Source organism: Pseudomonas sp. fls2-241-R2A-110 (assembly GCF_030209165.1).
Lineage (GTDB): Bacteria > Pseudomonadota > Gammaproteobacteria > Pseudomonadales > Pseudomonadaceae > Aquipseudomonas.
Genome location: NZ_JARVSN010000027.1, coordinates 1 through 114,708 on the forward strand (window position 1 = coordinate 1; position 114,708 = coordinate 114,708).

The 114,708-nt window shown below is 58.9% G+C and carries 103 protein-coding genes and 4 tRNA genes (1 of these 107 only partly in view); 58 read left to right on the forward strand and 49 right to left on the reverse strand.

From position 1 onward, the window contains the following. Positions 1-159: 159 nt before the first annotated feature. Positions 160-528, reverse strand: a complete 369-nt coding sequence (locus tag QRN31_RS22200) for a hypothetical protein (RefSeq protein ID WP_090185955.1) — start codon at positions 526-528, stop codon at positions 160-162. A 245-nt stretch (positions 529-773) separates the two neighbouring features. Between QRN31_RS22200 and QRN31_RS22205 the strand changes: the two genes are divergently transcribed. Beyond that, positions 774-1,592 carry a shikimate 5-dehydrogenase gene (locus tag QRN31_RS22205; protein WP_285434586.1) on the forward strand — a complete coding sequence of 273 codons (819 nt, stop codon included), beginning with the start codon at positions 774-776 and terminating at the stop codon, positions 1,590-1,592. A gap of 56 nt (positions 1,593-1,648) precedes the next feature. Here QRN31_RS22205 and QRN31_RS22210 read toward each other — a convergent pair whose 3' ends face one another. Beyond that, positions 1,649-2,296, reverse strand: a complete 648-nt coding sequence (locus QRN31_RS22210; RefSeq protein WP_285434588.1) for a YceH family protein — start codon at positions 2,294-2,296, stop codon at positions 1,649-1,651. A 302-nt stretch (positions 2,297-2,598) separates the two neighbouring features. On the opposite strand from QRN31_RS22210, the gene QRN31_RS22215 reads away from it, so the two are divergent. The 7 genes from QRN31_RS22215 (at position 2,599) to QRN31_RS22245 (ending at position 7,829) form a co-directional block, all read left to right on the forward strand. After that, positions 2,599-3,576 carry an NAD-dependent epimerase gene (locus tag QRN31_RS22215; protein WP_285434590.1) on the forward strand — a complete coding sequence of 326 codons (978 nt, stop codon included), beginning with the start codon at positions 2,599-2,601 and terminating at the stop codon, positions 3,574-3,576. Positions 3,577-3,620: 44 nt separating this feature from the next. After that, the gene (locus tag QRN31_RS22220; RefSeq protein ID WP_285434592.1) at positions 3,621-4,361 is read left to right on the forward strand and encodes a glycosyltransferase; all 741 of its coding nucleotides are present in this window, start codon (positions 3,621-3,623) and stop codon (positions 4,359-4,361) included. Then, complete coding sequence (locus tag QRN31_RS22225; protein ID WP_222587701.1) at positions 4,358-4,636, forward strand: lipid-A-disaccharide synthase N-terminal domain-containing protein; 279 nt, start codon at positions 4,358-4,360, stop codon at positions 4,634-4,636. The genes QRN31_RS22220 and QRN31_RS22225 overlap by 4 nt, the downstream gene beginning before the upstream one ends. Positions 4,637-4,639: 3 nt before the next feature. After that, on the forward strand, positions 4,640-6,148 hold the full coding sequence (locus QRN31_RS22230) for an ArnT family glycosyltransferase (protein WP_285434594.1): 1,509 nt from the start codon (positions 4,640-4,642) through the stop codon (positions 6,146-6,148). 8 nt (positions 6,149-6,156) lie between these two features. Then, complete coding sequence (locus QRN31_RS22235; protein WP_285434596.1) at positions 6,157-7,098, forward strand: SdiA-regulated domain-containing protein; 942 nt, start codon at positions 6,157-6,159, stop codon at positions 7,096-7,098. Next, positions 7,098-7,247, forward strand: a complete 150-nt coding sequence (locus tag QRN31_RS22240; RefSeq protein ID WP_285434597.1) for a hypothetical protein — start codon at positions 7,098-7,100, stop codon at positions 7,245-7,247. Before QRN31_RS22235 ends, QRN31_RS22240 begins: the two co-directional genes overlap by 1 nt. Before the next feature lie 72 nt (positions 7,248-7,319). After that, on the forward strand, positions 7,320-7,829 hold the full coding sequence (locus QRN31_RS22245) for a DUF1993 domain-containing protein (RefSeq protein ID WP_090185926.1): 510 nt from the start codon (positions 7,320-7,322) through the stop codon (positions 7,827-7,829). A gap of 77 nt (positions 7,830-7,906) precedes the next feature. On the opposite strand, the gene sstT is transcribed toward QRN31_RS22245, so the two are convergent. Further along, a complete protein-coding gene (gene sstT / locus QRN31_RS22250) occupies positions 7,907-9,139 on the reverse strand; it encodes a serine/threonine transporter SstT (RefSeq protein WP_285434598.1) in 1,233 nt (410 codons plus the stop codon). A 279-nt stretch (positions 9,140-9,418) separates the two neighbouring features. Here sstT and QRN31_RS22255 point away from each other — a divergent pair, with 279 nt between their 5' ends. Next, complete coding sequence (locus QRN31_RS22255; protein ID WP_285434600.1) at positions 9,419-10,573, forward strand: MFS transporter; 1,155 nt, start codon at positions 9,419-9,421, stop codon at positions 10,571-10,573. A 4-nt stretch (positions 10,574-10,577) separates the two neighbouring features. Here the strand turns inward: QRN31_RS22255 and nhaR are convergent, their stop codons facing one another. Further along, positions 10,578-11,477 (reverse strand): transcriptional activator NhaR, encoded by a 900-nt coding sequence (gene nhaR / locus QRN31_RS22260; protein ID WP_285434602.1) that lies wholly within the window; start codon positions 11,475-11,477, stop codon positions 10,578-10,580. Between the two features lie 135 nt (positions 11,478-11,612). On the opposite strand from nhaR, the gene QRN31_RS22265 reads away from it, so the two are divergent. Together QRN31_RS22265 and QRN31_RS22270 are read left to right on the forward strand one after the other, a co-directional pair. Then, entirely contained in the window at positions 11,613-11,855 is a 243-nt protein-coding gene (locus tag QRN31_RS22265) for a hypothetical protein (RefSeq protein WP_285434603.1), read from the forward strand. A gap of 28 nt (positions 11,856-11,883) precedes the next feature. After that, the gene (locus QRN31_RS22270) at positions 11,884-12,633 is read left to right on the forward strand and encodes a TerC family protein (protein WP_285434604.1); all 750 of its coding nucleotides are present in this window, start codon (positions 11,884-11,886) and stop codon (positions 12,631-12,633) included. A gap of 73 nt (positions 12,634-12,706) precedes the next feature. Here QRN31_RS22270 and QRN31_RS22275 read toward each other — a convergent pair whose 3' ends face one another. After that, positions 12,707-12,874 (reverse strand): hypothetical protein, encoded by a 168-nt coding sequence (locus QRN31_RS22275; protein ID WP_285434605.1) that lies wholly within the window; start codon positions 12,872-12,874, stop codon positions 12,707-12,709. Between the two features lie 223 nt (positions 12,875-13,097). Between QRN31_RS22275 and QRN31_RS22280 the strand changes: the two genes are divergently transcribed. The 3 genes from QRN31_RS22280 (at position 13,098) to QRN31_RS22290 (ending at position 14,308) form a co-directional block, all read left to right on the forward strand. Continuing rightward, positions 13,098-13,769, forward strand: coding sequence for a peptidase C39 family protein (locus tag QRN31_RS22280; protein ID WP_285434607.1), 672 nt, complete (start codon positions 13,098-13,100; stop codon positions 13,767-13,769). Between the two features lie 94 nt (positions 13,770-13,863). Beyond that, on the forward strand, positions 13,864-14,070 hold the full coding sequence (locus tag QRN31_RS22285) for a DUF6021 family protein (protein ID WP_285434608.1): 207 nt from the start codon (positions 13,864-13,866) through the stop codon (positions 14,068-14,070). A 22-nt stretch (positions 14,071-14,092) separates the two neighbouring features. Continuing rightward, the gene (locus tag QRN31_RS22290) at positions 14,093-14,308 is read left to right on the forward strand and encodes a hypothetical protein (RefSeq protein WP_285434609.1); all 216 of its coding nucleotides are present in this window, start codon (positions 14,093-14,095) and stop codon (positions 14,306-14,308) included. Positions 14,309-14,363: 55 nt separating this feature from the next. Here QRN31_RS22290 and pbpG read toward each other — a convergent pair whose 3' ends face one another. Together pbpG and folD are read right to left on the reverse strand one after the other, a co-directional pair. Next, the gene (gene pbpG, locus QRN31_RS22295) at positions 14,364-15,302 is read right to left on the reverse strand and encodes a D-alanyl-D-alanine endopeptidase (protein WP_285434610.1); all 939 of its coding nucleotides are present in this window, start codon (positions 15,300-15,302) and stop codon (positions 14,364-14,366) included. Positions 15,303-15,538: 236 nt separating this feature from the next. Continuing rightward, positions 15,539-16,393: a bifunctional methylenetetrahydrofolate dehydrogenase/methenyltetrahydrofolate cyclohydrolase FolD gene (gene folD / locus QRN31_RS22300; protein WP_285434611.1), complete on the reverse strand. Its 855-nt coding sequence runs from the start codon at positions 16,391-16,393 to the stop codon at positions 15,539-15,541. A gap of 275 nt (positions 16,394-16,668) precedes the next feature. Between folD and QRN31_RS22305 the strand changes: the two genes are divergently transcribed. From QRN31_RS22305 to QRN31_RS22320, 4 genes are all read left to right on the forward strand, one after another. Further along, positions 16,669-16,745: transfer RNA gene (locus QRN31_RS22305), tRNA-Arg, on the forward strand. 32 nt (positions 16,746-16,777) lie between these two features. Then, positions 16,778-16,853: transfer RNA gene (locus tag QRN31_RS22310), tRNA-His, on the forward strand. Between the two features lie 57 nt (positions 16,854-16,910). Then, positions 16,911-16,995 (forward strand) — tRNA-Leu (locus QRN31_RS22315). A gap of 77 nt (positions 16,996-17,072) precedes the next feature. Then, a tRNA-His gene (locus QRN31_RS22320) sits at positions 17,073-17,148 on the forward strand. 394 nt (positions 17,149-17,542) lie between these two features. Here the strand turns inward: QRN31_RS22320 and QRN31_RS22325 are convergent. Together QRN31_RS22325 and QRN31_RS22330 are read right to left on the reverse strand one after the other, a co-directional pair. Continuing rightward, on the reverse strand, positions 17,543-19,078 hold the full coding sequence (locus QRN31_RS22325) for an alginate O-acetyltransferase AlgX-related protein (protein ID WP_285434612.1): 1,536 nt from the start codon (positions 19,076-19,078) through the stop codon (positions 17,543-17,545). 11 nt (positions 19,079-19,089) lie between these two features. After that, positions 19,090-20,589 (reverse strand): MBOAT family O-acyltransferase, encoded by a 1,500-nt coding sequence (locus tag QRN31_RS22330; protein WP_285434613.1) that lies wholly within the window; start codon positions 20,587-20,589, stop codon positions 19,090-19,092. A 1,081-nt stretch (positions 20,590-21,670) separates the two neighbouring features. Here QRN31_RS22330 and tig point away from each other — a divergent pair. The 8 genes from tig (at position 21,671) to QRN31_RS22370 (ending at position 31,620) form a co-directional block, all read left to right on the forward strand. Continuing rightward, positions 21,671-22,981: a trigger factor gene (tig, locus tag QRN31_RS22335; protein WP_285434614.1), complete on the forward strand. Its 1,311-nt coding sequence runs from the start codon at positions 21,671-21,673 to the stop codon at positions 22,979-22,981. Between the two features lie 93 nt (positions 22,982-23,074). Continuing rightward, positions 23,075-23,710, forward strand: a complete 636-nt coding sequence (clpP, locus tag QRN31_RS22340; protein ID WP_008062468.1) for an ATP-dependent Clp endopeptidase proteolytic subunit ClpP — start codon at positions 23,075-23,077, stop codon at positions 23,708-23,710. A gap of 111 nt (positions 23,711-23,821) precedes the next feature. Beyond that, complete coding sequence (gene clpX, locus QRN31_RS22345; RefSeq protein WP_007946893.1) at positions 23,822-25,105, forward strand: ATP-dependent Clp protease ATP-binding subunit ClpX; 1,284 nt, start codon at positions 23,822-23,824, stop codon at positions 25,103-25,105. Positions 25,106-25,267: 162 nt separating this feature from the next. After that, positions 25,268-27,664 (forward strand): endopeptidase La, encoded by a 2,397-nt coding sequence (gene lon, locus QRN31_RS22350; RefSeq protein ID WP_285434616.1) that lies wholly within the window; start codon positions 25,268-25,270, stop codon positions 27,662-27,664. A gap of 148 nt (positions 27,665-27,812) precedes the next feature. Beyond that, the gene (locus QRN31_RS22355; RefSeq protein WP_002552737.1) at positions 27,813-28,085 is read left to right on the forward strand and encodes an HU family DNA-binding protein; all 273 of its coding nucleotides are present in this window, start codon (positions 27,813-27,815) and stop codon (positions 28,083-28,085) included. A 234-nt stretch (positions 28,086-28,319) separates the two neighbouring features. Then, the gene (locus tag QRN31_RS22360; protein ID WP_285434618.1) at positions 28,320-30,191 is read left to right on the forward strand and encodes a SurA N-terminal domain-containing protein; all 1,872 of its coding nucleotides are present in this window, start codon (positions 28,320-28,322) and stop codon (positions 30,189-30,191) included. Positions 30,192-30,419: 228 nt separating this feature from the next. Beyond that, positions 30,420-31,274 (forward strand): DUF2242 domain-containing protein, encoded by an 855-nt coding sequence (locus QRN31_RS22365; protein ID WP_285434619.1) that lies wholly within the window; start codon positions 30,420-30,422, stop codon positions 31,272-31,274. A 196-nt stretch (positions 31,275-31,470) separates the two neighbouring features. Beyond that, entirely contained in the window at positions 31,471-31,620 is a 150-nt protein-coding gene (locus QRN31_RS22370) for a hypothetical protein (RefSeq protein ID WP_222587683.1), read from the forward strand. A 3-nt stretch (positions 31,621-31,623) separates the two neighbouring features. Here QRN31_RS22370 and QRN31_RS22375 read toward each other — a convergent pair whose 3' ends face one another. Further along, a complete protein-coding gene (locus QRN31_RS22375) occupies positions 31,624-32,664 on the reverse strand; it encodes an AraC family transcriptional regulator (protein WP_285434621.1) in 1,041 nt (346 codons plus the stop codon). A 3-nt stretch (positions 32,665-32,667) separates the two neighbouring features. Next, positions 32,668-33,798 carry a carbon-nitrogen hydrolase family protein gene (locus QRN31_RS22380; protein ID WP_285434623.1) on the reverse strand — a complete coding sequence of 377 codons (1,131 nt, stop codon included), beginning with the start codon at positions 33,796-33,798 and terminating at the stop codon, positions 32,668-32,670. Between the two features lie 210 nt (positions 33,799-34,008). Here QRN31_RS22380 and QRN31_RS22385 point away from each other — a divergent pair, with 210 nt between their 5' ends. Both QRN31_RS22385 and QRN31_RS22390 read left to right on the forward strand, forming a co-directional pair. Beyond that, the gene (locus QRN31_RS22385) at positions 34,009-36,048 is read left to right on the forward strand and encodes an oxidoreductase (protein WP_285434625.1); all 2,040 of its coding nucleotides are present in this window, start codon (positions 34,009-34,011) and stop codon (positions 36,046-36,048) included. Between the two features lie 96 nt (positions 36,049-36,144). After that, positions 36,145-37,062 carry a 1-aminocyclopropane-1-carboxylate deaminase/D-cysteine desulfhydrase gene (locus QRN31_RS22390; RefSeq protein WP_285434626.1) on the forward strand — a complete coding sequence of 306 codons (918 nt, stop codon included), beginning with the start codon at positions 36,145-36,147 and terminating at the stop codon, positions 37,060-37,062. Positions 37,063-37,070: 8 nt separating this feature from the next. Here QRN31_RS22390 and QRN31_RS22395 read toward each other — a convergent pair whose 3' ends face one another. The 3 genes from QRN31_RS22395 to QRN31_RS22405 form a co-directional block, all read right to left on the reverse strand. Continuing rightward, on the reverse strand, positions 37,071-37,619 hold the full coding sequence (locus QRN31_RS22395; protein ID WP_222587678.1) for a cytochrome b: 549 nt from the start codon (positions 37,617-37,619) through the stop codon (positions 37,071-37,073). 186 nt (positions 37,620-37,805) lie between these two features. After that, positions 37,806-38,633 carry a phosphonoacetaldehyde hydrolase gene (gene phnX, locus QRN31_RS22400; protein ID WP_285434627.1) on the reverse strand — a complete coding sequence of 276 codons (828 nt, stop codon included), beginning with the start codon at positions 38,631-38,633 and terminating at the stop codon, positions 37,806-37,808. Between the two features lie 144 nt (positions 38,634-38,777). Beyond that, positions 38,778-39,887 carry a 2-aminoethylphosphonate--pyruvate transaminase gene (locus QRN31_RS22405; protein ID WP_285434629.1) on the reverse strand — a complete coding sequence of 370 codons (1,110 nt, stop codon included), beginning with the start codon at positions 39,885-39,887 and terminating at the stop codon, positions 38,778-38,780. Between the two features lie 115 nt (positions 39,888-40,002). Here QRN31_RS22405 and QRN31_RS22410 point away from each other — a divergent pair, with 115 nt between their 5' ends. Beyond that, on the forward strand, positions 40,003-40,863 hold the full coding sequence (locus QRN31_RS22410) for a LysR substrate-binding domain-containing protein (protein WP_285434630.1): 861 nt from the start codon (positions 40,003-40,005) through the stop codon (positions 40,861-40,863). Between the two features lie 122 nt (positions 40,864-40,985). Here the strand turns inward: QRN31_RS22410 and QRN31_RS22415 are convergent, their stop codons facing one another. Then, positions 40,986-41,861, reverse strand: a complete 876-nt coding sequence (locus QRN31_RS22415) for a LysR family transcriptional regulator (protein WP_285434631.1) — start codon at positions 41,859-41,861, stop codon at positions 40,986-40,988. A 266-nt stretch (positions 41,862-42,127) separates the two neighbouring features. On the opposite strand from QRN31_RS22415, the gene QRN31_RS22420 reads away from it, so the two are divergent. Together QRN31_RS22420 and QRN31_RS22425 are read left to right on the forward strand one after the other, a co-directional pair. After that, complete coding sequence (locus QRN31_RS22420; RefSeq protein ID WP_285434633.1) at positions 42,128-43,453, forward strand: MFS transporter; 1,326 nt, start codon at positions 42,128-42,130, stop codon at positions 43,451-43,453. 11 nt (positions 43,454-43,464) lie between these two features. Next, on the forward strand, positions 43,465-44,856 hold the full coding sequence (locus tag QRN31_RS22425; protein ID WP_285434634.1) for an FAD-dependent oxidoreductase: 1,392 nt from the start codon (positions 43,465-43,467) through the stop codon (positions 44,854-44,856). 6 nt (positions 44,857-44,862) lie between these two features. Here QRN31_RS22425 and QRN31_RS22430 read toward each other — a convergent pair whose 3' ends face one another. Then, positions 44,863-46,179, reverse strand: coding sequence for a type VI secretion system Vgr family protein (locus tag QRN31_RS22430; RefSeq protein ID WP_285434636.1), 1,317 nt, complete (start codon positions 46,177-46,179; stop codon positions 44,863-44,865). 231 nt (positions 46,180-46,410) lie between these two features. Here QRN31_RS22430 and QRN31_RS22435 point away from each other — a divergent pair, with 231 nt between their 5' ends. After that, entirely contained in the window at positions 46,411-47,118 is a 708-nt protein-coding gene (locus QRN31_RS22435; protein ID WP_090185851.1) for a YebC/PmpR family DNA-binding transcriptional regulator, read from the forward strand. Between the two features lie 146 nt (positions 47,119-47,264). Here QRN31_RS22435 and QRN31_RS22440 read toward each other — a convergent pair whose 3' ends face one another. The 9 genes from QRN31_RS22440 to QRN31_RS22480 all read right to left on the reverse strand — a co-directional run bounded on the left by QRN31_RS22440 (position 47,265) and on the right by QRN31_RS22480 (position 56,722). Then, positions 47,265-48,578, reverse strand: coding sequence for a leucine-rich repeat-containing protein kinase family protein (locus QRN31_RS22440; RefSeq protein WP_285434637.1), 1,314 nt, complete (start codon positions 48,576-48,578; stop codon positions 47,265-47,267). A gap of 184 nt (positions 48,579-48,762) precedes the next feature. Next, a complete protein-coding gene (gene zapE, locus QRN31_RS22445; protein WP_285434638.1) occupies positions 48,763-49,890 on the reverse strand; it encodes a cell division protein ZapE in 1,128 nt (375 codons plus the stop codon). Between the two features lie 160 nt (positions 49,891-50,050). Continuing rightward, complete coding sequence (locus tag QRN31_RS22450; RefSeq protein ID WP_285434639.1) at positions 50,051-51,097, reverse strand: ABC transporter substrate-binding protein; 1,047 nt, start codon at positions 51,095-51,097, stop codon at positions 50,051-50,053. An 18-nt stretch (positions 51,098-51,115) separates the two neighbouring features. Continuing rightward, complete coding sequence (locus QRN31_RS22455) at positions 51,116-52,231, reverse strand: NAD(P)/FAD-dependent oxidoreductase (RefSeq protein WP_285434640.1); 1,116 nt, start codon at positions 52,229-52,231, stop codon at positions 51,116-51,118. Next, positions 52,228-53,583 (reverse strand): FAD/NAD(P)-dependent oxidoreductase, encoded by a 1,356-nt coding sequence (locus QRN31_RS22460; RefSeq protein WP_285434641.1) that lies wholly within the window; start codon positions 53,581-53,583, stop codon positions 52,228-52,230. Before QRN31_RS22460 ends, QRN31_RS22455 begins: the two co-directional genes overlap by 4 nt. A gap of 154 nt (positions 53,584-53,737) precedes the next feature. Further along, positions 53,738-54,028: a (2Fe-2S)-binding protein gene (locus tag QRN31_RS22465; protein ID WP_208669085.1), complete on the reverse strand. Its 291-nt coding sequence runs from the start codon at positions 54,026-54,028 to the stop codon at positions 53,738-53,740. Positions 54,029-54,035: 7 nt separating this feature from the next. Then, positions 54,036-54,830: an ABC transporter permease gene (locus QRN31_RS22470; RefSeq protein ID WP_285434642.1), complete on the reverse strand. Its 795-nt coding sequence runs from the start codon at positions 54,828-54,830 to the stop codon at positions 54,036-54,038. 6 nt (positions 54,831-54,836) lie between these two features. Further along, the gene (locus QRN31_RS22475) at positions 54,837-55,706 is read right to left on the reverse strand and encodes an ABC transporter permease (protein ID WP_285434643.1); all 870 of its coding nucleotides are present in this window, start codon (positions 55,704-55,706) and stop codon (positions 54,837-54,839) included. Continuing rightward, positions 55,703-56,722 (reverse strand): ABC transporter ATP-binding protein, encoded by a 1,020-nt coding sequence (locus QRN31_RS22480; protein WP_285434645.1) that lies wholly within the window; start codon positions 56,720-56,722, stop codon positions 55,703-55,705. The genes QRN31_RS22475 and QRN31_RS22480 overlap by 4 nt, the downstream gene beginning before the upstream one ends. A 244-nt stretch (positions 56,723-56,966) precedes the next feature. Between QRN31_RS22480 and QRN31_RS22485 the strand changes: the two genes are divergently transcribed. Beyond that, a complete protein-coding gene (locus QRN31_RS22485; RefSeq protein WP_285434646.1) occupies positions 56,967-57,803 on the forward strand; it encodes an IclR family transcriptional regulator in 837 nt (278 codons plus the stop codon). Between the two features lie 134 nt (positions 57,804-57,937). Here QRN31_RS22485 and QRN31_RS22490 read toward each other — a convergent pair whose 3' ends face one another. Both QRN31_RS22490 and QRN31_RS22495 read right to left on the reverse strand, forming a co-directional pair. Beyond that, entirely contained in the window at positions 57,938-58,690 is a 753-nt protein-coding gene (locus tag QRN31_RS22490; RefSeq protein ID WP_285434647.1) for an anti-sigma factor family protein, read from the reverse strand. Next, entirely contained in the window at positions 58,687-59,193 is a 507-nt protein-coding gene (locus tag QRN31_RS22495) for a sigma-70 family RNA polymerase sigma factor (protein ID WP_090185816.1), read from the reverse strand. The genes QRN31_RS22490 and QRN31_RS22495 overlap by 4 nt, the downstream gene beginning before the upstream one ends. 319 nt (positions 59,194-59,512) lie before the next feature. Between QRN31_RS22495 and QRN31_RS22500 the strand changes: the two genes are divergently transcribed. From QRN31_RS22500 to QRN31_RS22520, 5 genes are all read left to right on the forward strand, one after another. Continuing rightward, positions 59,513-61,066, forward strand: a complete 1,554-nt coding sequence (locus QRN31_RS22500) for an amino acid adenylation domain-containing protein (RefSeq protein ID WP_285434733.1) — start codon at positions 59,513-59,515, stop codon at positions 61,064-61,066. Beyond that, complete coding sequence (locus tag QRN31_RS22505; RefSeq protein WP_285434649.1) at positions 61,063-62,388, forward strand: FNR domain-containing protein; 1,326 nt, start codon at positions 61,063-61,065, stop codon at positions 62,386-62,388. Before QRN31_RS22500 ends, QRN31_RS22505 begins: the two co-directional genes overlap by 4 nt. Positions 62,389-62,442: 54 nt before the next feature. Beyond that, positions 62,443-63,207 (forward strand): enoyl-CoA hydratase-related protein, encoded by a 765-nt coding sequence (locus QRN31_RS22510; protein WP_285434650.1) that lies wholly within the window; start codon positions 62,443-62,445, stop codon positions 63,205-63,207. Positions 63,208-63,329: 122 nt separating this feature from the next. Next, positions 63,330-64,424, forward strand: a complete 1,095-nt coding sequence (locus QRN31_RS22515; protein WP_259156552.1) for a catalase family peroxidase — start codon at positions 63,330-63,332, stop codon at positions 64,422-64,424. Beyond that, positions 64,421-64,966: a cytochrome b gene (locus QRN31_RS22520; protein WP_285434651.1), complete on the forward strand. Its 546-nt coding sequence runs from the start codon at positions 64,421-64,423 to the stop codon at positions 64,964-64,966. The genes QRN31_RS22515 and QRN31_RS22520 overlap by 4 nt, the downstream gene beginning before the upstream one ends. 43 nt (positions 64,967-65,009) lie before the next feature. On the opposite strand, the gene QRN31_RS22525 is transcribed toward QRN31_RS22520, so the two are convergent. Both QRN31_RS22525 and QRN31_RS22530 read right to left on the reverse strand, forming a co-directional pair. Next, the gene (locus tag QRN31_RS22525; RefSeq protein ID WP_285434652.1) at positions 65,010-66,161 is read right to left on the reverse strand and encodes a M14 family metallopeptidase; all 1,152 of its coding nucleotides are present in this window, start codon (positions 66,159-66,161) and stop codon (positions 65,010-65,012) included. 481 nt (positions 66,162-66,642) lie between these two features. Then, complete coding sequence (locus tag QRN31_RS22530) at positions 66,643-66,984, reverse strand: DUF6124 family protein (protein WP_285434653.1); 342 nt, start codon at positions 66,982-66,984, stop codon at positions 66,643-66,645. 129 nt (positions 66,985-67,113) lie between these two features. Here QRN31_RS22530 and QRN31_RS22535 point away from each other — a divergent pair, with 129 nt between their 5' ends. Next, a complete protein-coding gene (locus tag QRN31_RS22535; protein ID WP_285434654.1) occupies positions 67,114-67,761 on the forward strand; it encodes a LexA family protein in 648 nt (215 codons plus the stop codon). Positions 67,762-67,800: 39 nt separating this feature from the next. Here the strand turns inward: QRN31_RS22535 and QRN31_RS22540 are convergent, their stop codons facing one another. From QRN31_RS22540 to QRN31_RS22555, 4 genes are read right to left on the reverse strand one after another with little or no spacing between them, the layout of a single operon-like run. After that, positions 67,801-69,756: an acetyl/propionyl/methylcrotonyl-CoA carboxylase subunit alpha gene (locus tag QRN31_RS22540; RefSeq protein WP_285434655.1), complete on the reverse strand. Its 1,956-nt coding sequence runs from the start codon at positions 69,754-69,756 to the stop codon at positions 67,801-67,803. Further along, positions 69,756-70,568, reverse strand: a complete 813-nt coding sequence (locus tag QRN31_RS22545) for a gamma-carboxygeranoyl-CoA hydratase (RefSeq protein WP_285434656.1) — start codon at positions 70,566-70,568, stop codon at positions 69,756-69,758. Before QRN31_RS22545 ends, QRN31_RS22540 begins: the two co-directional genes overlap by 1 nt. 13 nt (positions 70,569-70,581) lie before the next feature. Continuing rightward, positions 70,582-72,189 (reverse strand): carboxyl transferase domain-containing protein, encoded by a 1,608-nt coding sequence (locus tag QRN31_RS22550; protein WP_285434657.1) that lies wholly within the window; start codon positions 72,187-72,189, stop codon positions 70,582-70,584. Between the two features lie 12 nt (positions 72,190-72,201). Then, the gene (locus tag QRN31_RS22555; RefSeq protein WP_285434658.1) at positions 72,202-73,365 is read right to left on the reverse strand and encodes an isovaleryl-CoA dehydrogenase; all 1,164 of its coding nucleotides are present in this window, start codon (positions 73,363-73,365) and stop codon (positions 72,202-72,204) included. 177 nt (positions 73,366-73,542) lie between these two features. Here QRN31_RS22555 and QRN31_RS22560 point away from each other — a divergent pair, with 177 nt between their 5' ends. Next, positions 73,543-75,240, forward strand: a complete 1,698-nt coding sequence (locus tag QRN31_RS22560) for an AMP-binding protein (protein WP_285434659.1) — start codon at positions 73,543-73,545, stop codon at positions 75,238-75,240. A gap of 671 nt (positions 75,241-75,911) precedes the next feature. On the opposite strand, the gene QRN31_RS22565 is transcribed toward QRN31_RS22560, so the two are convergent. The 3 genes from QRN31_RS22565 to QRN31_RS22575 all read right to left on the reverse strand — a co-directional run bounded on the left by QRN31_RS22565 (position 75,912) and on the right by QRN31_RS22575 (position 78,468). After that, positions 75,912-76,811 (reverse strand): hydroxymethylglutaryl-CoA lyase, encoded by a 900-nt coding sequence (locus QRN31_RS22565; protein WP_222587646.1) that lies wholly within the window; start codon positions 76,809-76,811, stop codon positions 75,912-75,914. A gap of 147 nt (positions 76,812-76,958) precedes the next feature. Beyond that, positions 76,959-77,360 (reverse strand): MerR family transcriptional regulator, encoded by a 402-nt coding sequence (locus tag QRN31_RS22570; RefSeq protein ID WP_285434660.1) that lies wholly within the window; start codon positions 77,358-77,360, stop codon positions 76,959-76,961. A gap of 178 nt (positions 77,361-77,538) precedes the next feature. Beyond that, a complete protein-coding gene (locus tag QRN31_RS22575) occupies positions 77,539-78,468 on the reverse strand; it encodes a LysR family transcriptional regulator (RefSeq protein WP_090185769.1) in 930 nt (309 codons plus the stop codon). Positions 78,469-78,646: 178 nt separating this feature from the next. Here QRN31_RS22575 and QRN31_RS22580 point away from each other — a divergent pair, with 178 nt between their 5' ends. Then, complete coding sequence (locus QRN31_RS22580; RefSeq protein WP_259156544.1) at positions 78,647-79,876, forward strand: acyl-CoA dehydrogenase; 1,230 nt, start codon at positions 78,647-78,649, stop codon at positions 79,874-79,876. A 138-nt stretch (positions 79,877-80,014) separates the two neighbouring features. Here the strand turns inward: QRN31_RS22580 and QRN31_RS22585 are convergent, their stop codons facing one another. Continuing rightward, positions 80,015-81,355 (reverse strand): substrate-binding domain-containing protein, encoded by a 1,341-nt coding sequence (locus QRN31_RS22585; RefSeq protein WP_285434661.1) that lies wholly within the window; start codon positions 81,353-81,355, stop codon positions 80,015-80,017. Positions 81,356-81,537: 182 nt separating this feature from the next. After that, entirely contained in the window at positions 81,538-82,350 is an 813-nt protein-coding gene (gene xthA / locus QRN31_RS22590; RefSeq protein WP_285434663.1) for an exodeoxyribonuclease III, read from the reverse strand. 294 nt (positions 82,351-82,644) lie between these two features. Between xthA and QRN31_RS22595 the strand changes: the two genes are divergently transcribed. The 7 genes from QRN31_RS22595 to QRN31_RS22625 all read left to right on the forward strand — a co-directional run bounded on the left by QRN31_RS22595 (position 82,645) and on the right by QRN31_RS22625 (position 93,783). Then, a complete protein-coding gene (locus QRN31_RS22595) occupies positions 82,645-83,295 on the forward strand; it encodes a GNAT family N-acetyltransferase (protein ID WP_285434664.1) in 651 nt (216 codons plus the stop codon). Positions 83,296-83,360: 65 nt separating this feature from the next. After that, complete coding sequence (locus QRN31_RS22600; protein WP_285434665.1) at positions 83,361-85,088, forward strand: autotransporter assembly complex protein TamA; 1,728 nt, start codon at positions 83,361-83,363, stop codon at positions 85,086-85,088. Continuing rightward, positions 85,085-88,753 carry a translocation/assembly module TamB domain-containing protein gene (locus tag QRN31_RS22605; RefSeq protein WP_285434666.1) on the forward strand — a complete coding sequence of 1,223 codons (3,669 nt, stop codon included), beginning with the start codon at positions 85,085-85,087 and terminating at the stop codon, positions 88,751-88,753. The genes QRN31_RS22600 and QRN31_RS22605 overlap by 4 nt, the downstream gene beginning before the upstream one ends. A 240-nt stretch (positions 88,754-88,993) precedes the next feature. Beyond that, a complete protein-coding gene (locus QRN31_RS22610) occupies positions 88,994-89,467 on the forward strand; it encodes a MarR family winged helix-turn-helix transcriptional regulator (RefSeq protein WP_090185733.1) in 474 nt (157 codons plus the stop codon). After that, positions 89,464-90,933 carry an efflux transporter outer membrane subunit gene (locus tag QRN31_RS22615; protein WP_285434667.1) on the forward strand — a complete coding sequence of 490 codons (1,470 nt, stop codon included), beginning with the start codon at positions 89,464-89,466 and terminating at the stop codon, positions 90,931-90,933. Before QRN31_RS22610 ends, QRN31_RS22615 begins: the two co-directional genes overlap by 4 nt. Positions 90,934-90,948: 15 nt before the next feature. Further along, entirely contained in the window at positions 90,949-92,151 is a 1,203-nt protein-coding gene (locus tag QRN31_RS22620; RefSeq protein WP_285434668.1) for an HlyD family secretion protein, read from the forward strand. Between the two features lie 102 nt (positions 92,152-92,253). Next, the gene (locus QRN31_RS22625; protein WP_285434669.1) at positions 92,254-93,783 is read left to right on the forward strand and encodes a DHA2 family efflux MFS transporter permease subunit; all 1,530 of its coding nucleotides are present in this window, start codon (positions 92,254-92,256) and stop codon (positions 93,781-93,783) included. Positions 93,784-93,912: 129 nt separating this feature from the next. Here the strand turns inward: QRN31_RS22625 and lpxH are convergent, their stop codons facing one another. Together lpxH and QRN31_RS22635 are read right to left on the reverse strand one after the other, a co-directional pair. Then, complete coding sequence (gene lpxH, locus QRN31_RS22630; protein ID WP_285434670.1) at positions 93,913-94,665, reverse strand: UDP-2,3-diacylglucosamine diphosphatase; 753 nt, start codon at positions 94,663-94,665, stop codon at positions 93,913-93,915. Further along, the gene (locus QRN31_RS22635; RefSeq protein WP_090185718.1) at positions 94,662-95,168 is read right to left on the reverse strand and encodes a peptidylprolyl isomerase; all 507 of its coding nucleotides are present in this window, start codon (positions 95,166-95,168) and stop codon (positions 94,662-94,664) included. The genes lpxH and QRN31_RS22635 overlap by 4 nt, the downstream gene beginning before the upstream one ends. Before the next feature lie 260 nt (positions 95,169-95,428). Between QRN31_RS22635 and QRN31_RS22640 the strand changes: the two genes are divergently transcribed. Together QRN31_RS22640 and cysS are read left to right on the forward strand one after the other, a co-directional pair. Further along, the gene (locus tag QRN31_RS22640; protein ID WP_285434671.1) at positions 95,429-97,126 is read left to right on the forward strand and encodes a glutamine--tRNA ligase/YqeY domain fusion protein; all 1,698 of its coding nucleotides are present in this window, start codon (positions 95,429-95,431) and stop codon (positions 97,124-97,126) included. Between the two features lie 15 nt (positions 97,127-97,141). Continuing rightward, entirely contained in the window at positions 97,142-98,524 is a 1,383-nt protein-coding gene (gene cysS, locus QRN31_RS22645; RefSeq protein ID WP_285434672.1) for a cysteine--tRNA ligase, read from the forward strand. Between the two features lie 60 nt (positions 98,525-98,584). On the opposite strand, the gene uppP is transcribed toward cysS, so the two are convergent. Continuing rightward, positions 98,585-99,457 carry an undecaprenyl-diphosphatase UppP gene (gene uppP / locus QRN31_RS22650; RefSeq protein ID WP_285434673.1) on the reverse strand — a complete coding sequence of 291 codons (873 nt, stop codon included), beginning with the start codon at positions 99,455-99,457 and terminating at the stop codon, positions 98,585-98,587. A gap of 252 nt (positions 99,458-99,709) precedes the next feature. Next, on the reverse strand, positions 99,710-101,572 hold the full coding sequence (locus QRN31_RS22655) for a sigma-54-dependent Fis family transcriptional regulator (protein WP_285434675.1): 1,863 nt from the start codon (positions 101,570-101,572) through the stop codon (positions 99,710-99,712). A gap of 388 nt (positions 101,573-101,960) precedes the next feature. On the opposite strand from QRN31_RS22655, the gene QRN31_RS22660 reads away from it, so the two are divergent. From QRN31_RS22660 to QRN31_RS22690, 7 genes are all read left to right on the forward strand, one after another. Continuing rightward, complete coding sequence (locus QRN31_RS22660; RefSeq protein ID WP_285434676.1) at positions 101,961-103,055, forward strand: ABC transporter ATP-binding protein; 1,095 nt, start codon at positions 101,961-101,963, stop codon at positions 103,053-103,055. Next, positions 103,055-104,152: an ABC transporter ATP-binding protein gene (locus QRN31_RS22665; protein ID WP_285434678.1), complete on the forward strand. Its 1,098-nt coding sequence runs from the start codon at positions 103,055-103,057 to the stop codon at positions 104,150-104,152. Before QRN31_RS22660 ends, QRN31_RS22665 begins: the two co-directional genes overlap by 1 nt. Beyond that, positions 104,149-105,015: a carbohydrate ABC transporter permease gene (locus tag QRN31_RS22670; RefSeq protein ID WP_208669050.1), complete on the forward strand. Its 867-nt coding sequence runs from the start codon at positions 104,149-104,151 to the stop codon at positions 105,013-105,015. The genes QRN31_RS22665 and QRN31_RS22670 overlap by 4 nt, the downstream gene beginning before the upstream one ends. A gap of 8 nt (positions 105,016-105,023) precedes the next feature. Beyond that, a complete protein-coding gene (locus QRN31_RS22675; protein WP_285434679.1) occupies positions 105,024-105,824 on the forward strand; it encodes a carbohydrate ABC transporter permease in 801 nt (266 codons plus the stop codon). A 10-nt stretch (positions 105,825-105,834) separates the two neighbouring features. Next, the gene (locus QRN31_RS22680; protein WP_285434680.1) at positions 105,835-106,107 is read left to right on the forward strand and encodes a DUF2160 domain-containing protein; all 273 of its coding nucleotides are present in this window, start codon (positions 105,835-105,837) and stop codon (positions 106,105-106,107) included. 47 nt (positions 106,108-106,154) lie between these two features. Next, positions 106,155-107,897, forward strand: a complete 1,743-nt coding sequence (locus QRN31_RS22685) for an ABC transporter substrate-binding protein (protein WP_285434681.1) — start codon at positions 106,155-106,157, stop codon at positions 107,895-107,897. A gap of 294 nt (positions 107,898-108,191) precedes the next feature. Next, positions 108,192-108,392 carry a co-regulatory protein PtrA N-terminal domain-containing protein gene (locus QRN31_RS22690; protein WP_285434682.1) on the forward strand — a complete coding sequence of 67 codons (201 nt, stop codon included), beginning with the start codon at positions 108,192-108,194 and terminating at the stop codon, positions 108,390-108,392. A 96-nt stretch (positions 108,393-108,488) separates the two neighbouring features. Here QRN31_RS22690 and QRN31_RS22695 read toward each other — a convergent pair whose 3' ends face one another. The 6 genes from QRN31_RS22695 to QRN31_RS22725 all read right to left on the reverse strand — a co-directional run bounded on the left by QRN31_RS22695 (position 108,489) and on the right by QRN31_RS22725 (position 113,602). Then, a complete protein-coding gene (locus QRN31_RS22695; protein ID WP_285434683.1) occupies positions 108,489-109,355 on the reverse strand; it encodes an alpha/beta fold hydrolase in 867 nt (288 codons plus the stop codon). Then, positions 109,355-110,299, reverse strand: coding sequence for a class I SAM-dependent methyltransferase (locus tag QRN31_RS22700; protein WP_285434685.1), 945 nt, complete (start codon positions 110,297-110,299; stop codon positions 109,355-109,357). The genes QRN31_RS22695 and QRN31_RS22700 overlap by 1 nt, the downstream gene beginning before the upstream one ends. Continuing rightward, positions 110,296-111,531, reverse strand: a complete 1,236-nt coding sequence (locus QRN31_RS22705; protein ID WP_285434687.1) for a YcaO-like family protein — start codon at positions 111,529-111,531, stop codon at positions 110,296-110,298. The genes QRN31_RS22700 and QRN31_RS22705 overlap by 4 nt, the downstream gene beginning before the upstream one ends. Positions 111,532-111,575: 44 nt before the next feature. Next, positions 111,576-111,704 (reverse strand): hypothetical protein, encoded by a 129-nt coding sequence (locus tag QRN31_RS22710; RefSeq protein ID WP_269458062.1) that lies wholly within the window; start codon positions 111,702-111,704, stop codon positions 111,576-111,578. A gap of 519 nt (positions 111,705-112,223) precedes the next feature. Then, complete coding sequence (locus QRN31_RS22715; protein ID WP_285434688.1) at positions 112,224-112,919, reverse strand: hypothetical protein; 696 nt, start codon at positions 112,917-112,919, stop codon at positions 112,224-112,226. Positions 112,920-113,344: 425 nt separating this feature from the next. After that, the gene (locus QRN31_RS22725) at positions 113,345-113,602 is read right to left on the reverse strand and encodes a hypothetical protein (protein ID WP_285434690.1); all 258 of its coding nucleotides are present in this window, start codon (positions 113,600-113,602) and stop codon (positions 113,345-113,347) included. Positions 113,603-113,930: 328 nt separating this feature from the next. Between QRN31_RS22725 and QRN31_RS22730 the strand changes: the two genes are divergently transcribed. Next, positions 113,931-114,395, forward strand: a complete 465-nt coding sequence (locus QRN31_RS22730; RefSeq protein WP_285434691.1) for a GNAT family N-acetyltransferase — start codon at positions 113,931-113,933, stop codon at positions 114,393-114,395. Positions 114,396-114,462: 67 nt separating this feature from the next. On the opposite strand, the gene nuoN is transcribed toward QRN31_RS22730, so the two are convergent. Next, positions 114,463-114,708, reverse strand: partial view of an NADH-quinone oxidoreductase subunit NuoN gene (gene nuoN, locus QRN31_RS22735; protein ID WP_090185674.1) — the final stretch only. It continues 1,218 nt past the right edge of the window; 246 of the gene's 1,464 nt are visible here — the last part of the coding sequence; the start codon falls outside the window, past its right edge; the stop codon is at positions 114,463-114,465.

Below are 114,708 nucleotides of genomic sequence, written 5' to 3' on the forward strand. Positions count from 1 at the left end.
GTTACTTGGCGCTTCTCCAAGTGACCCGCCGTAAAGGCGGAACCAATAGCCGCCACTACCCCAAAAACGGATATGCCCCCAACCTCAACCTCAACCCCAACCCAAAAACAGTCTTAAGTGAACAGCATCACGCTGATGAGGCGGGGCCTTATGAGCCTGTTACCAGCGGCCATAACCGTGGGGAGGGCCATAGTAACCACGCGGTGGGCCGTAATAGCCACGTGGCGGTCCGTAGTAAACCGGCGGTGGTGCGTAGTAGACCGGTTGCTGCACGTAGACCGGTGCCGGCTGGTAGTAAACCGGTGGCGCCGGTTGCACGTAGACCGGCTGCGGCTGCGCGTAAACCGGTTGTTCCACATAAACAGGCCGGTTGCTGTTGATAATGGCCGAACCGACGATGGCCGAGCCAACGATCGCGCCAAATACCGCTGGACCTTGCCAACCGCCACCGCCGCCATGGGCTTGCGCTTGCCCTGCGATAGCGAGTGCGCCAATCAGCAAAGCTACTGTGGGGATTTTACGGATCATGATAATTCCTCGGTTCTTCGACCCGGCGCTTGGCTCTGCAATAGACCCAAGGATTGTCGCGGGGATACATCTAAGACAGCGTTTTTTTCAAAATCAGCACAGCCGATTGGTAAATTTTGTGTAAGGTCTGTACCGGTTTGCTGACGGTCCGGCGATACCTTGTGCGGACCCGCCGTTATGATCGAACACAGCGTATGGAATGGCTAATCCCGTCCATCTGAAAGTGCTATTGAAGGAGAAGTTTCATGCAGATGAACCCCAACAGAGACACCCGGTTATGCATGTCGCTTTCCGGGCGCCCCGGTAACTTCGGCCTGCGGTTCCACAATCATCTGTATGAACAACTGGGCCTGAATTTCTATTACAAGGCCTTCAGCAGTCAGGATTTGCCGGGTGCGGTCGGCGGTATCCGGGCGTTGGGTATTCGCGGTTGCGGGGTGTCGATGCCGTTCAAGGAGGCGTGTATCGCATTGGTTGATGAGCTGGATGCGTCCGCCGCGGCCATTCAATCGATCAACACCATTGTCAACACCGACGGCCACCTCAAGGCCTACAACACCGATTACATTGCCATCGCGCAATTGCTCGACAGCCACGCAGTGCCCAAGGACTCGACCTTTGCCCTGCGCGGCAGCGGCGGGATGGCCAAGGCCGTGGCCAGCGCCTTGCGCGATGGCGGCTATAAAAACGGCCTGATTGTCGCCCGTAACGAGCGCGCCGGGCGTGCGCTGGCGCAGTCATTGGGCTATGAGTGGCAGGCGGAACTGGGCGACCGACACCCGCAAATGCTGATCAATGTCACCCCGATTGGCATGAGCGGCGGCCCGGAGGCCGATCAACTGGCCTTTGATGCTGAAACCATCGCTACAGCCGAAACTGTCTTCGATGTGGTGGCGATCCCCTCGGAAACACCGCTGATCGTGCGCGCTCGAGCCGAAGGCAAGCGGGTAATCACCGGGCTGGAGGTGATTGCGATCCAGGCGTTGGAGCAATTTGTGCTGTACACCGGCGTGCGTCCGACCGAGGAACAGTTTCAAAGGGCCGTGGAGTTTGCCCGTAGCTGACCCGACTTGCCCGCGAGTGCCGCGCTCGTTCGCACGTCTGGAGCTTTATCGTCGGGTTATTCGAGACGGGCCAGGCGCTCTTCCAGCGCTGCAATGCGCGCTTCGAGCTCTTCGATTCGCTCAATCGACACGCCGCTACCGGTGCCACGTTCGACCGGGTTCTGCCGGGCGGCGAGGATGGCTTCGATATCCGCCGGATCACCCAGGGCGTGCATGTAGCGGTCTTCCCGCTGCCCGGCCTGACGCGGAATCAGAAGGGCCAGGCCACGAGCAATCAAGCGCTCCAGTTGATGCACGACCTGTTCGGCGTCCTCGAATTCATGCATGCGCCCGCTGCGGGTCAGTAGCTCATTGACTGTCTGCGGGCCACGCAGGAACAGCAGCCCCGTCAGGATCACCTGCGCCGGCACCAGTTCCAGCGCCTTGTCGACCTTATGCTCCCAGCGGTCGGCGCGACTGCCCATGACCAATTTGGTGAAGCCTCGGCCTTCGAGCGCGCGCAGGCTTTGGCCGACCTGGCCCTGGGTGAGGTTCATCACCGGTTCGCGGCTGGTTTTCTGGTTGCAGGCGATCACCAGAGCATTGAGGGTCAGTGGGTAGGTTTCCGGGCTGGTGGCCTGTTTTTCGATCAGTGACCCCAGAATCCGGATTTCCGTGCTGTTGAGCCGAGGCTCGTCAAACGTCGTCTCTTGCTCGATACTCATGATGCTGCATCCTTACCCGATTCATATTGTTAGTCCGCTGGCGAGCACTTTAGATCGGCGGGCGCCGATGGCAACCAAATTTGTTGCTCACGCTTGCCTAAAGCCATGAAATCTACATAATTCGTTAACGTTTTTTTTACAATTCTGCGGGCACCGTATGCGGGGTCGCGGGCCTAACCGCACAAGGACGCGGGCCCCGGCATATCGACGATGCCACGGGTCTGTGACTGCACTCTGGAGCAAGGCATGAAATTGACGTTGTCATTGTCCCCCGATAATGCGCTTATCGGCGGGGCCTCGCTATGACCATTCTGGTCACCGGCGCCGCTGGTTTTATTGGTTATCACACGGTTCAGCGTTTGTGCCGTGAAGGTCTTGAAGTCGTCGGTATCGATAATCTCAACGACTACTACAGCGTCGAACTGAAACAGGCTCGGCTCAAGGAACTGGAGGCGTTGCCGGGCTTTCACTTCCAGATACTGGATATCGTCGACAAACCGGCGTTGATGGCGCTGTTCAAAGAGCGTTCATTCACCCACGTCATTCATTTGGCAGCCCAGGCAGGCGTTCGCTACTCGCTGGACAACCCGGATGTGTACGCGCAATCGAACCTGACCGGTTTTCTGAATGTGCTGGAAGCCTGTCGGCATCATCGCCCCGAGCATTTGATTTATGCATCCAGTAGCTCGGTGTATGGCACAAATGGCAAAATGCCGTTCTGCGTTGAAGATGCCGCCGACCATCCGATTTCCCTGTATGCCGCCAGCAAACGCGCCAATGAGTTGATGGCGCACAGCTATTGCCATCTCTATGGGATGAAAGCCAGCGGCCTGCGGTTTTTTACCGTTTATGGTCCTTGGGGGCGTCCCGACATGGCGCTGTTCAAGTTTACCGAAGCGATTCTTAACGGCAGGCCGATCGACATCTACAACCAGGGGCTGATGTCGCGTGACTTCACCTACATCGATGATATCGTCGAAGGCATCGCCCGTTTGCGCACCCGGCCGCCGCTCGCGCAAGGATCGGCTGAGGGTGCCAACCGGATTTTCAACATCGGGCGCGGCGAACCGGTCGCGCTGTTGGACTTCATCGATTGTCTGGAGTCCGCACTGGGGGTGAAAGCGCAACGCAATTTCTTGCCAATGCAGGCAGGCGACATGGTCAAGACATGGGCCGACGTTTCGGCCTTGTCCAACTGGGTCGATTACAGTCCACAGGTCGCCGTTGAAACCGGCGTCAAAGAATTCGTGAAGTGGTATCGCCACTTTTATCAGGTGTAATTCGTTCGCCCTTGATAAAAAAACCAAGGAAAAAGAGGGCCTGTATGAGCCATGACATTTTTGTATCCGTGCTGATTCCAGCAAAGAATGAAGCAAACAACCTGGTGCCTTTGATTGAGGAAATTCGTGTTGCCTTGGCCGGTGAGCGTTATGAAATCATAGTCGTCGACGATGGCAGCACCGATACCACGTTGCAGGAGCTGGGGCAGATCAGAAATGGCGGCTTGAGCGAATTGCGTATCCTGCATCATGACCGTTCGCTGGGCCAAAGTACCTCGCTCTACCACGCGGCTCAGGCTGCTCGTGGGCAATGGCTGGCAACACTCGATGGCGATGGCCAGAACGATCCGGCGGACATTCCCGGAATGTTGGCGCTGGTACGCAGCCAGCAGGGTGTCGCCGACCTGCAACTGGTCGCCGGGCATCGGGTCAATCGTCGCGATACGGCAAGCAAGCGCTGGGCGTCGCGATTTGCCAACGGCCTGCGTCGCCGCCTGCTCAGGGACGACACGCCTGACACCGGTTGCGGGTTGAAAGTGATCGAGCGTGCGGCGTTTTTGCGCCTGCCGTACTTCGACCATATGCATCGGTTCATTCCTGCGCTGATCCAGCGCCAAAACGGCCGAATGGTCGTCCATCCAGTCAACCACCGGGCCCGCACCGCCGGGGTGTCCAAGTACGGCAATCTCGATCGTGCCCTGGTAGGCATTCTCGATCTGTTCGGCGTCTGGTGGCTGATCAAGCGCACTCGGCTCAATACCGATGCCCAGGAGGTTCAGGAATGAATCTCTCAAGAGAAACGTTGTGGCTGGTGGTCGGGTTTACCGGCCAGATCGCTTTTACCGGTCGTTTTGTCTTGCAGTGGCTGTACAGCGAATACAAGAAACGCAGTGTGATTCCGGTGAGCTTCTGGTACCTGAGCATCGTCGGCAGCACCTTGCTGCTTTTTTATGCGATTTACCGACAAGACCCGGTGTTCATCGCCGGTCAGGCGTTCGGTTCCATCGTCTATTTCCGCAACCTGCAATTGATTGCGAAAAGCAGGCACCCGAAGGAATAAATCATGCGCAGATCCCTTTCTCCCCGGGTTGAATGCCTGGGCTTGATGCTGCTTGCTTTCTTGTTGATCGGTGCAGGACTCGGGCTGCGTCAGCCACTGAACGTGGATGAGGAGCGCTTCCTCGGTGTGGCGCTCGAGATGCTGCATAACGGTTCGTGGCTGATTCCTCACCGCGCCGGGGAAATCTACGGGGATAAACCGCCCATTTTCATGTGGGCAGTGGCGTTCTTCACCTGGCTCACCGGCAAACCTGATATTGCCCTGTACATACCCGGCCTTTTTTCGGCTGTGACGGTCACTGCCATGGTCTACGACCTGGCCCGCCGGCTATGGAATCAGCGCATCGGTCGCACGGCGGCGCTCTTGTACCTGGCCACGTATCAGACCTACAGCATCCTGCGCACCGGCCAGATCGACAGCTTTCTGATTCTGTTCACGTCCCTGGGCATGTACGGGGTGGCGCGTCACTTGCTGGTCGGGCCGGCCTGGCGCTGGTTTTACGTAGGCTGCGCCGCGATGGGCATTGGCGTCATCACCAAAGGGGTCGGCTTCGTTCCGGCGCTGATGCTGATTCCATATGCCTATGCGGTGCGCAAAGGTTGGTCGGGCGTAGTGGCCATGCCCGGCGAAAAGCGCAAGTGGTCGCTGGGCTTTTTGGTCTTCCTGGGCGCTATCGCCATCTGGTTGCTGCCGCTGGCCTTGTCCATCGTGCTCAATGGCTCGGCTGATGAGGTGGCGTATGCGCGCGAGATCCTGTTGCGCCAGACCGCGGGGCGCTATGCCGCTGCGTGGGACCATCGAGAGCCGTTCTGGTATTTCTTCGTCAACGTAATTCCCCAATACTGGTTGCCGCTGGTCCTGGTCCTGCCGTGGCTGGTGCCTGCCTGGCGCAGGCAGCTTGCCAAGCGTGACGGTCGAGTGTTGGTGCTGCTTGGCTGGGTGGCGCTGGTCGTGCTGTTTTTCTGTCTGGCCAGTGGCAAACGCAAGTTGTACATCTACCCGGCGCTGCCTGGGTTGGTGCTGGTCTCGGCGCCGCTGATTCCCTGGTTGCTCAAGCGCTGGTTCGCCAAGCGCCCGCGCGGACGACGGATTTTTCAGGCGGTGGTGGTGAGCTGGTTCGTACTTTGGTTCGCCCGTGGGTTTATCGAGCCGATAAAGGAGGGCGCTAACCCTCATAAAGAAATCATGGCGCAGGCGGCGACCATGACGAACGGTGCAGATCTGGTCATGGTCCAGTGGCGCGAGGGCCACTGGCTGTACGCCCGCCAGCCGATCGTGCATTTCGGCATGGCCAGCTCCACGGTCGAGCAGGCCGCGCAGTGGCTGCGTGAACACCCTCAGGCTTACGCATTGGTGCCGGACGAGTTGCTGGAGCAGTGTTTCAACCCCCAGGGCGCACGTGAACTCGGCGAGACATCCCGTGCAGAGTGGTCGATCATTGGCGCCGATGCCGATAACGGCAAATGCCACGCAGTACAACCGGACCACGTGTATCGCTTTACTTGGAACTAAGGAAGAACATGAGCAAGCCCTGGAAGGCAGGAGTGATCGTTTTTGTTGTAGCGTTGGCACTGCTTTTCGCGGCTTGCCTGCGGTTTTCCTGGCACTCGCAGTTGTATGGGCACTGGCACAACAAGTGGTACGGCAATCAGGCCCCGGAAAAAAATATCTGGCTGCCGGACTACCGGTCGGTTATCGACGCCAAGCCACTTCCCGGCGTGACCAATTTGTCGGGCATTGCCTATGATTTCGATCGCGGGCGCATGCTGGGTATTACCAACGGCGCGCCCATGGAGATTCTGGCGTTGAGCCGTGAAGGTGAAGTGCTTGAGCACTATCCGCTGATCGGGTTTCAGGACACCGAGGGCATCGCTTATATCGGCGGCGGACGGGTGGTGATCGCCGACGAAGCGAAGCAGCAACTGGACATCATCACCTTGCCCGACACCCCGGGCCCCATCCACGCGGAGGACGCCAGGTTCCTCGCCATCGGGGTCAACCTGAGCAACCACAACAAAGGGTTCGAGGGCGTGACCTATGACGTGGCCAATGATCGTGTCCTGGCGGTCAAGGAGCGCGACCCGCGGCAGCTGTATTCGGTCACGGGCATGCTCGCCTCCCTGGGTGGGTCATTGCAGATTCGCATTGATGACCTGACCTCCTGGGTGGATCGCAGTGTTTTCAGTCGGGACCTTTCCGAATGCTTTTACGATCCGCGAACAGGGCATTTGCTGATGTTGAGCGAAGAGTCCAATAACGTGACCGAACTGGACGAAAAGGGTAATTTCGTCAGCATTATGTCCCTGCTCAGCCTGACGGGTGACCTCAAGAAAAATGTGCCGCAAGCCGAAGGCATGACCATGGACGCCGATGGCGAGCTCTATATCGTCAGCGAGCCCAACCTGTTCTATCGGTTCACCAACGCCAAGGATACTCCGGGAGTTGGTGCGCAGAAGCTTTGATGAAGTTGGATTACAGTCGGTTTTTGACCTGTAATATCACCTTGCTCGTCGCCGTTGCGATCGTGTTGTTGTTTTTCTCGGGTCTTGGCAGTGCGCCGTTCCTCGCATGGGGCCGATTGCCGTTGAGTCCTCTGGTGGACGCCGGATAAAAGACCCGCCGCAACCGCGGTGCACCGTTATAATCGCCCCACGATTCACTCCTGTCATCACACGAGACTGCCATGACCATTTCCTTGTACGACGCATCGGTTCCGGTTTTCAAACAAATGCTCAATGCCCTGAGCGACGTTCTGAACAAGGCCGAAGCCCACGCCACCGCCAAGAACATTGACCCAAACGCCTTCCTGCAAGCGCGCCTGTACCCGGACATGTTCCCTCTAGTGCGCCAGGTGCAGATCGCCGTTGATTTCGCCAAAGGCGTTTCCGCACGCCTGGCTGAGGTCGAATTGCCGAAGTATGACGACAGCGAAACCACGTTCGCTGAGCTGCAAGCCCTGATCGCCAAGGTTCTGGCTTTCATCGGCGAGATCAAGCCTGAGCAGATCAATGGCAAGGAAGGCATCGAGATCATCACCCGTCAGGGCACGCCGAAAGAGAAGCGCTTCACCGGCCAGGCCTACCTGCTGACCTACGGCCTGCCGCAATTCTTCTTCCACGTCACCACCGCTTACGCACTGCTGCGTCACAACGGTGTGGAAGTGGGCAAGCGCGATTACATGGGCGCGTTCTAAACCGTCCAGGTATTAAAAAGCCCGCCAAGGTGCAAACCTTGGCGGGCTTTTTTGTTTTTCTCGGTGGGTGCGAGGTGTCAGGCCAGTCGCTGCGCTTTCTGTTCTTCGCCCAGGCAAGCGGCAGCCGTGAACAGCACGTCTGTGGAAGAATTCAGCGCCGTCTCCGCCGAGTCCTGCAATACGCCGATGATGAAACCGACCGCCACCACCTGCATGGCGATTTCACTCGGGATGCCGAAGAGGCTGCACGCCAGTGGAATCAGCAACAGCGAACCGCCGGCCACGCCAGATGCGCCGCAGGCACAGATTGCCGCAACGACGCTCAGCAGGATGGCGGTCGGAATGTCGACGGCGATGCCCAGTGTGTGCACGGCGGCCAGCGTCAGCACGGTAATGGTGATCGCCGCGCCGGCCATGTTGATCGTGGCGCCCAGCGGAATCGAGACCGAGTAAGTGTCTTCGTGCAGGCCCAAGCGCTTGCTCAGTTCCAGGTTGACCGGGATGTTCGCCGCCGAACTGCGGGTGAAAAATGCGGTGATACCGCTTTCCCGCAGACAGGTCAGCACCAGCGGATAGGGATTGCGACGCAACTTCCAGAACACAATTACTGGGTTCATTACCAGCGCCACGAACAGCATGCAGCCCAGCAACACGGCCAGTAGGTGCGCATAGCCGATCAAGGCGCCAAAACCCGAGGTGGCAAGCGTCGAGGCCACCAGGCCGAAGATCCCCAGCGGCGCGAAACGGATGACCAGGCGCACGATCAAGGTCACGCCATTGGACAGGTCGCCCAGCACTTCGCGAGTCGTGTCACCGGCGTGGCGAATGGCAATGCCCATGCCGATTGCCCAAGCCAGAATGCCGATGAAGTTGGCGTTCATCAGCGCACTGACCGGATTGTCGACCACGCTCAGCAGCAGGCTTTGCAACACTTCGCCGATGCCACCCGGCGCGCTGACCGCGACATCATGCGTGGCCAGTACCAGGCTCGACGGGAACAACGTGCTGGCAACGACTGCCACGACAGCGGCGGCAAACGTACCCAGCAGGTACAGAAACAAAATCGGCCGGATATGGGTTTCCTGGCCGTGCTTGTGGTTGGCGATCGAGGCCATGACCAGCACGAACACCAGGATTGGGGCGACGGCTTTGAGTGCCGACACGAACACTTTGCCGATGAACGCGGTGGACTTCGCCACGTCCGGCGCGAACAACGCCAAGGCAATCCCGGCGACCAGACCGATAACGATTTGCGAGACCAGGCTCAAGCGTTTCAGGCGTTGCAATAGCGAAGGGGATGAAGCAGTCATAAAACGGCATCTCTGATTATTAGGTGCGGGGGTGTTGCGACATCAATGCCAATGAATGGCCGATGAACAGGGTGTACGTATCGCAGGGCGCGGACTTTATCACAGCGTGCTCTTGATCCTTCAGACCTGTGACGATCTGCCGCCCGCGTGATCAACGAGATAGGCAGGTTCGTGCAACCCTGATTGGAAACACTCTGTTAAGATTCGCCATCCTCATTTTCAAGTCATGCCAGTGGGCCTTCGGGTCATCGCTGGTGTTGTCGTTTTCTGGAGTTCTGCATGCTGTTGCCCATTCTTCTGTTGTCTGCCGCGGGTTTTACCGTGCTGACCACGGAATTCATCATCGTCGGCCTGCTGCCGGCGATCGCCCGAGACCTGGACGTCAGCATCCCCCAAGCGGGTTTGCTGGTGACCTTGTTCGCATTCACCGTCGCCGCGTTCGGGCCGTTCCTGACCGCGTACTTCGCCCGGTTCGAGCGGCGCAAACTGTTCATCTCGGTGTTGATCATGTTCGGCCTGGCCAACACTCTCGCCGCATTTGCGCCGAACATCTGGGTGATGGCCATCGCCCGCTTGATCCCGGCGCTAGGGTTGCCGGTGTTCTGGGCGCTGGCCAGTGAAACGGCGGTGGACATCGTCGGGCCTGATTATGCCGGGCGCGCCATCGCCAAGATCGGCTTCGGCATTGTCTGCGCCACGGTGTTCGGCATTCCGGTCGGCACGCTGATTTCCGATGCGTTCGGCTGGCGCAGTGCCTTCGGTATCCTGGCGGTGATCGCATTTGCCAAGGCGTTGTTGCTGTTTGTCTACCTGCCGAAGACCAACCTGCATCAACATCAGGTGAGCTTTCGTTCTCAATTCAAGATTCTGCGCAGCCCATTGATGCTGGGGCATGTGTTGCTGTCGATCCTGGTGTTCAGCGGCATGTTCACCGCTTACACCTACCTGGCGGACATCCTTGAGCGCCTGGCCGGTTTCAACGGCACGGTGGTCGGATGGTGCCTGATGGGCTTCGGCGCTGTCGGGCTGATCGGCAACTCGCTGGGCGGCCGCGCGGTGGATCGTAATCCGCTGATCGCGTCCATGATGTTCTGCGCATTCATGATTGCCGGCATGGTGGCGTTGGTGCCGAACATTCACTCGCCACTTGGCCTGGCGGCGGCGATGGGCATTTGGGGCGTGACCCAGGCGGCCTTGTTCCTGGTCAGCCATGTGCGCTTGATGAAGGCCGCCCCCGAGGCGCCAGCCTTTGCCGCCTCGCTGAACATCGCCGGGGCCAACCTCGGGATCGGCCTGGGCGCGATGGTCGGCGGACGCGTGATCGACAGCGTCGGCCTGGGGGGGCTGGGGTTTGCCGCCGCCGCGTTTATCCTGGTGTCGATTCTGTTGGCGATGGCACTGATGACCATGAAGCCGCGTGAAATCTGCGCCTGAGACTTCAAACGTCGGTGAACAGCTCGCGTCGGGCACCCTCGGTAATGGCGACAATGCCAGGGTGCTTGACCTTGCGCTCCACTGAAATGGCGTAGAACGACTCGGTCACCGCGTCGGTCTGGCCAATCAACTCCACGCCGTATTGGCGTTTCACTTCATCGGCAATCACGCTCGGGCCAATGAAAATCCCGCTGCCCGATTGACCGAATGCCTGCATCAGCGCGCTGTCGTCGAACTCGCCAACGATGCGCGGTTGGATCTGCTGTTCGGCAAACCAACGCTGCAAGCGACTGCGCACCACGGTTTCCGGCCCGGGAATCAACAGCGGTGCGCCGTGCAGGCTGCGCGGGAAGTCCTGGCCATACTGCGCTGCCAGTGCCGGGGTGGCGAAAAAACTGATCCCGCATTCCCCAAGCTTCTGGCTGTAGCCCTTGATATCGAGGTGCGACGGCATCGGGCTGTCGGAAATCACCAGGTCCAGGCGCTGAATTGCCAGGTCGGCGAGCAGGCGTTCGAGTTTGTCTTCACGGCAGGTGATGCGCAGCGGCTCGCTCAATTCCATGGTCGGCGCGATCAGGCGATAGACAATGGACTTGGGTACCACGTCGGCCACGCCGACCCGGAACAGAATCTGTTGTTCGTTGGGCTGCGCCCGCAGCATCAACTCCAGTTCACCACCCAGTTGAAACATTTGCTCGGCGTAGGGCAGGGTCTGGCGCCCGGCTTCGGTGAGTTCCAATTGCCGGCCGACGCGCCTGAACAGCTCGATGCCATAGGTCTGTTCGAGCAAGGAAATCTGCCCGCTGATGGTTTGTGGGGTCAGGTTCAGTTGCTCGCAGGCGCGCACGATGCTGCCGGTTTTGGCGACCACCCAGAAGTAATGCAATTGTCGGTAGTTGAGCATGACGACCTACAGTTCGTAAAAACCGAAGTATAACCGCTGAAAATACGAATTTTCCTGAAGTGTTTGCCTCCCTAGAATGCCTCGCTATCAACGGGCCATCGGTTCGGTCCGGTTTGTTCTATCGAGGAAAACATCATGAAGCTTAAAACCACGGCACTGCTGATCACGTCTTTACTGGTGTTGGCCGGTTGCGACCAGGCCGAGAAAAGCGCGCAGCAGTTGATGGGCAAGGCTGCCGAAAGCGCAAAGCAGGCGATTGATGACACCCACAAGGCTGCCGAGCAAGCGATCAGCGATGCCACGCGTGGCCTGGTCAGCAAGAAAGAGCCATCCAGCGAAGACAAGCGGAAAGTCGAATCTTCGTCCCAGGAAATCTAAACCGTCTACAACGAGTCAGGACTGACCCATGGAATACCTTTTAGAACTTGCTGCAAGCCCCGCCGCCTGGGTTGCCCTGGCCACGTTGATCGTCATGGAAATCGTGCTCGGCATCGATAACCTGATCTTCATCTCGATTCTGACCAACAAATTGCCGGAGCAGCATCGGCAGAAAGCACGGCGCATCGGTATCGGCATGGCTCTGATCCTTCGACTGGGCTTGTTGAGCACCATTGCGTTCATCGTCCAGTTGACTGAGCCGGTGATCGATATCCTCGGCCACGCGTTCTCCTGGAAGGACATGATCCTGATCGCCGGCGGCCTGTTCCTGTTGTGGAAGGCAACTACCGAGATCCATCACAGCATGGACCCGGCGCCGGAAGATCCGAAGTCGGCGACCTCGACTGTGACCCTGGGGTTCGCGGCTGCGATCGGACAGATTCTGATGCTGGACATGGTGTTCTCGATCGACAGCATCATTACCGCTGTCGGCATGACCGAGCATTTGCCGATCATGATCATTGCGGTGGTGGTGTCGGTGTTGGTGATGTTGCTGGCGGCTGATCCGCTGGCCCGGTTCATCAACGACAACCCGACGGTGGTGATGCTGGCGCTGGGCTTCCTGATCATGATCGGCATGACGCTGATCGCCGAAGGCTTCGGTGCTCACGTACCAAAAGGGTATGTGTACGCGGCCATGGCATTCTCGGCGACGATCGAGGCTTTGAACATGATGTCGCGGCGCGCCAGGCAGAAGCGCATTGTCGCGCAAGCTTAATCGCCGATAAACGAAACGGCCGCCTGTGCTCGAAAGAGTCCAGGCGGCCGTTTTTTTATCAATCCAGAGTGCGTCAGTGCACCGACGCTTGGCGCACAGGCGGTTCATCGGTCTTCGCCACGGGCGCCGATTGAGCCGGGTGGTGATGGCGGCGGGTAACACGCAGGACTCCCCACAACATGGCGGTGGCCACTGCCAGCCAACCAGAAACCAGCATCACGATTGTCATTGTCAGGCTCATCAGTGCCTCCTCTTTGCCCTGCAGCGGGCGCACACTCATTGCAAATGACAGTCTAGTCGCTGCTGTGTTTCCGGCCATTGACCAAAGGTCAGCAATCGCCAACCTGTTCGCTCTATCGAATGCATTCAACTGCAGGTAAAGGCTATACCGGCGCCTTGCGCCGTCCTATGATCGACGGCCAAGCCGGGAGCGTGTTGCCTGGCGTCTGAACAAGAGAGTGATAATGGAGCGGGTATTTTCTCGGATTCGAACGGCGCTGCTGGTGGTCGGCTGCGTTGCAGGGTTGGCGGGTTGCGCGGGAAGCGTTGCACCGGAGATCAAGCGTCTGCCGGAACGTGTTGAACTCAGCGGTACGTTCTATCGGGGACAAGACTTTCAAAGCGGCCCCCAGGTATTGGCCAGCATGCTCTCGCAGCAAGGCATCGTGATTACGCCGGGGCTGCTTGAAAAACCCCTGCACCTGCCTGGCGCTGAAGCCCAGTTACAGCAGAACATGCAAAACCTTGCCCGTGAGTACGGGATGGTGGTGTATCCCCTCGACAGCCGTTTACCGGCATTGTTGACCCAGGTCGCCGCCGGTTACCCGGTGATGGTGCGCTTTACCGAAGGCTCGGCAATGTGGGCCGGACCGCGTTACGCCATCCTTGCCGGTTACAATCGCCAGAAGCAAACGGTGCTGCTGCGCTCTGGAATGAATCACCGCAACCTCATGAGCTTCAGCTCGTTTGAGTCATCGTTCAAGGACGCCGGCGGCTGGGCCGTGCTGATCCAGAAGCCCAATCAAATCCCGGCCAACGTTGATCCGCAGCGCTGGCTGAAGGCTGCGAGTGATCTCGGTCAGGCAGGGCAGGAGCAGGCGGCCGAGCGTGCGAAGAAGGCGTTGAGCACGCAGTAAGCTTCCGTTCGTCATGTTGCGGGCACCGCTTCGCGTACCTTGCCTCTAAATGGTATGGCCCGGACTTCTCCGGGCCAGTCTCAAGGAGGCGACCATGGCTCAATCCAATACCCCCTCTGGCCCGCATTCGTCTGAGCATTCCTCAGGTGATGAGTTGGGCTTTGATCCGGATTCGCCGGACCTCGCCGATCCTCAGGTCGATCCCATTGGCCCTGCCAGGGCGCCCAGAGACATAAAGCCAGGCGAGGAGGGCAAGACGCCCGCGAAGCCTTATGACCCGCTTGGCGACCTGAGACACTGATCTCAACTGTGGTGAGGTGCGTATGTCTACCGATTCGAGTTTCAACGACAAACGTCCGGACAGTGTTCCCACAACCCCTGAAGAGGGCGTTGATCCGGTCATGGATCCCAATGATCCGTTAAGAGACCCTCTGGCGCGTCCGATGGTCGTGCCAACGGAGCATCCCCGCGGCACGCGAGACCCGAGTGCAGGGGATGGCATTCCGGATGACGACCAGATGCCGCTGCCCAACGATTAATGCCAGACGAAAAAAAGCCCCGAATGATCGGGGCTTTGTTTTTACTGTTGTCGGATTATTTCGAGGCTTCAACAACGCCGCTTTGACGGTGCTTGAGGTTTTTCTCCGATTTGTATTGCAGGGCTACAGACGGAACGGTCGTGCCCTTGCCGGTTTCGACCCAGTTACGTATACGAGTGGCATCGGCAAAATGCGTGTATTTGCCGAAGGCATCGAGGATCACCAGCGCTACCGGGCGGTTGCCCATGCTGGTGACCAATACCAGGCAATGGCCAGCCTGATTGGTGAAGCCGGTTTTCGTCAGTTTGATGTCCCAGTTCGGCTTGCCGATCAAGTGGTCGGTATTGTGGAAACCCAGGCTGTAGTTTGGCTTGCGAAACGAGACGGTTTTTTCTTTAGTGGTGCTCAGCTCCGTCAAGATCGGGTACTTGTGAGCAGCGACCAGCAATTTGCTCAGGTCGCGCGCCGTCGAGACGTTGCGAGGCGAAAGTCCCGTCGGCTCGACATAGTGGGTGTTGGTCATGCCCAGCGCCCTGGCCTTGGCGTTCATGGCCGCAATGAATGCGACATAACCGCCCGGATAGTGATGCGCAAGGCTGGCGGCGGCACGGTTCTCCGAGGACATCAGTGCAATCAGCAGCATTTCTCTGCGCGGCATTTCACTGTTGAGTTTGACCCGGGAAAACACCCCTTTCATTTCGGGCGTGTCGCTGATGTTGATGGAGATGTACTCATCCATGTTCTGCTTGGCTTCAACTACGACCAACGCAGTCATCAGTTTGCTGACCGAGGCAATGGGTACAACCACGTCGGGATTGCTGGCGTAGATGACCTTGTTGGTCTGCAGATCCATCAGCAATGCGCTGCCGGAAGCGATCTTGAGGTGTGACGTATCGCGGGGGGCTGAGGTGGTATCAGCGGCGTTAACCGCTGGCGTGATGAACGTCCCTGTAAATGCAAAAAATAGGCTCAGGATGGAAAGACGGATTTTCACGCTGGCAGACTCTTAATGTGTTGATAAGCCGTTCTGTAACGGGCTGTTTCGTAAAAGCGCGACATTCTGGAGTATGGCTGAATAACTGTCGATGGTTGTTCAAGTAGGAGCTGAAACTCTTTGGAAACATGAAAAAAAAGTCATTTTCCGGCGGATGGTAAGTCTTTTACGGCAGGCAAAAAGAACCCCGCTATTAGCGGGGTTCTTTTGATTGTCGTTGGCGTCTTTACACGGACTCAGCCGTGCAGTGTTTCCGCCGCGTACAAGGTATTTTCCAACAGGCAAGCGCGGGTCATCGGACCCACTCCGCCTGGCACTGGCGTGATCCAGCCTGCGCGGGGCAGGGCTGTTTCGTAGACCACGTCACCCACCAGTTTGCCGTCTGCCTGGCGGTTGATGCCTACATCGATCACGATCGCGCCTTCCTTGATCCACTCACCTTTGACCAGGCCTGGCTTGCCAGCGGCAACGACCACCAGATCGGCGCGGCCGACGTGGCCGGCCAGGTCCTGGGTGAAGCGGTGGGTGACGGTCACGGTGCAACCGGCCAGCAGCAATTCCATCGCCATCGGACGGCCCACGATATTGGAAGCGCCGACAATAACTGCGTCCATCCCGTACAGGTCCGCACCGGTGCTTTCCAGCAGGGTCATGATGCCTTTGGGCGTGCAAGGGCGCAGCAGCGGAATGCGCTGAGCCAGGCGGCCAACGTTATAAGGATGGAAGCCGTCGACGTCTTTATCCGGACGAATGCGCTCCAGCAATTTGGACGCATCCAGGTGTTCGGGTAATGGAAGCTGAAGCAGTACGCCGTCAATTGCCGGGTCTTCGTTCAGGCGATCGATCAGATCGGCCAAGGCTTCTTGAGTGGTTTCGGAAGGCAGGTCGTAGGCTTGGGAAATGAAGCCGACCTCTTCACAGTCTTTACGCTTGTGCGAGACATAAACCTGAGAGGCAGGATCGCTGCCGACCAGGATCACCGCGAGGCCGGGCGTGCGCAAACCTTGCTCGCGACGCTCGGTGACTCGTTTGGCGATCTGCTGGCGCAGGCTGGCGGCGATCGATTTGCCGTCGATTAGTTGTGCAGTCATTGCGCGTGATTAACCATCGAGAGGGGAAAAAAAGAGAACGTATTCTCGCATGTCATGAGGTGAGGGCAAAGGCGCTTGGTCTGCAAATTCCCCTAACCCCTTTAATTAAATGAATTTTTTATAAAAAGGATTTGACGGCCTTCGGGGCGCTCTATACTATTCGTCGCACTTGTCGGGCACAGCCTAGCACTGGATAAGAAGGTCAAGCGGGATTACGGTTCTGCGAGGCTGGAAAGCACTTAGTTTGTAGTCCTCCAAGAGTACAGATTAATAAGGCGCCCGTAGCTCAGCTGGATAGAGCATCCGCCTTCTAAGCGGATGGTCGCAGGTTCGAGTCCTGCCGGGTGCGCCATTAGGCAGCTTTGGCACAAGTAGCGCAATATGGTGGGCGTAGCTCAGTTGGTAGAGCACGGGATTGTGACTCCCGTTGTCGAGGGTTCGATCCCCTTCGTCCACCCCATATTTCGAAAGGCGCCAGATTAACAGTCTGGCGCCTTTGCTTTAACAGCTTCAAACCGCGGATGTGGTGGAATTGGTAGACACACTGGATTTAGGTTCCAGCGCCGCAAGGTGTAAGAGTTCGAGTCTCTTCATCCGCACCAAATAAAGCTTTATCCAGGCCGTTGGCCTGGCTAAGGCGTAGCAAGGGAGCTGTTTGGCTTCTTCACAAGGCAATATGGTGGGCGTAGCTCAGTTGGTAGAGCACGGGATTGTGACTCCCGTTGTCGAGGGTTCGATCCCCTTCGTCCACCCCATATTTCGAAAGGCGCCAGATTAACAGTCTGGCGCCTTTGCTTTAACGGCTTCAAAGTGCGGATGTGGTGGGATTGGTAGGCACACTGGATTTAGGTTCCAGCGCAAGGTTTGAGAATTCGAGTCTCTCCGTCCTCACCATTACAAACAGCTATTGAATAGCAGAAAACGGCGCAGCACCCGAAAGGGGCTGCGCCGTTTTTGTTTGTCTGCAGTTTTTCGATGCAGCATTTCTTGCTGTGATGGGCGCCTCCTTGCGCATACCGCTATGTCAATATCGTCGTTGAGTTTACGGTTGAATCTCGGCTTTTGTGCTGGATGCGGCCTTGAGGCGGTGTCTGATTTTGCAGTCGCCCCTCGTTGAAGAAGGGCGGCTGACTATCGTTGCTTTTTCTATCAGGCGCCAGCAGCTTTCAGGTCCAGGCTTGGGTTGTTGAGTATGAAGTGAGAGCAAGAGTTTTGGGCGTCGATATCCACGCGGAGTCGGCTAATAACGGCGTCAGGGTTCCACTTCGCTATAGTGCGAAGATCGATCAGGTGCTGCCCTGTGGGGATGGAAAATCTCGCGCTATGTGTCTCATCGTATGATGCTTGTCCTGCTTCAAGCCAAAAAAGCTGAAGTGGCACTGATGAAGTGTTATCGGTGCAGGTCAGATCTATGTTGAGGTGTTGTGGGTTTACCTGCTTGATCGGGCTTGAGAGCGCGAAATCAACAAAGGCATCAACTCCGTTGATTTGGTATTCGTTCTTGGACGGGCTTTGTATCAGGTCGTGAATGTTCACTTGGGTTGTCGTTCGAGCGATTTTAAATTCGCTGCTTTTAGGGCTGAAGCTCGGGGGAGAGTAGGTGGCGAACGATGTATCTCTCGCGGCGCGTTCGACAACAGTGATGAAAACATAATCCGGCTTCCAATCTTCGACCAGTTGGGCAAATCGACCGCCTGGCTTGAGTGCCTCGCTCCAGTGAAGTTGGAGGACGTCGCTAAAGGTCGCGTCCATCAACGGTGATATGGAGTTTCCGTATGAGTCTCTTAGCCAAAGTACCTTTTTATTGTTCAGCGCTCCCGTAGACGTGACCAGCAGAGGTGTCATTTGGGAGCCGATAATTGGGTTGCCACCTTTGCTGAGGACTTTCTTGGTATCAAAATCAGATTGTGTGATTTCAACAGATGGAGTTGATCCATAAATGATTGGATCGTTATCAGAGAAGCTTCCCTGGAGTCGGAGAAATTTCGCCAAGTCTCCTCCGTTACGAACGTTGACTCGTGATACCTCGTACGCTTTTTCTGATGGCCAGCGCAGTTCCGGGGCGGCTTCGCCGACCTGTTGGGCAAAAGCACGGAATGCGAGTGCGGCCCCCAGGTCGTTCCAGTGCGTATCGGTCTTGTAGTAGAGCGCTTCTTTGTGGGTTTCTTTGGCCTTCAATAGTGTTGGCCTGAGGTCAATATAAATCTCACCCGTTGTTTGTGCGATCAGGGCGTCAGTGGGGTTAGACGCTACCGGTTTTGCCCAGGAAGGCATGTGTTCAGGATAGATTGTGCCTTTATTGGGCCCAATCATGATTCTGAAGGCCTTTACACCTTTAGTTTCAAGGTAGGCGCCCCAGGTCTTGGTGGCGGCTGCAATTTCCTTGTCGAGTTGAGCATCGCTTTCTGTTGCGGGTCTTCTGTCATTGGACAGGGTTTGCTGATACAGGTCGCCTAGATAAAGCCAGCCGTCCTTGCCAATGATGACTTGCTTTGGATCTGTACTGATCCCCATTGGATACAATGCTGAAGCTGTCCATCGGGATGCCCAGTCCATGTTGTAAAGAAAGGACTTGTCCTGCAGACGAATTGCGTCTCGGCCGGGTGCGATAATTATGTTGATGGCTGGAACGGCGAGCAAAGCCAATGCAGCTGTCAGTAAAAAAGCGAATACGCTACGTTTCATAGTGGGCGCTATCAAAAATTGAAGTAAAGGAATACTGAGCTAGTAGCCGCCAGCGTAAAGCACATCGCTACAGAGAACAGGGCGGCGCTATAAGTCAGTCTTCGGCGCCCTATAGTCCCACTTGCCATCTCCATCGAGTTCTTTTGAGCAATGATGATAAAGGCGGCGATGATTGCGATGTAGGTGGGGATTTGTCCGACAAGGCTTGCAGGTGTTACCTGCAATGCCAGGTCGGACAGCCATCCGCCCCACGCCAGATCTGACGTCGGGAGCGAGGCGCTGGTGTGGCCAAATGCGGAGCGCAAATCGATCATGCCTCCCAGCACCCGCCAGGCATCATCCAGTGTCTTGGCGCGGAAGAAGACCCAACTGATATTCACAAACATGAACGTTACCAGCCATGCAAGTGCGGTCGGCATCGGTTTGCGCAGGCGCGTCCAGAATCGGTGTACTACGAGGGCTGCGCCATGCATGGCGCCCCAAATAACGAACATCCATGTGGCACCATGCCATAAGCCGCCAAGCACAAATGTGGCAAACAGGTTGAAATAGGTACGGTATTCACCGGAGCGATTCCCGCCCAGAGGTATGTATAGGTAATCGCGAAGAAAGCTGCTTAGCGTAATGTGCCAGCGCCGCCAGAAGTCCTGGATATCCAGGGCTTTGTAGGGTGAGTTGAAGTTGATCGGCAGCCAGATATTGAAAAGCAGCGACGCCCCGATCGCCATGTCGCAATAGCCGCTGAAGTCAAAGTAAAGCTGGAAGGTGTAGGACAGGCTCGCAGCCCAGGCAGCGAAAAAACCAAGTGTCTGGCCACCATCAAATCCTGCGGTCGCCCAGACAGCAAAATGATCCGCGATCACTACTTTCTTGAAGAGCCCGATCGAAAAGATAAACAGGCCTTTAAGAATGTTGGGGTATCGACGGGCCAGAGTCCAGCGTGAGGAGAACTGCGGCATTATCTGGCGGTGATGAACAATGGGGCCGGCTATGAGGTGAGGGAAAAATGTCACAAACAGCGAGTAGTTCAGCAAGTCATACTCGGCTGTTTCGCCTCGATAGCTATCCACCAGGTAGACGATTTGAGTAAAGGTAAAGAAGCTGATCGCCAGCGGCAGCAGGATGTGAGGAAGCGGGAAGCTGGTGCCCAAGGCAATATTGATATTGCTAAGTAAGAAGTCGGTGTATTTGAAATAGCCCAGGAGCAATAAGTTGGCTGCTATGCCGGTCGTCAATACTATCTTTCTGTTCACTCCGTGGTGCGGTTTTTTTGTTTCGCGTAGAGAGCGCTCGTGCGCCTGGGCGAGGCCCGTGCCAATTGCGAAATTCAAAAAAATCGAACCCAGGATAAGGGGCAGATATTGGACATCCCAGTACGCATAGAAGAACAGGCTTGCCGCAACCAGCCAGACCTTCCCGGCAGTAATCAAGCGTTGATGATTTAGCCAAAAATAGACAAAAAATGAAATCGGCAGAAAAATCAGAATGAACTGCCAAGAGCTAAAAATCATGTTGGATGAGGCCCGCTAGGGTTGATGAACTCGGTAGGCTTACATCGAGGGCGCTCAGCGATAAAGCAGAGGGAGAGCTACCGATATGGGAGGGTCTAAAGCTCGAATGGAGTCATGCCAAGAGGTTGAAAAAACGGTATCGCCGCTCGACTACAGCCAATTTAGACGCGGCGCATCGTATCGTTGCAGTGGGGGTAAGTCCACATATGCTGATGTTTTTGCTTGCAGTCGTAGTTGGGGATTACGGGTATTCTAGAAGGTGCCGCTAGCTGCCATGTTCTTCGAGATTGACTCCCTGTCAGTAGAATGGGAGTACCCTGCCAGTTGATGACGATATTAGCGATCGAGAACGGACTGATTTTGATCTTCTGTGATCTGAGCCGGGATGCATGTTGCTGTTGTAGTCGTCGATGATGAAGTGGTGATCCTTGCAGACGTTCAGGCCGGGATTTCGCTAAGTTAGCCGTGAGGGCGCGCGGATAACGCAATGTGCGCAATACGCGGGTCACGCAAAGCCTTAGCGTGTACACTGTGGCGGCTTTTGACGTTGTGGGAATCTGCTGCGACAGACTTATGCTATTGATTTTTTTGGTGTTTCTGTAGCCTAATGGGTTTTGGGTCCGCCGGGTGCGGGATTTCGAGTCTTCTCCGTCCCCACCAGGTAAGTAGCTGTTTATAAGCAGATAGCGGCGCAGTGCCTGAAAAGGGCTGCGCCGTTTTTGTTTCATGAGTCGAAAAATTCAATGGCCGCTGGTTATGGTCTGGTAGGGCAGGTACCTTCGTCGCATTTTTTTGTTTCGCGATGATGCCTGGTTTGCCGTCGATCCATTGATGGGGTCGGCTGTCAGGGATGGATTGCCGAATCCTTCTATATATAGAAGGATTGGTGCAAAGCCCTGGCATGACTGGCTGTATTTGCTAACAGGGCGAGGCACAACCGTTTGTCCCCGCCTATAAATTGCCTGCTGCTTTTTTACCCGTTTTCAGTAGGGTGACTTCTTGAGTTTGACCCACTAGAATGCATGCCCTTGATTCTGGGGTCGGAAACGGCCGGCTAACGTCTGTGCAACGAGGAATATCCATGCAAGTTTCTGTTGAAAATACTTCTGCTCTTGAGCGCCGCATGAGCATCACCGTGCCGGCTGAGCGCATCGAGACTCAGGTCAACAAGCGTCTGCAGCAGACTGCCCAAAAGGCCAAGATTGCTGGCTTCCGTCCAGGCAAAGTGCCGATGAGCGAAATCAAGCGTCGTTTCGGCGCTGATGCGCGTCAGGAAGCAGTAGGCGATGTGATCCAGTCGTCTTTCTACGAAGCAGTTGTCGAGCAAAAGCTGAACCCGGCTGGCGCTCCTTCGATCGAGCCTAAATCGATGGAAGCCGGCAAAGATCTGGAATACGTCGCGATCTTCGAAGTGTTCCCTGAGTTCACCGTTGCTGGTTTCGACGGTATCACCGTAGAGCGCCTGAGCGCTGACGTGGCTGATGCCGATCTGGACAAAATGCTGGACGTGCTGCGCAAGCAGAACACCCGTTTCGAAGTGGCCGATCGCGCTGCCCAGAACGAAGACCAACTGAACATCGATTTCGTTGGCAAGGTCGACGGTGAAGTGTTCGCCGGTGGTTCCGCCAAAGGTACTCAGCTGGTGCTGGGTTCCGGCCGCATGATCCCTGGTTTCGAAGACGGTCTGGTTGGCGCTAAAGCCGGCGAAGAGCGCGTTCTGAACCTGACCTTCCCAGAGGACTATCAGAACCTCGACCTGGCAGGCAAAGCCGCTGAGTTCACCGTGACCGTGAACACTGTTTCCGAGCCAAAACTGCCAGAGCTGAACGAAGAATTCTTCGCTCAATTCGGCATCAAGGAAACCGGTCTGGAAGGCTTCCGCGCCGAAGTTCGCAAGAACATGGAGCGCGAGCTGCGTCAGGCAATCAAATCCAAGGTCAAGAATCAGGTTATGGATGGTCTGCTGGCCACCAACCCGATCGAAGTGCCTAAGGCTCTGCTGTCCAACGAAGTCGACCGTCTGCGCGTGCAGGCTGTTCAGCAGTTCGGTGGCAACATCAAGCCTGATCAACTGCCGGCCGAGCTGTTCGAAGAACAAGCCAAGCGCCGCGTTGTGCTGGGTCTGATCGTGGCTGAAGTGGTCAAGCAGTTCGACCTCAAGCCTGACGAATCCCGCGTTCGCGAAATGATCCAGGAAATGGCTTCTGCCTACCAAGAGCCTGAGCAGGTTGTGTCCTGGTACTACAAGAACGACCAGCAACTGAACGAAGTCCGTTCTGTTGTGCTGGAAGAGCAAGTTGTGGATACTGTTCTGCAGAAAGCTAGCGTGACCGACAAATCGGTCTCTTACGAAGAAGCAGTCAAGCCGGTAGAAGCTCCACAAGCCGACTGATCGTTTTTGCGGTAAGAAGCACACACCATAAGCCAGCCTTCGTGCTGGCTTATGCGTATTCAAGACATAACTATTTGGGAGTGACTGCAGAGCATGTTCCGTAATTCGTATATTCAGCAGAACTCTGATATCCAGGCCGCAGGCGGCCTGGTCCCGATGGTTGTCGAGCAATCTGCTCGTGGCGAGCGCGCCTATGACATCTACTCGCGTCTTCTCAAGGAGCGAGTGATCTTTCTGGTTGGTCCGGTAGAGGACTACATGGCCAATCTGATCTGTGCGCAACTGCTGTTCCTTGAAGCGGAAAACCCGGACAAGGACATCCATCTCTATATCAACTCCCCCGGCGGTTCGGTGACGGCGGGCATGTCGATCTACGACACCATGCAGTTCATCAAGCCAAACGTGTCGACCACCTGTATCGGTCAGGCGTGCAGCATGGGCGCGTTTCTATTGACTGCCGGTGCCAAGGGCAAGCGTTACTGCCTGCCGAACTCGCGTGTGATGATTCACCAGCCACTGGGCGGTTTCCAGGGCCAGGCTTCGGATATCGAAATCCATGCCAAGGAAATCCTCTTCATTCGTGAGCGTCTCAACACGCTGATGGCCAAGCATAGCGGGCGCACTCTTGAAGAAATCGAGCGCGACACCAACCGCGACAATTTCATGAGTGCAGAAGCCGCGCGTGAGTACGGGTTGATCGATGAAGTCATCAACCAGCGCCCCGCTTAATTAAGCAGCTCAAAATAAGGTTGGTCGGCGGGTCCGATCACCAGCGGGCTTGAAAAAGCCCGCAATAGCCTTCATCTTGTGTTGCAAGCCTATCGGATTTGGATCGAACGAATGACTGACACCCGCAACGGCGAGGACAACGGCAAGCTGCTCTATTGCTCCTTCTGTGGCAAAAGCCAGCATGAAGTGCGCAAATTGATTGCCGGCCCCTCGGTCTTTATCTGCGACGAGTGCGTCGACCTGTGCAACGACATCATCCGAGAGGAGGTGCAGGAAGCTCAGGCCGAAAGCAGCGCGCATAAATTGCCTTCGCCTAAAGAAATCAGCGGCATCCTTGATCAGTACGTGATTGGTCAGGAGCGTGCGAAAAAGGTTTTGGCAGTAGCGGTGTACAACCACTACAAGCGCCTGAACCAGCGTGACAAAAAGAATGACGATGTCGAACTCGGCAAAAGCAACATTTTGCTGATCGGCCCGACAGGCTCGGGTAAAACCCTGCTTGCCGAAACACTGGCCCGCTTGCTGAACGTTCCGTTCACCATCGCCGATGCAACCACCCTCACCGAGGCGGGTTACGTAGGTGAAGATGTCGAGAACATCATTCAGAAGTTGTTGCAGAAGTGCGATTACGACGTAGAAAAAGCCCAGATGGGCATTGTCTACATCGATGAGATCGACAAGATCTCACGCAAGTCTGACAACCCGTCGATCACCCGGGACGTTTCCGGTGAAGGCGTGCAGCAGGCCCTGCTCAAGTTGATCGAAGGTACGGTCGCTTCCGTTCCGCCTCAAGGTGGTCGCAAGCATCCGCAGCAGGAATTCCTTCAGGTCGACACCCGTAACATTTTGTTCATCTGCGGTGGTGCGTTCTCCGGTCTGGAAAAGGTTATTCAAAACCGTTCCACCAAGGGCGGCATCGGTTTCAACGCGGAAGTTCGCAGCAAGGAAGAAGGCAAGAAAGTCGGTGAGTCCCTGCGTGAAGTCGAGCCTGACGATCTGGTCAAGTTCGGTCTGATCCCGGAATTCGTTGGCCGTCTGCCGGTCCTTGCGACGCTGGACGAGCTTGATGAGGCTGCGCTGATGCAGATTCTCACCGAGCCGAAAAATGCGTTGACCAAGCAGTACGCCAAGTTGTTCGAGATGGAAGGTGTGGACCTGGAATTCCGGGCCGACGCGCTGAAATCGGTCGCAAAACGTGCGCTGGAACGAAAAACCGGTGCCCGTGGCCTGCGTTCGATTCTCGAAGGTGTGTTGCTCGACACGATGTACGAAATCCCCTCGCAGTCCGAGGTGAGCAAAGTCGTGATCGATGAAAGCGTCATAGAAGGCAAGTCCAAGCCACTGTATATCTACGAAAACAGTGAGCCGGCTGCCAAGGCTGCGCCAGACGCCTAAGCGTCACGCTGCTGGAACAAAGAAGGGGCCTTCGGGCCCCTTTTCTTTTAAAGCGTTTTTAACACCCGCTTTGCGCTTGTTTTTTTTCAGGGCAGCCCCCATCTTGGTTTCAAGCTTACTTCCATCTGTTTACGGCCTTATGGCCGCCGTAGAGGCGAAATCATGAAGACAACCATCGAATTGCCTCTCCTGCCATTGCGTGATGTTGTGGTTTATCCGCACATGGTTATCCCGCTGTTCGTGGGGCGCGAGAAATCCATCGAAGCCCTCGAGGCCGCGATGACGGGCGACAAGCAGATCCTTCTGCTGGCTCAGAGAAACCCTGCTGACGACGATCCCGGTGAAGATGCACTTTATCGCGTAGGTACGATTGCAACTGTCCTGCAGCTGCTCAAGCTGCCAGACGGCACGGTCAAGGTTCTGGTCGAAGGCGAGCAGCGGGGCGCCGTTGAGCGCTTCAGCGAAGTGGACGGCCACTGCCGTGCCGAAGTCTCGCTGATCGACGAAACTGAAGCGCCTGAGCGCGAGTCGGAAGTGTTTGTCCGCAGCCTGCTGTCCCAGTTTGAACAATATGTGCAGTTGGGCAAGAAAGTCCCGGCTGAAGTCCTGTCGTCGCTCAACAGCATCGATGAGCCTGGTCGCCTGGTCGACACCATGGCCGCGCATATGGCGCTGAAGATCGAGCAGAAGCAGGAAATCCTCGAAATCATCGATTTGTCGGCCCGGGTCGAGCACGTTCTGGCGTTGCTGGATGCCGAGATCGATCTGCTGCAAGTCGAAAAACGCATTCGCGGTCGTGTCAAAAAACAAATGGAGCGCAGCCAGCGCGAGTACTACCTGAATGAGCAGATGAAGGCCATTCAGAAAGAGCTCGGCGACAGCGACGAAGGTCACAACGAAATCGAAGAGCTGAAAAAGCGCATCGATGCCGCTGGCCTGCCCAAAGATGCCTTGGCCAAGGCTCAGGGTGAACTGAACAAGCTGAAACAAATGTCGCCAATGTCCGCGGAAGCGACCGTGGTGCGTTCGTACATCGACTGGCTGGTTCAGGTGCCGTGGAAAGCCCAGAGCAAAGTGCGCCTGGACCTTGCGCGCGCAGAAGACATCCTCGATGCAGACCACTACGGTCTGGAAGAAGTCAAAGAACGGATCCTCGAATACCTCGCCGTGCAAAAACGCGTGAAGAAAATTCGGGGTCCAGTGCTGTGTCTGGTCGGTCCTCCTGGGGTGGGTAAAACCTCTCTGGCGGAGTCGATTGCTCACGCCACCAACCGCAAATTCGTCCGTATGGCCCTCGGTGGCGTGCGTGATGAGGCGGAAATCCGTGGCCATCGCCGTACTTATATCGGTTCGATGCCAGGAAGATTGATTCAAAAGATGACAAAGGTGGGTGTCCGCAACCCGCTGTTCCTGCTCGATGAAATCGACAAGATGGGCAGTGATATGCGTGGCGATCCGGCGTCGGCGTTGCTGGAAGTGCTCGACCCCGAGCAGAACCACAACTTCAACGATCACTATCTGGAAGTCGACTACGACCTGTCCGATGTGATGTTCCTCTGCACCTCGAACTCCATGAATATTCCACCGGCGCTGCTGGACCGGATGGAAGTGATTCGTCTGCCGGGCTACACCGAAGACGAGAAGATCAACATTGCGGTCAAGTACCTTTCGCCGAAGCAGATTACGGCTAACGGCTTGAAGAAAGGCGAGCTGGAATTCGACGCCGAGGCGATCCGCGACATCATCCGCTACTACACCCGCGAAGCCGGTGTGCGTGGGCTGGAGCGCCAGATTGCCAAGGTCTGCCGCAAGGCAGTCAAAGAGCACGCGCTGGAAAAACGCTTCTCGGTGAAGGTCACGGCCGACATGCTTGAGCACTTCCTCGGCGTGCGCAAATTCCGCTACGGCCTGGCTGAATCGCAGGATCAGATCGGTCAGGTTACCGGCCTGGCGTGGACTCAAGTGGGCGGCGAATTGCTGACCATCGAAGCCGCCGTCGTGCCGGGTAAAGGCCAGTTGATCAAGACCGGCTCCCTGGGTGACGTGATGGTCGAATCGATCACCGCGGCGCTGACCGTTGTTCGCAGCCGTGCCAAGAGCCTGGGGATTCCCCTGGACTTCCACGAGAAGCGCGACACGCACATCCACATGCCGGAAGGGGCCACCCCGAAAGACGGCCCTAGCGCCGGTGTGGGCATGTGCACGGCGCTGGTCTCGGCATTGACTGGCATTCCGGTGCGTGCGGATGTCGCCATGACAGGCGAGATCACACTGCGTGGTCAAGTGCTGGCGATCGGTGGTTTGAAAGAAAAACTGCTCGCTGCCCACCGTGGCGGAATCAAGACGGTGATCATTCCTGAAGAGAATGTGCGCGATTTGAAGGAAATTCCTGACAATATCAAGCGAGATCTGCAGATTAAACCGGTTAAATGGATTGACGAGGTCCTGCAAATTGCGCTGCAATACGCGCCGGAGCCCCTGCCTGATGTGGTTCCAGAGATAGTTGCAAAGGATGAAAAACGCGAGTCTGACTCTAAGGAAAGAATTAGCACGCATTAGTACGCATTTGCCTGGGGGGCTTCCTTGACAGCTTTTTAGAGCCCTTGTTATAAAGCGGCTCTTAAGTGTCTGTAGGCCATTCAGCACTCGTTTTTGCTTTCACCAAAAAACTTAGAATCATACTCAAATAGATATAAGGGGACTTAGAGTGAACAAGTCGGAACTGATTGATGCTATCGCTGCATCCGCTGATATCCCGAAAGCTGCTGCTGGCCGTGCGCTGGACGCTGTAATCGAATCCGTCACTGGCGCTCTCAAGGCTGGCGACTCTGTTGTTCTGGTTGGTTTCGGTACTTTCTCCGTAACTGATCGTCCAGCTCGCATCGGTCGTAACCCACAGACTGGTAAGACTCTGGAAATCGCAGCAGCCAAAAAACCAGGTTTCAAAGCCGGTAAAGCACTGAAAGAAGCTGTCAACTAAGTTCGATTCAGGTTTTTGCCTATCCGGGTCGGGGTCATGCCTGACCTGGCAGCGGAACGGTAGTCCGGTCGGCAACTCGCCGAATCGAGACACCGAGGCTCGCAAGTTCGAGTCATCGGTCCGCTCCGCCAGTTACGAGAAGGCGCATCCTCGGATGCGCCTTTCTTCTATCCGGATTCTACCCACGCTCCACGGTTGCCTAATTTTTGAAGTTCAACCGTTTCTGGGGGACGCATGCTGCAGAATATCAGGGACAATTCACAAGGCTGGATTGCCAAGACCATTATCGGGGTCGTCGTTGCACTGATGGCTTTGACCGGTTTCGACGCCATCTTCAAGGCCACGACGCACAAGAATGATGCGGCCAAGGTCAATGGTGAAGAAATCAGCCAGAACGAGCTGAGCCAGGCGGTCGATATGCAACGCCGTCAGCTCATGCAACAGCTGGGCAAGGATTTCGACGCTTCCTTGCTCGACGAAAAAATGCTGCGCGAATCGGCCCTCAAGGGCTTGATCGACCGCAAACTGCTGCTGCAAGGCGCAGAAAACTCGAAATTCGCTTTCTCCGAAGCGGCTTTGGACCAAGTGATCCTGCAAACGCCTGAATTCCAGGTGGACGGCAAGTTCAGTCCCGAGCGTTTCGACCAGGTGATTCGTCAACTGGGCTACAGCCGTATGCAGTTCCGCCAGATGCTGGCTCAGGAAATGCTGATCGGTCAGCTGCGCGCTGGCCTGGCAGGTAGCGGTTTCGTCACCGACGCACAGGTTCTGGCTTTCGCCCGTCTGGAAAAACAGACTCGCGACATGGCGACCCTGAACGTCAAGGTCGATCCGGCAGCGGTGAAACTCACCGACGACGAGGTCAAGGCCTATTACGACGAACACGCCAAGGAGTTCATGACGCCGGATCAGGTTGTCATCGACTACCTGGAATTGAAGAAGTCTTCCTTCTTTGATCAGGTCTCTGTCAAGGACGAAGACCTGCAAGCGGCGTATCAGAAAGAAATCGCGAACCTGTCCGAGCAACGCCGGGCTGCGCACATTCTGATTGAAGTGAACGATAAAATGACCGAGGCGCAAGCCAAGGCCAAGATCGAAGAGATTCAGGCGCGTCTGGCCAAAGGCGAGAAATTTGAGGCCCTGGCCAAGGAATTCTCCCAGGATCCGGGTTCGGCGAACAACGGCGGTGACCTGGGCTATGCAGGCCCGGGTGTCTACGATCCGGCATTCGAAACCGCGCTGTATGCGTTGGCCAAGGATCAGGTTTCTGGCCCGGTGCGCACCGACTTCGGTTACCACCTGATCAAGCTGTTGGGCGTTGAAGCGCCTGAAGTGCCGACGCTGGCGAGCCTGAAAGACAAGCTGACCCGCGAGCTGAAAACCCAGCAGGTCGAGCAGCGTTTCGTCGAGGCGACCAAGCAACTGGAAGACTCTTCGTTCGAGTCCTCCGACCTGGCCCAGCCGGCGCAAGACTTGAAGCTGACCGTTCACACCTCCAAGCCGTTCGGCCGCGAAGGTGGCGAAGGTGTCGCAGCCAGCCGTGCCGTGGTCACTGCCGCGTTCAGTCCTGAAGTGCTGGATGAGGGTGCCAACAGCACCGCCATCGAGCTGGATCCGGAAACCGTGATCGTGCTGCGCGCCAAGGAACACTTGAAGCCTGCACAGTTGCCGCTGGAAGCCGTCAACACCAGCATTCGTGCACAGTTGGCCAAGGAACACGCCAGTTCGGCCGCCAAGACCAAGGCTGATGAGTTGATCGCCAGCCTGCGCGATGGCAAGACGCCATTGAACAAGGGCATCGACGGTCAGAACTGGAAAGTGACCCAAGCCGTGACTCGCGCTCAGGAAGGGATTGACCCTACCGTGCTGCAAGCGCTGTTCCGGATGCCAAAACCTGCCGCCAAGGACAAGCCGACCTTCAACAGCGTGACCCTGGCCGATGGCAATCTGGTGATCGTGCAACTGAACGGTGTGAACGAAGCGGCTGCGCCGACTGATGAAGAGAAGGCTCAATACCGTCGCTTCCTCGCCTCGCGCATTGGCCAGCAGGACTTTGCGGCCTACCGCAAGCTGTTGGAAAGCCAGGCCGAGATCAAGCGTTTCTGACGCCTGACCGAGTCGCCCGCAACACCTGGACCCCGGCCGAAAGGCCGGGGTTTTTTATGGGTGCTATCAAAGCGCCATAGGTTATCCGTCGCCTGTATGTTTACCTCGCGACTTTTTCCTGTAAATGGCAGTCAGTAGACTGTATCTGTTTTAAGACACTAATCGATGCTCCGCTAAGCATCGATCTGTTGCACAATACGCCCCGGACCGTTTTCCTCAGGATGTTCAATGTTTAAATCAATTCCCATGCGGGTTGTCGGGTTGGCGCTGTTGCTGGCTGCCGCCGCCGGCTGCTCGTCGAAGAAAGCCCCCATCTATGAGCATGAGAACTTCAATGACTCCGGGACGTTTTCGCGCAGTTACCCGGTGACTGATGCGCAGACCTGCGAAGCCGCCCGTCGGGCGCTGCTCAGTCAGGGCTACATCATCACCAGTACCGACCCGAAACTGGTCAGTGGACACAAAAGCTTCCAGCAGACTGGCGAGACCCACATGGAGATCAGCTTCAGTGTGGTGTGTGCCGATGATGGCAGCGAAGGGCATCACGCGACCATGTTCGCCAACGCCTTGCAGGATCGTTACGCGCTGAAGAAAACCAACAACTCCGCCAGCGTGGGCGTGGGCGTGTTGGGCTCGGTATCGATGCCGATCGGCTCGTCGGATGATTCGATGGTCAAGGTGGCGAGCGAAACCGTATCGTCGGCCAAGTTCTACGAACGTTTTTTTACCCTGGTTGAGCTATTCCTGCCGCCGGAAGCGAAAAAGGCTGCGCACATCGTCGAGAAACCCAAGACCGACCTGGGTGTGCCTGAGGCCAAGGCTGCTCCGGCTCCATTGGCGGCAACGCCAACGCCAGCGCCAGCAGCAGAGCCTGCGCCAGCACCGGCAGCCGCGCCTGCAGCGGACCCAGCACCGGCACCTGCCGCTTCAGAGCCGGTTGCACCGCCTGCTGAAACCGCGCCGGTCACTCCGGTTGAAAACTCCGAACCGTCATCGTCCACCGAAACGGTTGCACCACCGCCTCAATCAACCCTGCCACCACCGAGCGAGCCTATTCCGGCCATGCCGACCGCCGCTCAGTAATCGGCAAACATTTCGGGATCGCGTCGCACGACACCGATCCCGAAATGGCTTCTGGCTTGACCCGCGTCAAGCCAGGCTGAAGTCCTACAGCCTCTATCGAAAAAATCCTGTGATAAATGCCTGACCACCTGCTACGTTTTATTAAGTAGCCGCTGGTCGGCGTGCCTGCGTCATTTTTCTTTCACTTGGGCACTTTATGCTCAAGGCGCTGGTCATTTATTCAGGCATTTTTTTAACGAGTGATGTGGGGGATTTAGCAATGGATGACTATCAAGAAGAGTTGCTCGAGTATCAGGCGTTTGAACTGGATCCGTTGGAGCCTGCGGAAGACGCTACAGAGTTGTAAGCGTTACGCGGTTTGGCGATGACTGCGGCGAAACTCGCCGGGTGTCTGGCCATTCCAGCGTTTGAAAGCCCGCTGGAAGGCTTCGGCTGAGGCAAATCCCAGCAGGTAGGCGATTTCACCGAACGCCAGTTCGGTGTCGCGGATATAGGTCATGGCCAGGTCGCGACGCGTGTCATTGAGAATGGCGCGGAATTGCGTGCCTTCCTCGGCGAGTTTGCGTCGCAAGGTCCAGGTCGGCAGTTTCAAGCGTGCCGCCACTTCTTCCAGGTCGGGTTCCCGACCACCATTGAGCAATGGCCCCAGCAACTGAGTGATGCGTTCACGCAGGCTGCGGGTGCGTGTCAGTTGCTCCAGTTCCCGTTCACACAGCTGCAGCAAGTGGCGCCAGGTACTCGGGCAGTGCTGCGGGTTGCGCTGGGCGAGACTGGCCAGGCTCAGGCGCAATTGATTGTGTTCGGCATCGAACTGGATCGGGCAATCCCCCAGCACCGCATAAGCTTCACGGTAGTCCGGTTCACTGAATTCAATGTCGATCCGCTCGGCATGAAGGGGGTCGGCGGTCAGGGCTGACAATTGCTGCAACCAGCCGGCGATGATCGAGTCGACGACAAAGCGGTTGTAGGCGTTATAAGGACTGATTGAGTAGAACCGCAGCCACGCACCTTGAGCGTCTTCGAGAAAGCTCGATTGCCCCCGATAGTTGGAGCCGTACAGCGCCTCGAAGCGAATCAGGCAGCGTGCCGCTTCACGCACGGTCGGAGCCTGCGCCGCAGTGATTCCGGCAAGGCCAGCCTGGCTCAGGCGACTGAGCTGGCCCATGCGCAAACCCAGCGCCGGGTCGTTGGTCAGTTGAATGGCGCTGTGGCCAAGGCGCATGTAGCGCGGGATCGACAGCCGCGCACCAGCCTCGGCCAGCCGCGCGGTATCCAGGCCGTATTGGTCAAGCAATGGCTGAGGGTCTGCTCCATGGCTGCGCACAGCGTCGGCCAGGCTATGAACAAAGCCTACCGACAGATCCCCGAGGCGCATTGGCAGTGGTTTCATGATTTACAACCAGAGGTTCAGCAACCGCGCGCCACGTGCGTTACCGTCGGCGAACTGTTGCCCGTTGTTGCTGAGAAAGCTTTGACCAGCGCTGCCCTGGTCCCAGAACTGGCCACGAAGAAATACGCTCATGCCCGCCACCGCCTGGCTACTCGGTGGTTGTGACGTCAGTGTCAGGCGGTGCCAGGCCTGGCCTTCGCTGATCTCGCCAGGTTTGAGGCTGACGGAGCCTGGCGTGGACAATCCCTTGTATCCGTTCCAGGGTTTGTCCCAGGTGCCGCGCCCGACCACAAACGCCGGAACGGCGACGAACTTCGCGCCCTGGTCGTCAAGCTTGCGGTAATTGTCCGGATACCAGCTGTCGCTGCCTATTAATACGCCCAGGCGTCCGGCCGGGGTGTCAATAACATTGAGGGTATGGTCTTCATTGGCGCCGAGGATCTCGGTTTTATCGAAGACCGGATGCATCTGGCGCTGCGGCTGGCCGATCGGCAGCCCGTCGCACCCGAACACCACGCTGCTGTTGTACAACGCGCCGCGGCCGATTTTCAGCCTACCGTCAATAATGCTTGGCTCGGGCAATACGATGGTGCCGGCCACCAGCGTTATGTGGAATTCTTTCGCCAGGCCACCAAACAGCGCCTGGTAATCCTTGGCCATGCCTTTGGCCTTCATCCGCAAGTGAGCATCATCGATACGACTTTCGCTTTTGGCGCTGATCAGCGCACGCACGAACTGCACGGGATTGCTCACTGCCAGCCAATTCATGGCTTCCTTGAGTGTGCTGGCCTGGTACAGCTCATCTTTTTCGCCGCTGATCATCAACCAGGTGCCGACATGCTCGGGCAGCACGACGATGGTCTTCTCATTCAACAGGCCCTGTTCCTGAGCTTTCTGCAAATAGGCCGCCAGCTTGCGGTGCAGGCGCTCGGGGCTTTGATAGTCGGTGGGGAACAGCTCGGGCTGGATGCCCAGCAGATTGCCGCGATCGGCAGGCGTGCCTTGATCGATCGCCAGATTGATGCGCAGGTCCGACAGATAATGACCCACCGGACGGTCCGCAGCCCACATGGCGTAGGTCGTGAGGACGGCGATCAGGGCCATGGAGAACGTCAGGTACAAAAGTTTGCGCATGGGAAAACAATCAACGACCGGGTGCAGGGTTCGCGACTAGGGTAGGGCGCATGCCGGTGCTTGCCAAGGGGCGCTGCGCATTTGGATCAATAAGTTGTAAGTTTCGGTCATTGAGTGACAGGGACGCGACTCTTAGTCTGTCCACCATGACTGACAGGAGCCAAAGAGCTCCTGCATTTTTCCCGTGATCGCTCGATGTGGAGTTACCGAATGGCCGCCGCTCACTACCCGCACCTGTTGGCCCCGCTGGACCTGGGTTTTACCACGCTGCGCAACCGCACCCTGATGGGCTCGATGCACACCGGTCTTGAGGAGAAGCCCGGCGGTTTCGAGCGCATGGCAGCCTACTTCGCCGAACGTGCACGTGGCGGCGTTGGCCTGATGGTGACCGGCGGTATCGGCCCGAACGATGAGGGCGGCGTCTATTCCGGCGCGGCCAAGCTGACCACTGAGGAAGAAGCGCTCAAGCACCAGATCGTGACCCGCGCGGTGCACGAGGCCGGCGGCAAGATCTGCATGCAGATTCTCCATGCCGGCCGTTACGCCTACAGCCCGAAACAGGTTGCGCCGAGCGCCATTCAAGCTCCGATCAACCCGTTCAAGCCCAAAGAACTGGACGAGGAAGGCATCGAGAAGCAAATCAGCGATTTCGTCACCTGTTCGACCCTGGCGCAAAAAGCCGAGTACGACGGCGTCGAGATCATGGGCTCCGAAGGTTATTTCATTAACCAGTTTCTCGCCGCCCACACCAACCACCGCACCGACCGTTGGGGTGGCAGCTACGAAAACCGTATGCGCCTGCCGGTGGAAATCGTGCGTCGTGTGCGCGAAGCCGTTGGCCCCAACTTCATCATTATCTTCCGCTTGTCGATGCTCGACCTGGTGGAAGGCGGTAGCTCCTGGGAAGAAATCGTGACGTTGGCCAAAGCCATCGAACAGGCCGGTGCGACGATCATCAATACCGGCATTGGCTGGCATGAAGCGCGGATTCCGACCATCGCCACCAAAGTCCCGCGTGCGGCGTTCAGTAAAGTCACGGCCAAGCTGCGCGGTTCGGTGAACATTCCCCTGATTACCACCAACCGCATCAACACCCCGGAAGTGGCTGAACAGATTCTGGCTGAAGGCGATGCCGACATGGTCTCCATGGCGCGTCCGTTCCTCGCCGACCCGGATTTCGTCAACAAGGCTGCCGCTGGCCGTGGCGATGAAATCAACACCTGCATCGGCTGCAATCAGGCGTGCCTGGATCACACCTTCGGCGGCAAGTTGACCAGTTGCCTGGTCAACCCGCGCGCTTGCCATGAAACCGAGCTCAATTATCTGCCGGTGCAACACATTAAGAAAATCGCGGTGGTCGGTGCGGGTCCTGCCGGGTTGTCGGCTGCGACCGTGGCCGCTGAGCGTGGGCACTCGGTGACGCTGTTTGACTCGGCCAGTGAAATCGGCGGCCAGTTCAACGTCGCCAAACGCGTGCCGGGCAAGGAAGAGTTCTTCGAAACCCTGCGCTACTTCAACCGCAAGCTGCAGACCACGAATGTCGAGGTGTGCCTGAACACCCGCGTCGACGTGGCGAAACTGGTTGAAGGCGGTTACGACGAGATCATTCTGGCCACGGGCATCGCCCCTAGAACTCCAGCCATTCCCGGCATCGAAAACGCCAAGGTGCTGAGTTACCTGGACGTGATTCTGCAGCGCAAACCGGTCGGCAAGCGGGTGGCGGTAATTGGCGCGGGCGGTATCGGTTTCGACGTGTCGGAATTCCTGGTGCATCAAGGCGTGTCCACCAGTCAGGACCGCGAAGCGTTCTGGAAAGAATGGGGCATCGACACGCATCTTGAAGCGCGCGGCGGTGTCGCGGGGATCAAGGCCGAACCGCATGCTCCGGCGCGGGACGTGTTCCTGCTGCAACGCAAGAAATCCAAGGTCGGTGACGGCCTCGGTAAAACCACCGGCTGGATTCACCGTACCGGTTTGAAAAACAAGCAGGTGCAGATGCTCAATAGCGTTGAATACCTGAAGATCGACGACGAAGGCCTGCACATCCGCATCGGTGAAACCGGCGAGCCGCAACTGCTGGCGGTGGATAACATCGTGATTTGCGCCGGACAGGATCCGTTGCGTGAATTGCAGGAGGGTCTGGTAGCGGCGGGGCAGAATGTGCATTTGATCGGTGGCGCGGACGTGGCGGCGGAGCTGGATGCCAAACGGGCGATCAATCAGGGTTCGCGGTTGGCTGCCGAACTGTAACGGCAGGTTCAGCGTGCCAATGGTCATCGCGGGCTTGCCCGCAATGGCCTTCTCTAGGCTGCTAAGATGCTGGCTCATTACCCAGAGCCGGCATCGATGCTTCTCCCTCCCAACGACTGGCTACCCCAGGCCCCGCTCCAACCTCTGCACTTCGACTGGCTGAACACCGCCAGCATCGAAGTCGCCATCCTGCGTCTCGACCTGATCGACCCACTGATCAGCGGTAACAAGTGGTTCAAACTCATCGAACACCTCAAAGCCGCCGACCGGATGGGGGCCAAAGGCATCATCAGCCTGGGCGGAGCCCACTCCAATCATCTGCATGCGCTGGCGGCCGCGGGCAAGCGCTTTGGATTCAATACGGTGGGACTGCTGCGCGGCCATCCACAAGAAACCCCGACGGTGAAAGACTTGCAGGCGTTCGGCATGGAGTTGCACTGGCTGGGTTATGGCGGTTATCGAGCGCGGCACGAAGCGGGTTTCTGGCAGCCGTGGCAGGCGCAATATCCCGATCTGTACCCGGTGTCGGAAGGAGGTGGCGGTTTGCCGGGCGCGATGGGCTGTGTGCAATTGAGGGCAATGGTCAGTGAGCAACTGAGTGGACTGGGCTGGAGCGACTACCACGGCTGGTGGCTGGCTTGCGGAACGGGCACGACGCTGGCCGGCCTGGTGCTGGCCGAGGCGGGTAGACGCAAGGTGTACGGCGCGCTGGCGGTGCCTGACGATCACGGGGTCGCGCAACAGGTCGCATCAATCATCCACGAGGCCGGTTTGCAGCATTCGGCTTACGAGCTGTTCGACGCCAGCCGGGGCGGTTTTGCCAAGGTCGATCCGCTGCTACTCGACTTCATCGAGCAGACCGAACAAGCCAGCGGCCTTCCGCTCGAACCGTTGTACACCGGTAAAGCGCTTTTGATGCTCAAGCAGCAAATCGAGGCGGGAACATTCGCCAGGGGCACGCGCCTGATCTTCATCCATACCGGCGGCTTGCAAGGCCGCCGCGGGTTTCAATGAGTGGCAGTTCAACTGCGCTTGGGCATCATCCGCAGCAACGTGTTATCGCCCACGACATAGTGGTGATAAATCCCCGCCAACGCGTGCAGGCCGATCAGCCAGTAACCGATGGTGCCGCCCAGTTCATGCCAACCCTGGATTTGCTTGGCCAGCGTCTTGTCTTCCGGGATCAGCATCGGCAGGTCGATACCGTAGAACATCACCTGTTGCCCCTTGGCGCTGGTCACCAGCCATCCCAGTATCGGCATCGCGATCATGAAAATGTACAACGCCCAGTGCATCACCCTGGCGAGCGTGACTTGCCAGTGTGGGGACGCCGGGAAGATCTGCGGTGCAGGGCCCAGGCTGCGGGCGAATAGTCTGAGCCAGACCAGCACGAACACCGTCAGGCCCAGCATGAAGTGCGATTCGGTAATCAATGCTCGGCCGCCACTGCCTTTGGGAAAGATCCCGCGAAATTCGATACAGGCGTAAACCAGCGCCAGCAGAACCAGCATCAACCAATGCAGCGTGATCGATACAGTGCTGTAGCGTGATTCCGAGTTTTTCCACGGCATACGGTGTTCCTCACAGGTCTGGTCAAAAGCCCACCGTTCTTGATCGACGATGTTCCTTAACTGTAATCCGCTTTAGAGCTTTTGCCTGTGGCTATTTCGCCCTTCAACGCCCTGGATCAAGTGATAGAGCAAAAAAAAGCGCCAGTTCCGTTCGGGAACTGGCGCTTTTTCATGCCGGCGGCGCAATTAGCTGCTTTGTGGCATCTCGCCATTGGCCAGGCGTTTGTTGATGTCGGCGATCACCAGCGGCAAGTCAGTGATGGTGTCGATCATGTAGTGCGGCCGCGAACCTTCGAACAGCGCGTGAATACGCTTGCGCTCGCTGGCCAGTTGCTCGCTGCCGAGGGCGCGATAGCCTTCATAGTCCAGGCCCAGCGCATTGCCCGAGCAGATCAGTGCAACGGTCCACATGCCGGCGCGACGACCTTCGAGAATGCCTGGCACGGTGTCATCGATCTTCACGCAGGCGCCGACATCATCGATGCCCAGCGCAATGACGTTGGCCAAGGCCTGGGCTGGCCACGGGCGACCGTTGGGGACTTCGTCGGTGGCGACCACGTGGTCGGCCACGTAACCATTGGTGGCCGCCAGATCGACCACTTTGTCCATGACCTGCTTTGGATAACCGGAGCAGGAGCCAATCTTGATGCCTTGCTCACGCAATTTGGCAATGGTGTCCAGCGCACCGGGAATCAATGCCGAGTGCTCGGCGATTTTCTCGATTTGCAGCGGCATGAAGCGTTGGTAGATGGCGGTGACATCGTCGTCGGTCGGCGTGCGCCCGAACACTTTGCGATAACGTTCGGCAACTTCCGGCTGGTCACACAGGGTGCGAATGTGGTCCCACTTGCCCATGCCCATCGGCCCGCGGGCTTCTTCGATGGAGACCTGGACGTCGAACTCGGCGAACGCTTCGACAAAAATCTGCGTTGGGGCGAACGAGCCGAAGTCGACCACGGTGCCGGCCCAGTCGAGGATGGCGGCTTGGAGTTTGGTTGGGTTGGTGTAGTTCATGGTGAGAAAATTCCTGTAATAACTAGTAATCGGCTCTTTGTGGGAGCGAGCTTGCTCGCGATGAGGCCTTGTCAGTCGACATCAATGGAGAATGTCAAACCGCTATCGCGAGCAAGCTCGCTCCCACAGGGATTGTTGTGTGATTCAGATTTCCAGTACTTCCATCTCGCGCAGCACTTCGGCCACCGCGGCCACGGCCGCGTGCATCTCGGCCTCGTTGACGTGACCGATGCAACCGACGCGGAAGGTTTCGACCTGGGTCAATTTGCCGGGGTAAAGGATGAAACCCTTGGCCTTGACGCGTTCGTAGAATTCCTTGAACTGGTAGCGCGGGTCTTTCGGCGCGTGGAAAGTAACGATGATCGGCGTCTGGATTTCGGCGGGCAGAAAACTGCGCAGCCCCAGCTTGGCCATGTCATCCAGTAGCACCTGACAATTGTTGGCGTAGCGCTGATGCCGTGCCGGCAAGCCGCCTTCTTCGTTGTATTGCAGCAGGGCCTCATGCAGCGCGGCGACCACGTGGGTTGGCGGGGTGAAGCGCCATTGGCCGGTCTTGGCCATGTAGGTGTGCTGGTCGAAAAGATCCATGGCCAATGAATGCGAGTTGCCGGCAGCGCGGGCCAATGCTTCTTTGCGGGCGAAGACGAAACCCATGCCCGGGACGCCTTCCAGGCACTTGCCCGAAGCGGCGATCAATGCGTCAAACGGCACCTGTTGCGCGTCGATCGGCAGGGCGCCAAAGGAGCTCATGGCGTCGATGATCAGGCGTTTGCCGTGTTGCGCGATGACGTCGGCGATTTGCGGCAGCGGATTGAGGATGCCGGTGCTGGTTTCGCAGTGGATCAATGCGACGTGGGTAATGCTGGCGTCGGCGTGTAACAGGCGGTCGACGTCGGCGGCGGTGGTCGGTTCGTCTTCTGCGGTTTCGAAGGTGCTGAACGAGCGGCCGAGCACCTCGCAGATTTTCGCCAGGCGTTTGCCGTAGGCGCCATTGATCAGCACCAGCACTTTGCCGTCACGCGGCACCAGGGTGCCGATGGCCGCTTCGACGGCGAAGGTGCCGCTGCCTTGCAAGGGCACGCAGTGGTGGCTGTCGCCGCCGTTGATGATTGCCAACAGTTGCTCGCAGAGGCTGGCGGTCAGTTGATTGAAGCGGTCATCCCATGAACCCCAGTCGACCATCATCGCCTGGCGGGTGCGGCTGGAGGTGGTCAGTGGGCCGGGGGTGAGCAGGATTGGCTCGGCAATACTCATTCTTGTGTCCTCGCAAAAGCTCTCTGTGGGATGAAGCTACGGGACATAAATTGCAATTCGGCGTGCTATCAATCAAATTGTTTGTTGTTATGCCAGCCATCAGTGAGAGTTATTCATGAACCTGTTCCAGCTTCGCGCCTTCGACGCCGTGGCCCGCGAAGGCAGCTTCACCCGCGCCGCCGAGCGCCTGTTCATCAGCCAGCCAGCGGTGACCGGGCACATAAAAGCATTGGAAGAGCACTACCAAATCACCCTGTTGCGCCGCACCGCACGGCGCGTGGAGCTGACGGAGGAGGGCACCAAGCTGGCAGCGATCACCCGGGCGATGTTCGGCCTGGCCGAAGAGGCGCAGGTGATGCTGGAAGCGAATCGGCAGTTGCTGACCGGGCGCCTGGAAGTCGCGGCGGATGGCCCGCACATGGTCATGCCGATGCTGGCCAGTCTGCGTGCTCGGTATCCGGGGATCACGGTGAACCTGCGCTTGGGCAATGCCCAGGAAACCTTGGCCGCGTTGCTGTCCGAGCATGCCGACGTGGCGGTATTGACCGAGGTCGAGCCGCGCAAGGGATTGCATCTGCAAGCGTTGAGCGAATCACGAATTTGCGCGTTGGTACCCGACAGTCATCCTTGGGCAACCGCCAGCAGCGTCAAGCTCAAGGCGCTGGATCAGGTGATCATGGTGTTGCGTGAGCCGAGTTCCATCACCCGGCGCACATTTGATCAGGCGTGCGCGACGGCGTCGGTCCATCCACGGGTGTTGCTGGAGCTGGACAGCCGCGAAGCGGTGACCGAGGCGGTGGCGGCCGAGTTGGGCGTTGGCGTGGTGTCGTCAGTGGAAGTCAGCCACGACCCACGGGTAGCGGCCGTGCCGATCATGGGGGAGGGGTTGGTGAATCGGCACATGATCGGGTGCATGGAGCGGCGACGGGATTTGCGATTGATCCGGGCGTTTTTTGATTTGGCGCCAAGCCTCTGACCTGATCGTTCCCACGCTCCGCGTGGGAATGCAGCCCGGGACGCTCCGCGTCCCAAAGCGGACGCAGAGCGTCCATTGAGGCATTCCCACGCGGACGGTTCGACGCCTCGACGTGGGAACGATCATTGGGGCAGACTCTCGCGAACCATCTCCAGAAACGTCGCCACCACCCGTCGCGAACTCTGCTCGCGCAAGCACACCAGTGTCTCGGTCAGGCGCCGGGTGCAATCGGTAATGGGCAATGCGCAGACCCGCGAATCCGCGCCAAACTCGGCAGCCGACACCACGCCAACGCCAATCCCCACGACCACCGCCTCACGCGCCGCTTCCCGCCCCTCAACCTCAATCGCCGGACGAATCCGAAACCCGGCCCGGGCCATTTCCTCTTCCAGGGTTTGACGCGTGACCGAGCCGATTTCCCGCAGCACCAGCGGCGTGTCGTCCAGGTCGGCGAGGCAGATCGACTCGCGATCCGCCCACGGATGATTGCGCGACACGAACGCCACCATCGGGTCGTTGCGCAGCGGTAGAGAAATCAATCGTTCGTCACTGACATCCCGGCCCAACAACGCCAGGTCGGCTTGATAGTTGAACAGCCGAAACAGTGATTCATCGGTGTTGCCGGTTTCGATCTTCACGCTGATGCCGGGGTAGCGCTCACAGAAGCGCGCAATCTGCGGCAACACATGCACCGGCGCATCCACCGCGAGAATCAGGCTGCCCGTCTGCAAGGCCCGGGAGTCATGCAAGAGCTCCTGCGCCTCGGCCTCGATCACGAACAGCCGCTGAGTAATGCCCAACAAGCGCTCGCCCAGGTCCGTGAGGCGCACCGAGCGTTTATTGCGGTGGAACAGCAACACACCAAAGCGCTCTTCGAGTTTGCGCACCTGATCGGAAATTGCCGGTTGGGTGAGAAAAAGCCGCTCGGCGGCTTTGGTGAAGCTGCCGTGGACGGCCACGGCGTGGAAGGCTTTGAGCTGGGCGTGAGAAACCGACATCGAAACCTCCAGTAACAAGCTGAGCTTATATTGGAAATACGATAAATCGATTTCACTTATTAATCAGTAATTGTTTTTATCGGCCTCAGCCCCGGTGACTTGTCAGTCGACCAGCATCGGTGGCCATGAGCCCATGCGAGCATCAACAGGCTCATCTGACCGGTATCGCCCCACGGAAGCGGCGATATCGAAGTGCTTAACAATAAAAAACACAGGCGTTTTCTTCCAATTCTGCCGGCACACTCACACCTGAGGTCAGAACCACAATGAACAATCCCATCGGCACCATCAAGCGTTGGCGCGTGCAGATCTTCGCGATCACCTGGCTCGCCTACGCCGCGTTCTATTTCACTCGCAAAGCGTTTTCCGTGGCCAAACTGGGGATCGCCGAAGACCCCACCTTCATGCTCGACAAAATGGCCATGGCCAACCTCGATGCCATCTACCTGGCGGCATACGCCATCGGGCAATTCACCTGGGGCATTCTCGCCGACCGCTTTGGCCCACGGGTCGTGGTTCTCGGCGGGTTGTTGATCTCTGCGGCGGCCGCCCTGGTGATGGGCAGTTTCGCGACGTTACCGATTTTCGCCACCTGCATGTTGATCCAGGGCCTGGCCCAGTCCACCGGCTGGTCGGGGCTGTGTAAAAACATTGGCAGTTTCTTCCCTGCCGAGCAGCGTGGCAGGGTGCTTGGGCTATGGAGCTCCTGCTACGCCTTTGGCGGGCTGGTGGCCTCGCCGTTTGCCGGTTGGTGGGCGTACACGCTCATCGGCACCTGGCACGCGGCGTTCTTTTCCAGTGCGGCGGTGGTTGGGCTGGTCGCCGTGCTGTTTTTTATTTTTCAACGCAACACACCGCAAGACGTCGGCTTGCCGGCGGTGGAGCCGGAACCGGAACTGACGGCCGAAGAATCTTATGCCCTGAGCAAGATCAGCGTTCTGGAACCGTTGAAGGAAATCCTGCGCAATCGCACGGTGCTGGTACTCGGCCTGGCGTACTTCCTGCTGAAGCCGGCGCGTTACGCGATTCTGTTGTGGGGGCCGGTGATTGTTTTCGAGCAGATGCCCTCGGTGGGCAAGGTCGGTGCGGCGATTATCCCCACCTCGTTCGAACTGGCCGGGCTGTTGGGGCCGATCCTGTTGGGCCTGGCCTCGGACAAACTGTTCGGCGCCCGCCGTATGCCGGCCTGCGTGCTCAGCCTGTTGGCGCTGACCGTTTCTTTGGCGCTGTTCATGGGCGCCTTGCACACCGGCAGCGTCATGCTGGTGGTAGCGCTGCTGTTCGTCATGGGCCTGACGCTGTACGGACCGGATTCGATGATCAGCGGCGCGGCGGCGATTGATTTCGGCACTGCCAAGGCGGGCGCCACGGCGGCCGGGTTCGTTAACGGTTGCGGTTCGGTCGGGGCGATTCTCGGTGGCTTGCTGCCAGGCTATTTCGACTCGGTCACGGTGTTCATCGTCTTCGCCGGCTGCGCAATGTTCTCCGCCCTGGTCCTGATCCCGCACTGGAACAGCCGTCCGGCTGGCCTGCGTACCGACAGCGCCTTTGTGCCCAACCAGGCGATGCCTGTAAAACCCCTGCGTACCTGAGGAAAAAACCGATGAGACCTTTCTGGCTGGAACAGGCGCTGGAGGCCGAGACCTGCGCGCCGTGCGAACCTTTGTCGGGCGATACCCGCGCCGATGTGTGCATCGTCGGCGGTGGTTACACCGGGTTATGGACGGCGATCATGCTCAAGGAGCAGAACCCCGAACTGGATGTGCTGCTCATCGAGGCCGACATCTGCGGTGCCGGCGCGAGCGGCCGCAACGGTGGTTGCGCACTGTCGTGGTCAGCCAAGTTTTTCACGCTGGAAAGGTTGTTTGGTGTCGAGGAAGCCGTGCGCCTGGTCAAGGAATCGGAGCGTAGCATTTATGCAATCGGCGCCTTCTGCGAACAGTACGGCGTCGAGGCCGACTACCGCCTCGACGGCACGCTCTACACCGCGACCAACCGCGCTCAATGCGGTTCGACCGATGCAGTGATTGCTGCATTGGAGCGCAACGGCATCAATTCTTTCACCCAGCGACCGGTCGCCGACGTGCAGCGCATGGCCGGTTCCAGCAAACACCTGGAAGGCTGGTTTTCACCGGCCGCCGCGAGTGTGCAGCCGGGCAAACTGGTGCGCGGTTTGCGCCGGGTCGCCTTGCAACTGGGCGTGCGAATTCACGAGCACACTGCGATGACCGGATTGGAGGAGGGCAAGCCTGCCGGGGTTAAAACCCCCGGCGGCAACATCCGCGCCGACCGTGTGGTGCTGGCGATGAACGCCTGGATGGCCCGTGCGTTTCCACAGTTCGAACGCAGCGTGGCGATCGTTTCCAGCGACATGCTGATCACCGAACCGCGACCCGATCTGCTCAACGACATCGGTTTGACCAGCGGTGTCACGGTGCTCGATTCGCGGATATTCGTGCACTACTACCACAACACCCCGGACGGTCGAATCATGCTCGGCAAGGGTGGCAACACCTTTGCCTACGGCGGGCGGATGTTGCCGGTGTTCGATCAACCTTCGCCTTATGCCGGCTTGTTGCAGTACAGCCTGAGCGAGTTTTTTCCGGCGTTCGCCCAAGTCAAGGTCGAGGCCACCTGGAACGGTCCTTCGGATCGCTCGGTCACCGGTTTGCCGTTTTTCGGCCAGATGAGCGCCTGCGGTAATGTGTTTTACGGTTTCGGTTATTCCGGCAGCGGTGTCGGGCCATGCCATATGGGCGGGCAGATTCTGGCCTCGATGGTTCAGGGGCTGGACAACGTCTGGACCCGTTCACCCCTGGTGAATGGCCCCTTGGGGTTTTTCCCGTCGGAGCCGATTCGTTACCTCGGCTCCTTGATGGTGCGCAACGCCATCCGCCGCAAGGAGCGCGCCGAGGATCACGGGCGCCGGCCACGGCATCTGGACGTGCGCCTGGCCAAATTCGCAGCGGCGGCGGGCAAGGCTGACAAGGGTTGAGCGCGTCTATCGATTGACTAGCCAATCAAGCAGCAAGCGACCATCGCTGCGTGGCGTGTAAGCGCTTCGAGGCGTTGGCGGGTTGGCTGCGGTGGCACACAGCACTGGACGGTCCGGGTCGCTGTCGAGAAAGCTGATAAGCACCTCGGTGCCGGCAAGTGGCAGCCTGGACGGGTCAATACGCCCGTCCGGCGTTGCCAGGGCCAGGGGTATCCACAAACCAGCGGATTCATCGTCCAGCGGCGTTGGCCACAACGCGATGTGTATCCGCCCTTGATCATCCAGCACCGCCGGTTGTCCGACCAGGCCCAGTACGCGCGCCGGCTGCAAACCGGCAATGAGGGGGCGAGCCTGTGTCAACGCGGGCCGGAACGCTGTCGACCAGGGAATGGCACTGAACTGATTGCTGTAGTGCCAGACCTCGTCGGGTGTGGCCTCGGTGAGAATCGACGGCTGCTGGCACTGATGCTGAATGTCGGTCAGCAGCCATTGATCGTTGAAGTTCGTGATGGGATGTTCCGACACTTGCACGATGCACCCACTGCGCAGATCACGGTGGTTGCTCTGACCTTCTATCTGTCGATGCTTGCTGCGCAGGCGTTCGAGGATTCGGCGACTGACCTGGGCACGGTCGAGGCATGACGCGACCGCGTGAGCGCCCAGCGTTGGCGAGGCGTGACGCTGGAACAATTCGCGGATCACCGGGCCGTTAGCTGAATCGGCCGTCTCGTCGTGAAACGGCATCAACTTCGGCACCTGGGGAAAGCTCAGGCTGTCGTCCGCCAGCACCAGCACATGGCCGGTGCGCTGATGTTCGAAGTGAAAATGGATGCCTTCTTCCTCGCAGAGGCGTTGCAGGAATGCCAGGTCGCTCTCCTCGAACTGAATGCAGAATGGTCGGACGGGGTAGCGCGGGCTCGGCAGTTCAAAGCGGTAGCTGTCGGCGGGTAACGCGTTTTCTGCGAGCAACTGACGCAGGATGTCGGGCACGCTGAGCTGATGAAACACCCGCCGATGAGGTTGTCCGTCCAGGTGTTGAAGGCGCGGTGCCAGCACCAGGTTGTAGCCGATCCCATGCGGGCCACGATGTTCGCGACGGGCACTGTGCAGCAGGCCGTGAATGCCGGTTTCGCCGTCCAGGCTCAGGAACGCGGGCTGGTGCAGCAACTGCTCGAGTTTTATCGTTGGCGTCAGACCGATCACTTCGATGTCGAAACGATAAGGCTGGTTGAGGCTTTCACGGCCACTGAACTGCGACACCTGCACATTCAAACCGTCGTTCAGGAGTGCCAGGGTGTAGGGACTTTCCTTGTCGTTGTGCATCGAACACGCTTCTGCCATGGGATATGGGAGCAGAGGGTACGAAACCACGGCCATGAATGGTCAGCGTAAATCGCCTTTTCGGAATTGCCCTACAAGCAGTGGTGAAGATGTCGATACGTCATGGGCGTGAACAGGTGGATTTTTTGGTCGATTGCCTTCTTTAGGCCGTATAAACTTGCGCCATGCGTCGGCCAATAGATGTCTCGGCGCCACAGATCAAGAGAGTGAGTAATGGGCGCACAGTGGAAGGTTAAACACAAAGAAGCGGCATCTAACGCCAAGGGCAAGATCTTCGGCAAACTGGTGAAAGAAATCACCATTGCTGCGCGTAACGGTGCCGATACTGCCACCAACGCTCACCTGCGCCTGGTGGTCGAGCAGGCCAAGAAAGCCTCGATGCCCAAGGAAACCCTGGATCGCGCGATCAAGAAAGGCGCGGGCCTGTTGGGCGAAACCGTGCAGTACCATCGCGTGACGTATGAAGGCTTCGCACCGCATCAGGTGCCACTGATCGTTGAATGCGTGACTGACAACATCAACCGCACCGTGGCTGAAATCCGCGTAGCGTTCCGCAAGGGCCAACTGGGTGCTTCCGGTTCGGTGTCGTGGGATTTCAACCATGTGGGCATGATCGAAGCGTCCCCGGACAGCCCTGATGCCGATCCGGAAATGGCCGCGATTGAAGCCGGTGCCCAGGATTTCGAGCCCGGTGAAGAAGAGGGCACGACCCTGTTCCTGACCGAGCCAGCAGACCTGGACGCGGTTCAGAAAGCCCTGCCAGAGCAAGGCTTCACAGTATTGTCGGCCAAGTTGGGCTACCAGCCGAAAAACCCGGTCAGCGGTTTGAGCGACGAGCAGATGGCTGAAGTCGAGGCGTTCCTGGAAGGCCTCGATAACCATGACGATGTGCAGGACATGTTTGTGGGTTTGGCGGGTTAAGTATTCCAGCGTTGACGGTTTTGTCAGCTGACAGGCCGTCTTCGCGGGCAAGCCCACTCCCACAGGGGGTTTGTGTCGATCACAAAATAGGTGAACGACACAAAACCCTGTAGGAGCGGGCTCGCCCGCGATTGACCGCGCAGCGGTCACTGAATATCAAGTAATCCCACAATCTCACTAAATCCAGGCCGCGCCAGCACATCCGGCTGACAGCAACGCTGCTCCAACGCTTCCAGTCGGCCACGTTCTGCATCGCTCAAACCTGAGTCGATCCGCTCCAGCAATTCCCCCAGCAACACCCCGAATGCCCGCACTTCGATCCGTTGCAGCGCACGGCTTTCCAGGCTGTCGGAGGTCGCATGAAACGACGCCGCACCAAAGTCCCCCAGCAGGCAATCCCCGTGCTCGTTCCACAGAATATTGTGGCCGTAGAGATCGCCGTGGGTGATGCCTTGGTCGTGTAAATGCTCGGCCACCGAGGCGATGCCGCGGGCCATGCGCAACGCGACATCGGCACTGAAACGGGTGTCTTCGGTGTACACGTCACGGGTACAGGATGCCAGGCTCGGCAGCGCAGCCAGGTTTCGGTAACTCGGATCGATCAGTTGCATCACCAGCCCGGCTTGCTGCTCGGGATGATCAACGATGCGGCCTTCGACCCGGATCAGGTTGGGATGAAGACCGGCCGTGATGCAGGCGTTCATTTCGTGCAGGGGCGAGCCATCACTGGTCATTTCGCCTTTGTAGAGTTTCACCGCGACGGGAGTGGCCGCTTGGCCTGGCCGTGCCCATGTAGCGCGATGAATCACCCCTGAAGCGCCTTCGCCCAGTTGCTGTTCCAGGCGCAACTCGGTCCATGCAATGCTCGTCGTGGCATCGAGCGCCGCGACATCCGCTTCGGTTTCCAGCGGATTACCGGCATAAGCCAGCCAGGTCAGGCTTGGCAGGGTCAGCAACCACTCGGGAAGCTCAGTCAGCTGGTTGGCGGCGATGCGAATCAGCTCGAGTCGATGGCACTGGCTCAGGCGCTCGGGCAGGCGCTGCAAGCGATTGCCGGCGAGCATGAGTTTTTGCAGGTACGGCCGATCGCCCAGCTCATCGGGCAGCTCGCCGATGTGGTTATCGGTCAGGATCAGCCAGCGCAGCAATGGCGGCAGCGCTTCGGCGGGCACCTTTTCAATCGCATTGGCCTTGAAACCGATCATCGTCAGCGCGGCGCATTGACCGATGCAGGCGGGCAGTTCGGTGAACAGGTTGTCCGAACAAAACAGCACACGCAAACGGGTCAGGCGATGCAGGTCGTCGGGCAGGCTGCTCAACGCGTTGCCGCTGAGGTTGAGCACTTCCAGCGAGTCGGCGAGGTCGAAGATTTCTCGTGGAAATTCAGTCAGGCCGCAGGCCAGATCCAGACGGGTGATGCCTGTCAGTTGACCGGCGCGCAGTTGGGCGAGGGTATCCATGGGCGGGTTCGCTATTGATCGAGGAAAGGGCGCGGGCGGCATGATACCGGTAAATCCGTTCGGCCTGTGAGGCCGCTATCGCGAGCAGGCTCGCTCCCACAGTTGACCGCGTTGCCTTGGCTGGCGCCGACCTGGGGTGGGAGCGAGCCTGCTCGCGAAGGGGCCGGGGGCGGCAGCACAAAAACTATGGCTCGCGCACTTCCACCAACTGACCCAACCGGCTGCGCGTGCGCGCCAGGTCTATGGCATCGCCGGCCAGGCTCTCGCACAACGACTGCTGGCCAAGCAACGTCAGGTGTTTGTCCTGATCGTACAAAACGTCGATCAAATTGATGAAACGCTGCTGCGCCGCGATCAGGCAGTCTGCCAGGGTGGGCAGGGCGTCGATGATCCAGCGGTCGAAACGTCGGCATAACTCCAGATAATCCATGACCGCCGTGGGGTGTTCGCACAAATCGGCGAAGGTAAAACCGATGGTGCGTTCGTTGCAATATCGCGCGGGTAGGTGGCGGGTGCCGACCGGCAACTGCAGGGGGGGCGCGTCACGTTTGGGCAAGTCCAACGCCTGACGTTGCACCACCGAGCCCGGCCATACGTACCGGCCCTGGGTAAACAGCTGATGCGCGTGGGTTCTCATCTGGCTGCGGTAGTCGTGTGGCCCACCGACCTCCATGACCTGCATGTACGCATGGATCAAGTCGATTACCGGTTTGAACCGCGCGTGGTAGAGCGGGTTGGGCAACAAGCCTTCCGGCGGGTAATTGGAGGTGACCAACAACAGGATGCCGCGACGAAACAGGGCCTTGAACAGCCGCGTGATGAGCATCGCATCGCCGATGTCGTGGACATGGAACTCGTCGAAACACAGCACGCGGCAGTCGCTTAGCAGCGTGTCGAGGGTGACGCCCAGTGCATCGGGATGATCACGATGGGTGAACATGCCTTGGTGCAGGCGAGCAAAAAACTCATGAAAATGCAGGCGTTGTTTGTCGGTAATCGGGATGGCCTGGAAAAAGCCGTCGAGCAGCCAGCTCTTGCCGCGACCCACCGCACCATGCAAATACAGGCCAGGGAGGGTTTTTTCCGAGGTGCCGAGCAGGGCAGAGGCGTGCTGCGCCATGAACTCGATCACCCGTAGCTGGCTGTGGCTGAGGGTGTAGCCCTGAGTATGGGCGCGGTGACGGAAGTAGTCGTGAATCACTTGACCTGTCGCGGTGCTGCCGGCAGGTGCAGCAAACGCCTTGCCGAACAGGCGGCGCAGCGTCGGCCAGCGTGGCGTGCGTCGCGAATGGTTGGATGGTCGAATGGCCACTGTGAGGTTACCCCGTCGTCGTCTCGCAGACTCCCTCGAGCTGCCGCGGCGTAGTTTAACCAAACGGTGAATAAATCGACTACTGCGACGCGTACTCCTGCAGCCGCTGCCGAACGCAGCGTTCGCCTGCGGCTACAGAGCGTGCGTCATGCCCGGTGATCTAGCGTTCGATGCTGCGATTCCAGCGCGCATTCCACGCCGGGCGCTGTTCGTTGACCTGGTCCCAATCGATCGCAATCGCGGTGGTCAGATACTGTTTCATGGCCTCGACCTGACCACGGGTCTTGTCGGTGGTCGGGGTGTTGGGGTTGGACGGGATCTGGTCGCCATCTTCAAGCGCGGCGGCTTGTGCTTCGGGTGTCAGCAGGAAGGCGGCGAGCTTCTGCGCCAGTTCCGGTTGAGTGTTGTTGGCGATGGCGCACTCGGCCACGTTGAGCACCACGGCGCCTTCTTTAGGCTGCGCGTATTCGACCGGCATGCCTTTGAGTTTGAGCGCGGTGACCTGAGTCGGGGTCAGCGGGAACAGCGCGGCTTCGTCGGTCTGGAGCATTTCGGAAATCTTCGCCGAGCTCGGAATGTATTCCAGCACGTTGCGCCCGACGGTGTTCGGCCACGCCTTGAAGCCTGGCTCGACGTCGGTTTCGCTACCGCCCTGAATCCGGTTGAACATCAGGAAACCGTGAAGGCCGAAGGTCGAAGAGGCCATCGACTGGAACACCAGTTTGTCCTTGAAGCGCGGATCCGCCATGTCCATCCACGAGGTCGGCGCCGCCCAGCCTTTTTCCTTGAACAGCCGCGTGTTGTACGCCAGCCCGGTCACCCCGAGGCTGACTGCCACTGCTTGATCCTTGATCCGACCTTTGGCTGGAATCTGCGCCAGTGGCGCGCTGTCCTGGAGTTTGTCGCACAGGCCCATGGCGATGGCGCGGTACATGATGCCGTCGTCGAGGAACATCACGTGCATCTGCGGGTTGCCTTTACTGGCCTGGACCTTGGCCAAAATATCGGCGGAAGTCCCCGGCACGATCACCACTTTGACGTTGTTGGCTTTCTCGAAAACCGGCAGCACCTTGTCGGCGTAGAGCCGCTCCATGGTCCCGCCGTTCATGCCCAGATACAGCGTGGGTTCGGCCTGTGCCTGGGTGACCGAGAGCAGGGCGGTCAGACAGGAGAAACCGAGCAGTGCACTGCGTTTGACGTTATTCATTGGCGCGACCTTCCTCTATCAAGCTACGGAGATGGAGTGAAACCGGGTGATGGAAAACGCATCCAGCGGCGTCTTTGAGGCGCCGCTGCAGATGATCTCGGTGAGCGTCTGGCCCACCGCAGGGCCGATCTGGAAGCCTGCGCCGGCAAAGCCGAACGCGTGCAACAGACCAGGTCGGGTGCTGCTATGCCCGATCACCGGCTGGCGATCGGGCAGGTAACCTTCGGTGCCGCTCCAGGTACGAATCGCCTGGGCACCTTGCAGAAACGGGTAAAGCTCGACGGCCTGGCGCAGGATCTCGATCACGGCGTGTTGGCCAGGCCGGGCGCGCGCCTCGTCGAGGGCAAAACCCTGACCGCCGCCCAATACACAATTGCCGCGTGCCACCTGGCGGGCATAGATGCCGCCGCCCTCGACGCCGGTGCTGGCATTCATCACCAGCGGCAACGGTTCGGTGACCAGCATGGCCGGATGGCCGGCGTGCATAGGCACCGCTTCGCCGAAGTGTTCGGCCAGGCTGCCAGCCCAGGCACCGGCGCAATTGAGCAGCCAGGGCGCGTGCAATTCCAAACCGGTTTGCGTGCTGACGCGAAAGCGCTGGCCATCGTGTTCCACCTCCGTCACCGGGCATTGTTCATGGATTTGCGCACCGTGGCGCCGCGCCGTCTGGGCGAAGGCCGGGGACACCAGTCGCGGGTTGGCGTGGCCGTCGTCCGGGCAAAACGATGCGCCGACGGCGACGTCGCCGACCCAAGGAAAACGTGCGCGAAGTTCAGTGCGATCGAGTACCTGCAAGTCGAGGCCGAAGCCCTGGCTGCTGGCGGCATAGTCCTGCAAGGCCTGAAGATCGTTATGACTGCGGGCCAGTTTCAAATGGCCGCTGCGCTGATATTCGCCGTCGATGCCGATCAGTTGCGGCAGCTGTCCCCACAGCGAGTGGGCCTGTTGCGACAACGGAAGTTGCGACAGCGGTCGCCCTTGACGCCGCACGCCGCCGTAGTTCACGCCGCTGGAATGCGAGCCGCAAAAGTCCCGCTCCAGCAGGGCCACGCGGCGACCGGCCTTGCTCAGAAACAGCGCGGCCGAGGCGCCGACAATGCCGCCGCCAATGATGATTGCATCGACTTCGATCATGGCTCGATCTCCAGACCAAACGGCAGGGGTTTGATCGGTGCCTGAGCGCGCAATCGGCCAATCTGCGACACCGGGCGCCCACTTTCGCGGGCAATGACTTCTGCCGCGGCGGCGCCGCACATCCGCCCCTGGCAACGGCCCATGCCCACGCGGCAATGCGCCTTGACCCGGTTGATCTCCCAATGGCCTTCGCGCACCACTTCGCGGATATCTCCTGCCCGTACTTCTTCGCAGCGGCAGACCATCACCTCGTCAGGCGTATCGGCGGCCCAGTGTTCGGGAAACATGAAGGCGCGTTCCAGGCCGTGGCGAAAGGTCTCGATGCGGCCCAGTGCCTGCTCCAGTTGAACGCTACGGTGCGGCGCAATCGGGTGACCGATGTCTTCGAGCAGTGCCAGCGCTGCGCGTTCGCCGGCCATTTCAGCGGCGTCGGCGCCCATGATGCCGGCGCCGTCACCGGCCAGATAAACCTCGGCGACACTGCTGCGACCGGTACTGTCACGCTGCGGCAGCCAGGCGCGGTTGAGCGGGTTCCAGATGAATTGGCAGCCGAGCAAGTCAGCGAGTTGGGTTTCACTGCGCAGACCGTGGGCGAAGGCAACGGCGTCGCACTCAAGCGATTGTTCTCCGTTGGCGTTGGACCAATCCAGCGATTGCACGCGCTGTTCGCCATTGATGCGTTTCAGGGTTGCCGCTTGATGCACCGGGATGCCGTGGGCGGTCAGCCAGCTGCGGTAATAAATGCCTTTGGCCAGCGTGGACGGTTGTGACAGCAGGCCGGGAAGGGCGCGGGCCTGAGCGCTGAACGGCGAACTGTCGAGCACCGCGACCACCTTTGCGCCAGCCTTGGCGTATTGATACGCCACCAGATAGAGCAATGGTCCGCTGCCGGCGAACACCACGCGCTCACCGATGGCGCAGCCCTGGAATTTCAGGGCAATCTGCGCCGCGCCGAGGCTGTAGACACCCGGCAAGGTCCAGCCAGGCACCGGCAGAATCCGGTCGGTGGCGCCGGTGGCGACGATCACGCGGGAAAATTCCAGTCGTGTGGCACGTGCCTCATGCACGGTGTCGAGTGCGCCGGCTTCGGCGTTCCAGACCAGCGTCTCGGGGCGATAATCCAGTTGATCGCGTAACGCATCGATTGTCTGATGCAACGCATTGGCCTTGCGCGCTTCAAAGCCATACAGCTTGACCGCCGAGCGCTTGAAGTTCGCCGGCTGACGCCGATAAATCTGCCCGCCACCGCGCGCCGCTTCATCCAGCAACACCGGGCGAACGCCATGCGCCACCAGCGTCTGCGCCGCACGAATCCCGGCCGGCCCGGCACCGACAATGACCACTGGCTTCATACCCTCTCCCTTTGTGAGCACCACAAATCCCCTGTGGGAGCGGGCTCGCCCGCGATGACGGCGTCAAATTCAACGAATGAGCTGGCAGACAAACCGCTATCGCGGGCAAGCCCGCTTCCATAGGGGATCCGGTTTCTGCAGATGGAATGTGGGTTCATACGGAGCGCCCCGGTTCGCGGGTGATGTGCTGGCCGGGTTCGAGCAGCGTCGAGCAGGCGCGCACGCGTCGGCCGTCGCCCAGTCGAACCCAGCAGTCCTGGCAGGCGCCCATCAGGCAGAAGCCGGCGCGGGGCTGGGCGCTGAAGTCGCTGCCGCGCAGGTGTTCGCTGCTGGTCAGCACCGCCGTCAGCAGCGTGTCACCGAGCAACCCGCTGGCCGGTTGGCCGTCGAGGGTAAAGGTCACGGCCGGGCGGTCGCCTTCGGCCAGTCTTTTCAGCAGAGCCATGGCGCCCTCATTGTTTACCCACCAGAACCCGATCCAGGCCGTAGACCCGATCGAGCAAAATCATGGTCAGCGCGGTCAGCGCAATCACCAGGGCCGACACCGCCGCCATCATCGGATCGATGGATTCAGTGGCGTACACATACATGCGCACCGGCAGGGTTTGCGTGGCTGGCGAGGTGACGAAAATCGACAGCGTGACCTCGTCAAAACTATTGATGAACGCCAGCAGCCAGCCCCCGGCGACGCCCGGCAGAATCATCGGCAAGGTGATTTCCCGAAACAGCGTGAAGCGTCCGGCACCGAGCGATTGCGCGGCGTGTTCGGCGCTGCGGTCCAGGCCGATGGCCGAGGCCAGCACCAGGCGCAACACGTACGGTGTAATCACCAGCACATGGGCGAAGATCAGCCAGGCAAAACTGCCGTTGACCCCCATCAGCGCAAACAGACGCAGCAACGCAACGCCCAGCACCAGGTGCGGAATGATGATTGGCGACAGGAACAGCCCGTTGAAAAAGTCCCGTCCGGGAAATTCGAAGCGGGTGATTGCCAACGCCGCCGGCACCGCAATCAAAGTCGCCAGGCTGGCGGCGCAGAACGCCAGAATCAGGCTGTTATAGAACGCATCGATAAAGTCGGCGCGCTCGAACACCGCACGGAACCAGCGCAAGGAAAACTCGGTGGTCGGCAGGCTCAGGGTGTTTTCCGCGGTGAACGCCACCAGGCAAACCACCACCAGTGGCGCCAGCATGAACAGCACCACCAGGGTATGGAACAGCAGGGCGAAAGGACCGTTCTTGGACATGACGAGTTATCCCAATGACTTCTTGTAGCGGCCTTCGATCATCCGGTTCCACGACAGCATGATCAGCAGGTTGAGCAGCAACAGCGCGACAGCGATGGCAGCGCCCATCGGCCAGTTGAGCTCCGACAGGTACTGGTCGTAGATCAGCGTGGCGACCATTTTGATTCGACGCCCGCCCAGCAAGCCGGGAATGGCGAAGGAGCTGGCGGCCAGGCCGAACACGATCAAGGTGCCGGACAACACACCCGGCATGATCTGCGGCAGCACCACTTGGCGCATCACGGTGAAGTGGCTGGCGCCCAGCGACATCGCGGCCTGTTCAGCGGCGGGGTCGAGTTTCTGCAGCGAGGTCCAGACCGGAATGATCATGAACGGCAGCATCACGTGAACCAGGGCAATCACCACTGCGAACGGCGTGTACAACAGCTTCATCGGTGAGCCGCCGAACGCTTGCAGGGTCTGGTTGACCAGGCCGTCGGCGCCTAGCAAAAGGCTCCAGCCAAAGGCGCGCACGACCACCGAAATCAGCAGCGGGGTGAGGATCAGAATGAGGAAGATCGAGCGCCACGGCGCGCCCATGCGGCTGAGGATGTAGGCCTCGGGCACGCCGATCACCACGCAGAGAAAGGTGGTCAGGGCGCTGATCCACATGGTGCGCAGGAAAATTTCGTAGAAATACGGATCACCCAGCAAGCTGCTGTAGTGGCCCAGGGTATAGGCGTTGCCGTTGATGCCCGAGCTGTAGTCGAAGACGTTGAACGACAGCACCAGCGTCAACAGCAGCGGGATGGCCAGCAGACTGATGTACAACGCCAGGGCCGGTGCCGACAACAAATACCCTTGACGTCCCTGGCGAATGGCGGCGAGCGTACTCATGCCGGCACCTCGTCGACGGTCAGCACCCGCAGCAGTGTCGCGTCCCAGTCGAGCCCGACCGCCGTGCCTTCATTCAAGGGCGCCGAACCATCGTTGCGGCGTACCACGCTGAGTTCGCCCAGGGACGTGGAAACGCCGTACAACCATTGGCTGCCGAGAAAGAAGCGGCTGACGATGTAGCCTTGCAAACGACCCTGGCCTTTGTCCCGCAAATCGATTTTTTCCGGGCGCAGGCTCAAGGTCAGGTCGCCGCCGCTGTTCACCTGAACCACGCCAGCGCCGTCACGTTCGCCAGGCAGCAGATTGGCCTTGCCGACGAACCCGGAAATGAACTCGGTGCGCGGGTGCTCATAGAGCGTGTAGGGAGCGTCGATCTGAGTGATGCGCCCGGCCTGCATCACCACCACACGGTCGCTGATCGACAACGCTTCGGACTGGTCGTGGGTGACCATCAGCGTGGTGATCCCGACTTCGCGCTGGATGCGGCGGATCTCGAATTGCATCTCTTCGCGCAGGTTGGCGTCGAGGTTCGACAGCGGCTCATCGAGCAGCAGCACCGGTGGCTCGATCACCAGCGCTCGCGCCAGGGCTACACGCTGGCGCTGGCCGCCGGAAAGCTCACGGGGGTAACGCTCGGCATGCTGGTTCAGGCGCACCAGTTTCAACACCCGATCCACCCGCTGCTGCAACTCGGCCGTGGGCACTTTGCGCATCCGCAGGCCGAAGGCGACGTTGTCCTTGACGGTCATGTGCGGGAACAGCGCGTAGCTTTGGAACACCACCCCCAAGCCACGGCTGGCAGGTTTGGCGTGGGTGATGTCGCGACCGTCCAGCACGATGCGCCCGCTGCTGACTTCGACGAAGCCGGCGATCATTTGCAAGGTGGTGGTTTTGCCACAGCCGGAGGGGCCGAGCAGGGAGACGAACTCGCCTTTCTCGACCGAGAGGTTGGTGGCGACGACGGCGTCGATCTCGCCGTAACGTTTGCCAAGTCCTTCAAGTTGCACAAAAGCCATAACTGCGCTCCACCTGAGATTGTTATGCGTCGCCCGAAGGCGCGCTTTTTTGTATGGGCAGATACGAAAAGATCTTGCTGGGTGCGTTGGCGCTCGACTTCAGTCGGCTGCCGCTGTTGTTCGAATCGCCCCTGTCTGGACGCAGAGTAGGACGAAGACTAGGATGGGCTCAATGGCCTATTTCACTGAAGCGATGACTATTTTCAGTTTCATTCAGTGAGTAAATTTATTGTCGAGAATTCCCATGACTGATTCCGCTGAACGGAATGAAAACAAAAATGAGGTCGGTGTCGGTGCGGTCTCCAGATTGTTTGCAGTGCTGCGCAGCCTGGGTGACTCCGTCGAGGGCGGGGAGCGCGTAACCCAACTCGCCCAGCGCATCGGTCTGTCACAACCGACCACTCACCGTCTGCTGCGCAGCCTGATGGACGAGGGCATGGTCGAGCAGGATGCGCGCAGCAAACGCTATCGCCTGAGCCTGGAGTTTTTCGCTTTGGCGGCTCGCGCCAGCAATACCGGAAACCTGCGCGAACTGGTGCGACCATCGTTGCTGCGGCTGTCAGCGTCGTTGGGGGATTCGTTGTTTTTACTGGCGCGCAGCGGTTTTGATGCGATCTGCCTGGACCGCAGCGAAGGGCCGTTTCCGATTCGCACGTTTACCGGCGATATCGGCGGTCGGGTGGCCCTGGGTGTGGGGCAGGGCAGCCTGGCGATCCTGGCCTTTCTGCCGCAGGAGGAGCGCGAGACGGTGATTCACTACAACTTGCCGCGGCTCAAGGATTTCCACCTGTATGACGAGGTGTTCCTGCGTTCGGAGGTCGAGAATGTGCGCACGCTGGGTTACGCCGGGCGAAACACGGGCGTGCTGCAAGGCATGGCCGGGGTGGCGGTGCCGATCCTGGATCGCGAAGGGCGGGCGGTGGCCGCGTTGAGTGTGGCCACGGTCAGTGACCGATTGGGGCCGGATCGTCTGCCGACCGTGGTCGAGATGCTCAAGCGCGAAGCGGCGCTGATCGGGCCGCGAATCAACCCGTTTGATCCGCTGCTGCGCAGGCCTTCGCAGGTGTTTGGGCAGGGCTGAACACGGTGACTGGTTGATCGTTCCCACGCTCTGCGTGGGAATGCCTCACCGGACGCTCCGCGTCCAATGCGCAGGACGCAGAGCGTCCTTGGCTGCATTCCCACGCAGAGCGTGGGAACGATCAGTATCGGCAGTCAAAACTGGGTGGTTTGCTTGAGCCTCTGCGCCGCCGGCAGGTTACTCGGGCTGACCATCGCGTAGTTGTAACCGGCGCCGGACCAGTACTCGGCCTGCAACTCGCCATCGCTGCGACTGCCCCGAGGCAGCAGGTTGTTCTTCGGTCCTGGCGGACGCACGTAGAAGCTGATCTTGTGGCCGCTCTGATCCTCATAAACGACCATCGCCGCCGGTCCTTGCTCGGTGCTGAGCAACCGGCCGCTGACCGGTCTGAAGCCTGAGTCCGACAGGTCTGGCAGGCGATTGGCCCGAGAGAAATAACGGTCGAGCCAACCTTGCATGTCACCCTCGTCGCTGACCTTGTAGTCCGCTGGCAGGATGCCTTGCTGAGCAATCAAGCGATAGGCCTGCATGGCATCGGTCATCGGTGCCGAGGCGCTGACCAGCGTCATTTCTCGCGCCTGCCACCCACTCAATCCGCCCACACCGACCGCAATCAACAGCACGGCGGCGCTGGCCAGATGTCGGCGTGTCTGACGTTTGAGGCGCTGGCGTATCAGCGCCGGGTCGAGTTCGGGGTTGGCTGTGTGGTGCAGGGCGCCGCTCATGGCCGCGCGCAGTTGTTGGGCGTCCTGCTGCCAGGCGCGCACTTGCGCGGCCACTTCAGGACTGTTGGCCAGGTAAGTCTTGACCAGGCGCCGGTCAGCGTCGTTGAGTTGGTGGTCGACGTAGGCGTGCAGGTCACGCTCGCTCGGGGGCATGCTGATCATTTGAGTATCCGCAGAGAAGGGCTGGTGATTTCGCCGTCGCTGAGTTGGCGCAAGGCCTGGCGGGCGCGGGACAGGCGGGACATCACGGTGCCGGTGGGGACGTCGAGAATGACAGCGACCTCTTTATAACTCAATCCTTCCACCGACACCCAGAGCAACAGCGCGCGCTGCTCGGTGGTGAGTTGATCGAAGGCTTGCAGCGTTGATTGGGCCATCACGGTGCGTTCGACTGAGGGCTGCGCATCGTCACGGCCAGTGAAGAATTCGAGCATGCGCGCGTAACGCCGGGAGCGCCGGTGGGCGTCGAGAAACTGTCGATAAAGGATCGAAAACAGCCAGGCGCGCAAGTCGCCTTCGGGACGCTTGTCGCCCCAACTCGAGAGGGCTCGCTCCAGGCTCGACTGCACCAGATCGTCAGCGCTGCTGGGGTTGCGCGTCAACGACACGGCGAAGCGCCGAAGCCTTGGAATTATTTCGCGCAACTGTTCGTCGATTTCGTTCATGAAAAGGGGCGTGTCTCTGTCTGTGAAGGGCGGCAGTGACAAGGAAGACGCCGGTCACAGCAGATTATTCCCTCTGCCGGAAAAGAAAATCCCATCGTGAGTTCCTGTAGGACTTTTCTCCGATGGTTGTCATCCCTGTAATGGCATCACGCGTCGCGGCTCAACCCTGACAGCAAGCGCAAACGGCATTCGACCAGCCTGATCAACAGGCTCGGCAGCATCGCCGGATGTGCGCTTTCACATTGAGCCCGATGAGATTTTCGATATGCAAGAACATGCAAAAACACTGAAGCCGGCATTGGCTTGTACCCCTTTGCTGATGTCACCTGTTGATCAGGATCGCTGGCAGCCATTCGGTCATGGGCCGACGGTTACGCCAGCGTTTTCCTTGATCCATCACGCCATTGAAGCGCAAGCCGCGACCAGCCCCCAAGCGATTGCTGCCCATTGGCAGGGGGAAACCATTACCTACAACGAGTTGAACAGGCAGGCCAATCGACTGGCTGGGTTGTTGATCAGCCAAGGTGTCAAACCAGGCGATCACGTTGCGTTGTTTGTAGAGCGCTCGATCCCCATGCTGGTGGGGATGTTGGCCGTGTTGAAAGCGGGCGCGGCCTACATCCCTCAGCATGTGGGCATTACACCGGCGCCACAACTGCGCCACATCATGCAGGTTGCCGATTCACGTGTGGTGCTGACGCTGTCGAGCCTTCAATCACGGCTTCCCCTGACGCCAACGCAACACTGCATTTGCCTCGATGAGTTCATGAGGTTGCCATCAATCCTCTCAGACGAAGTGAACGTGGCCGGTTCGCTGTCCTCGACTCAGGATCAACTTTGCTTCGTTCTGTTTACTTCCGGTACCACCGGATTGCCCAACGGGGTTCGGGTCACCCACCGCAATGTCTGCAATATCCTGCTGACCGAACCTGGCAATCTCGGCATGAAGCCCGGGATGAAAGTCGGGCAGATCCTGAACATCGCTTTCGATATGGCCGCGTGGGAGACGCTCGGTTGCCTGGCCCACGGCGCGACATTGATGATCCGTGGCAAGGACATTGATCAGACCGCCGAGCAATGCGATGTGCTGATCGCCACGCCATCGATTCTCGGCACCCTCGATCCGGCGCGCTGCCAGCAGGTCAAGGTCGTGGCGGTTGCCGGGGAGCCGTGCCCGCAACCCCTGGCTGATCGCTGGTCGTCGTTCTGCACGTTCTTCAATGCCTGCGGGCCGACCGAGACCACCATCGTCAATACCATGCAGTGCTATCGGGTTGGAGAGGCGCTGACCATTGGCAAACCTACGCCGAACAATACCGTGTACGTACTCGATGAAGCCGGTCAACCCTGTGCGGTCGGGGAACAAGGGGAAATGTGGGCTGGCGGCGTCTGTGTGACGGCGGGCTATCTGGGCAATGCCGCACTGACTGCCGAACGGTATCGCCCCGATCCATTTCTCGGTCAGGGCCGAATGATGTTTCGCACGCGCGACTTGGGACGCTGGACAGCACAAGGCGATCTTGAGCACTTGGGGCGCGTCGATGATCAGGTCAAGGTGCGCGGCTTTCGCGTTGAGCTCGACAGTGTTTCCGCGGTGCTGGAGTCGTGCGACGCCTGCGAGCGGGCGGTGACGCTAAAACTCGACCATCGCCATCTGGTGGCCTTTGTCAGTCCAGCGACGACGAATATCGATGAGGCCAGACGTCTCTGCGAGGAGCGGCTTGCCTACTATTGCGTACCTTCGTTGATCATCGCCCTGGACGTTATTCCGCTGACATCACGGGGCAAAGTCGACAAGCGACTGCTGCTGGACATGGCATTGGCGCATCAGGCCGGGTCTGACACCAGCACAGCCCCTGTGGTGAGCGCATGAGCGCCGCTCGCGGTTTACCCGCCAAGCGAGCACTGTGGCGACGGCTTGGAACGCTGCCGATGTTTTCCCATTACAACCGTCTTGTGGCGTTGGTACTGGGACTCAATGGTGCCGCGCTGCTGCACGGGCTGAATGCCGGGCAATGGTGGACGACCTCCGGTGTGGAACTGGAAATATTGGCCGGGATGGTGTTGGCGAATCTGTCGATGGCCATTCTGATTCGCCAGCAATACATCATCAATCTGCTGTTCTGGCTTGCAACCCGGGCTCCCACCTCGTGGCCGCTGGCGGTTCGTCGCTCGCTGGCCAAGGTGTATCACTTCGGTGGTCTGCACAGTGGCGCAGCCTTGGCGGCCATTGGTTGGTTCGTGGCGTTGCTCGGCTCGTTGAGTTGGCATTGGATGGAGAGCCTGGGCGGTGTTTCACCCGCGCTTCTGTGGGTGAACGGCGGGCTGTTGGGCGTTTTGTTGGCGGTGGCAATCATGGCTCATCCACGGATTCGCGCACGCTTTCACAATGGGTTCGAACGCACACACCGCTTCGGTGGCTGGACAGCGCTCGTGCTGTTCTGGGGCTCGACACTGCTGTTCGCCCAGGATCAGAACCCGCAATCGCCGTTGCCGGAAATACTGGTGGCGTCGGTTCCATTCTGGATGCTGGTGGGGCTGACGTTCAGTATTGCCCTGCCGTGGATGCGTTTGCGCAAAGTGCCGGTGCAATTGATCAGAACTTCACCTCATGCAGTGATTGCCCGGTTCGGGCATGTCACGCCATTTGCCGGTTCGTCCAATGCCATCAGTCTCAATCCGCTTCTGGAATGGCACTCGTTCGCCAACATTCCCACCCCGGGAGAGGCCGGTTTCCGCCTGATTATTTCCCGAGCAGGAGACTGGACCGGCGAGTTTATCGAACAGCTGCCGACCCACGTCTGGGTCAAGGGCATCACCACCGCCGGCGTTGCGCACATCGAAACCTTGTTCAAATCGGTGGTGTACATCGCCACCGGCAGTGGCATCGGCCCGGTGCTTCCCCATCTGCTGGCCAGACAAGTTCCGATACGTCTGATCTGGTCGACCCGCAGTCCACGAAAAACCTACGGTAACGAACTGGTCGAGGAAATCCTGCGGGCCGAGCCCGATGCCTTGATCTGGGACACCGACCTGCTCGGCAAACCTGACCTGGTGCAACTGGCCTATGACGCGGTTCAAACGTTCGGAGCAGAGGCGGTGATCTGCATTTCCAATCAGGCGCTGACTCAGCGGGTGGTCGAGGAAATGGAAGGACGGGGCATTGCGGCCTACGGCGCTATCTGGGACTCCTGAGGCGTACGTGAGCGCCCGCCATCCAAGTATTCGACATTATTTAATGAGGTCACCATGTACACACTGATCGAACGTCATGATCGAGTCGTCCTGATTCGTCTCAATCGTCCGCAAGCGCGCAATGCACTGAGTTACGAGGTCATGCGCGAACTGCTGGACCACCTGCAACGCCTGGACAGGGATCCGTCGGTGGGGTGTTTTGTCATTACCGGAACGGCGGATTTTTTCGCGGCCGGCGCCGACATCAAGGAGATGAGCGAAAAGTCCTACCTGGACATGGTCCATGAAGACTTCTTTGCCGAGTGGGAAGCCTTTGCTGCTTTACGGACGCCCAAGCTGGCGGTTGTCGCCGGTTATGCCTTTGGCGGCGGTTGTGAGTTAGCCATGATGTGCGATTTGATCTTTGCTGCCGATACCGCGCGATTTGGCCAACCGGAAATCAAGTTGGGTGTGATGCCCGGGATGGGCGGCACCCAGCCCCTGACGCGCCTGATCGGTAAATCGAAAGCCATGGACATGATCCTGACGGGGCGCTCGATGTCGGCCCATGAGGCTGAGCGGGCAGGGCTGGTATCCAGAGTGATAGACGCAGCTGATCTGCTCGAACAATCCATGGCGGCGGCGCACACCATCGCCGGGTTCGCCAAAAGCGCCACCGTGGCCGCTCGCGAAGCCGTTGATCGCGCGCTGGAACTCGGGTTGCGCGAAGGCTTGTTGTTCGAGCGAAGGAGCTTTCATGGATTGTTTTCCACTCCCGGGCAAAAAGAAGGCATGGAGGCTTTTCTGGATAAGCGTGAGGCGTGTTTTAACCAGGTCTGACGGGGTTAGGGCATTCGTCGCACGCGTTGCTTTGAAAGAAACTACAGTTCAGAGGGAATAATCCTACGTGACGTTCGTCTCATAGCTCCTTCCCCCTGCGGCCTACGGCCCTGGAGTTTTTCATGGTTGATCGCTCAACACCGCCAACCGGGCCCTCCCGGCCACCGCTGAGTGCCGCGAGCCTGACGTTGCGACTGACTGGCATTGCTGTGGTGGTCGCCGCCATCGCCGGGGCATTTGCTTACGTCAACGGCACACTCGACCCACAGCGCCTGACGCCGAAAAAGCTGATCAATGTGCTGGAAACCAACAATGGCGTGCACCCCGGCTTCCGACGGAACCACTCCAAAGGCGTGTGCGTGATCGGGCATTTCGAGAGCAGTGGCGAGGCCCGCAGCTATTCGAGTGCTCAGGTGTTCAATGAAGCCCGAACCCCGGTGGTGGGGCGATTCGCGCTGCCGGCCGGCAATCCTTACGCGCCGGACAACAGCGTGCCGATTCGAAGCATGGCGCTGCGCTTCACCCAGGCCAATGGTCAGCAGTGGCGCACCGGGATGAACAGCATGCCGGTGTTCCCGGTGGGCACGCCCGAAGCGTTCTACCAATTGCAGCAGGCGCAGTCACCCGATCCGGCCACCGGCAAGCCCAATCCTGCCGCTGTGCCGGCGTTCTTCGGTGCGCATCCGGAAGCCGCACCCTTTCTGGCGTGGATCAAGACGGCCAAACCGTCAGCCAGTTACGTGACGGAAACCTATAACAGCGTCAATGCGTTTTACCTGGTGAACGCCGCCGGACAGCGGCAAGCGGTGCGCTGGAGCATGGTGCCGGTGGCGAAGGATGCAGCCGGCGCAACGGCGCCGGAGGGCGGCGACTTTCTGGAGAAAGACCTGGTGCAGCGCATTGCCGCGGGCCCATTGCGTTGGCAATTGAACATCACCCTGGCCAACCCCGGGGACCCGGTCAACGACGCCAGCAAGGCCTGGCCCGATGGCCGCAAGGTCCTGAACGCCGGCACCCTGGTTCTGGAAAGCACCCAGCCGCAACTCAATGGTGAGTGCCGAGATATCAATTACGACCCGCTCGTGCTGCCTGCCGGTATAGAAGGGTCCGACGACCCGCTGCTCGCAGCTCGTTCAGCCGGTTACGCCAGTTCCTACTTGCGTCGTACCAGTGAAGTCAACCAGTTGCCTGCCGCTAAACAGGAGGCTCAACAATGAGCGCTCAACCGAATCATTTCGCTCCTTTGGCGCGACTGCTGCACTGGCTGATGGCGTTGATGATCATTGCCATGCTGTTTATCGGTGCGGGCATGGTGGCCTCGGTGTCCGAACGACATGAATGGCTGATCCATCTGCACAAGCCTTTGGGTGTCGCGATTCTATTGTTGGTGATTGTGCGGCTGGTGGTGCGTTTCTCCACGCAGCAACCGCCGCTGCCGGCGGACCTGCCAGGTTGGCAAGCGCTGGCGGCGAAGGCCTCGCATGTCTTGTTGTACGCCTTGATGCTGATTTTGCCGCTGCTGGGCTGGGCGATGATTTCAGCCGCCGGGGATCCGGTGATGCTGAGCAGTTCGATCCAGTTGCCGTCGATCCTGCCCGCCAATGCGCAGGTGTTTGCGTTTTTGCGCAAGGCTCATGGGTATCTGGCGTATCTGCTGTTTCTGACCGTGCTGGTGCATCTGGCGGCCGCGTTGTTTCACGGCTGGGTGCGTCGCGACGATGTGCTGGACAGTATGTTGCGAGGAAAGGATCGCGTCTGAGTGAGGCATGGCTGCATGCGAGGCATGCAGCCATCGAGCTCGATCAGCGCAGGATGTCGATCATCTCGGCAACGGTCGTCAGTACGTCCTTGCCCAGTTGCTTCGAGCGCTTGCCCGACCAGCCGGTGAGCGCATTCGGCGCGTCATCGTTGTCCTTGAAAGGCATTTCCAGGGTCAGCGAGAGGCAGTCGAATTTCTGACCGACGCTGTTGCAAGCCAGCGTCATGTTGGCTTTGCCCGGCTCGTCACGGGTGTAACCGTGCTTGGTCTGGAAGTCCTTGGTCTGGTGTTTCAGGTGACTGCGGAAATGCTCTTCGAGTTTTTCGATCCGCGGCGTATAGCCCGGGTTGCCTTCGCAACCGGCGGTGAACACATAAGGGATTTCTTCGTCGCCGTGAATGTCGAGGAACAGATCGACGCCGTATTTTTCCATTTGTTGCTGAACAAACCACACTTCCGGGCTGTTTTCCGGGCTGGCGCTCTGCCACGCACGGTTCAGGTCCTGGCCCATCGCGTTGGTGCGCAGGTGGCCGTGGAAGGCGCCGTCGGGGTTCATGTTCGGCACCAGATACAGATCGGCGCTGGCCAGGAGTTTGTTCAGCACAGGATCATCGTGCCGTTCCAGGCGTTCGATCACGCCTTCCATGAACCATTCGGCCATGTGTTCGCCGGGGTGTTGCTGGGCGATCATCCAGATTTTGCGCCGACCTTCGGCACCGGTGCCTTTACGCAATAACTGAATGTCTCGACCTTCTGCGCTTTTGCCTGTGGCCAGCAGTTCGGTGCCGGCCTTGGTTAGCGCCTGTTCGATCAGCCAGTCGTGACGGCCTCGGCTGTAAGGTTCGAAGTAAGCAAACCAGGCGTGGGTGGCCGTGGCTTCAAGGCTGAAACGCAGGCAGTCACCTTCAAAGATGGTCGGCACCCGGAACCAGTTGACGTGGTCGTAGGACGCTACGGCCTGATAACCATCCCAAGCCTTGTTATACGAAGACTTGCTGGCATTGTTCAGACGAAACCAGTGCTCTTGACCGACGTGCAGACCGCTGGCCTTGAAGTGAAACCATTGGAAGTGTTGGCTGCGGGTGTCCGGCTTGATAGCCAGCAATGCTTGCAACGGGTTGCTGATGTCCAGCACTTCAATGTTGCCACTGTCGAAGTTGGCGCTGATATCGAAGGAAGATTTGGCCACGCTCATAGTCGATTCCTGAATATGATTTATGGCTGCTACTTTACACGCTGGGAAGGGAAATACCGGGGGAAATTGTGGGGTGGAAAGGGGGGGCGTCCTCCTTGACGCCGACGCAGCTTAGAGACTGTGTAATCGATTCTCAAGTGCTATTTTTATAAGTTTGGGCCAATGATGCCGGGCTTATTTCGCAGACGGATGTTCTTTCGCTATTAGCCGCACATTCGAATTAACATCACGTCATGTCTTCATTTGCCTGACAGCCAACGCCAGAATAATCGGCAAAAAAAAACCCGGCAAAAAAGCCGGGTCAAAAACCGTGATTAGCCTGATGAGGAGATAGTCCAGAAGACCGACCTAAGGTCTCTTGGCCATCGACTGATCTCGCGATCAGCTGCATGCAATAATAATCATTCTCGTTTGAAAGTCAAATGATTTTATCTGCTCGATTGGAAAATTCTTTCCCGGCCTCTTCTCGGGCAAGTGCGCCTCATAGCGCCGGAGCACCTTGCAGAGACCGATCTATCATCGCCTTGGCCATGTCGATCATATGCACCGTAGAAAACGCCAGGTCACGGCTCGCGCCATTCAGGTTGTTGGCTGATTCGTACGCCGTTGCCGCGGCACAGCGCAACAGGTCCGAGGCGTGAACCAGTGCTTCTTCCGCGCTGATGTCCGGTTTCACATCGAAAAAACGCTCCTCGACGGCCACTTCTGACACAGCTGGTTTCAAGTAATAGTCCAACGCTCGCTGCGCTGCGGCATAGCCTTTGGTGGAGGTGAGAGTGGTGTCGATTTGCAGGTCCGGCAAGTCGTTGCTGGGGTTGGTCATGACGATGGCAAGCTCCGTGATAGATTCAGATCCGTGAACCCATCCTAGTACTATCTGTATTTGTGACCGGAATTTAAATACTACAATTTGTGTTTTGTTGGTCGGAGTACCCCACGTATCGTGCCGCACATGGATAAATGGATTGAGTTGGTCAAAGCCAAGATGAGTGAGCTCAAAGTCACTCAGGAAGTACTCGCCGACCGCCTGGGAATGTCTCAAGGTGGCGTGGGTCATTGGCTGAATAAACGCCGTCAGCCGAGCATCGAAGACATGAACCGTGTCTTGCGAGCGCTCGGGATGGAATTTCTGGAAGTGGCGATGGTGATCCGCGAGCCTGTGGTCCTGCTGGACGATGAGGTGTCCCTGACACACAAGTACAACCCGTACTTCCGTTACCCGGTCAGCGACTGGCGAGAGCCTGCCCAATTGCGGGACGGTGAATTGCCGGAATACGGCAAGCCACGGTTTGAACTCACGGATTACCACGCGCAGGGCAAGGCGTTCTGGCTGGTGGTGGTCGGCGATGCGATGACCGCACCCACCGGCATCAGCATCGCCGAAGGCATGATGATCCTGGTAGACCCGGCCATCGTGCCGGAACCTGGAAAACTGGTCATCGCCCAATGGCCGGACAGCGCCGAGGCGACCTTTCGCAAGCTGATCGAAGAGGGCGGGCAGCGTTACCTGGTCCCGCTCAATCCGACGTATCCGAAAGCCCTGTACACCGAGGAATGCAGAATCCTCGGCGTGGTGGTTCAGGCAACGGCCAGATTCTAATCAGATCGGTCCTCGCAGAGCGTAGGACCGATCCTCATTTCAAGCCTCTTCCAGCTCGACCAACGCACTGCCTTCGCTGACCATCTCGCCTTCCTGGCAATACAGCGCCTTGATCACTCCGGCGTGTGGCGCACGAATGCTGTGCTCCATCTTCATCGCTTCCAGCACCACCAGTTGCGCCCCGGCTTCAACGGTTTGCCCGGCCTCGACCAGCACGCGCACGATGCTGCCGTTCATGGGCGCGGTCAGCCCGCCCTGATGGCTGTGGCTGGCTTCGACGGCGCTGATCGGGTCGTAGGACTCGATACGACGCAACTCGCCATTCCATTGCAGATACACCACCTCGCCATGGCGGATTACCCGATGTTGGCGGCGGACGCCATCGTGGTCGGTCAGCAGTTGCTCGCCCTTGAGTTGTGCGGTGTGGGCATCAACGTTACCCAGCGTCAGGGCTCGGTCCTGACCCTCGCAGCTTAAATGCAAGGTGATTTCTCGCGGCAGACCGGCACGCAAACCGTTGCTGATGCCCCACGGCGAACTCACATCATCGGCGCGCACTGTACGCGGCAGGCTCTGGGCAAACGCTTGAGCGGCGGCTTGCCAGAATTCGTCGCCCAGATCCGCAGGTGCCGGCAGCAATTGCTCCTGATAGCGCGGGATGAACCCGGTATCCAGTTCTGCCGCAGCGAACGCCGGGTGAGCGATGATCCGGCGCAGGAAGTTGATGTTGGTCTTGAGCCCGCCGATGGCAAACTCATCGAGCATGCTCAACAAGCGCAAGCGCGCCTGTTCACGGTCCTCGCCCCAGGCAATCAGCTTGCCGAGCATCGGATCGTAGAACGGCGAAACCTCGTCGCCTTCTTCAACACCGCTGTCGACCCGACGTCCCGGTCCTTGCGCAGATTCGCGGTACAGCTCCAGGCGTCCGGTCGCCGGCAGGAAATCGTTGCTCGGGTCTTCGGCATACAGCCGCACTTCGATGGCGTGGCCGATCAGCGGAACCTGCTCTTGTGTCATCGGCAACGGTTCACCGCGTGCCACACGGATTTGCCAGGCCACAAGGTCAAGGCCGGTGATGGCTTCGGTGACCGGGTGCTCGACCTGCAGGCGCGTGTTCATCTCCATGAAGAAAAACTCGCCGCGCGAATCCAGCAAAAACTCCACGGTGCCGGCACCGACATAACCGATGGCCTGTGCCGACCGCACCGCCGCTTCGCCCATGGCGCGACGCAACTCCGGGCTCAAGCCTGGCGCGGGTGCTTCTTCGACGACTTTCTGGTGCCGACGCTGGATCGAGCAGTCTCGCTCATTGAGATACAAACAGTTGCCGTGCTGATCGGCGAAGACCTGGATTTCCACGTGACGCGGTTTGAGCAAATATTTCTCGACCAGCATCCGAGAGTCGCCAAACGAGGATTTGGCTTCACGCTGGGCCGAGGCGAGGGCTTCGGCCAGTTGGCTGACGTCCTCGACGACTTTCATGCCTTTGCCACCGCCACCGGCCGTGGCTTTGAGCAACACCGGGTAACCGATGCGTTCGCAAGCATCGCGGAAGGTGTCGAAATCCTGAGCTTCACCGTGGTAGCCAGGCACCAACGGCACACCGGCGGTTTCCATCAAGGCTTTGGCGGCGGACTTGCTGCCCATCGCATCGATGGCGGAGGCCGGCGGGCCGAGGAAAATCAGGCCTGCTTCTTCAATCGCGCGGGCGAACCCGGCGTTCTCCGACAAGAAGCCATAACCTGGATGAATCGCTTGAGCGCCGCTGGCTTTGGCGGCAGCGATCAGTTTGTCGATTTGCAGGTAACTGTCGGCGGCTTTGCTGCCACCGAGGTCGACGCGGATATCCGCTTCGCGGCTGTGTCGTGCATCACGGTCGGTGGCGCTGTGCACGGCCACGGTGGTCAGGCCCAGGGCCTTGGCGGTGCGCATCACCCGGCAGGCGATCTCTCCGCGGTTGGCCACCAGCAGGGAAGTAATGACAGGTGCGCTCATTAACGCGGCTCCTTGGTGGTGGGTGCTTGCCAACTCGGCGGACGCTTTTGCAGAAAGGCACGCAAGCCTTCCTGACCTTCGGGGCTGACGCGGATGCGGGCGATGGCGTTTTCGGTGTAGCGGCGCAGCGCCGGGGTCAGCGCGCCGTTGCCGACTTCACGCAGCAGGTCCTTGCTGACACGCATGGCGGCGGGGCTGTTGAGCAGCAGGTTGTCGATCCATTGTTCGACGTTCTGTTCCAGCTCGACGGCCGGAAAGCTCTCCGACAATAGGCCGATTTCTCGTGCCCGTTGACCGCCGAAACGCTCGGCGGTCAGCGCATAACGGCGTGCCGCGCGTTCGCCGATGGCTTGCACCACGAACGGACTGATGACGGCTGGCGCCAGGCCGATGCGTACTTCGGACAGGCAAAACTGCGCTTCATCCGTGCCAATCGCCATGTCGCAGCAACTGATCAGACCCAGTGCGCCGCCGAATGCCGCGCCTTGGACCACGGCCAACGTCGGGACTTTCAGCTTGGCGAGGTTGTACATCAGCTCCGCCAGTTCCCGGGCGTCGTCGAGATTGGTGTGGTAATCGAGCTCGGCCGATTGCTGCATCCAGGCCAGGTCGGCCCCGGCGCTGAAATGCTTGCCGCGACCGCGCACCACCAAAAACCGCAGGCTGGCATCGGTCGAAACCTTGTCCAGCGCGAGGATCAGTTCACGGATCATCTCGGCGTTGAAGGCATTGTTCTTTTCTTCGCGGCTGAGCCACAGGGTTGCGAAACCCCGCGGGTCGGTCAGCAGCTCGAGGGTGTTGAAGTCGCTCATGGTTTTCTCCCGATCACATCCGGAACACGCCGAAGCGGCTCTGTTCGATTGGTGCGTTCAACGATGCGGACAAGGCCAGGGCCAAGACATCGCGGGTCTGGGCCGGATCGATGACGCCGTCGTCCCACAACCGTGCGCTGGAATAGTAAGGGTGGCCCTGCTCTTCGTATTGATCGAGGATCGGTTGTTTGATCTCGGCTTCCTGCTCGGCGCTGAAACCCTGGCCACTGCGCTCGGCCTGTTCGCGTTTGACCTGCACCAAAACGCCGGCCGCCTGCTCGGCACCCATCACGCCGATGCGTGCGTTCGGCCACATCCACAGGAAGCGCGGGTCGTAGGCGCGACCGCACATGCCGTAGTTGCCGGCACCAAAACTGCCGCCGATGATCACGGTGAATTTCGGCACCTTGGCGCACGCCACGGCGGTCACCAGTTTCGCGCCGTGCTTGGCGATGCCGCCGGCCTCGTATTTCTGGCCGACCATGAAGCCGGTGATGTTTTGCAGGAACAGCAGCGGAATGCCGCGCTGACAGGCCAGCTCGATGAAGTGCGCGCCTTTCTGCGCGGCTTCGGCAAACAGGATGCCGTTGTTGGCGAGGATCGCGATCGGGTAACCGTGCAGGTGCGCAAAGCCGCACACCAGCGTGGTTCCGAACAACGCTTTGAATTCGTCGAACACCGAACCGTCGACCAGGCGCGAGATAACTTCGCGCACGTCGAACGGTTGCTTGGCGTCCGCCGACACTACGCCGTACAACTCATCGCTGCTGTAGAGCGGGGCGATGGGCGTGCGTTGTTGCAGTTCACCCAGCTTGCGCCAGTTGAGGTTGGCAACACTGCGCCGGGCAATGGCCAGGGCGTGTTCGTCACTTTCGGCGTAGTGGTCGGCGACCCCGGAAATCTTGCAGTGCACATCGGCACCGCCCAGGTCTTCGGCGCTGACCACTTCACCGGTCGCGGCTTTTACCAGCGGCGGGCCGGCGAGGAAAATCGTCGCTTGCTGGCGCACCATGATCGCTTCGTCCGCCATCGCCGGCACGTAGGCGCCACCGGCGGTGCACGATCCCATCACCACCGCGATCTGCGGGATGCCCATCGCGCTCATGTTGGCCTGGTTGAAAAAGATCCGGCCAAAGTGTTCGCGGTCCGGAAACACCTCGTCCTGACGCGGCAGGTTGGCGCCGCCGGAATCCACCAGATAGATGCACGGCAAGCGATTCTGTTGGGCAATGGTCTGGGCGCGCAGGTGTTTTTTCACGGTCAGCGGGTAATACGAGCCACCTTTTACCGTGGCGTCGTTGGCGACGATCATGCATTCGACGCCTTCCACGCGGCCGATCCCGGCAATCACGCCAGCGGCCGGAACGTCTTCGCCATAGACCGCATAGGCCGCCAGTTGGCTGATCTCGAGGAACGGCGAGCCCGGATCGAGCAGGCGATTGATCCGCTCACGGGGCAGCAATTTGCCCCTTGAGGTGTGGCGTTCTTGTGCCTTTGGGCCGCCACCTTGCTGCACTTGGGCGAGCAGGGTGTGCAGGGCGTCGACCTGTTTGAGCATTGCCGCGCTGTTGGCCGCGAACTCCGCTGAACGAGGGTTGAGCTGGGTATGCAGGATAGCCATGGACAGCTCCGTTTAGCGGGTTTCGTTGAACAGTTCGCGACCGATCAGCATGCGACGGATCTCACTGGTGCCGGCGCCGATTTCGTACAGCTTGGCGTCACGCAGCAGACGACCGGCCGGGAATTCGTTGATGTAGCCGTTGCCACCGAGAATCTGGATCGCGTCGAGGGCCATTTGCGTGGCGCGTTCGGCGCTGTAGAGGATCACGCCAGCGGCGTCCTTGCGGGTGGTTTCGCCGCGCTCGCACGCCTGGGCCACCGCATACAGATAGGCGCGGCTGGCGTTCAGTTGGGTGTACATGTCGGCGACTTTGCCCTGGATCAGCTGAAATTCGCCGATGCTCTGGCCGAACTGTTTGCGGTCGTGAATGTACGGAACGATCAGGTCCATGCAGGCCTGCATGATCCCGGTCGGGCCGCCAGACAGCACGACGCGCTCGTAGTCGAGGCCGCTCATCAGCACTTTCACGCCGCCATTGAGGATGCCGAGAATGTTTTCTTCCGGCACTTCAACGTCGTCGAAGAACAATTCGCAGGTGTTGGAGCCGCGCATGCCCAGCTTGTCGAACTTGTTGCTGCGGCTGAAGCCTTTCCAGTCACGTTCGACGATAAACGCGGTGATGCCGTGCGGGCCTTTTTCCAGGTCGGTTTTGGCGTAGATCACGTAGGTGTTGGCGTCCGGACCGTTGGTAATCCAGGTTTTGCTGCCGTTGAGCACGTAGTGATCGCCGCGTTTATCGGCGCGCAACTTCATCGACACCACGTCGGAGCCGGCATTCGGCTCACTCATGGCCAGGGCACCGATGTGCTCGCCGCTGATCAGTTTTGGCAGGTACTTGGTTTTCTGTTCGTGATTGCCGTTGCGGTTGATCTGGTTGACGCACAGGTTGGAGTGCGCGCCGTAAGACAGGGCGACCGAGGCCGAGCCACGGCTGATTTCTTCCATGGCCACGACGTGGGCCAGATAGCCCAGGCCAGCGCCGCCGTATTCTTCCGCCACGGTGATGCCCAGCAGGCCCATGTCGCCAAATTTGCGCCACAAGTCGGCCGGGAACAGGTTGTCGATGTCGATCTGGGCCGCGCGTGGCGCGATCTCTTTGGCGACGAAGGACTGAACCTGATCGCGCAGCATGTCGATGGTTTCACCGAGGGCAAAGTTCAGGGATGGGTAGCTCATGGGTCACCTTTTGGCTTTTTTGTAGGGTGGGGAGGGCAGTGATTCAGCTCTCACCTTTACGTTAACGTAAGCCTGTGACGAATGGCTGTCAATCACCCTTTACGTTAACGTCAACTTGAGCGAGAGTAGAGGCACATTTTCTGTATCAACCCACTAATAAAGACAATAGGGGTCGTCATGGATCAACCCAGTGCAAATCCGCAGCGCAGCTACACCCGTGGATCCCAGGACAAAGCCTTGCTGGCGATGACCATCGGCGAGAAGTTCGATCAGACCGTCGCGCAATATCCGACCGGGGAGGCGCTGGTCGTGCGCCACCAACAGCTGCGTTACACCTGGCAGCAACTGGCCGAAGCCGTCGACCTGCACGCCAGAGCCCTGTTGGCGCTGGGGTTGCAGAGCGGTGACCGGCTCGGCATCTGGGCACCAAACTGCGCGCAGTGGTGTATCAGCCAGTTCGCCAGCGCGAAAATCGGCGTGATCCTGGTCAACATCAACCCGGCGTATCGCAGCTCCGAACTCGAATACGTGTTGAAGCAATCCGGCTGCCAATGGCTGGTCTGCGCGGGTTCGTTCAAGACCTCCAATTATCACGGCATGCTCCAGGGCCTGGTGCCGGAGCTGGCGGAGCAATCCATCGGAAAACTGCAGAGCGAACGCCTGCCCGAGTTGCGCGGTGTCATCAGTCTGGACGCACAGCCGCCATCAGGCTTCCTGCCGTGGTCGCAACTGGCCGACCTTGCGAGCAGCGTGTCGACAGAGCAATTGCACGCGCGTCAGGACAGTTTGCATTTCGACCAGCCGGTGAACATCCAATACACCTCTGGCACCACTGGCTTCCCGAAAGGCGCGACCCTCAGTCACTACAATATTCTCAACAACGGTTACATGGTCGGCGAAAGCCTCGGCTTGACGGCCAACGACCGACTGGTGATTCCAGTGCCGCTGTATCACTGCTTCGGCATGGTCATGGGCAATCTCGGCTGCATTACCCATGGCAGCACCATGATTTATCCCAACGACGCATTCGATCCGCTGCTGACCCTGACCACGGTGGCGGAAGAAAAGGCCACGGCGCTCTACGGCGTGCCAACCATGTTCATCGCCATGCTCGATCAGCCCCAGCGTGCCGAGTTTGATCTGTCGAGCCTGCGTACCGGGATCATGGCTGGAGCGACGTGTCCGATCGAGGTGATGCGCCGGGTCATCAGCGAAATGCACATGAGCGAAGTGCAGATTGCCTACGGCATGACGGAGACCAGTCCGGTGTCATTGCAGACCGGGCCGTCTGACGATCTGGAATTGCGCGTCACCACGGTCGGCCGCACCCAGCCGCAACTGGAAAGCAAGATCATCGACGAAGCGGGCAATCTGGTGCCGCGCGGCACCATTGGTGAGCTGTGCACACGCGGCTACAGCGTGATGCTCGGCTACTGGAACAACCCGCAAGGCACCGCCGAAGCCATCGATCAGGCCGGCTGGATGCACACCGGCGACCTGGCGAGCATGAACGAGGAAGGCTACGTCTGCATTGCCGGGCGCAACAAGGACATGATCATTCGCGGTGGTGAGAATATTTACCCGCGTGAGCTGGAAGAGTTCTTCTTTACCCACCCGGCGGTGGCCGATGTACAGGTAATCGGGATTCCGTGCTCGCGTTATGGCGAGGAGATTGTTGCCTGGATCAAGTTCCACCCGGGCCACAGCGCCACGGAACAAGAGCTGCAGGCTTGGTGCAAAGAGCGCATCGCGCACTTCAAGACGCCGCGTTACTTCAAGTTCGTGGAAGAATTTCCGATGACCGTGACCGGCAAGATCCAGAAATTCCGCATGCGCGAGATCAGTATCGAGGAGTTACGCGAAAAGCAGGTCTGACAATTTCTCCCTTGTGGGAGCCAGCCTGCTGGCGATAGCGGAGTGTCTGTAACATTCATCTGTCTGAACCACCGCTATCGCCAGCAGGCTGGCTCCCACAGGGGCGGTGGTGAAAACCCGAATCGCAGAAAGCACAAAGGGGAGCCGAAGCTCCCCTTTAATTTGTCGTTGCGCATGCTCTTTTTTTATTATTGAGGGGCGGTCTGTTGTTGTTTTTAGGGACCGTGACCCTTTACCGCTGTTTTTGTCGATCCCCATCCGGGATCAAGAGCAAACGTATTTTTTTGAGCGCTGATCTACTTTTTCGCTGAGCGATCCAACCAGTTCGGGAGCTACCTGAAGGTAGTTTTATTGTTCTCTGCCCGGTTGCGGGTTACTCCGAAAAGCACCCTGAAAAGCACATCCTCTCCAAAAAAATCTGTTAGCTGCGTCTCTGCCGTGTTGTTTTTGTTATGTCAGAGTCGTTACGTCTTATTTTTATTAGGTCTGCCGCTTTTTTTGTTCTTGTTATGCAATAGAGATAGCAGGAGCCGTGCCAACTTTTTAAAAGCCTTTAAAATCAATGGTTTGAGTTTTTCGTAAGGTTTCTGCCTCAGGCAAACCCCTACAATTTGTTTCCGTGTTACTCGCTTATCCCCACGTTTCAGATGCAGCGGTAACACCCGGACACATCACTGGGCGCTACGAGCCTTGGCCACGCGCGAACCGGTCGGACGTCCCAGCACGGAGCAAATCTGCTGCCCAGCCAGAATCAAGGCGTCCAGGTCTATTCCGGTGTCGATGCCCAAACCGTTGAGCAGGTAGACCACGTCCTCGGTGGCGACGTTACCGCTGGCGCCCTTGGCGTACGGGCAGCCGCCGAGGCCGGCGATGGAGCTGTCGAACACCGCGATGCCTTCCAGCAGGCTGGCGTAGATGTTGGCCATGGCCTGGCCATAGGTGTCGTGGAAATGTCCGGCCAGCTTTTCACGCGGCACTTGGGCCGAGACCACTTCGAACATCTTGCGGGTTGCGCCGGCGGTGCCCGTGCCGATGGTGTCGCCCAGGGAGACCTCATAGCAGCCCATGGCGTAGAGCTCGCGAGCGACCCGGGCGACTTGCTCAGGCGCAACGTTACCTTCGTAAGGACAGCCCAGCACGCAGGACACGTAACCGCGCACGCTTACGCCGTGTTGTTTCGCCGCGTCCATGATCGGAACGAAACGCTCAAGGCTTTCGCTGATCGAGCAGTTGATGTTGCGTTGCGAAAACGCTTCGGAGGCCGCCGCGAATACCGCGACTTCCTTGACCCCGGCGGCGATTGCGTCTTCAAACCCGCGCAGGTTGGGGGCGAGTGCGCCATAGGTCACGCCAGGCTTGCGCTGGATCTGCGCAAAAACTTCTGCTGAGCCGGCCATTTGCGGCACCCACTTGGGCGAGACGAAACTGCCGACTTCAATGTAGCCAAGGCCTGCGGCGGTCAGCGCGTCGACCAGTTGCACCTTGTCGGCAACGCTGATCGGTTGCGCTTCGTTTTGCAGACCGTCGCGGGGACCGACTTCGACCAGGCGTACGTGGGTGGGTAGAGACATGGGAATCGACCTGTGCTGATTGTCTGAATGTTCGGAAATCCCTGTGGGAACAGGCTTGCCCGCGATAGCGGTGGGTCAGCCAGCATCAATCTTGAATGACATGACCTCATCGCGGGCAAGCCCGCTCCCACAGGAGATCGTGTTGACCTACTGAGTCACTTGCTGGCTCTTGATCGTCTGTTCAAGCGCCTGGGTGCAACGCTCTTGCGCGGTGTCCAGTTCCAGCTTCATCTGCTCGATGTCGAGCATCTGCTGCTCCAGCTGTTCGCGGCGCTCGGCGATCTTGCTCAACATGGTTTGCAATTGTTTCTGATTGCCGCCGGTGGGGTCGTAAAGCTCGATCAACTCGCGGCATTCAGCCAGGGAGAAACCAATACGCTTGCCCCGCAGGATCAGCTTCAGACTGACCTTGTCGCGCGGGGTATAAACGCGTTCCTGGCCACGACGCTCAGGGCTGAGCAGGCCTTGCTCTTCATAAAAGCGAATGGCCCGCGTGGTGATGTCGAGCTCGCGGGCGAGGTCGGAAATGCTATAGGTCTGGCTGCTCATGGAAGCGCTCGAAAAAGGTCATGGCGCTAAGCTAATGTCAGGTTGACGTTTACGTCAAGGGGCTTGGATCTTTGGTGTTGCCGTTGGCCTCATCGCGGGCAAGCCCGCTCCCACAGGGATCGCGCTATACCGGTGGGAGCGGGCTTGCCCGCGATGAGCGATAACGCGGTCCAAAGCCCTACACCTTATCGAGCTTCTTCTCATGCGCCGTCACTTGCTGGCACAACTCGATCATCTGTTCGCGCATCCAGCGGTTGGCGGGGTCCTGGTCGGTGCTTTCGTGCCAGTAGAGGTGGGTTTCCACCGGCGGGACGTCGTTGACCGGCAGGTTCACCGAATACAGCTCATGGCGACGGGCGAAACGCTCGGGCACTGTCATGACCATGTCGGTCTGCTGCAACACCTGGGAAGCCATCAGGTAATGCTGGGAACGCAGCGCGATCTTGCGCTGGATGCCCATTTTCCCAAGGGCCAGGTCGACATGGCCCAGGCCACTGCGGCGGCTGGAAATGTGAATGTGGGTCAGCGACAAATAGTCGTCGAGGGTGAATTTTTCCTTGCCCGCCAGCGGATGGCCCTTGCGCATGGCACACACGTAACGGTCTTCCATCAGCTTGACGTGGCGCACTTGCGGGTCGGTGTTGAGTGGCGCATCGACGGCAAAGTCGAGCCGTCCAGCCGCCAGCTCCTTGGTGGTCTCGCGGCGTTTCGACAGGAAGCTTTCGATGATCACGGTCGGCGCCAGACGGCGCAGGCGCTGGAACAGCGGCGGCAGAATCACGGCCTCGGTGAGGTCGGTCATGCTGATGCGATACGTCTTGACCGCCTGCAACGGGTTGAAGATCCGGCTTTCCTGCACCGATACGCGCAGCAGCGAGAGGGCGTTACGCACCGGGCCGATAATGTTCTGGGCCATCGGTGTCGGCACCATGCCTTGCGCGGTGCGCACGAACAACGGGTCGTTGAAGGTCTCGCGCAGGCGGGCCAGGGCGTTCGATACCGCCGGCTGAGTAATGCCGACAATCTGCCCGGCGCGGGTCAGGTTGGCTTCGGTGTAGATCGCGTCGAAGACGATGAAAAGGTTGAGGTCGACCTTGCTCAGATTCATTGCGCGGCACTCTTATTGTTTGGGGCTTTTTGTTGTGGCCGGAGGCCTTTGCGATCACCCGATCATATATCGGTGATGAATGTTAATACACGCCGAGAATAGGCTAGGTAAATTTTCGTAGCTGTTCTAGCATCGATTGCATGACCTAAACAACCTCTTCCCAAGAAGGTAATTGCTCATGGATTTCGCTTATTCGCCCAAGGTTCAGGAACTGCGTGAGCGCGTGACCGCGTTCATGGACACTTACGTTTATCCCGCCGAAGCAGTGTTCGAGCGCCAGGTTGCCGAAGGCGATCGCTGGCAGCCGACCGCGATCATGGAAGAGCTCAAACTCAAGGCCAAGGCCGAAGGCCTGTGGAATTTGTTTCTGCCTGAGTCCGAACTCGGTGCAGGCCTGACCAACCTCGAATACGCGCCACTGGCGGAGATCATGGGCCGCTCGCTGCTCGGTCCGGAGCCATTCAACTGCTCCGCGCCAGACACCGGCAACATGGAAGTCCTGGTGCGTTACGCCAATGAAGAACAGAAACAACGCTGGCTCGAACCGCTGTTGCGCGGTGAGATCCGCTCGGCGTTCGCCATGACCGAACCGGACGTGGCATCGTCCGATGCCACCAACATGGCTGCCCGCGCTGTGCGTGATGGCGACGAGTGGGTGATCAACGGCAAGAAATGGTGGACCTCAGGCGCTTGCGATCCGCGCTGCAAGATCCTGATCTTCATGGGCCTGAGCAATCCGGACGCGCCACGCCACGCCCAGCATTCGATGATTCTGGTGCCGGTGGATACCCCGGGCGTGAAGATCGTTCGTCCGTTGCCAGTGTTCGGTTATGACGATGCACCTCACGGTCACGCTGAAGTGCTGTTTGAAAACGTGCGCGTGCCGTACGAAAACGTCCTGTTGGGTGAAGGGCGCGGCTTCGAAATCGCTCAGGGTCGTCTTGGCCCCGGCCGTATTCACCACTGCATGCGGTCGATCGGCATGGCTGAGCGTGCGCTGGAATTGATGTGCAAACGTGCGGTGAACCGCACCGCGTTCGGTAAACCGCTGGCCCGTCTGGGCGGCAATATCGACAAGATCGCCGACTCGCGCATGGAAATCGACATGGCGCGTCTGCTGACGTTGAAAGCGGCTTACATGATGGACACCGTCGGCAACAAGATTGCGAAAAGCGAGATTGCGCAGATCAAAGTGGTCGCGCCCAACGTGGCCTTGCGCGTTATTGACCGGTCGATCCAGATGCATGGCGGGGCAGGGGTTTCCAATGATTTCCCGCTGGCCTACATGTACGCGATGCAACGCACCCTGCGCCTGGCCGACGGCCCGGACGAAGTGCACCGCGCGGCGATTGGCAAGTTCGAGATCGGCAAGTACGTGCCCAAAGAGATGATGCGTAGCGGGCAGTAACCCTGCGCTATCGTTCATCGTCGGAACGCCGCCCGGAGCCGGTTCGCTCCCACATTTGATCTCCAGTATTCACTCGATCAATGTGGGAGCGAGCCTGCTCGTGATGGCGTCCGCCTGTTCAACACACCAACATCTGACTCAATACACCCAAACCTCAACCCGCCGATTCTTGATCCGCCCCTCATCCGCGCTGTTTGTCGCCACCGGCATCTCGGCGCCAAAACCGCGGATCTCGCGAAACACCACGCCGCCTCTCACCAGTTCGCGCCGCACCGCCATGGCCCGCAGCTTCGACAACAGATCGGCGCGTGCCGGGTCACTTTTCGCATCGCCAAATCCCACCAGTGTCACTTGCCGAGCGGTTTTGTCGTGCTGCTTTATATAGTCGAGCACCCGCGACAAGTCCTGTCGGGCCTTGTTGTCCAGGGTCGCGCTGCCTTCTTCAAAGCGAAAATTCACCGACAGGCGTTGTGCATGACGACTGAGCGCCTGGTAGGCCTCAGGCATCAGGGCGTTCGGCGTGACCGTCATGGCCTGTACGGTCTGGGCAATGAAGCCGTTGGCCGCGACAATCGCCTGGCCTTCGCTGCTTTGCGCAAACGTCACCAGCGCTTGGGCCCAGGGATTTTTCCCCTGCGGCGGTAAGTAAAAGAACAGTCGCCGGGACAGCGGATAGTCTTCCGTGGCAATCAGGTTGTTCAGCGGCAGCATGGCCTGGGATTGTCCGTCGGCGATCGCCACGGCTTTGGCCTTGAGCACATAAGGCAAACCGATGAAACCAATGCCTTGCGGGTCCTGGCTTACCGCGTCGGATAATTGCTCGCTGGATTCGAAGCGTTTCGCGGCGCTATTCAGCGTTTTTCCACGACGACTGAGAACCAATTCCTTGAAGGTGTCGTAGGTGCCCGATTGGTCATCGCGCGCGTACAGATGAATTGCCCCGCCACGGCCGCCCAACGCTTCCCAGGTCTTAGCCTCGCCGCTGAAAATGCGCGCCAGTTGTTCGGTGTTGAGCTGATTCAGCGGGTTTTGCGGATGGAGGATGATCGCCAGGCCATCGATGGCAATCACTTGCTCGGCATCCGGGCTTTTAAAGTCGCCCAGCGGTTCGAGTTCCAGGCGTTCGCTGTCCTTGATCGGACGCGACGAGGCGGCGAGATCGGCCGAGGCGTTTTTCAGGGCGCTGAATCCGGTGCTGGAACCATGGGCCGCGACATCCACCGCCACCCGTTGTCCCTGAGCGGTTTCGCCGACGACACGCAGTTCGTTGGCTTTGTCCGGGACTTCGCGATGAACCCTGAGCAGGCCCCGTTCGCGCATTAACCCCTCGACCAGCGCCGGCCCCAGTGCCGCACCGATGGTGTTGGAGCCCTGGATGCGCAAGACCGGGCCATTGTCGGAGAGCGGCAAATCGCTTGCCGAGGTCATCAATGGCAAACCGGCGCACAGCATCAACAGGAACAAAACGCGCAGCGTCATGCCGGCACCTTATATAGCCAAGGAAAGTGCCGGGAGAATAAGTCAGTAAGGTTTCCGAAAGATGACAGTGATCGTTCCCGCGCTCTGCGTGGGAATGCCTCTAGGGACGCTCCGCGTCCAGTGACGCGGAGCGTCACGGGCTATACACAGAGCGTGGGAACGATCATGTGAAGGCGGGGGAATCAGCTCAACTCAAGCCAGATCGGCGCATGATCCGAGGGCTTTTCCATGCCGCGCAGTTCGTAATCCACACCCGCGTCCTTCACGCGTGGCAACAAGCCATGAGACGCCATGATCAGGTCAATCCGCAGCCCGCGCTTGGGCTCGTCTTCGAAGCCGCGACTGCGGTAGTCGAACCAGCTGAAACGGTCGGCCACGTCCGGGTTCAAGTGACGGAAACTGTCCACCAGGCCCCAGTTCTTCAGGCGCGCCATCCACTCGCGTTCTTCCGGCAGGAAGCTGCATTTGCCGGTCTTGAGCCAGCGTTTCATGTTGTCCGGACCGATGCCGATGTCGCAGTCTTCCGGGGAAATGTTCACGTCTCCCATCACAACCACTGGCTGTTCATTGCTGAACTGCGATTCCAGCAACAGTTGCAGGTCGCTGTAGAAACGCTCTTTGGCCGGGAACTTGGTGGGGTGATCGCGGCTTTCGCCCTGTGGGAAATAGCCGTTCATGATGGTCACCGGCACGCCATCGGCGTCGGCGAACGTGCCCCAGATAAAGCGCCGTTGAGCGTCTTCTTCGTCGGTGGCGAAACCCTTGTGCAACGAAAGGGGTTCTTTACGCGAGAGCAGGGCGACGCCGTAATGGCCTTTCTGCCCGTGGAAATACACGTGATACCCCAGCGCCTGAACCTCGGCGAGCGGGAACTGGTCGTCGTGAACCTTGGTTTCCTGCAGCCCGATGACGTCTGGCTGATGCTTTTCGATCAGCGCCGCCAACTGATGCGGACGAGCGCGCAGCCCGTTGATGTTGAACGAGACGATCTTCATGGTCGGCAGTCCTGGCAAAAGGGCGATGCTAGCTGACCTGTAGGAATCGGGCCAGTGTTGGGGTGAGGGGATTCACTGTGTTCTGTCAGATCCATTAGCAATCAGGCCTCATCGCGGGCAAGCCTGCTCCCACAGGTTACGAGTCTGGTCTATACCTTTTGGGAGCGAGCTTGCTCGCGATGACGGCTTACGCATCGGCACTGATTTGGATCAGCAAGGAACTGTGTCGGCGCTATAGGCTCGTAACCAGAAGAGCGCAGTCATTTGAACAGCGCCCCGGGGAGAAATACCGTTATGCCCGAAACCTCGACCGCCATTGCCGATATTCACATGCTCGACAGCGGCTATGCCCACGAAGCGCGCTCCCTTCTTTACCACGCCTACCGACACGAGCCGACTTTCCGTTACCTGTTCGAAGCCGAACGCCCCGGCTATGAACATCGCGTGCGAGCGACCGTGCGCGAACTGGTCAAGCAACATTTTCTGCAGGACTTGCCGGCCATCGGCCTGTTGGTCAACGACCGGTTGATCGGCATTGCCCTGATTGCACCGCCGCAACGCCGGCTGGGCATTACCGAAAGTTGGGCGTGGCGTCTGCGCATGGTGCTCAGCACCGGATTTCGGTGCACCCGTCGCTACCTCGATTACCACGCCGCAGTGGCTGCCTGTGTGCCGACCGACTCGGTGCACGTCCTTCCGTTACTGGGGATCCATCCGCAGTTCCAGGGCCAACATTTCGGCGAGCAACTGCTGCAAGCGGTGCATAACTGGTGCGCGGTGGATGAAAACTCCCAAGGCGTGATCCTCGATACCGGGAATCCTCGTTATCTGGAGTTCTATAAGCGTCAGGGCTATGAGGAAATTGGCGAGGTCGCCGTAGGACCGATTCGCGAGCACGTATTTTTCCACGCCAATCCCCAGGTGTTACAAACAGCAACGGCATAAAGGTAGAACTTTGACCCCACACCAGGCTCTATCACGCTCCCAAGCTCGTGATAGCATCCGCGCCTATGAAGTTTCCAGGAAGATTCACCAGTGGCGTGCTGATGCTGTTAACCAGCTGCGCGGCGCTGGCGCAAAGTGAATTGGATGTGCGGATCAAACCGTCCAACGATGAACTGAAGGCCAATATAGAGGGCTATATCGGCAGCCTCGGCGATCGTGACGAGCAAGCGTTGTTGCGCTTCAGTCGTGGTGCCGAGGAGCAGGCGCGCAAGGCCGCCCAGGCTTTGGGTTATTACCAGCCGCACATCGACAGTGACGTGAAAGGCGGCAAGACCCCACGCCTGGTGCTCAATATCGATCCCGGCGAGCCGGTGCATTTACGCAATGTCACGATTCGCATCGACGGCCCTGCCGCGTCCCTCAAGGCCTTCCGCGTTCCCCAAAGCCATGCGTTGCAAACTGGCGCCGTGCTCAATCACGGCAATTATGAGGACGCCAAGCGGCTGATTCAGAACCAGGCCTCGCGCTACGGCTTTTTCAGCGGTTATTTCACCCACCAGACATTGTCAGTCGACCCGCGAGCCGGCGTCGCCGACATCGAGCTCATCTATAACAGCGGTCCGCGTTACACCCTGGGCAAGGTCAGTTTCGAAGGTGACACGCCGTTCGACGAAGACCTGCTGCGGCGGATGGTGCCGTTCAAGCAAGGCGCACCTTACGATTCCGAACTGATCGCCGAACTCAATCAGGCCATGCAGGCCAGCGGCTATTTCGAGAGCGTGCGCGTAGATGCGGCACCCACGGCGGCCAAGAACGATGTGATTCCGGTCGACGTCAAACTTGAAACCCGCAAGCCGCGGACCATGGGCCTGGGGCTGGGTTTTTCCACTGACGTCGGCCCACGGGTCAAGGCCAACTGGACCCGGCACTGGGTCAACCCGCAGGGGCACAGCTATGGCTGGGAGACCGAAGTCTCGGCGCCACGGCAGAACGTTGGTGTGTTCTACGACATTCCCCTGGACCCGCCGCTGACCGACAAACTGCGCTTCGCCGGGGGGTATCAGAACGAAGAAATCGCCGACAAGGACTCTCTGAGCAAACTGCTGACATTGGGGCCTGAGTGGCACAGCAAATTGCCCAGTGGCTGGCAGCGCGTGGTCTCGCTCAAGTGGCAGCGTGAGGAATACCGGCTCGGCGACGATTCGGGGCTCAGCAATTTGCTGATGCCGGGCATTACCTATTCGTATTTGAAAAGCGACAACCGCATCGATCCGCACAACGGCTATCGCCTGCAATTCGAGACCAAAGTGGCCAAGGAAGGCTTGGGTTCGGACACCAATCTGGTGTACGGCACCGCGCTGGTGAAAGGCTTGACCACGGTCTTCGATAAACACCGTTTCCTCGGTCGGGTGCAGGTCGGCGGCAGCGCCACCAATGGCTACAAGTCGGTGCCGCCGTCATTACGCTTCTATGCCGGTGGTGATCAGAGCGTGCGCGGTTACGATTATCAGAGCCTGTCCCCGGAAAACTCCAACGGCGACCGCATCGGTGGCCGCTACATGGTCGCCGGCAGCGTCGAGTATCAGTACTCCATCGCCGAAAAATGGCGGGTCGCGACCTTTGTTGACCAGGGCAACTCCTTTAATACACTCGACCTGCCGAACCTCAAGACCGGCGTTGGTATCGGCGTTCGCTGGGTTTCGCCTGTGGGGCCGATTCGTCTCGACCTGGCCCACGCACTAGACGACGACGGCGGCATCCGCTTGCACTTTTCCATGGGGCCTGAGCTGTGAAGCGTGGTTTGAAAATAACGCTGCTGGCAATTCTGGCGCTGCTGATGCTGGTCGTCCTGGCAGTGACCACGGTATTGGGCACGGCGACGGGTAGCCGTTGGGCGCTCGGTTTTGTACCGGGTTTGACCGTCGAAAATTTCCAGGGCCGATTGGGCGGGCAGTGGAGTGCTGATCATCTGTTGTGGCAGCAGGGCAGCAGTCGCGTTGAGCTCAGCAAGCCGATTTTTGCCTGGTCGCCGCTGTGCCTGATGCGCATGACGCTGTGCATCGAGCAATTGAAGGCCGATCAGGTCAGCCTGCAATTGCCGCCGGGCACTGAAGAAGCCAGCAGTGGACCCATCGCGCTGCCGAATTTGAAACTGCCACTGGCCATCGAACTGGGTGATGTTCAGGTCGGCAGCCTGCTGTTCAATGGCAGCGAAGAACTCAAAGGCTTGCAACTGGCTGCACACTGGACCGCGCAAGGCTTGCAGATCGATTCGGTGAAGTTGCAACGCGACGAGCTCAGCCTGAATCTGTCCGGCCTGCTGCAACCCAGCGGCGATTGGCCGCTGAAGGCCGAAGGCACACTGACCCTGCCGGCCCCGCAGCCCTGGAGCCTGGCGCTGAAGGTCGACGGTGATTTGCTGAAAACTCTCAACCTGAAAGCCGACAGCAGTGGTTACCTCAACGGGCAATTGAGCGGCGAAGTACAACCGCTGACGGAGAACCTGCCCGCCAAAGTGCGCATCACCGCCGACAGCTTTAAGCCCAGCGCCGATCTGCCGGACACCTTGCAACTCAATCAAGTGGAACTCACCGGCGACGGCGACCTGAAAAACGGTTACCAATTACTCGGCAAAGCGACATTGCCCGCAGAAAAGGGCCCGGTCGCCTTGTTGCTGCAAGGCAAGGTCGATGCCCAAGGCGCACAGATTGCCGCGCTCGACCTGACCGCCAACGACAAGCAAAGCCTCAAACTCACCGGGCAACTGGATTGGAGCAAAGGCCTGAGCGCCGACGCGAAAATCGACTGGCTGGATTTCCCGTGGCATCGCCTCTATCCGTTGATCGATGAGCCAGAAGTCGCGTTGCGCAGCTTCAACGGACAAGTCTCCTACACCGACGGCAAATACCTGGGCAGCTTCAAAGCGGCGCTGGATGGCCCGGCAGGTGCGTTCAACCTGAGCAGCCCGTTCAGCGGCGACCTGACGAAAATCTACCTGCAACAAATCCAGCTCGAAGCCGGGCAGGGCAAGGCCGAAGGACATCTGAACCTGCAATTTGCCGATGGCATTGCCTGGGACACCGCCCTGGATCTGTCGGCGATCAACCCGGCGTACTGGGTCGCGGAGTTGCCGGGCACACTGGCCGGACCGCTGCGCAGCAAAGGCGAGATGAAAAATGAACAACTCAGCCTGAACGCCGACCTCGACCTCAAAGGCAAACTGCGCGGCCAACCGGCGGTGATCCAGGCCAAGGCCGATGGCGGCGGCGCGCAATGGAACCTCAACGCGCTGCAAATCCGCCTCGGCGACAACAGCATCAGCGGCAAGGGCAGTCTGCAACAGAAGCTGGCCGGCCAGATCGACATCAAGCTGCCGCGCCTGGCCCAACTCTGGCCACAGCTGCGCGGCCAGATCAACGGTCGCCTCGATGTCGCCGGCACGCTCAAGGCACCGCAAGGCAAGCTCGGGCTGCAAGGCACGCAACTGGCCTTCCAGGACAATCGCCTGCAAAGCCTGAACCTGGACGCGAACCTCGACAGCGCGCAACGGGCGAAAATCGACCTCAAGGGCAGTGGCATTCAGGCCGGCGACACCGCACTGGGAACGTTGACCGCCAGCGGTCAGGGCGATATCAAAAACCAGAAACTGACCCTCGATCTGCAAGGGCCGAAGCTGAAACTGGCGCTCGGCCTCGACGGTGCGCTGGACAAGGGCAACTGGCGCGGTCGTCTGGCCAGTGGTGAAATCCAGGCCGGTGGTCAGGCCTGGACGCTGCAAGGCCCGGCCAGGCTCGAACGATTGGCTGATGGCAAAATCAATTTCGGCTCCCATTGCTGGATGTCCGGCCCGGCCAGCCTGTGCGGTGAAGACCAGCGCTTGATGCCTGAACCGAGGCTGCGTTACCACCTCAAGCAATTCCCGATCGAAAGCCTGGCGCAGTGGTTGCCAAAGGATTTCGCCTGGAACGGCAAGCTCAACGCCGACCTGCAACTGGACTTGCCGGCCAGCGGCCCGAACGGCCAGATCAGCATCGACGCCAGCGGCGGCACTTTGCGCATGAAGGAAAAGGATCAGTGGCTGGACTTCCCGTACCAGACCTTGCTGCTGACCAGCAAACTCACGCCCAAACGCATCGACACCGACCTCAACTTCGTCGGCGGCAAGCTCGGCGAATTGCGGGTGCAGGCGCAGATCAATCCGTTGCCGAATAACAAACCGCTGACCGGCTCGTTCCGCCTCAGTGGCCTGGACCTGTCCGTCGCGCGCCCGTTTGTGCCGATGGTCGAGAAGCTCACGGGCCGCCTCAATGGCAGCGGCACGCTCTCCGGCACGCTGTTGGCGCCTCTGGTCAATGGCAATCTGCTGCTCAGCGACGGTGAAGTGTCCGGGCCGGAACTGCCGATAGAGTTGCAAGCTTTGCAGCTACAGGCGGTGATTGCCGGCGAAACCGTGCAACTGAACGGCGGCTGGAAAAGCGGCAAGACCGGGCAGGGCACTCTCAACGGCAACATCGCCTGGGGCCAGGCGCTGGTGGTGGACCTGGCCCTCAAAGGCACACAGTTGCCGGTCAGCGTCGAGCCATACGCCAAGCTCGAAGTGGCGCCGGACCTGAAAATCTCGATGAAGGGCGACGAGTTGGCGATTGCCGGCAAAGTGTTGGTGCCCAGGGGCGACATCACAGTGCGCGAACTGCCTCCCTCGACGGTCAAGCTGTCCGGGGACACGGTGATCGTCGGCCAGCAGACCGAAGAGGGCAAGCCACCACTGGCGATGAAAATGGACATCGACGTGGTGGTCGGTGAGGACAAACTCAGCTTTGCCGGGTTTGGCCTGACCGCCAACCTGCAAGGTCATGTGCACATTGGCGACAACATGGACACCCGCGGCGAGCTCTGGCTCAACGATGGCCGTTATCGCGCCTATGGCCAGCGCCTGACGGTGCGTCGGGCGCGCTTGCTGTTTGCCGGTCCCATCGATCAGCCATACCTGGACATCGAAGCAATTCGCCAGTCCGACGACATCATCGCCGGCATTCGCCTCAGCGGCAGCGCCGAGCAGCCCACCACGCAGATTTTCTCCGAACCGGCCATGAGCCAGGAACAGGCCTTGTCCTATCTGGTACTGGGGCGTCCGCTGAGCAGCAACGGAGAAGACAACAACATGCTGGCCCAGGCGGCGCTTGGGTTGGGCCTGATGGGCAGTTCCGGCGTGACCAGCGGGCTGGCCAAGAATCTGGGGATTCAGGACTTCCAGCTCGATACCGAGGGCAGCGGCAACACCACCAGCGTCGTGGCCAGCGGCAACCTCTCGGAAAAACTCAGCCTGCGCTATGGCGTCGGCGTGTTTGAGCCGGCCAACACGATTGCCTTGCGCTACAAGCTGAGCAAAAAGGTCTACCTCGAAGCCGCTGGCGGCGTGGCCAGTTCGCTGGACATCTTCTACAAGCGGGATTTCTAAGCCCCCACCATGATCGTTCCCACGCTCTGCGTGGGAATGCCGCCCGGGACGCTCCGCGTCCCTTCCCAAGCCGAACGCAGAGCGTCCGTAGAGGCATTCCCACGCAGAGCGTGGGAACGATCAGCCGTGAGCCATTTATCAGCTAAATAGCAAGCAACCTAACTATTACGTTGACATTCGCTGCCTAGGCAGTAACATCTCGTCATACATTCTCTGCCTAGGCAGCTAATTGGTGGTCAGATGAAACATTTCACGCCAGACGAATTCCAGAATTGCCATCTCGGCCTCCTGCTCGGGCGCGCCGCTCTGCTCAAGGACCGGATCATCGATACGCACATGGAGCCCCACGGCATCACCGCCGCGCAGTTCAAAGTGCTGATCATCATGGCCCAGTTCGGTGTCGATACGCCGGCCGAGCTGTGCCGGCACCTGTCGCTGGACAGCGGTTCGATGACCCGCATGCTCGATCGTCTGGAACAGAAAGGTTTCCTCGCCCGCCAGCGTTCCGAGGCGGATCGCCGTCAGGTGCAACTGGTGCTGACCGAAGAAGGCCAGAAGCTCGCCGACCGGCTGCCGCACATCGGCGCTGACGCGATGAATGAACTGGCCGGCGCGATCACACCGGATGAGCTGAAAACCCTGGAACAGATCCTCAAGAAAATATTGGTGGCGGCGGGTGACTCGATCACCTTGCTGCGGGTAGGTGACAAATGAGCAGTAAAACCCTGCGTGCCGGTTTGAGCCTGGTGCTGGTGGCCATGACCCTGGCCGGATGCGCCAGCTATAGCGGCCTGACCACCGAAGGCGTCAGCCTCGATGCGAAAAACCTCAAGGCCGGACAATCCCTCAACGGCGTGACCCTGTCGCCGGCGGCCTGGCCGAAAAGCGACTGGTGGACCAGCCTGGGCGATCCGCAACTCGATGGTCTGATCCGCGAAGCCCTGCACGACAGCCCCGACATGCAAATCGCCGACGCTCGTGCGCACCAGGCCAGCGCCGCTGCCTATGCCGCCGACGCTGCGCGGATGCCGACCCTCGACGCCAGCGCCGGTGTCAGCCGTTCGCGTCTGGCCCGCGATCAGGACCCGAGCGGGCAGGGCGGCACTTACTCCACCCTGCGCAATATCGGCGCCAGCTTCAATTACAACTTCGACCTCTGGGGCGGTCAGCGTGATGCCTGGGAAGCGGCGCTGGGCCAGGCCCGTGCGGCCGAAGTCGATCAGCAGGCCGCTCAGCTGACATTGTCTGCCGATGTGGCTCGTGCCTATAGCGATCTGGGCCAGGCGCACATCATCTATGACCTGGCCAATGAAGACCTCAAACGTACTCGGCAAATGCTCGACCTGAGTCAGCGTCGCCTGAGTTCGGGGATCGACAGTCAGTACCAGTTCCAGCAAACAGAAAGCCTGGAAGCCAGCTCCGAAGCCAGCCTGATCGATGCCGAAAAACGCCTGCAAAGCGCGAAAATCGCCCTGGCCGTGCTGCTGGGCAAAGGCCCGGATCGCGGAAACGAGATTGCCCGGCCGAAAGTTCTTCAGGCCAGCGCCGTTGCATTGCCGTCGGTGTTGCCGGCCGAATTGCTCGGTCGTCGTCCCGATCTGGTGGCTGCGCGTTGGCGGGTCGAGGCCGCGAGCAAGAACATCGCTGCGGGCAAGACCCAGTTCTATCCCAACTTGAACTTGAGCGCGGCGGCGGGTGCCGAATCTTTACTGGGTGATGCGATGTTTGGTTCGGCGAGCCGTTTCTTCAACATCGCGCCAACCATTTCCGTGCCGATTTTCGATGGTGGCCGCCTGCGCGCCAACCTCGACTCACGCGACGCCGATTACGACCTCGCCGTGGCGCAGTACAACAAAAGCCTGGTGAAAGCGCTGGGCGATGTCAGCGACACCATCAACCAGTTGCGCGATATCGGCCGGCAGATCGGGGCACAGCAACACGCCACCGACATTGCCCAGGATTCTTACAACACCGTGGTCCAGCGGTACGGTTCCGGCATCGGCAACTACCTGGACGTGCTCAGCATCGAGCAGCAATTGCTCCAGGCCCAGCGTCAGCTGGCCAACCTGAATGCCGAGCAGATCGACTTGTCGATCCAATTGATGCAGGCGCTGGGCGGCGGCTTCCAAGGCGAAACCCTGACCGCAGCCAACGCAACCCCAGCCACGCAGCACAACTAATTCAAGGTATTTGTCATGGCCACTGCCGATACATCTCAAGCCCCGGACAACGCTCAAGACACGAGCAATCCGCGCAAACGCAAAATCATGCTGGTGGTGCTCGCCATCGTGGTAATCCTCGCCGGTATCGGCGTCTGGGGTTATCACGAGTTCTACGGGCGCTGGAATGAAAGCACCGACGACGCCTATGTGAACGGCAACGTGGTGGAAATCACCCCGCTGGTCACCGGCACTGTAGTCAGCATCGGTGCTGACGACGGCGACCTGGTCCACGAAGGCCAGGTGCTGATCAACTTTGACCCCAACGATGCCGAAGTTGGTCTGCAAAGTGCCCGGGCCAATCTGGCCCGCACCGTGCGTCAGGTGCGTGGCTTGTACAGCAACGTCGACGGCATGAAAGCCCAGGTCAACGCCCAGCAAGCAGAAGTGCAAAAGGCGCAAGACAACTTCAATCGGCGGAAAAACCTTGCCGCTGGCGGGGCGATTTCCCAGGAAGAACTGTCCCACGCTCGCGACGACCTGACCTCGGCACAAAACGCCCTGGCCAACACCAAGCAACAATTGAAAACCACCAGTGCGTTGGTGGACGACACCGTGGTGTCTTCGCATCCAGACGTGATGGCGGCTGCCGCTCAGCTGCGTCAGGCTTACCTGAACAATTCGCGCAGCACCTTGATCGCGCCAGTCACCGGTTACGTGGCCAAGCGCTCCGTGCAACTGGGCCAGCGGGTTCAGCCAGGCACTGCGCTGATGGCGGTGATACCGCTGGATCAGCTGTGGATCGACGCCAACTTCAAGGAAACCCAACTGCGTGACATGCGCATCGGTCAACCCGTGGAGATCGAGGCCGATCTGTACGGCAGCGACGTGAAATTCAACGGCACCATCGACAGTCTCGGCGCCGGGACCGGCAGCGCGTTCGCCTTGCTGCCAGCGCAGAACGCCACCGGTAACTGGATCAAGATCGTGCAACGCGTACCGGTGCGGATCCACATCAACGCCGAAGAACTGGCCAAGCATCCGCTGCGGGTCGGCCTCTCGACTCAGGTCGATGTGAACCTGCATGACCAGAGCGGCCCGGTGCTGGCGCAACAGCCGCCGCAAAAGGCTTCGTTCAGCACCAACGTGTATGACCGTCAGTTGGCCGAGGCCGACGCGATGATCACTCAGTTGATCCACGACAACAGCGCAGCGGTCAGCAAAACCGTTCAACGCTGATTCGCCATGACACCGCCCTTGTGGGAGCGAGCAGGCTCGCTCCCACAGGGTCAGCTGCGTCTGTAACAGACGTAGCTCCAACCAGGTTTCAAAGGATTCGCGATGAGCAATAACGCGTCTTTCACCCCGCCCAGCCTGCTGCTCAGCACCATCGGCCTGTCGCTGGCGACCTTCATGCAAGTGCTCGACACCACCATCGCCAACGTGGCGCTGCCGACCATTTCCGGCAACCTGGGCGTGAGCTCGGAGCAGGGCACGTGGGTGATCACTTCATTTGCCGTGAGCAACGCCATCGCGCTGCCGCTGACCGGTTGGCTGAGCCGGCGTTTCGGTGAGGTGAAGCTGTTTCTCTGGGCGACCATCCTGTTCGTACTGGCTTCGTTTCTGTGCGGTATCTCGACTTCAATGCCGGAACTGATCGGGTTTCGGGTGCTGCAAGGTCTGGTCGCCGGGCCGTTGTACCCGATGACCCAGACGTTGCTGATCGCGGTCTATCCGCCCGCCAGGCGCGGCATGGCCCTGGCGTTGCTGGCGATGGTCACGGTGGTGGCGCCGATTGCCGGGCCGATCCTTGGTGGCTGGATCACCGACAGCTACAGCTGGCCGTGGATTTTCTTTATCAACGTGCCCATCGGGATCTTTGCGGTGATGGTGGTGCGCCAGCAACTGAAGACGCGCCCGGTGGAGACCAGCCGCCAGCCGATGGACTACGTCGGATTGATCACGCTGATCATTGGCGTTGGCGCGTTGCAGGTAATCCTCGACAAGGGCAACGACCTGGATTGGTTCGAGTCGAACTTCATCCTTATCGGCGCGGCGATTTCGGTGATTGCACTGGCGGTGTTCATCATCTGGGAAATGACCGACAAACACCCGGTGGTCAACCTGCGCCTGTTTGCCTATCGCAACTTTCGCATCGGTACGCTGGTGTTGGTGCTGGGCTACGCCGGTTTCTTCGGCATTAACCTGATTCTGCCGCAATGGTTGCAAACGCAGATGGGCTACACGGCGACGTGGGCCGGTCTGGCGGTGGCGCCCATCGGGATTCTGCCGGTAGTGATGTCACCGTTTGTCGGCAAATATGCGCAAAAATTCGACCTGCGGTTGTTGGCCGGGCTGGCCTTCCTGGCGATTGGCCTGAGCTGCTTCATGCGTGCCGGATTCACGAACGAAGTGGACTTCCAGCACATCGCGCTGGTGCAGTTGTTCATGGGCATTGGCGTGGCGCTGTTCTTCATGCCGACCTTGAGCATTCTGATGTCGGACTTGCCACCGAGCCAGATCGCCGATGGCGCAGGCCTGGCGACTTTCTTGCGCACGTTGGGCGGCAGTTTCGCGGCGTCGTTGACCACGTGGATCTGGATTCGCCGGGCAAACCAGCATCATGCGTACTTGAGTGAAAGCATCACGACGTACGAGCCGGCGACGCGTGAGGCGCTGAACAATCTGGGCGGCGCGGGCAATCCGGCGTATGCACAGCTCGATCACGTGCTGACCAGTCAGGCGTACATGCTGTCCACCGTGGATTACTTCACGTTGCTGGGGTGGGGATTCATGGGGTTGATCCTGATTGTCTGGTTGGCAAAACCACCGTTCGCCGCGAAGGCCGGGCCTGCCGCCGCCGGTCACTAAAGCCGGAAATCGATCGTTCCCACGCTCTGCGTGGGAATGCAGCCCGGGACGCTCTGCGTCCCTTCCGAAGCCGAACGCGGAGCGTCCGTTGAGGCATTCCCACGCAGAGCGTGGGAACGATCAGGTCGATCAGGTCGACGGGGCTGCCAGTTGCGGCGGCGGGGCGAAGTCGAAAGGTGCCAGCGCAAACCCTTGCTCATCCACCTGCAACGCCCACCCCTGACGGTCCCAATCGCCCAGCACAATGCGTTTGGCCGCTTGTTCGCCAATCTGCAACTTGTGAATCGCCGGGCGATGGGTGTGCCCGTGAATCAAGGTCTTTACGCCATATTCCTGCATGATTCGTGGCACTTCCTGCGGCGTGACATCGACGATGTCATTGGCTTTCATCCGCGTCTGTGCACGACTTTCACTGCGTAGCTTGCGCGCCAGTTTGTGCCGGGTGCTCAAGGGCAGGTGTCGCAGGATGAACAGGGTGACGGGGTTGCGCAGGTAGCGACGCAGCTTCATATAGGCTTCGTCGCGGGTGCAGAGGCTGTCGCCGTGCATCAAGAGCACTGGCTCGCCGTAAAGCTGTACGACGCTCGGGTCTTTCAACAACGTGCAGCCGGCCTGTTTGCAAAAGGCCTGGCCGAGCAAGAAGTCGCGATTGCCGTGCATCAGAAAAATGGCCGTGCCGCTGTCGCTGAGATCGCGCAGGGCCTGGCAGATGGAACGTTGAAAGGGCGTCATGGCATCGTCGCCAATCCACACTTCGAAAAAGTCGCCCAAGATGTACAACGCACTCGCCGAGCGGGCGCGTCCGGCGAGCAAATCCAGAAACGCCCGGGTAATGTCCGGGCGCTCCTCTTCCAGATGCAAGTCTGAAATCAGCAGTATCACGCTTCGATGATCTCGGCTTTCTCGATGATCACGTCGTCTGCAGGTACGTCCTGGTGGCCAGCCTTGGAGGTGGTGGAAACGCCTTTGATCTTGTCGACAACGTCGGTGCCTTCAACGACTTTGGCGAACACGGCGTAGCCCCAGCCCTGAGTGGTCTTGGCGCTGTGGTTCAGGAAGCTGTTGTCAGCCACGTTGATGAAGAACTGGGCGGAAGCCGAATGCGGCTCCATGGTGCGGGCCATGGCAACGCTGTATTTCACGTTCGGCAGGCCGTTGTCGGCTTCGTTCTGGATGCTTGGGCGCTTGTCTTTCTTTTCTTTCATGCCTGGCTCAAAACCGCCGCCCTGGATCATGAAGTTACCGATGACACGGTGGAAAACGGTGTTTTCGTAGTGACCGGCTTTGACGTACTCGATGAAGTTGGCAACGGTCAGCGGTGCCTTTTCAGCGTTCAGTTCCAGGACGATGTCGCCATGGTTGGTGGTCAGTTTGACTTGGGTCATGATCGGTACTCTATCAATGAATTCGTGGGTTTCGAGGCGTTGAAGCCCTCAACCGGTCCGGCCAGATTCGGCCAAGGTGCGCAGTTTAGCGTGCCGGGCGCGAATTTCGAGGCTGTTTTTCATTTGCATCCGATTAAATGCAGCCGTTTTCGGGCCTGCTCTGTCAGCGACTTGACGGCATCGGCTATGATAAGCCCCTTTGATTTAACAGCCGCTTTGATTTGGCCAACTGGCCGCGCACTTGTACGTTCAAGGATCCTATGAGCAAGCCCACTGTCGACCCTACCTCGAATTCCAAGACCGGCCCTGCCGTGCCGGTCAATTTCCTGCGCCCGATCATCCAGGCGGACCTGGACTCGGGTAAGCACACGCAGATCGTCACTCGTTTCCCGCCTGAGCCCAACGGTTACCTGCACATCGGTCACGCCAAGTCGATTTGCGTGAACTTCGGTCTGGCCCAGGAGTTTGGCGGCGTCACGCACCTGCGTTTCGACGACACCAACCCGGCCAAGGAAGACCAGGAATACATCGACGCGATCGAAAGCGACGTCAAATGGCTGGGCTTTGAATGGTCCGGTGAAGTGCGCTACGCCTCGCAGTATTTCGACCAGTTGCACGACTGGGCCGTCGAGCTGATCAAGGCCGGCAAGGCCTACGTCGACGACCTGAGCCCTGAACAGGCCAAGGAATACCGTGGCAGCCTGACCGAACCGGGCAAGAACAGCCCGTTCCGTGACCGCTCCGTGGAAGAAAACCTCGACTGGTTCGCCCGCATGCGTGCCGGCGAATTCCCGGACGGCGCTCGTGTGCTGCGGGCCAAGATCGACATGGCCTCGCCGAACATGAACCTGCGCGACCCGATCATGTACCGCATCCGCCACGCCCATCACCACCAGACGGGCGACAAGTGGTGCATCTACCCGAACTACGACTTCACCCACGGTCAGTCGGACGCCATCGAAGGCATCACCCACTCGATCTGCACCCTGGAGTTCGAAAGCCATCGTCCGCTGTATGAATGGTTCCTGGAAAACCTGCCGGTGCCGGCTAACCCGCGCCAGTACGAGTTCAGCCGCCTGAACCTGAACTACACCATCACCAGCAAGCGCAAGCTCAAGCAACTGGTCGATGAAAAGCACGTTCACGGTTGGGACGATCCGCGCATGTCCACGCTGTCGGGCTTCCGTCGCCGTGGCTACACGCCGAAATCGATCCGCAACTTCTGCGAAATGATCGGCACCAACCGTTCCGACGGCGTGGTTGACTTCGGCATGCTTGAATTCAGCATCCGTGACGACCTCGACCACAGCGCGCCGCGTGCCATGTGCGTGCTGCGTCCGTTGAAAGTCGTGATCACCAACTACCCGGAAGGTCAGGTCGAAAACCTCGAACTGGCGTGCCACCCCAAAGAAGACATGGGCGTGCGCGTCCTGCCGTTCGCCCGTGAGCTCTACATCGACCGTGAAGACTTCATGGAAGAGCCGCCAAAAGGCTACAAGCGCCTGGAACCGAACGGCGAAGTGCGTCTGCGCGGCAGCTACGTGATCCGTGCCGACGAAGCGATCAAGGACGCCGATGGCAACATCGTCGAACTGCGTTGCACCTACGACCCGGAAACCCTCGGCAAGAACCCTGAAGGCCGCAAGGTCAAAGGCGTGGTGCACTGGGTGCCGGCGGCTGCAAGCGTCGAATGCGAAGTGCGTCTGTACGATCGTCTGTTCCGTTCTCCGAACCCGGAGAAGGCTGAAGACAGCGCCAGTTTCCTGGACAACATCAACCCTGACTCACTGCAGGTCCTCACCGGTTGTCGTGCTGAACCCTCGTTGGGCAATGCACAGCCGGAAGACCGTTTCCAGTTCGAGCGCGAAGGCTACTTCGTCGCGGATATCAAGGACTCGAAACCAGGTCATCCGGTATTCAACCGTACCGTGACCCTGCGTGATTCGTGGGGCCAGTGATTCAAGGAAACTAAAGTGCTGACGATCTACAACACGCTCACCAAGAGCAAAGAAGTCTTCAAGCCGCTGGATGGCAACAAGGTGCGCATGTATGTCTGCGGGATGACCGTGTACGACTACTGCCACCTTGGCCACGGCCGCAGCATGGTCGCATTCGACCTGGTGACCCGCTGGTTGCGGTTCAGCGGCTATGACCTGACTTATGTGCGCAACATCACCGACATTGACGACAAGATCATCAATCGGGCCAAGGAGAACGGCGAGTCGTTCGAAGCCTTGACCGAGCGCATGATCGCGGCGATGCACGAAGACGAAGCGCGCCTGAACATCAAGAAGCCGGACATGGAACCGCGCGCCACCGGTCATATTCCCGGCATGCACGCGATGATCCAGACCCTGATCGACAAGGGTTACGCCTACGCACCGGGCAATGGCGACGTGTACTACCGCGTTGCCAAGTTCATGGGCTACGGCAAGCTGTCGCGCAAGAAAATCGAAGACCTGCGCATTGGCGCGCGGATCGAAGTCGACGAGTCCAAACAGGACCCGCTGGACTTCGTGCTGTGGAAAGGCGCCAAGCCGGGTGAGCCGAGCTGGCCATCGCCGTGGGGCGATGGGCGTCCGGGCTGGCACATCGAATGCTCGGTGATGTCGACCTGCTGCCTCGGCGAGACCTTCGACATTCATGGCGGCGGCAGCGACCTGGAGTTTCCGCACCACGAAAACGAAATCGCCCAGAGCGAAGCGGCGACCGGCAAGACCTACGCCAACGCGTGGATGCATTGCGGCATGATTCGCATCAATGGCGAGAAGATGTCCAAGTCCTTGAACAACTTCTTCACCATTCGCGACGTGCTGGAAAAGTACCACCCGGAAGTCGTGCGTTACCTGCTGGTGTCGAGCCATTACCGCAGCGCGATCAACTATTCGGAAGACAACCTCAAGGACGCCAAAGGCGCACTCGAGCGTTTCTACCATGCCTTGAAAGGCCTGCCGAACGTGGCGCCTGCTGGCGGCGAAGCCTTTGTCGAGCGTTTCACCCAGGTGATGAACGACGACTTCGGCACACCGGAAGCCTGCGCGGTGCTGTTCGAAATGGTTCGCGAGATCAACCGTCTGCGCGAGAGCGATCTTGAGGCGGCGGCCGGTCTGGCGGCGCGCTTGAAGGAACTGGCCAGCGTGCTGGGTGTGTTGCAGCTTGAAGCCGATGACTTCCTGCAGGCCGGCGCCGAAGGGCGGGTTGACGCGGCTGAAGTTGATGCACTGATTCAGGCTCGCCTGAATGCGCGCGCCAACAAGGACTGGGCCGAATCCGACCGCATCCGCGACCAGCTCACCGCCATGGGCGTGGTGCTGGAAGACGGCAAGGGCGGCACGACCTGGCGTCTGGCTGACTGATTGTCCTATCTGTAAAAAACAAAACCCGCCTTGTGCGGGTTTTGTTTTTTCTGGCGGGTGTCAGCTCAGCAGACCGGTGCTGACCGCGACAATCAGGAAGATCCCGAGCACAGCGCGGTAGATGACAAACGGCCAGGTGGAGAACTTCTCCAGAAAACGCATCAGGCCCCAGATGGCGAAAAATGCCGAAATGCTGGCGATCACCAGGCCGAAAATCAGATGTGCCCAGGCTTGCGCGGGCAGATCGGCATGGAACAACACCCACAGCTCCTTCAAACCGGCCAGGGCGATGGCGGGCAGCCCCAACAAAAAGGAGAACCGTGCAGCCTCTTCACGTTTGAAGTTGAGGAACAGCGCTGCTGTGAGTGTAGAGCCCGAACGCGACACCCCGGGAATCAGCGCGCCGATCTGCGCAATGCCGACGATCAGCGCATCGCGCAGGCGCATTTCGCCCACAGTGCGGCGATGTCGGCAACTGAGTTCGGCGGCCGCCAACAACACCGCCATGACCACGCAGGAAATCCCGATCACCATCAGCCCGCGCAACGGCGAGTTGCAAGCGTTGAGCGTCGAGGACAACGCGATGCCAGCAATGCCGATAGGGATGGTCGCCAGTACGATGGCCACTGCGAGGACGAACCACTGGTTGCTGAAATCGCGTTGGCGTACGGCGCCGATACTGCCGCTGACGAGTTGGCTGACATCACGCCAGAAATAACTGACCACCGCCGCCAGTGCGGCCAACTGCATGGCCGCGGAAAACGCCGAGCCGGGATCCGGCCAGCCGAGCAGGGCGGGCACGATGCGCATGTGCGCGGTGGAGGAAACGGGCAACAACTCGGTGATGCCCTGAACGATGCCCAGGAAGCCGATTTGCAGGTAATCCAGTGAGGCGAAGCCGATATCGAGGCCGGTAGAACAGATGTTGGTCAAAGCGCTTATCCTGTGAGGATCAGGAGGACGGAGGTTCTGAATCAAAAGGCATGAGGTGAAAAGCGGAAACATTTCGTCACAGACTAGTCTGTTCGGTCAATGGTTTAGTTGATGGTTTTGCGGTGATTGAACCGGCGTCTTCGCGAGCAAGCCCGCTCCCACAGGGGAATGGTTATATCCACAAACATCAGATCGACGGAAATAGGGTGTGGGAGCGGGTTTGCTCGCGAAGAGGCCCGCCAAGCCAACCCGTCACTCAGCCTGACGCAATCGCTTGTAAAGGGTATTTCGGCTCACACCCAATCGCCGCGCCAGATGCGAAATATTCCCCCCTGCCGCCTGCAACAACCGATTCAAATCCTCGGCATCATTCAAGTCAGCCGCCAGCGGCTCCGTTGGTTCAACCGGCTCCATCTCCAGATCCACAAAAAAATCATCCGGCAAATGCTCCGGTCGCACCGGCTGTTCCTCGGCCATGGCCAGCGCTACCTGCATCACGCTGCTGACCTGGCGTAAATTCCCCGGCCACGGATGACGACCGAACAATTCCATCACCTCGCGGCTCAACCCGGCCCATTGCGAGGGTTCTCGGTGTTGCTCCCACAAGCGTTTGAACAGCGCCTGCTTGTCACTGCGTTCCCGTAGCGGCGGCAATTCCAGGGTCAAGCCGCCGATGCGGTAATACAGGTCTTCGCGAAAGCGCCCCAGTTGCACTTGCTCGCGCAACGAGCGGTTAGTCGCCGAGATGATGCGTAGATCCACCGGGAACAACTCGCTGCTGCCCACCGGTTGCACACAACGTTCCTGCAACACCCGCAACAGCCGTGCCTGGGTCGGCAGCGGCATGTCGCCGATTTCATCAAGAAACAGCGTGCCTTTGTCGGCCTTGCGGATCAGTCCGATGCTGCCTTTCTGGTTGGCGCCGGTGAACGCGCCTTTCTCGTAGCCAAACAGCTCGGACTCCACCAGTTCGGCGGGGATCGCTGCACAGTTCACGGCAATGAACGGTTGTTTGCTGCGCGAGCTGGCCTGGTGCAGCGCTTTGACGAACACTTCCTTGCCGACCCCGGTTTCACCGTGAATCAACAGCGGAATGTCCTTCTCCAGCAAACGCTCGGCCTGCCGTACGGCTTTTTCCACGCGGCTGTCGCCGAAGTGCAGGGTGTTGAGGTTGATCGCGGCGGGCGCTGTTTCGGCAGGTTCGGTGCGCGCGGGTTCAGTGCTCTTCATTTCAGAGAAAAGCCGCGCATGGATCGGTGCCTGCTTCGGCCGTTTCAGCACGCACTGAAAGCGGTTGCGACCGGCTGCTTGCAGGGAAAAAGGCAGGCCTTCGGGCTGGTTCAGCAGTTCCAGTAGCGAGACTTTGAACAGGCTGTCAACGCTGACCCGCGACAGGCTGATGCCCAGCAAGTTATCGGCACGGCGGTTGGCCGAGAGCACTTGTCCGGTTTCATCGAAGATCAACAACCCGGCCCATTGGCTGTCGAGGTTGTTCAACCCGGTATTGAACGTCAATTGAAAGTGCTGGCCATGGAACAGGTTGAGGATCAGCCGGTTCTCCACGGTCTGGCTCATCATCTTGACCATGCCAAGGGTGTGGGAGGGCGGCAGGTAGCTGTCACTGGACACGTCCAGCACCGCAATCACCTTGCGCTCGGCATCGAAAATCGGCGCGGCGGACCCTGTCATGAAACGGTTGGCTTTGAGAAAGTGCTCATCGTGCTCGATGTGCACGGCTTGCTCGCAGGTCAGCGCGGTGCCGATTGCATTGGTCCCGCTGCAACGCTCCATCCAGCTGGCGCCCGCGTTGAAACCGCGGGTCAGACTCGGCTCGATGAAGCGCTGAGTGCCCCATGAGGTCAGCACCTGGCCCTGGTTGTCAGCGAGCATGATCAGGCAATTGGAGTTGCTCAGAATGTTTTCGTAATACGGCAGGACTTCCTGATGCGTGGTCTGCACCAGTGAATGCTGGCGCTCGAGCAACTGCGCGATGTCCGCCGCCGGTAGCTGATCGAACGCCGGGGCACTCTGATGATTGAGGCCAAATGCGCGGCAACGGGACCAGGAGTCCTGGATGATTGCGTCGTGGGACAAAACGGGCGCAGGTGCGGCCATGACAGTCAGCCTCTGAGTAACACTTTTATTGTTGTTATAGGTATTCCCCTGTGGGAGCGAGCCTGCTCGCGATAGCGGTGGGTCAGTCAATAGTGATGTCGACTGCCTCACTCCTATCGCGAGCAGGCTCGCTCCCACAGGTTTCTCAATTGCGGCCTTGCTCAGGGAAGGCGAAAAACATCCGTAGAGTGTTGTTCACTATTGTTCATTGTCAACGGTTCGATTGTTCAGTTGTTCAAGCGTGATTGTTCATTTCTGTTCAGCAACGAAAGCAGGCTTGCCGCTGTTTCGAAGTTTTTCAAGGCGGATCAACGGCTTGCATTTTCTGGCATGAAACTCGCTCTGTGCCTGGGGTCGCTTGACTCCAAATAATAAAAAAGGCCGAGCCATGTCATTAACCCTGGAGCACGTCAGCCGTACCGTCGAGGGCCAGACCTGGATCGACGATGCGAACCTGAGTTTCGAACCCGGATCCTTCAACGTTTTGCTCGGGCGCACGCTGTCCGGCAAAACCAGTCTCATGCGCCTGATGGCCGGTCTGGACAAGCCCGACAGCGGCCGCATCCTGATGAATGGCGTCGACGTCACGCAGCGCCCGGTGCGTTTGCGCAACGTGTCGATGGTGTATCAGCAGTTCATCAATTACCCGACCATGACGGTGTTCGAGAACATCGCCTCGCCTTTGCGCCAGGGCGGCGTTTCCAACGAGCTGATCCAGAGCAAAGTGCTGGAAACCGCGAAGATGTTGCGCATCGAGAAATTCCTCCAGCGCCATCCCCTCGAACTGTCCGGCGGCCAGCAACAGCGCACGGCGATGGCCCGGGCGCTGGTCAAGGATGCCGAGCTGATCCTGTTCGATGAACCGCTGGTGAACCTGGACTACAAACTGCGCGAGGAGCTGCGCCAGGAAATGCGCGAGCTGTTCAAGGCTCGCCACACCATCGCTATTTATGCCACCACTGAACCCAACGAAGCACTGGCGCTGGGCGGCACCACGACCATTCTTCATGAAGGCCGGGTGATTCAGAGCGGCAAGTCTTCGCAGGTCTATCACCAGCCACAAACGGTGCTGGCGGCGGAGTTGTTCTCCGAGCCGCCGATCAACCTGATGCCGGGCCGTATCGCCGGCAACGAGGTCAGCTTCGCCAACTTCGTGCACTTCCCGTTGAATGTGGATTTGCGCCCGGTGGGCGAAGGCGAGTTCCGCTTTGGCGTGCGCCCCAGCCACATTTCGCTGGTGCCGAGCAACGACGATGACCTGGAACTCGCGGTGACCGTCGAGGTGGCCGAGATCAGCGGCTCCGAAACGTTCTTGCACGTACGCAACGAACATTTCCTGTTGGTGCTGCACTTGCCCGGCGTGCACGAGTACGACGTCGATGCGCCGATCCGCATCTACATCCCGACCCATAAACTGTTTGTCTTCGATGCGCAGGGACGGCTGGTCCAGGCGCCCGGTCGTCGTATCTCGAGGGTTGCCTGATGGCCGAAATACGATTGCAGAATCTCGCCCACAGCTACACCCGCACGCCGACTGGCCCCGAGGATTACGCGATTCGTGAGATGGACCACATCTGGGAGCAGGGTGGGGCCTACGCGTTGCTCGGTCCTTCGGGCTGCGGCAAATCGACGTTGCTCAATATCATTTCCGGGTTGCTCAGTCCGTCCCAGGGCCATGTCCTGTTCGACGGCAAAGCGGTCAATGATCTGACCCCGGAGAAGCGCAACATCGCCCAGGTTTTCCAGTTTCCGGTGGTCTACGACACCATGACGGTGTTCGACAACCTGGCCTTCCCGCTGCGTAACCAGGGCATGGCCGAGGCGAAAATTCACAGCAAGGTGCAGGAAATTGCCGAGGTCCTCGACCTGCAGGCGCTGCTTAGCAAGAAGGCGCGCAACCTCACCGCCGATGAAAAACAGAAAGTCTCCATGGGCCGCGGGCTGGTACGCGATGACGTCTCGGCGATCCTCTTCGATGAACCGCTGACGGTGATCGACCCGCACTTGAAGTGGAAGCTGCGGCGCAAGCTCAAGCAGATCCACGAGCAATTCAACATCACTATGGTCTACGTCACCCACGATCAGCTGGAGGCTTCGACGTTCGCTGACAAGATTGCGGTGATGTACGGCGGACAAATAGTGCAGTTCGGTACGCCGCGCGAATTGTTCGAGCGGCCAAGCCACACCTTTGTCGGCTACTTCATCGGCAGCCCCGGCATGAACCTGATTCAGGTGCAGCCACAAGCGGGCGGTGTCGGTTTTGCTTCGACGCATCTGCCGTTGTCGGACGCGCAACAACAACGCATCGCCGAGTCGCAATGGAAAACCCTGAAGGTCGGCATCCGTCCCGAATTCGTGCATGTGTGGGACGAACCGGTTGATGACGCGATGCAGGCACAAGTCGTACACGTCGAAGACCTCGGCACCTACAAGATCCTGACCCTGAGCCTCGACGGCGCGCCGCTGAAGGTGCGCATGGCCGAAGACAAGCCAGTGCCTGAAGGCACGGCTTACATCAGCTTTCCGGCGCAGTGGCTGATGGTCTATGCCGACGATTACTTGCTGGAGACGCAGCCATGAACAAGGTGCAAAACAACAAGGCCTGGTGGCTGGTCCTGCCGGTGTTCCTGCTGGTGGCGTTCAGCGCGGTGATCCCGATGATGACCGTGGTCAACTATTCGGTGCAGGACATCTTCGACCAGTCCAGCCGCTACTTCGTCGGCGCCGACTGGTACAAGCAGGTGCTGCTGGACCCAAGGCTGCACGAATCGCTGTTGCGCCAGTTCATCTATTCGGGCTGCGTACTGCTGATTGAAATCCCGCTGGGTATCGCCATCGCCCTGACCATGCCGACCAAGGGCCGCTGGTCTTCGCTGGTGCTGATTATCCTGGCGATTCCGCTGCTGATTCCATGGAACGTGGTCGGCACCATCTGGCAGATCTTCGGTCGGGCCGATATTGGCTTGCTGGGGTCGAGCCTCAACGCCATGGGCATCAGCTACAACTATGCGGCGAACACCATGGATGCCTGGGTCACGGTGCTGGTGATGGACGTCTGGCACTGGACCTCGCTGGTGGCGCTGTTGTGTTTCTCCGGGTTACGGGCCATTCCCGACGTGTATTACCAGGCGGCGCGGATCGATCGGGCGTCGGCCTGGGCCGTGTTCCGCCACATCCAGTTGCCCAAGCTCAAGAGCGTGCTGTTGATCGCGGTGATGCTGCGCTTCATGGACAGTTTCATGATCTACACCGAACCGTTCGTGCTCACCGGTGGCGGCCCGGGCAATGCCACCACCTTCCTGAGTCAGACACTGACCCAGATGGCTGTAGGGCAATTCGACCTGGGGCCGGCCGCCGCGTTCTCGCTGGTGTACTTCCTGATCATCCTGTTGGTGTCCTGGCTGTTCTACACCGCCATGACTCACTCTGACGCCAACCGCTGAGGTCTGCCATGAGCAAGCGAAAGCTAATCCCGTTGCTGATCTACATCCTGTTCCTGCTGGTGCCGATCTACTGGCTGCTGAACATGTCCTTCAAGAGCAATACCGAAATCCTTGGCGGTCTGACGCTGTTTCCGCAGGATTTCACCTTCGCCAACTACAAGGTGATCTTCACCGACCCGAGTTGGTACACCGGTTATCTCAACTCGCTGTACTACGTGAGCCTGAACACGGTGATCTCCCTGAGCGTGGCGCTGCCGGCGGCTTATGCGTTCTCGCGTTATCGCTTCCTGGGCGACAAGCACCTGTTTTTCTGGTTGTTGACCAATCGCATGGCACCGCCGGCGGTGTTTCTGCTGCCGTTCTTCCAGCTGTATTCCTCGATCGGCCTGTTTGACACGCACATCGCCGTGGCCTTGGCGCACTGCCTGTTCAACGTGCCGTTGGCGGTGTGGATCCTCGAGGGCTTCATGTCTGGCGTTCCGAAGGAGATCGACGAAACGGCCTACATCGATGGCTACAGTTTTCCCAAGTTCTTCATGAAGATTTTCGTCCCGCTGATCGGCTCCGGAATCGGCGTCACCGCGTTCTTCTGCTTCATGTTCTCCTGGGTCGAACTGCTGCTGGCACGGACGCTGACGTCGGTGAATGCCAAGCCGATCGCGGCGGTGATGACCCGAACGGTCTCGGCGTCCGGCATTGACTGGGGAGTACTGGCAGCGGCGGGGGTGTTGACCATCCTGCCGGGCATGCTGGTGATCTGGTTTGTTCGCAACCACGTGGCCAAGGGCTTTGCCCTGGGCCGGGTCTGAGGAACTGATGATGGAATGGATGAGTTGGACCGGCCCCACGGCGGCGTTTTTCGGCGTCATTGCCTTGATGCTGGTCGGCATGACGACTTGGGAATTACGGTCGCCGAGTGTCCCTCGGCGTGGTCTTTTGCCGATTGCCACGACCCGTGGCGACCGGCTGTTTATCGGTCTTCTCGGCAGCGCCTACCTGCATTTGCTGGTAATTGGCGTCACCGACTGGAGCATCTGGGTTGCGTTCGCGTTGTCCCTGGTGTGGCTGTTGGCTGTGATGCGGTGGGGCTAGTCGAATCGCTCGGCAATCGTGCTCCAAAACCTAAACAGGAGGTCTCTATGTTCGACAAAAACAATAAGCTGCGACATAGCATTTCATTGGCAGCCATGCTGGCACTCAGCGGTTTGAGCGCATCGGCCTGGGCCGATGCCTATGAAGAGGCGGCGAAGAAATGGATTGGCAGCGAGTTCAAACCGTCAACCCTGACGGCGGATCAACAGCTTGAAGAACTGAAGTGGTTCATCAAGGCCGCGGAGCCGTTTCGCGGGATGGACATCAAGGTCGTTTCCGAAACCCTGACCACGCACGAGTATGAGTCCAAGGTGTTGGCCAAGGCCTTCACCGAGATCACCGGGATCAAAGTCACCCACGATCTGCTGCAAGAAGGCGACGTGGTGGAGAAACTGCAGACCGTGATGCAGTCCGACAAGAGCATCTATGACGGTTGGGTCAACGACTCGGACCTGATCGGCACGCATTTCCGTTACGGCAAGACCGAAGCCATTACCGACCTGATGGCCAATGAAGGTAAAAACTTCACCTCGCCGACCCTGGACCTCAAGGACTTCATCGGCACCTCCTTCACCACTGCGCCCGACGGCAAGCTCTATCAATTGCCCGATCAACAGTTCGCCAACCTCTACTGGTTCCGCGCCGACTGGTTCGAACGGCCGGAGCTGAAAGCCAAGTTCAAGGATAAATACGGTTACGAGCTGGGCGTGCCGGTGAACTGGTCTGCCTATGAAGACATCGCCAAATTCTTCAGCGAAGACGTCAAGGAGATCGACGGCAAACGGATTTACGGCCACATGGACTACGGCAAGAAAGACCCGTCCCTGGGCTGGCGCTTCACCGATGCCTGGTTCTCCATGGCCGGCGGCGGTGACAAGGGCTTGCCCAACGGTTTGCCGGTGGACGAGTGGGGCATTCGTGTCGAAGACTGCCATCCGGTTGGCTCCAGCGTGACCCGCGGGGGCGATACCAACGGCCCGGCGGCGGTGTTTGCCACCACCAAATACGTCGACTGGATGAAGAAATACGCGCCACCGGAAGCGGCGGGCATGACCTTCTCCGAATCCGGCCCGGTGCCGTCCCAAGGCAACATCGCCCAGCAAATTTTTTGGTACACCGCGTTCACTGCGGACATGACCAAACCGGGTCTGCCGGTGGTGAATGCCGACGGCACGCCGAAATGGCGCATGGCACCATCGCCACGCGGACCGTATTGGGAAGAGGGCATGAAGCTTGGGTATCAGGACGTGGGTTCGTGGACGTTCATGAAGTCCACACCTGAGAAACAGAAACTGGCGGCCTGGCTGTACGCGCAGTTCGTGACTTCGAAAACCGTATCGTTGAAGAAAACCATCGTCGGCCTGACGCCCATCCGCGAGTCGGACATCAACTCGCAAGCGATGACTGACCTAGCGCCGAAACTCGGTGGGCTGGTGGAGTTCTACCGCAGCCCGGCCCGCGTGCAATGGACCCCGACCGGGACCAACGTGCCGGACTATCCGCGTCTGGCTCAACTGTGGTGGAGCCACATCGCCGAAGCCGCCAGCGGCGACAAAACCCCGCAACAGGCGCTGGATGGCCTGGCCAAGGATCAGGACGCGATCATGACGCGCCTGGAACGCTCGAAAGCGCAAGCCGTGTGCGCGCCGAAAATGAACGCCGAGCGCGATGCGCAGTACTGGTTCGATCAGCCGGGTGCACCGAAGCCGAAACTGGCGAACGAGAAACCGAAAGGCGAAACCGTGAGCTACAACGAACTGCTGAAGTCGTGGGCGGATGCACGCAAGTAAGAGGCTGTCATGTGAAACGCGAACGGCACCGAAAGGTGCCGTTTTGCTTTGTGCCTGTTCCGCCGCCATCGCGGGCAAGCCCGGCTCCCACAGGTATTGCGCCGTTACCGGTGACTTGCCCATCAACTTGCTGATCGGCGTGCCCAGTAAAAACCTGGGTCAGGTCATCGGAGAACTGAGACAGCTGCTGCACACCCTGCGGCCACATAACGGATATGTAATTTGCGCGCCACCTTCATGAAAGGTTCGGATTGTTACTTTGATCTCGTTAGTTAATTAAACGAGGAATCAAATATGAAACTTGCACAACTGAGTGCGTTTGCAGCAGCGTTGGTGATGTCTTCCGTTGTTTTGGCTGAAGGTGGTGGCGACCGAGCCTTTGAAAAAATGATGGCGGCCAATGACCGCTCGATGGAGGCGTTTGTCGCCAAAGAACAGGCGCGTGATCCCGTCGTGTTGGCTGAGAAGAAGGACGACAAGACCAAGGACTTGTAAGCGTGTCGAGCGACCCTTCCTTGTCGCTCATCTGCGAGATCTTTAATGCCTTCCATCAGTTCGGAAAAATGTCACGCACCATAGTGCGATCTCTTATCAGCGGATATGTTCACGTTTCAACGACTGGCGCACGGTTTTCAGAATCGCCAGCTCGAAGGCGTTGTGTCCGGCGTTGAGAAGCCGGCATCGTAGCGGCTGGTGCCGCCGAAGCCAGCGAACGCTGGCCATGCCGAAGGTATCGCTGATGCCTTGGATCACTTCAGTCTGGGCATAAAGCGAAGGCGCTTCGTCCGCGGTTGTGAAGAAGTACTGGTTTACGTGGTAATGCAACTCCAGGCGGACAGCGCGCACGGCTTCGTCGTCAACGAATGCTTCGAGTGCGCTCGGCTGCATCGATTGTCCGCTCAATTGCAATGTCGCCCTTAACCAGTGGAGGGCCGCCTGACGCTGCTGGATTGCGCAGCCATTGTTCAGGACCTGGTAGATCGCGCCGGCACTGACGGCGCATGCCCCATGGGCAATGGCCGACAGGCCGCCATTCAAGGTTTGATCGTAGGCACTTACGTTGGCTGCAAACGGCACGAATACTGAGACCAGTGTGGTTTTCAGAACGGCCTCTGGATAGCGTTGCTGGTATTGAATGGCCAGCCAGCTGCCCCACGAGACGCCGAGCATGCTGATCGTTTCGAACCCCAGATGCTGCCGCAGGGCTTCGATGTCTTCGATGCAAAGCCTTGTGTCGTTGTGTTCGAGTTCGCCATGGGGAGCGGAGCGCCCGCAGCCACGCTGATCGAACAGAATAATATCGAAACAGCGCTCATCGAAGAACGCCAGATGACGTCTGTCGCTGCTACCCCCCGGTCCGCCATGCAGGAAAAATATCGGTTCGCCACCTGGTGTGCCGTGTCGCTCCCAATAGAGTTGGTGACCGTCGCCAGTCGAGAAGTAGCCACTGTTCACCATTAGGCGGGTGTCCTCAGCCTGTAGAACTGAAACAATTCCGTGTGGCCGGGACGGGCCGCTACGCTGGATATCAGTTCAAGCTTGAGCATCTGAGCCATATAGGGCACGGCGATCAGCACCGGCGTATGGCCGAAAAGGAGAATCGTGCCTCCCGGTTTAACGGCGGCTGCCATATCGAGGAACGCTTGCTGCGCGTCCTTGCGCGTCATCACTTCGGCATTGAGGAAACGCAGGATCAGCACATCGCATTGAATACCTGTTGTCGCAATGTGGCTGGCATCGGCCAGGTAGAACCGGGCGGCTGAAGTGCCATGATGCTTTTTGGCATATTCGATCATCGACGCTGAGCGATCAGACCCCAGGCATTGGCGATCCGGGAGTTCGCCAGCGAGGTGCGCGATGAACTCGCCCGTCGAACACGCCGGGTCATGGATCACCGCGCCGGGAGATGACAGGGAATTGATCAGGCTCGTGCAATGCTGGCGAAAATGCAGTTCGTCAGCATCCAGCTGCGTGGCGAGCAACTCAGTATATTGCCAGTACTCGGGCGGGCAGACGCACTCTCGGCCGCTGTCATCCATGGCAGGAAACGGAAATCGCACTTCGCTGCCCGACTGTGTCAGTGCGTTATGGAACGCGGTTTCTTTCTCCTGTGCAGATACTGCCTGGAAATAGATCACGGCGCCTTGATTGCCCCAATGCCATTCCGCCAGCGGTCCGAGCAGCATCCAGGGTTGGAGCACGCTGCTGATGTGCCAGCCGACCGTCTCGCTGTGTTGCAGGACTTTGCGGCCGACCCATTCGTTGTCGCCGATACGCAGGAAAAACAAATGGTGCAGGCCCGAGCCGAAGGGTTCGATGAAGCTGTCGAGCTCGCCCGGCGATGCCTTGCGCCGGAGAAATGATCGAGCGAGGCGGTGTTCTCGATGAAGGGCAGGGGTCATGTTGCCACTCCCGGGTTCCTTTGCAGGCGCCGTCCTCGTGCCTGCGGTATCACCACATTGCCGCTGGACACCACAAAAAAACGCTCCAGCCCCGGAATGACGACGTTGACCAGCGTGGTCCCCAACGGCGTCTGATGCAGTTCGGTGACCCCCAGCGCACGCCCATGCTGGTGGAGATCTTCTGCCAGCCAATTGATTTGCTCGGCCAACGGTCGCTCATTGAAAGTTTCGGGTAATTCGACCGTGAATTGCTCGCACTGGGTAAGCAGTGGATACAGATCGAATTGTAGGCAGCGGAGCAGGCGAGGAAATTTGCTCAAATGCCGTTGCGCATTACTCAGGTAGTGTTGCAGTTCTGGCTCCGAGGCCCCGTGATGCAGTTGGACGAGTTCGGTCAGCGCCCGCCACGCGCCATGTCGGGCGCTGATCGAGGTACCGCTGCCGAACACGCGAGGATGGGGACCAGGTTCGGTTGTGAACGCCAGAAAGGTGCGTGGCAGGAATTCAGTGCTGATGTCGATCAGGATTATTTCCGCTCCGATCTCCGCTTCGGCGTCCGACCACAGTTGACCCAATTCTTCGTGATCTGCCACGCGCCCAACCCGGCGCAACACAGGCCGGTTCTCGTAGTAAAAATGCTCCAGCAGAAACAGCGAGACCGCATCACGCTCGATGCATTCATTTGCCGCATGCAAGACCGCTTCGTCGTAACTCGCGCCAATGGCAGTTCCACTGTTAGAGGCATATCGCCGTAATACGCCGTAGTTCGTAGTGTCTTGTTCCAGTGGCCGGCGTGAATAGTCGGGTGTGCATAGCGCGACGGGGTAAGAGAATGAAGTTTTTTTGAAAAAATCTGTATAAGTTCTACAGGCTGTCAAGGCATCGGCTTGGTCGATGAGAGTAGAAAGAACAGTGTCATCGATAAATAGTGATGAGTCGGAAAAGTAGTGCGGGGCGATGCAGTGAATATCGCAGGAGCTGAAGTGATCACTTAGGTAATGTTCCAGTGTTTCGTAAAGTGCGCCTACCTGGGCGTGATGGAGGTAACCTTTTCCCGCCGCTCTGGCGACGCCCTGTTGATTGCCAACACTAGCCGAGACATGCACCGCGACAATCTTTTGTCCGAGTGTGCGGGGTTCTGCGCGAATCCCCAGGGTTTCCAGTTCGGCGTGAATCCTCTTTTCAGCCTGAGCGAGGGTGAGTTCTCGTTCTGCACGTGTAAAGTTATCCATTGTTCCCTCCCTTGAAAAACGGGGGGCATTTGCCCCCCGCTTTCTTAAACGGCTTCCAGTTCTGCCTGTTCATCCTCGGTCAGTTGCAGTTGTTCAATTTGCTCTGCTGTGGGGGTGTCCTGTTGTTTCAGATCGATAACTTTATTTGCGTTCCAGCTGACAAGGTAACCCATAGGTAAACTCTCTTTATTGTTGGATAGTGGCGTGCTTAATCAAGCACGGAGCAACTGTATAAGTTGGAAGTTGGGCGGTCAAAAATGACGGGAAGTTACAGTGTCGTCGTTTTAGGTGTAAGGAAACACAAACACATTAATCCGCGATTGACGACTTTGTTTCGTAAACAGGGGCGGACGCCGAGTAAACACCGTATTCGCTGCAGCGATGGGGGAAATGGGATGTGGGAAAACTCAGAGAGTTGGGTAGCCGAATCGCAATGATGAGTTTGTTTTCGTTCTTTTACAGGTGGTGCGCGGAGATTTTTCCTACCGCGTTTGAAGTTTCTTCAGACGGCGATGCGTGTTTACCCCTCAAATTCAACCGGTAGAAGTCTTTGCTTTCTGCACAAATGAAAACGCCCCGAACACGTCGGGGCGTTTGCTTGAGACCACCTTCAGTGCTTTTTCAAGCGCTTGGCATTCCTTGAATAACCGCGACCCGTTGAGGGTCGCGGTTTCTTTAGTGTTCTAGATGTCTCAGTTTTTGCTGCTTTTTACGATAGAAAACATCATTCCTGTGTAACGAGTCGTCGTCGCTGAGTAATTGAGGTCGCCAACCTTGCGCTTGGTTGGTTCTTTAGAGTCGAAATTTTTGACAGACTCATGGAAAACGTCCATGACCATTTTTTTGTTCTGATCCACTGGGATGCCAGGGTTGAGTGCTTCAGTGATCGCAAGCAGAACAGCAAATATCTGAAGTGACTGCTCCTCATTCGGTGAAATGGCAAGCATCACCATGTCCACGTTGCCGTCATTTTTATCGATGGTTCCCATCATCGCCAGGTCCTCGCTGAAAGCATGCGAGAACGTGTCGGTGGCCCCACCCGTCTGAACTTCAAAGTCGGCAGTTTTGAATTCCTTGTTGTATCGACCTATAGCGTCGTTGAACGCGTTATGGAACTCATTGACAGTCAAACCCATGGAGTTTGCGGAACGGTTGGCGTTTGCTTCAACAGTTGCCACGGACTCAAAGCCTTGAGTTTTGGGGTTGAGGTAGTCAACAAGAGCAGAGGCAAGAAGCATGAAGCCCAACCCACCCATGAACAAGGTCCATCGTGTCGGGACCTTGCCGGTTTTTTTGCTCTTGAAAACAGTCGGCGCTATCAGCCCGACAACCGCCACCACCAAAGACAGCAATCCAAACAACGCCACCAGCCCTATTAGTACGACCACGATTCATTCCTTTTGATTTACAGCTTTTAAGTGATGCCATTCTAATGTCGCGCATCTGAAAAGCCACGGCGATGTATTCGTCCCGGCGCCTGGCCGGCAGCACGTCAAACGAACGGTGGCCACCGTTGCGCCCGTCACCGGTATCTAGCTTCAGGTCAATCATTGCAAATGGATCAACACTGACCCGGACAGTGCCTTAGGTAAAGTCGGATTCGAACGTGCTACGGCGTGGGTTTTATTGTTCGGCGGGCAAGGGCCTGCCGGCATGGTTGCCGGGTGACATCGTTACAAGCTGCGGATAACGCCAAGTTGATGCGGGAATTACAGATTTGTCAGATGTTGAACATGCCGACGCCATCGCGAGCAGGCTCGCTCCCACATTGGTCAGGATGGGGCTGATACATTCATGTGCGCAGATGTGGCTTCTAGCTTTCGTACGTATCTAGCTGGTTGTCTGACAGAGAGGTATCGATGTCATTTGGAAATACGAGTTTGCCCTTCATGGCACCGATCCGTTTAACACGCGTTTTTTTCAAGGTGATTTTGCCTCGGCGTTCTTTGGCTATCGCATCAAGGCCATCCATCAACTCTAAAAAAATAGTCCGCTTCATGGTTCTTGGATCTCCACTCGATAGGTGATCTTCAAAGTTAGCTTCAAATGCCTTCTGCGGAATGTCAGCCATTGCTCAACGCTTTGCAGGCAAATTCCTAAAAAGGAGAGGGCATTCAAGATAGAAAGATCGCAGCCTGCGGCAGCTCTTACAGAGCGCACACCATTCCAATGTAGGCGCCAGTCGCGGTTGGCGGCTTCGATTGACGTGTCGGAGCAATCCACAGCACTATCCAACCATGAATGCCCAATATCGAATGACCATAATGTGCTCCTCTATGACCGCTTCCGGCGGGCCATAAGGTCATACGTGCTCGGCATTTGACGTGTTACCCAAAGCCCCGCCAGAGATGGACGGGGCTTTTTCATGCCCTGTCCGTGCATGGCTCATGGAGAGAGAGATGTTCGAGATCAGAAGATCCACCCCAAGCGACGCCCAGGTTGCATTTGACATCCGTCGGTTAGCTATTCGACATCAATGCATCGGTGCCTACAGCGAACAGCAAATGCTCGACTGGACCAAAGGTTCGGCCGAAGACGGCTACGACACGCTGATGGACAAGCACTTCTATCTGGGCTGCGTTGAGTGCGAGCCCGTGGCGACCGGCATGCTCGATCTGGAGCACCGTGAAATCGGTGCAATCTTCATTCGCCCGGATTTCATGCAGCGCGGGCTGGGCAAGCGTGTTTTGTGTTTTCTTGAAGATCGGGCGCGGGATTTGGGGCTGACCGAGGTATGTCTTGATGCGACGTTGAATGCCGCTGATTTCTATAGGCGCTGCGGATACATCGGGGAGGGGAGTGCGATTTACCAGTCACCTTCAGGTCTGCAACTGGCCTGCGTGCCGATGGTGAAAATACTCTAATGGCCCAAAAACAAAAACGGCACCCGAAGGTGCCGTTTCTGTTTTCTACCGAGTATCGACTAAACGATCAACCCGCCAGGCCCGCCTGCTGAACCAGCACCAGCAATGGCTGCGGATACAGACCCAGGAAGAACGCCAGTGCGGCGATGGCCAGCAGCATCACGCCGCCTGCACGTTGTTCCCAATGCAGTTGCGCATCGTGGCGACGCAGGTTTGGCTCGATCAGGTACAGGGTGACCATGACGCGCAGGTAGTAGAAGACGCCGATGGCGCTGCCCAGTACCAGGGAGCCGACCAGCCACCATTGATGCGA

Coding starts and splice junctions, on each gene's coding strand:
- QRN31_RS22200 (WP_090185955.1), bottom strand. CDS start 528: ATGATCCGTAAAATCCCCACAGTAGCTTTGCTGATTGGCGCACTCGCT.
- QRN31_RS22205 (WP_285434586.1), top strand. CDS start 774: ATGCAGATGAACCCCAACAGAGACACCCGGTTATGCATGTCGCTTTCC.
- QRN31_RS22210 (WP_285434588.1), bottom strand. CDS start 2,296: ATGAGTATCGAGCAAGAGACGACGTTTGACGAGCCTCGGCTCAACAGC.
- QRN31_RS22215 (WP_285434590.1), top strand. CDS start 2,599: ATGACCATTCTGGTCACCGGCGCCGCTGGTTTTATTGGTTATCACACG.
- QRN31_RS22220 (WP_285434592.1), top strand. CDS start 3,621: ATGAGCCATGACATTTTTGTATCCGTGCTGATTCCAGCAAAGAATGAA.
- QRN31_RS22225 (WP_222587701.1), top strand. CDS start 4,358: ATGAATCTCTCAAGAGAAACGTTGTGGCTGGTGGTCGGGTTTACCGGC.
- QRN31_RS22230 (WP_285434594.1), top strand. CDS start 4,640: ATGCGCAGATCCCTTTCTCCCCGGGTTGAATGCCTGGGCTTGATGCTG.
- QRN31_RS22235 (WP_285434596.1), top strand. CDS start 6,157: ATGAGCAAGCCCTGGAAGGCAGGAGTGATCGTTTTTGTTGTAGCGTTG.
- QRN31_RS22240 (WP_285434597.1), top strand. CDS start 7,098: ATGAAGTTGGATTACAGTCGGTTTTTGACCTGTAATATCACCTTGCTC.
- QRN31_RS22245 (WP_090185926.1), top strand. CDS start 7,320: ATGACCATTTCCTTGTACGACGCATCGGTTCCGGTTTTCAAACAAATG.
- sstT (WP_285434598.1), bottom strand. CDS start 9,139: ATGACTGCTTCATCCCCTTCGCTATTGCAACGCCTGAAACGCTTGAGC.
- QRN31_RS22255 (WP_285434600.1), top strand. CDS start 9,419: ATGCTGTTGCCCATTCTTCTGTTGTCTGCCGCGGGTTTTACCGTGCTG.
- nhaR (WP_285434602.1), bottom strand. CDS start 11,477: ATGCTCAACTACCGACAATTGCATTACTTCTGGGTGGTCGCCAAAACC.
- QRN31_RS22265 (WP_285434603.1), top strand. CDS start 11,613: ATGAAGCTTAAAACCACGGCACTGCTGATCACGTCTTTACTGGTGTTG.
- QRN31_RS22270 (WP_285434604.1), top strand. CDS start 11,884: ATGGAATACCTTTTAGAACTTGCTGCAAGCCCCGCCGCCTGGGTTGCC.
- QRN31_RS22275 (WP_285434605.1), bottom strand. CDS start 12,874: ATGAGCCTGACAATGACAATCGTGATGCTGGTTTCTGGTTGGCTGGCA.
- QRN31_RS22280 (WP_285434607.1), top strand. CDS start 13,098: ATGGAGCGGGTATTTTCTCGGATTCGAACGGCGCTGCTGGTGGTCGGC.
- QRN31_RS22285 (WP_285434608.1), top strand. CDS start 13,864: ATGGCTCAATCCAATACCCCCTCTGGCCCGCATTCGTCTGAGCATTCC.
- QRN31_RS22290 (WP_285434609.1), top strand. CDS start 14,093: ATGTCTACCGATTCGAGTTTCAACGACAAACGTCCGGACAGTGTTCCC.
- folD (WP_285434611.1), bottom strand. CDS start 16,393: ATGACTGCACAACTAATCGACGGCAAATCGATCGCCGCCAGCCTGCGC.
- QRN31_RS22325 (WP_285434612.1), bottom strand. CDS start 19,078: ATGAAACGTAGCGTATTCGCTTTTTTACTGACAGCTGCATTGGCTTTG.
- QRN31_RS22330 (WP_285434613.1), bottom strand. CDS start 20,589: ATGATTTTTAGCTCTTGGCAGTTCATTCTGATTTTTCTGCCGATTTCA.
- tig (WP_285434614.1), top strand. CDS start 21,671: ATGCAAGTTTCTGTTGAAAATACTTCTGCTCTTGAGCGCCGCATGAGC.
- clpP (WP_008062468.1), top strand. CDS start 23,075: ATGTTCCGTAATTCGTATATTCAGCAGAACTCTGATATCCAGGCCGCA.
- clpX (WP_007946893.1), top strand. CDS start 23,822: ATGACTGACACCCGCAACGGCGAGGACAACGGCAAGCTGCTCTATTGC.
- lon (WP_285434616.1), top strand. CDS start 25,268: ATGAAGACAACCATCGAATTGCCTCTCCTGCCATTGCGTGATGTTGTG.
- QRN31_RS22360 (WP_285434618.1), top strand. CDS start 28,320: ATGCTGCAGAATATCAGGGACAATTCACAAGGCTGGATTGCCAAGACC.
- QRN31_RS22365 (WP_285434619.1), top strand. CDS start 30,420: ATGTTTAAATCAATTCCCATGCGGGTTGTCGGGTTGGCGCTGTTGCTG.
- QRN31_RS22370 (WP_222587683.1), top strand. CDS start 31,471: ATGCTCAAGGCGCTGGTCATTTATTCAGGCATTTTTTTAACGAGTGAT.
- QRN31_RS22375 (WP_285434621.1), bottom strand. CDS start 32,664: ATGAAACCACTGCCAATGCGCCTCGGGGATCTGTCGGTAGGCTTTGTT.
- QRN31_RS22380 (WP_285434623.1), bottom strand. CDS start 33,798: ATGCGCAAACTTTTGTACCTGACGTTCTCCATGGCCCTGATCGCCGTC.
- QRN31_RS22385 (WP_285434625.1), top strand. CDS start 34,009: ATGGCCGCCGCTCACTACCCGCACCTGTTGGCCCCGCTGGACCTGGGT.
- QRN31_RS22390 (WP_285434626.1), top strand. CDS start 36,145: ATGCTTCTCCCTCCCAACGACTGGCTACCCCAGGCCCCGCTCCAACCT.
- QRN31_RS22395 (WP_222587678.1), bottom strand. CDS start 37,619: ATGCCGTGGAAAAACTCGGAATCACGCTACAGCACTGTATCGATCACG.
- phnX (WP_285434627.1), bottom strand. CDS start 38,633: ATGAACTACACCAACCCAACCAAACTCCAAGCCGCCATCCTCGACTGG.
- QRN31_RS22405 (WP_285434629.1), bottom strand. CDS start 39,887: ATGAGTATTGCCGAGCCAATCCTGCTCACCCCCGGCCCACTGACCACC.
- QRN31_RS22410 (WP_285434630.1), top strand. CDS start 40,003: ATGAACCTGTTCCAGCTTCGCGCCTTCGACGCCGTGGCCCGCGAAGGC.
- QRN31_RS22415 (WP_285434631.1), bottom strand. CDS start 41,861: ATGTCGGTTTCTCACGCCCAGCTCAAAGCCTTCCACGCCGTGGCCGTC.
- QRN31_RS22420 (WP_285434633.1), top strand. CDS start 42,128: ATGAACAATCCCATCGGCACCATCAAGCGTTGGCGCGTGCAGATCTTC.
- QRN31_RS22425 (WP_285434634.1), top strand. CDS start 43,465: ATGAGACCTTTCTGGCTGGAACAGGCGCTGGAGGCCGAGACCTGCGCG.
- QRN31_RS22430 (WP_285434636.1), bottom strand. CDS start 46,179: ATGCACAACGACAAGGAAAGTCCCTACACCCTGGCACTCCTGAACGAC.
- QRN31_RS22435 (WP_090185851.1), top strand. CDS start 46,411: ATGGGCGCACAGTGGAAGGTTAAACACAAAGAAGCGGCATCTAACGCC.
- QRN31_RS22440 (WP_285434637.1), bottom strand. CDS start 48,578: ATGGATACCCTCGCCCAACTGCGCGCCGGTCAACTGACAGGCATCACC.
- QRN31_RS22450 (WP_285434639.1), bottom strand. CDS start 51,097: ATGAATAACGTCAAACGCAGTGCACTGCTCGGTTTCTCCTGTCTGACC.
- QRN31_RS22455 (WP_285434640.1), bottom strand. CDS start 52,231: ATGATCGAAGTCGATGCAATCATCATTGGCGGCGGCATTGTCGGCGCC.
- QRN31_RS22460 (WP_285434641.1), bottom strand. CDS start 53,583: ATGAAGCCAGTGGTCATTGTCGGTGCCGGGCCGGCCGGGATTCGTGCG.
- QRN31_RS22465 (WP_208669085.1), bottom strand. CDS start 54,028: ATGGCTCTGCTGAAAAGACTGGCCGAAGGCGACCGCCCGGCCGTGACC.
- QRN31_RS22470 (WP_285434642.1), bottom strand. CDS start 54,830: ATGTCCAAGAACGGTCCTTTCGCCCTGCTGTTCCATACCCTGGTGGTG.
- QRN31_RS22475 (WP_285434643.1), bottom strand. CDS start 55,706: ATGAGTACGCTCGCCGCCATTCGCCAGGGACGTCAAGGGTATTTGTTG.
- QRN31_RS22480 (WP_285434645.1), bottom strand. CDS start 56,722: ATGGCTTTTGTGCAACTTGAAGGACTTGGCAAACGTTACGGCGAGATC.
- QRN31_RS22485 (WP_285434646.1), top strand. CDS start 56,967: ATGACTGATTCCGCTGAACGGAATGAAAACAAAAATGAGGTCGGTGTC.
- QRN31_RS22490 (WP_285434647.1), bottom strand. CDS start 58,690: ATGATCAGCATGCCCCCGAGCGAGCGTGACCTGCACGCCTACGTCGAC.
- QRN31_RS22495 (WP_090185816.1), bottom strand. CDS start 59,193: ATGAACGAAATCGACGAACAGTTGCGCGAAATAATTCCAAGGCTTCGG.
- QRN31_RS22500 (WP_285434733.1), top strand. CDS start 59,513: ATGTCACCTGTTGATCAGGATCGCTGGCAGCCATTCGGTCATGGGCCG.
- QRN31_RS22505 (WP_285434649.1), top strand. CDS start 61,063: ATGAGCGCCGCTCGCGGTTTACCCGCCAAGCGAGCACTGTGGCGACGG.
- QRN31_RS22510 (WP_285434650.1), top strand. CDS start 62,443: ATGTACACACTGATCGAACGTCATGATCGAGTCGTCCTGATTCGTCTC.
- QRN31_RS22515 (WP_259156552.1), top strand. CDS start 63,330: ATGGTTGATCGCTCAACACCGCCAACCGGGCCCTCCCGGCCACCGCTG.
- QRN31_RS22520 (WP_285434651.1), top strand. CDS start 64,421: ATGAGCGCTCAACCGAATCATTTCGCTCCTTTGGCGCGACTGCTGCAC.
- QRN31_RS22525 (WP_285434652.1), bottom strand. CDS start 66,161: ATGAGCGTGGCCAAATCTTCCTTCGATATCAGCGCCAACTTCGACAGT.
- QRN31_RS22530 (WP_285434653.1), bottom strand. CDS start 66,984: ATGACCAACCCCAGCAACGACTTGCCGGACCTGCAAATCGACACCACT.
- QRN31_RS22535 (WP_285434654.1), top strand. CDS start 67,114: ATGGATAAATGGATTGAGTTGGTCAAAGCCAAGATGAGTGAGCTCAAA.
- QRN31_RS22540 (WP_285434655.1), bottom strand. CDS start 69,756: ATGAGCGCACCTGTCATTACTTCCCTGCTGGTGGCCAACCGCGGAGAG.
- QRN31_RS22545 (WP_285434656.1), bottom strand. CDS start 70,568: ATGAGCGACTTCAACACCCTCGAGCTGCTGACCGACCCGCGGGGTTTC.
- QRN31_RS22550 (WP_285434657.1), bottom strand. CDS start 72,189: ATGGCTATCCTGCATACCCAGCTCAACCCTCGTTCAGCGGAGTTCGCG.
- QRN31_RS22555 (WP_285434658.1), bottom strand. CDS start 73,365: ATGAGCTACCCATCCCTGAACTTTGCCCTCGGTGAAACCATCGACATG.
- QRN31_RS22560 (WP_285434659.1), top strand. CDS start 73,543: ATGGATCAACCCAGTGCAAATCCGCAGCGCAGCTACACCCGTGGATCC.
- QRN31_RS22565 (WP_222587646.1), bottom strand. CDS start 76,811: ATGTCTCTACCCACCCACGTACGCCTGGTCGAAGTCGGTCCCCGCGAC.
- QRN31_RS22570 (WP_285434660.1), bottom strand. CDS start 77,360: ATGAGCAGCCAGACCTATAGCATTTCCGACCTCGCCCGCGAGCTCGAC.
- QRN31_RS22575 (WP_090185769.1), bottom strand. CDS start 78,468: ATGAATCTGAGCAAGGTCGACCTCAACCTTTTCATCGTCTTCGACGCG.
- QRN31_RS22580 (WP_259156544.1), top strand. CDS start 78,647: ATGGATTTCGCTTATTCGCCCAAGGTTCAGGAACTGCGTGAGCGCGTG.
- QRN31_RS22585 (WP_285434661.1), bottom strand. CDS start 81,355: ATGACGCTGCGCGTTTTGTTCCTGTTGATGCTGTGCGCCGGTTTGCCA.
- xthA (WP_285434663.1), bottom strand. CDS start 82,350: ATGAAGATCGTCTCGTTCAACATCAACGGGCTGCGCGCTCGTCCGCAT.
- QRN31_RS22595 (WP_285434664.1), top strand. CDS start 82,645: ATGCCCGAAACCTCGACCGCCATTGCCGATATTCACATGCTCGACAGC.
- QRN31_RS22600 (WP_285434665.1), top strand. CDS start 83,361: ATGAAGTTTCCAGGAAGATTCACCAGTGGCGTGCTGATGCTGTTAACC.
- QRN31_RS22610 (WP_090185733.1), top strand. CDS start 88,994: ATGAAACATTTCACGCCAGACGAATTCCAGAATTGCCATCTCGGCCTC.
- QRN31_RS22615 (WP_285434667.1), top strand. CDS start 89,464: ATGAGCAGTAAAACCCTGCGTGCCGGTTTGAGCCTGGTGCTGGTGGCC.
- QRN31_RS22620 (WP_285434668.1), top strand. CDS start 90,949: ATGGCCACTGCCGATACATCTCAAGCCCCGGACAACGCTCAAGACACG.
- QRN31_RS22625 (WP_285434669.1), top strand. CDS start 92,254: ATGAGCAATAACGCGTCTTTCACCCCGCCCAGCCTGCTGCTCAGCACC.
- QRN31_RS22635 (WP_090185718.1), bottom strand. CDS start 95,168: ATGACCCAAGTCAAACTGACCACCAACCATGGCGACATCGTCCTGGAA.
- QRN31_RS22640 (WP_285434671.1), top strand. CDS start 95,429: ATGAGCAAGCCCACTGTCGACCCTACCTCGAATTCCAAGACCGGCCCT.
- QRN31_RS22655 (WP_285434675.1), bottom strand. CDS start 101,572: ATGGCCGCACCTGCGCCCGTTTTGTCCCACGACGCAATCATCCAGGAC.
- QRN31_RS22660 (WP_285434676.1), top strand. CDS start 101,961: ATGTCATTAACCCTGGAGCACGTCAGCCGTACCGTCGAGGGCCAGACC.
- QRN31_RS22665 (WP_285434678.1), top strand. CDS start 103,055: ATGGCCGAAATACGATTGCAGAATCTCGCCCACAGCTACACCCGCACG.
- QRN31_RS22670 (WP_208669050.1), top strand. CDS start 104,149: ATGAACAAGGTGCAAAACAACAAGGCCTGGTGGCTGGTCCTGCCGGTG.
- QRN31_RS22675 (WP_285434679.1), top strand. CDS start 105,024: ATGAGCAAGCGAAAGCTAATCCCGTTGCTGATCTACATCCTGTTCCTG.
- QRN31_RS22680 (WP_285434680.1), top strand. CDS start 105,835: ATGGAATGGATGAGTTGGACCGGCCCCACGGCGGCGTTTTTCGGCGTC.
- QRN31_RS22685 (WP_285434681.1), top strand. CDS start 106,155: ATGTTCGACAAAAACAATAAGCTGCGACATAGCATTTCATTGGCAGCC.
- QRN31_RS22690 (WP_285434682.1), top strand. CDS start 108,192: ATGAAACTTGCACAACTGAGTGCGTTTGCAGCAGCGTTGGTGATGTCT.
- QRN31_RS22695 (WP_285434683.1), bottom strand. CDS start 109,355: ATGGTGAACAGTGGCTACTTCTCGACTGGCGACGGTCACCAACTCTAT.
- QRN31_RS22700 (WP_285434685.1), bottom strand. CDS start 110,299: ATGACCCCTGCCCTTCATCGAGAACACCGCCTCGCTCGATCATTTCTC.
- QRN31_RS22705 (WP_285434687.1), bottom strand. CDS start 111,531: ATGGATAACTTTACACGTGCAGAACGAGAACTCACCCTCGCTCAGGCT.
- QRN31_RS22710 (WP_269458062.1), bottom strand. CDS start 111,704: ATGGGTTACCTTGTCAGCTGGAACGCAAATAAAGTTATCGATCTGAAA.
- QRN31_RS22725 (WP_285434690.1), bottom strand. CDS start 113,602: ATGGCTGACATTCCGCAGAAGGCATTTGAAGCTAACTTTGAAGATCAC.
- QRN31_RS22730 (WP_285434691.1), top strand. CDS start 113,931: ATGTTCGAGATCAGAAGATCCACCCCAAGCGACGCCCAGGTTGCATTT.